This window comes from Cupriavidus sp. U2 (assembly GCF_009663685.2).
Taxonomy (GTDB): domain Bacteria; phylum Pseudomonadota; class Gammaproteobacteria; order Burkholderiales; family Burkholderiaceae; genus Cupriavidus; species Cupriavidus necator_C.
Window position 1 is genome coordinate 1 of record NZ_RCOG02000026.1, and the last position, 113,322, is coordinate 113,322.

The 113,322-nt window shown below is 66.1% G+C and carries 105 protein-coding genes, 1 pseudogene and 1 riboswitch (1 of these 107 only partly in view); of the genes and pseudogenes, 43 read left to right on the forward strand and 63 right to left on the reverse strand.

Translation table 11 applies throughout. The annotated features are described in order from the left end of the window. The 4 genes from D9X30_RS18540 to D9X30_RS18555 all read left to right on the forward strand — a co-directional run. A partial coding sequence (locus D9X30_RS18540; RefSeq protein WP_194946520.1) for a UDP binding domain-containing protein occupies positions 1–651 on the forward strand: 651 nt, incomplete at its 5' end. A 349-nt stretch (positions 652–1,000) separates the two neighbouring features. Continuing rightward, positions 1,001–1,318, forward strand: coding sequence for a hypothetical protein (locus D9X30_RS18545; RefSeq protein ID WP_153948058.1), 318 nt, complete (start codon positions 1,001–1,003; stop codon positions 1,316–1,318). 311 nt (positions 1,319–1,629) lie between these two features. Next, entirely contained in the window at positions 1,630–2,187 is a 558-nt protein-coding gene (locus D9X30_RS18550) for a flagellin N-terminal helical domain-containing protein (RefSeq protein WP_228770927.1), read from the forward strand. Continuing rightward, positions 2,114–3,055, forward strand: a complete 942-nt coding sequence (locus D9X30_RS18555; protein WP_228770926.1) for a hypothetical protein — start codon at positions 2,114–2,116, stop codon at positions 3,053–3,055. The genes D9X30_RS18550 and D9X30_RS18555 overlap by 74 nt, the downstream gene beginning before the upstream one ends. 222 nt (positions 3,056–3,277) lie before the next feature. On the opposite strand, the gene D9X30_RS18560 is transcribed toward D9X30_RS18555, so the two are convergent. Next, positions 3,278–3,898 (reverse strand): TnsB C-terminal domain-containing protein, encoded by a 621-nt coding sequence (locus D9X30_RS18560; RefSeq protein WP_153948057.1) that lies wholly within the window; start codon positions 3,896–3,898, stop codon positions 3,278–3,280. A 963-nt stretch (positions 3,899–4,861) separates the two neighbouring features. Continuing rightward, the gene (locus D9X30_RS18565; RefSeq protein ID WP_153948056.1) at positions 4,862–5,317 is read right to left on the reverse strand and encodes a PDDEXK family nuclease; all 456 of its coding nucleotides are present in this window, start codon (positions 5,315–5,317) and stop codon (positions 4,862–4,864) included. A 73-nt stretch (positions 5,318–5,390) separates the two neighbouring features. Here D9X30_RS18565 and D9X30_RS18570 point away from each other — a divergent pair, with 73 nt between their 5' ends. Next, entirely contained in the window at positions 5,391–5,570 is a 180-nt protein-coding gene (locus D9X30_RS18570) for a hypothetical protein (protein WP_153948055.1), read from the forward strand. On the opposite strand, the gene D9X30_RS18575 is transcribed toward D9X30_RS18570, so the two are convergent. From D9X30_RS18575 to D9X30_RS18590, 4 genes are read right to left on the reverse strand one after another with little or no spacing between them, the layout of a single operon-like run. Further along, on the reverse strand, positions 5,567–6,277 hold the full coding sequence (locus tag D9X30_RS18575; protein ID WP_228770925.1) for a DUF2459 domain-containing protein: 711 nt from the start codon (positions 6,275–6,277) through the stop codon (positions 5,567–5,569). The two genes, D9X30_RS18570 and D9X30_RS18575, sit on opposite strands and share 4 nt — an antisense overlap. Beyond that, positions 6,274–7,464 carry a chromate efflux transporter gene (gene chrA, locus D9X30_RS18580; RefSeq protein WP_153948054.1) on the reverse strand — a complete coding sequence of 397 codons (1,191 nt, stop codon included), beginning with the start codon at positions 7,462–7,464 and terminating at the stop codon, positions 6,274–6,276. The genes D9X30_RS18575 and chrA overlap by 4 nt, the downstream gene beginning before the upstream one ends. Beyond that, positions 7,461–8,846, reverse strand: a complete 1,386-nt coding sequence (locus D9X30_RS18585) for an ATP-binding protein (protein WP_153948053.1) — start codon at positions 8,844–8,846, stop codon at positions 7,461–7,463. Before D9X30_RS18585 ends, chrA begins: the two co-directional genes overlap by 4 nt. Continuing rightward, a complete protein-coding gene (locus tag D9X30_RS18590; RefSeq protein WP_153948052.1) occupies positions 8,843–9,562 on the reverse strand; it encodes a response regulator transcription factor in 720 nt (239 codons plus the stop codon). Before D9X30_RS18590 ends, D9X30_RS18585 begins: the two co-directional genes overlap by 4 nt. 220 nt (positions 9,563–9,782) lie before the next feature. On the opposite strand from D9X30_RS18590, the gene D9X30_RS18595 reads away from it, so the two are divergent. From D9X30_RS18595 to mdtD, 4 genes and pseudogenes are all read left to right on the forward strand, one after another. Then, entirely contained in the window at positions 9,783–11,546 is a 1,764-nt protein-coding gene (locus D9X30_RS18595; protein ID WP_153948051.1) for a glycosyltransferase family 39 protein, read from the forward strand. 70 nt (positions 11,547–11,616) lie between these two features. Then, a pseudogene (locus D9X30_RS18600) lies at positions 11,617–12,583 on the forward strand (bifunctional UDP-4-keto-pentose/UDP-xylose synthase). A 141-nt stretch (positions 12,584–12,724) separates the two neighbouring features. Then, positions 12,725–14,842 carry a TonB-dependent receptor family protein gene (locus D9X30_RS18605; protein ID WP_153948050.1) on the forward strand — a complete coding sequence of 706 codons (2,118 nt, stop codon included), beginning with the start codon at positions 12,725–12,727 and terminating at the stop codon, positions 14,840–14,842. A 132-nt stretch (positions 14,843–14,974) separates the two neighbouring features. After that, positions 14,975–16,381, forward strand: coding sequence for a multidrug transporter subunit MdtD (mdtD, locus tag D9X30_RS18610; protein ID WP_153948049.1), 1,407 nt, complete (start codon positions 14,975–14,977; stop codon positions 16,379–16,381). Positions 16,382–16,532: 151 nt separating this feature from the next. Here mdtD and D9X30_RS18615 read toward each other — a convergent pair whose 3' ends face one another. The 9 genes from D9X30_RS18615 to D9X30_RS18655 form a co-directional block, all read right to left on the reverse strand. Then, positions 16,533–17,501 carry a threo-3-hydroxy-L-aspartate ammonia-lyase gene (locus tag D9X30_RS18615; RefSeq protein WP_153948048.1) on the reverse strand — a complete coding sequence of 323 codons (969 nt, stop codon included), beginning with the start codon at positions 17,499–17,501 and terminating at the stop codon, positions 16,533–16,535. A 48-nt stretch (positions 17,502–17,549) separates the two neighbouring features. Then, complete coding sequence (locus D9X30_RS18620) at positions 17,550–18,527, reverse strand: ornithine cyclodeaminase family protein (RefSeq protein ID WP_153948047.1); 978 nt, start codon at positions 18,525–18,527, stop codon at positions 17,550–17,552. Then, entirely contained in the window at positions 18,517–19,143 is a 627-nt protein-coding gene (locus tag D9X30_RS18625; RefSeq protein ID WP_153948046.1) for a helix-turn-helix transcriptional regulator, read from the reverse strand. The genes D9X30_RS18620 and D9X30_RS18625 overlap by 11 nt, the downstream gene beginning before the upstream one ends. Before the next feature lie 153 nt (positions 19,144–19,296). After that, a complete protein-coding gene (locus tag D9X30_RS18630; protein ID WP_249641005.1) occupies positions 19,297–22,044 on the reverse strand; it encodes a nitrate reductase in 2,748 nt (915 codons plus the stop codon). Positions 22,045–22,090: 46 nt separating this feature from the next. After that, positions 22,091–23,347 (reverse strand): NAD(P)/FAD-dependent oxidoreductase, encoded by a 1,257-nt coding sequence (locus tag D9X30_RS18635; RefSeq protein ID WP_153948045.1) that lies wholly within the window; start codon positions 23,345–23,347, stop codon positions 22,091–22,093. Positions 23,348–23,456: 109 nt separating this feature from the next. Next, positions 23,457–23,855 carry a nitrite reductase small subunit NirD gene (nirD, locus tag D9X30_RS18640; protein WP_153948044.1) on the reverse strand — a complete coding sequence of 133 codons (399 nt, stop codon included), beginning with the start codon at positions 23,853–23,855 and terminating at the stop codon, positions 23,457–23,459. A gap of 15 nt (positions 23,856–23,870) precedes the next feature. Next, a complete protein-coding gene (gene nirB, locus D9X30_RS18645) occupies positions 23,871–26,432 on the reverse strand; it encodes a nitrite reductase large subunit NirB (RefSeq protein WP_153948043.1) in 2,562 nt (853 codons plus the stop codon). Between the two features lie 49 nt (positions 26,433–26,481). Further along, positions 26,482–27,795, reverse strand: a complete 1,314-nt coding sequence (locus tag D9X30_RS18650; RefSeq protein WP_153948042.1) for an MFS transporter — start codon at positions 27,793–27,795, stop codon at positions 26,482–26,484. Between the two features lie 344 nt (positions 27,796–28,139). Continuing rightward, complete coding sequence (locus D9X30_RS18655; RefSeq protein ID WP_228770923.1) at positions 28,140–28,616, reverse strand: winged helix-turn-helix transcriptional regulator; 477 nt, start codon at positions 28,614–28,616, stop codon at positions 28,140–28,142. Positions 28,617–28,704: 88 nt separating this feature from the next. Here D9X30_RS18655 and D9X30_RS18660 point away from each other — a divergent pair, with 88 nt between their 5' ends. Then, on the forward strand, positions 28,705–29,328 hold the full coding sequence (locus D9X30_RS18660) for a GNAT family N-acetyltransferase (RefSeq protein ID WP_153948040.1): 624 nt from the start codon (positions 28,705–28,707) through the stop codon (positions 29,326–29,328). 38 nt (positions 29,329–29,366) lie between these two features. Here D9X30_RS18660 and D9X30_RS18665 read toward each other — a convergent pair whose 3' ends face one another. Continuing rightward, a complete protein-coding gene (locus tag D9X30_RS18665) occupies positions 29,367–30,233 on the reverse strand; it encodes an EamA family transporter (RefSeq protein WP_249641006.1) in 867 nt (288 codons plus the stop codon). A gap of 205 nt (positions 30,234–30,438) precedes the next feature. Between D9X30_RS18665 and D9X30_RS18670 the strand changes: the two genes are divergently transcribed. Beyond that, positions 30,439–31,158: an SDR family NAD(P)-dependent oxidoreductase gene (locus D9X30_RS18670; RefSeq protein WP_153948039.1), complete on the forward strand. Its 720-nt coding sequence runs from the start codon at positions 30,439–30,441 to the stop codon at positions 31,156–31,158. A gap of 14 nt (positions 31,159–31,172) precedes the next feature. Here D9X30_RS18670 and D9X30_RS18675 read toward each other — a convergent pair whose 3' ends face one another. The 6 genes from D9X30_RS18675 to acpA form a co-directional block, all read right to left on the reverse strand. Further along, entirely contained in the window at positions 31,173–31,568 is a 396-nt protein-coding gene (locus D9X30_RS18675; protein ID WP_153948038.1) for a type II toxin-antitoxin system VapC family toxin, read from the reverse strand. Then, complete coding sequence (locus D9X30_RS18680) at positions 31,565–31,963, reverse strand: hypothetical protein (protein ID WP_153948037.1); 399 nt, start codon at positions 31,961–31,963, stop codon at positions 31,565–31,567. Before D9X30_RS18680 ends, D9X30_RS18675 begins: the two co-directional genes overlap by 4 nt. Before the next feature lie 126 nt (positions 31,964–32,089). Continuing rightward, positions 32,090–33,397, reverse strand: a complete 1,308-nt coding sequence (locus D9X30_RS18685; protein ID WP_153948036.1) for a type II toxin-antitoxin system HipA family toxin — start codon at positions 33,395–33,397, stop codon at positions 32,090–32,092. Then, entirely contained in the window at positions 33,394–33,687 is a 294-nt protein-coding gene (locus D9X30_RS18690) for a helix-turn-helix domain-containing protein (RefSeq protein ID WP_153948035.1), read from the reverse strand. The genes D9X30_RS18685 and D9X30_RS18690 overlap by 4 nt, the downstream gene beginning before the upstream one ends. A 312-nt stretch (positions 33,688–33,999) precedes the next feature. Beyond that, entirely contained in the window at positions 34,000–35,430 is a 1,431-nt protein-coding gene (locus tag D9X30_RS18695) for an MFS transporter (RefSeq protein ID WP_249641013.1), read from the reverse strand. A 158-nt stretch (positions 35,431–35,588) separates the two neighbouring features. Continuing rightward, the gene (gene acpA / locus D9X30_RS18700) at positions 35,589–37,712 is read right to left on the reverse strand and encodes an acid phosphatase (protein WP_153948033.1); all 2,124 of its coding nucleotides are present in this window, start codon (positions 37,710–37,712) and stop codon (positions 35,589–35,591) included. Between the two features lie 252 nt (positions 37,713–37,964). On the opposite strand from acpA, the gene D9X30_RS18705 reads away from it, so the two are divergent. Next, positions 37,965–39,392, forward strand: coding sequence for a cytochrome-c peroxidase (locus tag D9X30_RS18705; protein ID WP_153948032.1), 1,428 nt, complete (start codon positions 37,965–37,967; stop codon positions 39,390–39,392). Here D9X30_RS18705 and D9X30_RS18710 read toward each other — a convergent pair. From D9X30_RS18710 to D9X30_RS18730, 5 genes are all read right to left on the reverse strand, one after another. Continuing rightward, the gene (locus D9X30_RS18710) at positions 39,389–39,613 is read right to left on the reverse strand and encodes a hypothetical protein (RefSeq protein WP_249641007.1); all 225 of its coding nucleotides are present in this window, start codon (positions 39,611–39,613) and stop codon (positions 39,389–39,391) included. The genes D9X30_RS18705 and D9X30_RS18710 overlap by 4 nt on opposite strands. A gap of 291 nt (positions 39,614–39,904) precedes the next feature. Next, entirely contained in the window at positions 39,905–41,494 is a 1,590-nt protein-coding gene (gene ggt / locus D9X30_RS18715; protein ID WP_228770922.1) for a gamma-glutamyltransferase, read from the reverse strand. Next, the gene (locus D9X30_RS18720) at positions 41,491–44,103 is read right to left on the reverse strand and encodes a branched-chain amino acid ABC transporter ATP-binding protein/permease (RefSeq protein WP_228770921.1); all 2,613 of its coding nucleotides are present in this window, start codon (positions 44,101–44,103) and stop codon (positions 41,491–41,493) included. The genes ggt and D9X30_RS18720 overlap by 4 nt, the downstream gene beginning before the upstream one ends. Beyond that, positions 44,100–44,978 carry a branched-chain amino acid ABC transporter permease gene (locus D9X30_RS18725; protein WP_153948031.1) on the reverse strand — a complete coding sequence of 293 codons (879 nt, stop codon included), beginning with the start codon at positions 44,976–44,978 and terminating at the stop codon, positions 44,100–44,102. Before D9X30_RS18725 ends, D9X30_RS18720 begins: the two co-directional genes overlap by 4 nt. 75 nt (positions 44,979–45,053) lie before the next feature. Further along, positions 45,054–46,229, reverse strand: a complete 1,176-nt coding sequence (locus D9X30_RS18730; protein ID WP_153948030.1) for an ABC transporter substrate-binding protein — start codon at positions 46,227–46,229, stop codon at positions 45,054–45,056. Between the two features lie 236 nt (positions 46,230–46,465). Between D9X30_RS18730 and D9X30_RS18735 the strand changes: the two genes are divergently transcribed. The 3 genes from D9X30_RS18735 to D9X30_RS18745 are packed head-to-tail and all read left to right on the forward strand — an operon-like array spanning position 46,466 to position 48,909. Continuing rightward, positions 46,466–47,446 carry a polysaccharide deacetylase family protein gene (locus D9X30_RS18735; protein ID WP_194946518.1) on the forward strand — a complete coding sequence of 327 codons (981 nt, stop codon included), beginning with the start codon at positions 46,466–46,468 and terminating at the stop codon, positions 47,444–47,446. 31 nt (positions 47,447–47,477) lie between these two features. Continuing rightward, positions 47,478–48,284 (forward strand): GntR family transcriptional regulator, encoded by an 807-nt coding sequence (locus D9X30_RS18740; protein WP_153948029.1) that lies wholly within the window; start codon positions 47,478–47,480, stop codon positions 48,282–48,284. Then, positions 48,274–48,909 carry a flavin reductase family protein gene (locus tag D9X30_RS18745; protein ID WP_153948028.1) on the forward strand — a complete coding sequence of 212 codons (636 nt, stop codon included), beginning with the start codon at positions 48,274–48,276 and terminating at the stop codon, positions 48,907–48,909. The genes D9X30_RS18740 and D9X30_RS18745 overlap by 11 nt, the downstream gene beginning before the upstream one ends. Before the next feature lie 50 nt (positions 48,910–48,959). Here D9X30_RS18745 and D9X30_RS18750 read toward each other — a convergent pair whose 3' ends face one another. Next, entirely contained in the window at positions 48,960–49,562 is a 603-nt protein-coding gene (locus D9X30_RS18750) for a helix-turn-helix domain-containing protein (RefSeq protein WP_153948027.1), read from the reverse strand. Between the two features lie 98 nt (positions 49,563–49,660). Between D9X30_RS18750 and kbl the strand changes: the two genes are divergently transcribed. Together kbl and D9X30_RS18760 are read left to right on the forward strand one after the other, a co-directional pair. After that, positions 49,661–50,863 (forward strand): glycine C-acetyltransferase, encoded by a 1,203-nt coding sequence (gene kbl, locus D9X30_RS18755; RefSeq protein WP_153948026.1) that lies wholly within the window; start codon positions 49,661–49,663, stop codon positions 50,861–50,863. Beyond that, positions 50,860–51,864: an NAD-dependent epimerase/dehydratase family protein gene (locus tag D9X30_RS18760; protein ID WP_153948025.1), complete on the forward strand. Its 1,005-nt coding sequence runs from the start codon at positions 50,860–50,862 to the stop codon at positions 51,862–51,864. The genes kbl and D9X30_RS18760 overlap by 4 nt, the downstream gene beginning before the upstream one ends. Positions 51,865–51,876: 12 nt before the next feature. On the opposite strand, the gene D9X30_RS18765 is transcribed toward D9X30_RS18760, so the two are convergent. From D9X30_RS18765 to D9X30_RS18825, 13 genes are all read right to left on the reverse strand, one after another. Then, the gene (locus D9X30_RS18765) at positions 51,877–52,362 is read right to left on the reverse strand and encodes a type II secretion system protein (protein ID WP_153948024.1); all 486 of its coding nucleotides are present in this window, start codon (positions 52,360–52,362) and stop codon (positions 51,877–51,879) included. Then, a complete protein-coding gene (locus tag D9X30_RS18770; RefSeq protein ID WP_153948023.1) occupies positions 52,337–52,756 on the reverse strand; it encodes a type II secretion system protein in 420 nt (139 codons plus the stop codon). Before D9X30_RS18770 ends, D9X30_RS18765 begins: the two co-directional genes overlap by 26 nt. After that, positions 52,757–53,197, reverse strand: coding sequence for a hypothetical protein (locus tag D9X30_RS18775; protein WP_502799652.1), 441 nt, complete (start codon positions 53,195–53,197; stop codon positions 52,757–52,759). After that, positions 53,079–55,079: a secretin GspD/PilQ domain-containing protein gene (locus D9X30_RS18780; protein WP_153948021.1), complete on the reverse strand. Its 2,001-nt coding sequence runs from the start codon at positions 55,077–55,079 to the stop codon at positions 53,079–53,081. Before D9X30_RS18780 ends, D9X30_RS18775 begins: the two co-directional genes overlap by 119 nt. A gap of 27 nt (positions 55,080–55,106) precedes the next feature. Then, a complete protein-coding gene (locus D9X30_RS18785) occupies positions 55,107–55,634 on the reverse strand; it encodes a hypothetical protein (protein WP_153948020.1) in 528 nt (175 codons plus the stop codon). Beyond that, the gene (locus D9X30_RS18790; RefSeq protein WP_153948019.1) at positions 55,631–56,152 is read right to left on the reverse strand and encodes a hypothetical protein; all 522 of its coding nucleotides are present in this window, start codon (positions 56,150–56,152) and stop codon (positions 55,631–55,633) included. The genes D9X30_RS18785 and D9X30_RS18790 overlap by 4 nt, the downstream gene beginning before the upstream one ends. Continuing rightward, entirely contained in the window at positions 56,149–56,667 is a 519-nt protein-coding gene (locus D9X30_RS18795; RefSeq protein WP_153948018.1) for a hypothetical protein, read from the reverse strand. The genes D9X30_RS18790 and D9X30_RS18795 overlap by 4 nt, the downstream gene beginning before the upstream one ends. After that, positions 56,664–57,356 carry a hypothetical protein gene (locus tag D9X30_RS18800; protein ID WP_153948017.1) on the reverse strand — a complete coding sequence of 231 codons (693 nt, stop codon included), beginning with the start codon at positions 57,354–57,356 and terminating at the stop codon, positions 56,664–56,666. Before D9X30_RS18800 ends, D9X30_RS18795 begins: the two co-directional genes overlap by 4 nt. Before the next feature lie 58 nt (positions 57,357–57,414). Then, positions 57,415–59,112, reverse strand: a complete 1,698-nt coding sequence (locus D9X30_RS18805) for a GspE/PulE family protein (RefSeq protein ID WP_228770920.1) — start codon at positions 59,110–59,112, stop codon at positions 57,415–57,417. After that, entirely contained in the window at positions 59,109–60,287 is a 1,179-nt protein-coding gene (locus D9X30_RS18810; protein ID WP_153948015.1) for a type II secretion system F family protein, read from the reverse strand. Before D9X30_RS18810 ends, D9X30_RS18805 begins: the two co-directional genes overlap by 4 nt. A gap of 9 nt (positions 60,288–60,296) precedes the next feature. Further along, positions 60,297–60,737: a type II secretion system major pseudopilin GspG gene (gene gspG, locus D9X30_RS18815; RefSeq protein WP_153948014.1), complete on the reverse strand. Its 441-nt coding sequence runs from the start codon at positions 60,735–60,737 to the stop codon at positions 60,297–60,299. 106 nt (positions 60,738–60,843) lie between these two features. After that, entirely contained in the window at positions 60,844–61,836 is a 993-nt protein-coding gene (locus tag D9X30_RS18820) for a glycoside hydrolase family 18 protein (RefSeq protein WP_194946517.1), read from the reverse strand. After that, positions 61,767–63,575 carry a hypothetical protein gene (locus D9X30_RS18825; RefSeq protein WP_228770919.1) on the reverse strand — a complete coding sequence of 603 codons (1,809 nt, stop codon included), beginning with the start codon at positions 63,573–63,575 and terminating at the stop codon, positions 61,767–61,769. The genes D9X30_RS18820 and D9X30_RS18825 overlap by 70 nt, the downstream gene beginning before the upstream one ends. Before the next feature lie 268 nt (positions 63,576–63,843). Between D9X30_RS18825 and D9X30_RS18830 the strand changes: the two genes are divergently transcribed. The 7 genes from D9X30_RS18830 to msuE all read left to right on the forward strand — a co-directional run bounded on the left by D9X30_RS18830 (position 63,844) and on the right by msuE (position 70,560). Then, complete coding sequence (locus tag D9X30_RS18830; protein WP_153948012.1) at positions 63,844–64,308, forward strand: MarR family winged helix-turn-helix transcriptional regulator; 465 nt, start codon at positions 63,844–63,846, stop codon at positions 64,306–64,308. A 5-nt stretch (positions 64,309–64,313) separates the two neighbouring features. Continuing rightward, positions 64,314–66,290: an FUSC family protein gene (locus D9X30_RS18835; RefSeq protein ID WP_153948011.1), complete on the forward strand. Its 1,977-nt coding sequence runs from the start codon at positions 64,314–64,316 to the stop codon at positions 66,288–66,290. Next, the gene (locus tag D9X30_RS18840; RefSeq protein ID WP_066740578.1) at positions 66,290–66,499 is read left to right on the forward strand and encodes a DUF1656 domain-containing protein; all 210 of its coding nucleotides are present in this window, start codon (positions 66,290–66,292) and stop codon (positions 66,497–66,499) included. The genes D9X30_RS18835 and D9X30_RS18840 overlap by 1 nt, the downstream gene beginning before the upstream one ends. After that, entirely contained in the window at positions 66,496–67,470 is a 975-nt protein-coding gene (locus D9X30_RS18845) for an efflux RND transporter periplasmic adaptor subunit (RefSeq protein ID WP_153948010.1), read from the forward strand. Before D9X30_RS18840 ends, D9X30_RS18845 begins: the two co-directional genes overlap by 4 nt. After that, positions 67,467–68,960: an efflux transporter outer membrane subunit gene (locus tag D9X30_RS18850; protein WP_249641008.1), complete on the forward strand. Its 1,494-nt coding sequence runs from the start codon at positions 67,467–67,469 to the stop codon at positions 68,958–68,960. Before D9X30_RS18845 ends, D9X30_RS18850 begins: the two co-directional genes overlap by 4 nt. A gap of 122 nt (positions 68,961–69,082) precedes the next feature. Further along, complete coding sequence (locus D9X30_RS18855) at positions 69,083–69,841, forward strand: MetQ/NlpA family ABC transporter substrate-binding protein (RefSeq protein ID WP_228770933.1); 759 nt, start codon at positions 69,083–69,085, stop codon at positions 69,839–69,841. A gap of 155 nt (positions 69,842–69,996) precedes the next feature. Next, on the forward strand, positions 69,997–70,560 hold the full coding sequence (msuE, locus tag D9X30_RS18860; protein ID WP_249641009.1) for an FMN reductase: 564 nt from the start codon (positions 69,997–69,999) through the stop codon (positions 70,558–70,560). A gap of 12 nt (positions 70,561–70,572) precedes the next feature. Here msuE and D9X30_RS18865 read toward each other — a convergent pair whose 3' ends face one another. The 5 genes from D9X30_RS18865 to D9X30_RS18885 all read right to left on the reverse strand — a co-directional run bounded on the left by D9X30_RS18865 (position 70,573) and on the right by D9X30_RS18885 (position 76,541). After that, complete coding sequence (locus tag D9X30_RS18865) at positions 70,573–72,048, reverse strand: amidase (protein ID WP_153948008.1); 1,476 nt, start codon at positions 72,046–72,048, stop codon at positions 70,573–70,575. Positions 72,049–72,119: 71 nt separating this feature from the next. Continuing rightward, positions 72,120–72,968, reverse strand: a complete 849-nt coding sequence (gene fghA / locus D9X30_RS18870; RefSeq protein ID WP_153948007.1) for an S-formylglutathione hydrolase — start codon at positions 72,966–72,968, stop codon at positions 72,120–72,122. An 11-nt stretch (positions 72,969–72,979) separates the two neighbouring features. After that, positions 72,980–74,086, reverse strand: coding sequence for an S-(hydroxymethyl)glutathione dehydrogenase/class III alcohol dehydrogenase (locus D9X30_RS18875; RefSeq protein ID WP_153948006.1), 1,107 nt, complete (start codon positions 74,084–74,086; stop codon positions 72,980–72,982). 124 nt (positions 74,087–74,210) lie between these two features. Next, a complete protein-coding gene (locus D9X30_RS18880) occupies positions 74,211–75,590 on the reverse strand; it encodes an NTP/NDP exchange transporter (RefSeq protein ID WP_153948005.1) in 1,380 nt (459 codons plus the stop codon). 27 nt (positions 75,591–75,617) lie between these two features. After that, entirely contained in the window at positions 75,618–76,541 is a 924-nt protein-coding gene (locus D9X30_RS18885; RefSeq protein WP_153948004.1) for an aldo/keto reductase, read from the reverse strand. Between the two features lie 253 nt (positions 76,542–76,794). Here D9X30_RS18885 and D9X30_RS18890 point away from each other — a divergent pair, with 253 nt between their 5' ends. The 5 genes from D9X30_RS18890 to D9X30_RS18910 all read left to right on the forward strand — a co-directional run bounded on the left by D9X30_RS18890 (position 76,795) and on the right by D9X30_RS18910 (position 80,724). Beyond that, positions 76,795–77,661, forward strand: coding sequence for a branched-chain amino acid ABC transporter permease (locus tag D9X30_RS18890; protein WP_502799653.1), 867 nt, complete (start codon positions 76,795–76,797; stop codon positions 77,659–77,661). Next, the gene (locus D9X30_RS18895; protein WP_153948003.1) at positions 77,658–78,647 is read left to right on the forward strand and encodes a branched-chain amino acid ABC transporter permease; all 990 of its coding nucleotides are present in this window, start codon (positions 77,658–77,660) and stop codon (positions 78,645–78,647) included. The genes D9X30_RS18890 and D9X30_RS18895 overlap by 4 nt, the downstream gene beginning before the upstream one ends. Continuing rightward, complete coding sequence (locus tag D9X30_RS18900; protein ID WP_153948002.1) at positions 78,644–79,396, forward strand: ABC transporter ATP-binding protein; 753 nt, start codon at positions 78,644–78,646, stop codon at positions 79,394–79,396. Before D9X30_RS18895 ends, D9X30_RS18900 begins: the two co-directional genes overlap by 4 nt. Then, complete coding sequence (locus D9X30_RS18905) at positions 79,389–80,108, forward strand: ABC transporter ATP-binding protein (RefSeq protein ID WP_153948001.1); 720 nt, start codon at positions 79,389–79,391, stop codon at positions 80,106–80,108. Before D9X30_RS18900 ends, D9X30_RS18905 begins: the two co-directional genes overlap by 8 nt. Before the next feature lie 115 nt (positions 80,109–80,223). After that, positions 80,224–80,724, forward strand: a complete 501-nt coding sequence (locus D9X30_RS18910; RefSeq protein WP_153948000.1) for a GNAT family N-acetyltransferase — start codon at positions 80,224–80,226, stop codon at positions 80,722–80,724. Between the two features lie 42 nt (positions 80,725–80,766). Here D9X30_RS18910 and D9X30_RS18915 read toward each other — a convergent pair whose 3' ends face one another. The 3 genes from D9X30_RS18915 to D9X30_RS18925 form a co-directional block, all read right to left on the reverse strand. Next, on the reverse strand, positions 80,767–81,090 hold the full coding sequence (locus tag D9X30_RS18915) for a c-type cytochrome (RefSeq protein ID WP_153947999.1): 324 nt from the start codon (positions 81,088–81,090) through the stop codon (positions 80,767–80,769). Further along, positions 81,087–82,346 carry a PQQ-dependent sugar dehydrogenase gene (locus D9X30_RS18920; RefSeq protein ID WP_153947998.1) on the reverse strand — a complete coding sequence of 420 codons (1,260 nt, stop codon included), beginning with the start codon at positions 82,344–82,346 and terminating at the stop codon, positions 81,087–81,089. Before D9X30_RS18920 ends, D9X30_RS18915 begins: the two co-directional genes overlap by 4 nt. A gap of 154 nt (positions 82,347–82,500) precedes the next feature. After that, positions 82,501–83,682, reverse strand: a complete 1,182-nt coding sequence (locus D9X30_RS18925) for an ABC transporter substrate-binding protein (RefSeq protein ID WP_153947997.1) — start codon at positions 83,680–83,682, stop codon at positions 82,501–82,503. A gap of 321 nt (positions 83,683–84,003) precedes the next feature. On the opposite strand from D9X30_RS18925, the gene D9X30_RS18930 reads away from it, so the two are divergent. Both D9X30_RS18930 and D9X30_RS18935 read left to right on the forward strand, forming a co-directional pair. After that, on the forward strand, positions 84,004–85,980 hold the full coding sequence (locus tag D9X30_RS18930) for a phospholipase D-like domain-containing protein (protein ID WP_153947996.1): 1,977 nt from the start codon (positions 84,004–84,006) through the stop codon (positions 85,978–85,980). A gap of 2 nt (positions 85,981–85,982) precedes the next feature. Then, a complete protein-coding gene (locus D9X30_RS18935; RefSeq protein ID WP_349632238.1) occupies positions 85,983–87,251 on the forward strand; it encodes an SEL1-like repeat protein in 1,269 nt (422 codons plus the stop codon). 92 nt (positions 87,252–87,343) lie between these two features. Here D9X30_RS18935 and D9X30_RS18940 read toward each other — a convergent pair whose 3' ends face one another. From D9X30_RS18940 to D9X30_RS18955, 4 genes are all read right to left on the reverse strand, one after another. After that, complete coding sequence (locus tag D9X30_RS18940) at positions 87,344–88,699, reverse strand: GntP family permease (protein WP_153947995.1); 1,356 nt, start codon at positions 88,697–88,699, stop codon at positions 87,344–87,346. Between the two features lie 154 nt (positions 88,700–88,853). Beyond that, positions 88,854–89,246 (reverse strand): RidA family protein, encoded by a 393-nt coding sequence (locus D9X30_RS18945; protein WP_153947994.1) that lies wholly within the window; start codon positions 89,244–89,246, stop codon positions 88,854–88,856. Positions 89,247–89,295: 49 nt separating this feature from the next. Next, positions 89,296–90,759, reverse strand: a complete 1,464-nt coding sequence (locus D9X30_RS18950; RefSeq protein WP_153947993.1) for an N-acyl-D-amino-acid deacylase family protein — start codon at positions 90,757–90,759, stop codon at positions 89,296–89,298. Positions 90,760–90,761: 2 nt separating this feature from the next. Then, complete coding sequence (locus tag D9X30_RS18955; RefSeq protein WP_153947992.1) at positions 90,762–91,667, reverse strand: MurR/RpiR family transcriptional regulator; 906 nt, start codon at positions 91,665–91,667, stop codon at positions 90,762–90,764. A gap of 124 nt (positions 91,668–91,791) precedes the next feature. Between D9X30_RS18955 and D9X30_RS18960 the strand changes: the two genes are divergently transcribed. Genes D9X30_RS18960 through D9X30_RS18970 form a run of 3 tightly spaced genes read left to right on the forward strand, consistent with a single transcriptional unit; the run spans position 91,792 to position 94,714 of the window. After that, positions 91,792–93,060: an amino acid deaminase gene (locus D9X30_RS18960; protein WP_153947991.1), complete on the forward strand. Its 1,269-nt coding sequence runs from the start codon at positions 91,792–91,794 to the stop codon at positions 93,058–93,060. A 17-nt stretch (positions 93,061–93,077) separates the two neighbouring features. Next, positions 93,078–94,013: a sugar kinase gene (locus tag D9X30_RS18965; protein WP_153947990.1), complete on the forward strand. Its 936-nt coding sequence runs from the start codon at positions 93,078–93,080 to the stop codon at positions 94,011–94,013. 59 nt (positions 94,014–94,072) lie between these two features. Next, positions 94,073–94,714: a bifunctional 4-hydroxy-2-oxoglutarate aldolase/2-dehydro-3-deoxy-phosphogluconate aldolase gene (locus D9X30_RS18970; RefSeq protein WP_153947989.1), complete on the forward strand. Its 642-nt coding sequence runs from the start codon at positions 94,073–94,075 to the stop codon at positions 94,712–94,714. A gap of 137 nt (positions 94,715–94,851) precedes the next feature. Here D9X30_RS18970 and D9X30_RS18975 read toward each other — a convergent pair whose 3' ends face one another. From D9X30_RS18975 to D9X30_RS18995, 5 genes are all read right to left on the reverse strand, one after another. After that, positions 94,852–94,983, reverse strand: coding sequence for an entericidin A/B family lipoprotein (locus D9X30_RS18975; RefSeq protein WP_066740471.1), 132 nt, complete (start codon positions 94,981–94,983; stop codon positions 94,852–94,854). Positions 94,984–95,127: 144 nt separating this feature from the next. Then, on the reverse strand, positions 95,128–96,462 hold the full coding sequence (locus D9X30_RS18980) for a GGDEF domain-containing phosphodiesterase (RefSeq protein WP_153947988.1): 1,335 nt from the start codon (positions 96,460–96,462) through the stop codon (positions 95,128–95,130). A 464-nt stretch (positions 96,463–96,926) separates the two neighbouring features. Next, the gene (locus D9X30_RS18985) at positions 96,927–98,240 is read right to left on the reverse strand and encodes a hemolysin family protein (RefSeq protein ID WP_153947987.1); all 1,314 of its coding nucleotides are present in this window, start codon (positions 98,238–98,240) and stop codon (positions 96,927–96,929) included. Between the two features lie 110 nt (positions 98,241–98,350). Further along, entirely contained in the window at positions 98,351–98,698 is a 348-nt protein-coding gene (locus D9X30_RS18990; protein WP_153947986.1) for a HigA family addiction module antitoxin, read from the reverse strand. Next, complete coding sequence (locus D9X30_RS18995; RefSeq protein ID WP_153947985.1) at positions 98,695–98,994, reverse strand: type II toxin-antitoxin system RelE/ParE family toxin; 300 nt, start codon at positions 98,992–98,994, stop codon at positions 98,695–98,697. The genes D9X30_RS18990 and D9X30_RS18995 overlap by 4 nt, the downstream gene beginning before the upstream one ends. 189 nt (positions 98,995–99,183) lie before the next feature. Here D9X30_RS18995 and D9X30_RS19000 point away from each other — a divergent pair, with 189 nt between their 5' ends. The 3 genes from D9X30_RS19000 (at position 99,184) to D9X30_RS19010 (ending at position 101,896) form a co-directional block, all read left to right on the forward strand. Continuing rightward, positions 99,184–100,053 (forward strand): helix-turn-helix domain-containing protein, encoded by an 870-nt coding sequence (locus tag D9X30_RS19000; protein WP_153947984.1) that lies wholly within the window; start codon positions 99,184–99,186, stop codon positions 100,051–100,053. Between the two features lie 108 nt (positions 100,054–100,161). After that, positions 100,162–100,324, forward strand: a riboswitch (FMN riboswitch). A gap of 127 nt (positions 100,325–100,451) precedes the next feature. Further along, positions 100,452–101,138 (forward strand): 3,4-dihydroxy-2-butanone-4-phosphate synthase, encoded by a 687-nt coding sequence (ribB, locus tag D9X30_RS19005; RefSeq protein WP_153947983.1) that lies wholly within the window; start codon positions 100,452–100,454, stop codon positions 101,136–101,138. 188 nt (positions 101,139–101,326) lie between these two features. Next, a complete protein-coding gene (locus tag D9X30_RS19010; protein ID WP_153947982.1) occupies positions 101,327–101,896 on the forward strand; it encodes a surface-adhesin E family protein in 570 nt (189 codons plus the stop codon). Positions 101,897–101,953: 57 nt separating this feature from the next. Here the strand turns inward: D9X30_RS19010 and D9X30_RS19015 are convergent, their stop codons facing one another. Beyond that, on the reverse strand, positions 101,954–102,355 hold the full coding sequence (locus D9X30_RS19015) for an RT0821/Lpp0805 family surface protein (protein WP_153947981.1): 402 nt from the start codon (positions 102,353–102,355) through the stop codon (positions 101,954–101,956). Between the two features lie 568 nt (positions 102,356–102,923). Between D9X30_RS19015 and D9X30_RS19020 the strand changes: the two genes are divergently transcribed. Then, positions 102,924–104,441 carry a glucan biosynthesis protein G gene (locus tag D9X30_RS19020; protein WP_153948071.1) on the forward strand — a complete coding sequence of 506 codons (1,518 nt, stop codon included), beginning with the start codon at positions 102,924–102,926 and terminating at the stop codon, positions 104,439–104,441. Continuing rightward, positions 104,414–107,020 (forward strand): glucans biosynthesis glucosyltransferase MdoH, encoded by a 2,607-nt coding sequence (gene mdoH / locus D9X30_RS19025; RefSeq protein ID WP_153947980.1) that lies wholly within the window; start codon positions 104,414–104,416, stop codon positions 107,018–107,020. Before D9X30_RS19020 ends, mdoH begins: the two co-directional genes overlap by 28 nt. Before the next feature lie 88 nt (positions 107,021–107,108). Here mdoH and D9X30_RS19030 read toward each other — a convergent pair whose 3' ends face one another. Further along, positions 107,109–107,690, reverse strand: a complete 582-nt coding sequence (locus tag D9X30_RS19030) for a hypothetical protein (RefSeq protein WP_153947979.1) — start codon at positions 107,688–107,690, stop codon at positions 107,109–107,111. A gap of 260 nt (positions 107,691–107,950) precedes the next feature. Between D9X30_RS19030 and D9X30_RS19035 the strand changes: the two genes are divergently transcribed. After that, positions 107,951–109,165 (forward strand): Bcr/CflA family multidrug efflux MFS transporter, encoded by a 1,215-nt coding sequence (locus D9X30_RS19035; RefSeq protein ID WP_153947978.1) that lies wholly within the window; start codon positions 107,951–107,953, stop codon positions 109,163–109,165. Positions 109,166–109,206: 41 nt separating this feature from the next. On the opposite strand, the gene D9X30_RS19040 is transcribed toward D9X30_RS19035, so the two are convergent. From D9X30_RS19040 to D9X30_RS19050, 3 genes are all read right to left on the reverse strand, one after another. Further along, entirely contained in the window at positions 109,207–110,067 is an 861-nt protein-coding gene (locus D9X30_RS19040; RefSeq protein ID WP_153947977.1) for a mechanosensitive ion channel family protein, read from the reverse strand. A gap of 234 nt (positions 110,068–110,301) precedes the next feature. Continuing rightward, entirely contained in the window at positions 110,302–111,504 is a 1,203-nt protein-coding gene (locus tag D9X30_RS19045; RefSeq protein WP_153947976.1) for an ammonium transporter, read from the reverse strand. Positions 111,505–111,542: 38 nt separating this feature from the next. Beyond that, positions 111,543–111,956 carry a hypothetical protein gene (locus D9X30_RS19050; RefSeq protein ID WP_153947975.1) on the reverse strand — a complete coding sequence of 138 codons (414 nt, stop codon included), beginning with the start codon at positions 111,954–111,956 and terminating at the stop codon, positions 111,543–111,545. A 111-nt stretch (positions 111,957–112,067) separates the two neighbouring features. Between D9X30_RS19050 and D9X30_RS19055 the strand changes: the two genes are divergently transcribed. The 3 genes from D9X30_RS19055 to D9X30_RS19065 all read left to right on the forward strand — a co-directional run. After that, positions 112,068–112,349: an HU family DNA-binding protein gene (locus D9X30_RS19055; protein WP_008651272.1), complete on the forward strand. Its 282-nt coding sequence runs from the start codon at positions 112,068–112,070 to the stop codon at positions 112,347–112,349. A 197-nt stretch (positions 112,350–112,546) separates the two neighbouring features. Continuing rightward, positions 112,547–113,035, forward strand: a complete 489-nt coding sequence (locus D9X30_RS19060) for an acyl-CoA thioesterase (protein WP_124686467.1) — start codon at positions 112,547–112,549, stop codon at positions 113,033–113,035. After that, positions 113,032–113,322, forward strand: the 5' portion of a protein-coding gene (locus D9X30_RS19065; protein WP_153947974.1) for a CreA family protein. The gene runs 198 nt beyond the window's last position; 291 of the gene's 489 nt are visible here — the first part of the coding sequence; it begins with the start codon at positions 113,032–113,034; its stop codon lies off the right edge, out of view. Before D9X30_RS19060 ends, D9X30_RS19065 begins: the two co-directional genes overlap by 4 nt.

Consider the following 113,322-nt stretch of genomic DNA (forward strand, 5'->3'; position numbering starts at 1 on the left):
CGGATGGGCATCGGCTCGGACCCCCGCATCGGCTACAGCTTCCTGTACGCGGGCGCCGGCTACGGTGGCTCCTGCTTTCCCAAGGACGTGCAGGCGCTGATGCGCACAGCCAGCGCCTATGGCAAGCCGATGCGGGTGCTGGAGGCCGTGGAGGCCGTCAACGATGCGCAAAAGCAGGTGCTGGGCCGCAAGGTGGTCAATCGCTTTGGTGAGGATCTGACCGGCAAGACTTTCGGTGTCTGGGGCCTGGCATTCAAGCCCAATACCGACGACATGCGCGAGGCGCCGGCCCGCGTGCTGGCCCGTGAACTGGTATCGCGCGGCGCGTCGCTGCGCGTGCACGACCCCGTGGCGATGCACGAGGCCCGCCGCGTGCTGGAAGCCGACCTGGCTGATATCCCCGGCGGCGTCGACCGCGTGTTGTTCTGCGACGCACAGATGGACGTGCTGAAGGACGCCGACGCGCTGGTAATCGTGACAGAGTGGAAGGTCTTCCGAAGCCCCGATTTCTCGCAGATTCGTGCTTCGCTCAAGACGCCTGTCATCATCGACGGCCGCAATCTCTATGAACCGGATGCCATGGCACAGGCCGGCATCGAATATCACGCGATCGGGCGCTCATCCGGTTTGACACGATCATTAGCGTCATAATGTGAAAACGCCCCCGGTGATCGTATAAAAGTTTGCCCGATTTAGAGTCAAGGCATGTGAATTATGCTGGGGGCGCAGCGAGGCGCATCACCGATGCTGGCATGTAAGGTGAGCAGTTAGCGGCTTCCGCACAAGCCGGTTATCTCCTCGATAGTGATTCCTATTATCATGAGTTTTGGGATGTCAACGACCGCGGTTGCCCTATAGGACACTAAATGCGTCAATTCGTACACAAATGAGGTAATGATCACAGCAATCGCTTCGAGCATCAGAATTTCTCGCCAGTTGCGCAAGCAGTGGCGGCATCGAAGTATCTCAAGCTAGCCGGTATCCTTCCGATAGTCCTTTAATGGACCTCAGCGATATCACCCAACGTGCCGCCTCGAATAACGAAGTCACTGACTGGGAACACGCATCCTCACAGGTGATCGCCCGTGCTCTCAATTCTGCGCTCGGTGCTCAGGATATTGCGGGTTTCGCCAGCCTGCTCTTCGAAATTGCGGAGGACCGTGGCCTCGTGGGCGTGGATGGCACGCACCTGTCGACTAGCAATGCGCCATATGCGAGTCTGCTGCCGCGAGAAAAACATCTGCTCGCTGATGCCTTTGATCTTTTCTTGCACCTTGACCTAGTGTTCAAAGTAAGCGGCGGCGACATCGAGGGCTGAATGATACCGCTGACCTGACCCGAGCGCAAAGATTCCCAACGCTCGGCGTCATTCTTGTCGCAAGCCTGGCTTCTGTACGGGTCCGCATACTTCCCCAGTCACCACGCGGTGTCATGCACCGCGTATAGCGCGACGTTGGCCGCTACGTCAGCGTAGTGTTTCGGCCTCGCCGACGCAGGTAGACCAGCGTCCGAACAGCGTTCGAAGTCCCGAAGATCGGCGAGACCCTACTTCAGTATGGGGAATACGCCTTCAGGCCATTCGATAATGAGGTCGATAACCCACATACCAAAAACAATAAAACAGGAATTATGACGCTCATCATTGCCACCAATGTTCTGGCGCTCAATGCGGCCGCGAACGCGCGATGGGCCAATAGTGCCTTGGCTGACAGCATCAGACGGTTATCGTCCGGACTACGCGTGAACAGTGCGCGCGACGATGCGGCGGGACTGTCGATTGCCAATCGCATGTGGGGACAAATCACCGCGGCAAACCAGGCACGCCGCAACGCAGGCGATGGTATTTCGATGCTCGAAACGGCCAGTGGGGCGCTGGACTCGCTCAATGGTCGCCTGCAGCGCGTGCGAGAACTCAGTGTGCAGGGGCTCAACGGCACGCTGTCGCTTGCGGATACAGATGCCATTCAGGAAGAAATCAATTCGAACCTAAAGGAAATTGACCGGCTGACACGCCAGACGGCATTCAATGGGCGTCGGCTTCTGGACGGCAGCGCCGGCACAGTCAATCTGCAGGTCGGAGCCAATGACGCAGAAGAACTGTCGGTGAACCTAGGTGGTGCAGGTTTTGGCGGCCGGCATCTCGGATACGGTTCTGGGTATCACCACGCTGGTAGGGCGGAGCACTAACGTACAGGTAGACAGCGCGACCACCACCGTTCACTGGCCGGCGGGAAGCACCAGTCCGAACATTGTGCGCGATGCCAGCGGCCATATCTATGTGCAGGATGTAGATGGCTCCGGTCGGCCTACCTTTCAGGAAGTAGGCTATTTACCCCGCACCGACACGGTCACCGGTCTCAGCGACGTCGGGCTTTATCCGTCGGGACCGCTGGTCTTCGATGCGCTAGCAGCAGTGGCGCCACGCGGCTTTGGTACGCCAAACTTGCTGGACGATACCAATACTCCGATTTCCGGCGGCTCGTTGGTGCAGGCCGACGATGGGCGGTATTTCATCCTGAAGGCGGGCAATTATTACGCGGCCGCCATCCGCTTCGGCCAGTCCGGCGCGCTGTCAGCTACGGCCACGGACATGACCGCGCCGCTGACCGCTGCGGACTTTGCCACGCTGCCTGCGACCCTGACCCAGACGCCGGCCGTCGACCCGGCTACCGATTCCGTAGCGTTCGAGGACAGTAGCGGCACCACGATCAGCGCATCGGCGGCGCGCTTGCTTCAGCGCAGCGACGGGACCTATACGATCGAAGTGGATGCGGGGGGAGGCAACCTGCGCTACTACGATGCCAACGTGGCCATGGAAGCCGATGGCACCACGCGGACCATGACAGCCCGCGCCATGAGCACAGCGTACCAGGTGTTCACTGACCTGCCGTCGCTGGGCGGGACCTCATACATCACGCTGAATCCGGCCAATGTCACGGTCAACTACACCGATGGCAACGGCTTCACGCGTACCGACGTGATGACGCTCGGCGACGACGGCAGCGGCGTCGGTGGAACACCCGCTTGGGCGGCCAACTTCCTGAGACTGCGATGAGGAGTGTTGTTGTAGTCAGTGACGATTCTTACTAACTCTCTATATCCATCAACCAGCGAACTTACAGAAACTTCTTTGGCTTTTTTGAAGTGTTGACGACTGTTGGGATCCAGGGGGCGATCCATGTATGCGCCGGATAGTCCGCAGGAAGCCTGTCTTTGCTTTACACTTTTGATCAATCGCTCAATTATCGCTTTTGCGTCAGGATTTTTCGGGGGCATGTTATGTCGCCCGTATCCGAAGAGATTCCGTAACCGATTTGATGGTCGCGTTAGAAATCATTTCTGAGCCGTGATCCGCAGTTATGCATAAGCAAACAACGCCGCGCGGCCAGGACGTGTCGTCTACGTCGATTCCTAGGATAGGAAAGCGCGGCGTCCTTGCTGTGAATGCTACTAGTAGGGCATATTTCAGTTCTTCATAGGATGCTGGCTTAAGGGATATATATGCCGAAACAACGTAGCGACTCCATCGGTCAATAATCAAATAGATGATTGCCGTACGAAGCGGGATTGCGTTGGAATCGCTTGACCGTAAATGCATTCGGCCACCTGTGGCATCGACCTCGTAATTGATCCCTGGGCCTTGTGAATGATGGGCTCCCGCGAATCCCGGGTTGTTAGGTCGCGTCCTGATATTTTCAAGTTCTTCTTTGGTAAGAATTAAATTGCGTTGTAGATAATATCGAATTTGGCACGCTGAAACAGGTTCGGGAATCTTTTTATGGATGTAGGCGATATGTGTTTCTGGGTGTCTCTTTGGGAACTCATTAGCAAGATAATCTTCATGGATCTGGCTCACAAACGTAGGTTTTTGCGCGCAACGTTTCGCAGCCACATTCATGTCCCAAATATCCTCTTGGGTCACGACAAAAGAATTCGGTCCTCTAACGATCGAAATCGCCGGTTAACGTCCCCTACGCCCTTCCGTCGCGATGGCCGACGGTTGGGATACGTTGCCGCCTGGTTTTGTGCCGCGAGGAAGGGCCATTAAAGCCCTCCGATCACAGCCAAAGTAGTAATATCTGATAACTAACCTGAACAGGCTCGTGAATTTTCGTTCGGTTCTTTCCGCGTATCTACGTATGATAAATGTATAGCGATCGCGCTCGAGATTTCTCTTAATTTCAAACTCGGTTAGCAAAGGCTCTAATACCGTCCATGCTTGAATGTAAGCATGGTATTCGATCGTGTCCTTATCTGGCTCCAAGAGTAGTGCGGCAGGAAGATCAATCTTAACCCATATTGTATTAGTTTCTTGAATTATGTTCTCAAATTCAGAATATGTAAATTTAATTTTTGAGGCCGCCTTGCGTATCTTGCGTATTCGGCGTCCCGAACCAAAATTGCGTAAAGGCAATCATCGAATAAATGCGTAATACGCAGAAGTCTGCTTTCTTTCGTCCTTATTGCCAGCCCCCTTGCGTAGGCCGGCATCGATATTGGAGTGGTTATTAGCATGTTACTCGTGCAGAATAACAGGAGCGTATAATTTCAATGCGTGGAATAGCGAAACGCGAAGCAGATCTTTCCAGGCACAATATCGAAATGTGTCCAAGGACGTCTTTTTGCTTATGGATAGTTGCTTTGATAGGGTGCTTATTATCTCGTTCAAAGTCCCGGCCCGGTCATGGGTTCTGAGGAACGCATTGACATAGTTCTGGAGTCCACTAATAGGAGTGTACCGATTGACAAACCAGGCGCGCATAAAAGTTAGCGCATCCAAGACTAGGGGGTACTTGGAAGGATCGAATAGTGACGTGTCGACTACCTTCCACGAAAGATCATTATTTTTACACCATTCGTACTAGACCGCGAGTCGGCGTTTGACATTGGGATCATCTAGATCATCAATGGTCTTGATGCTGTGTGCGCTATATAGAAGGCCGGAATCAGATTTGCGTGTGATGAGAAAATCGACAGTAAACGGTTCTGGGTAGATCCCTTTGTTCGGGTGACGCAAGCCGTACTTAGAGGAGATAATTTCCGTGGCGCCGATGTCAAGGATCGGCCATTGTTCGCGAATGTCTACAACGTCTTGCTGCCGTTCGCGGATAAAGAAGTAAGCTAGTTCGATGGATGACAGGAAATGGTAATTCCTGGGCACCAAGATTCCGCGGACAACACTTGAGTCACCCTTTGACTTCACATCTTTGACCGTGAGCCAAGGGCGGTAGTCGATACCTGAGCCTACGCCGCGGTGCTTTGCAATGCGCGATCGAAGGTACGGAGGATAGCGAAGTGGGCCAACGGGCCATTCCATAGCTTCAGGTTAGACCTTCTGCCAAAATTCTCCGTAACAAATTCTCCGTAACCTTAGTCAGCCCAAGCCAGCCATGACACCTAGCCGAATCGCCGCGATCGCCGTGATCGCCCGCATTGCCGTCCTCCTGCTGCCGGTCAGCCTTGCCGGCTGCGTATCGATCAGCAGCAGCGATCCCAACCCGCCGCAATCGTCCACCGTGGTCACGCCTGCCGGCAGTGCAACCACCGTCTGCAGCCCCGGCCCCTGCTAGGGCGCCGGCCGTGCGCCCTGTCGCGCGGCGGCCAGATCCCGCACCTGTCGCATGACGCCCTCGGCGAACAGCACCGGGCCGTGCATCGGGATGCCCGCTTCGCGCAACGCGTCGGCCGTCCACGTATTGCAGGTATAGAAGCCGTTGTAGCGCGCCGTGGCGCCGAAGTAGAGACCGCCGGGATAGGGGCCGTTGCCCAGCCCCAGCGGCTCGCCGGCGTCGTTTTCCTCGATCGTCCGGTTCAGGAACGCGCGCAGGCGGCCGATGCCGGCTTCGTCCAGTTCCAGGTCCACCACATTGCCCGCGCCGAACGCGGCAGCCGGGGTGTCGCGCAGGATCGTCAGCAGGATGGCGCCATCGCCGGGCAGCAGGGCCGACAGCAGTGTCATCGGACCGCGCTCGCCGGTGATCAGGTAGTGGCGGTCGCCAAAGCCAAAACAGAGATAGGTGGAACCGTCATAGCCCCGGGTCACGCGCAGGAGCCGCGCATCGGCATCGACGCTGCGGATGCAGATGTCGGTGTGCCAGTCGCGCTCAACCACCGAGATGGCGGTGACGGCTGGCGCTGCCACGGCCGCCGGTGCTGTGGCGCAGCCGTATATGACCAGGGTGGTGGCCAAGGTGGTGGCCGCGCCGGTCAGGGCGATGCGCAGGCGGCCGGGCATGGTCAGGCGGCCGCCACCGTGCGCCATCGATTCCGGACTCATGCGATGCCTGCTGCCTGCAGTCCCCACCCGGCCAGCGCGCACGCCAGCACCACCGCCCATGGCGGCACGCGCCAGACGGCCAGCGCAACCAGCGCCAGCAGGGCCAGCGCGAAATCCGCCGGAGTCAGCACGGCGCTGGTCCAGACCGGGTGATACAAGGCCGCCAGCAGCAGCCCCACCACCGCCGCGTTGACACCGGCCAGCGCGGCACGCGTGGCGCCATGGCGGCGCAGCCGTTCCCAGAAGGGCAGCGCGCCGAAGACCAGCAGGAACGACGGCGCGAAGATGGCCACCAGGCAGAGCGCGCCGCCGGCCCAGCCGCTGGGCGCCAGCGTACCGGCGGCGCCCAGGAAGGCGGCGAACGTGAAGAGCGGCCCGGGCACCGCCTGCGCCGCGCCGTAGCCGGCCAGGAACGTATCGTTGTCCACCCAGCCTGGCGGCACCACGGCGGCCTGCAGCAGCGGCAGCACGACGTGACCGCCGCCGAAGACCAGCGCCCCGGCGCGGTAGAAGGCATCGAACAGGGCCACCGCGTGATCGCCGGACGCGCGCGCGGCAAACGGCAATCCCACCAGCAACACCGCGAAGGCCGCCAGGCACAGCAGCGCCACGCCATGGCCCACCGGCACGGACAGCGGTTCGTGCGGCACGGCCTCGCCGCTGCGGAAGCGGCGCGCGCCAATCAGGCCGGCCACCACCATCACGCCGAGCTGGCACGCCGGCGACGGCACCAGGCTGACCGCCACGGCGGCCAGCGCCATCAGCGTGATACGCGGGGCGTCAGGGCAGAGCGACCGGGCCATGCCCCATACCGCCTGCGCCACCACGGCCACCGCCGCCACCTTGAGACCGTGCAGCGCGCCGGCCGGCATGAGATTGCCATAGCGCGACAGGCCCAGCGCAAACAGGATCAGCGCCACGGCGGAAGGCAGCGTGAAGCCGATCCACGCCGCCAGCGCGCCCAGGTAGCCGGCGCGTGACAGGCCGACCACCATGCCTACCTGGCTGCTGGCCGGACCCGGCAGGAACTGGCACAGCGCCACGATATCGGCATAGGCGTGTTCACTGAGCCAGCGGCGCTGCGCCACGAACGCCTCGCGAAAATACCCCAGGTGCGCCACGGGGCCGCCGAACGACGTCAGGCCCAGGCGCAGGAACACCACAAACACTTCCCACGCGGCGCTCATGCCTGGTTTCCTTTGGTGTCGTTCATGCGGATGGTCGCCACCAGCCCGGTGCCTTCCGACGCCGGCCGGTTGGCCAGGTCGATCGACAGTCCATGCAGTTCGGCAATGCGCCGCGCGATGGAAATGCCGAGCCCGGTGCCCTGTTCATGCTGCGAGCCGCCCCGGAAAAAGCGGCTGCCCAGCCGCGCCAGCTGGTCCGGCTGCACGCCGGGGCCGCGGTCGGCCACCACGATGCAGTCGGGCCTGAAGGTCAGCGTGACGGTAGACCCCGCCGGGCTGTAGCGCAGCGCGTTGTCCATCAGGTTGCGCAACATGGTGCCAAGCAGCGTGGGGTCGCCGCAAACGTCGATGGGTTTGGCGTCGGGCGGCGGCCAGACGATCTCCATGTCGACGCGGCGGCGTTCGGCCAGCAGGAGGCAGTCGGAGAGCACTTGCTGCGACACATCGCGCCAGTTCACCGCGCTGCACGAAGGCGGGCCGTTTTCGTCCTCCAGCCGGCTCATCGTCAGCAGTTGCGATACAAGATGGCTCAGGCGGTCGATGCCGGCTTCGACGTTGATGGCGGCCTGGGCACGCTCGGCCGGGTCGGCGGAGCGCCGGGCCACGTCCCACTGCGCCTTCAGCGCGGCCAGCGGCGTGCGCATTTCGTGCGCGGCATCGGCGGTCAGCCGGCGTTCGTGTTCGAGCAGCGCCGATACGCGGTCCAGCTGGCGGTTCATCGCGTGCACCAGCGGCGCCAGTTCGGGCGGCGCATCGTGCAGCGAGATCGGCGTGGGATCGCCCGGGGCCCGCGTGGCGATGGTGTGCGACAGCGCCAGCATCGGATGCAGCATCCGGCGGATGCCCCACACCAGCAGCGTGGTCAGCAGCGGCAGCCCCACCACCCAGGGCAGGACCTGCGCCTGCAGGTACGACCACACCAGTTCCTCGCGCTCGGCCATGATCTGGCCCACGCAGACGCGCCAGCCAGCCGCGGGCCCATCCAGATAGTAAAGGCGCCATGGCACGCCATCGATCTGCCGGTCGGTAAAGCCACGCACGCCGGGCAGGCGCGGCAGGCGGTCGCCGTCGGGATCGATGCGGAAGGGCTGGCCGGTGCCGCGCCAGGTGGCGATCGCCATGTCGCCAAGCCCGGCGGCGCCGAGGTCGCCCAGGTCGGTATCGCCGGGCACCATGCCGTCTGGCTGCGGGTGCGGCGGTACCGCGCCGGTGCTGATCAACGGCAGCACCGCCTGCATCTGCTGCGCCATGCGCACCATGGCGGTGTCATAGAACTCGTTGATCTCCATGCGCGCGTTCAGGAAGATCATGACGCTGGTGAGGACCCAGGCAAATGCCACCGATGCCAGCACGACCAGTATCAGCCGCCGCTGCAGGGTCATGCATCGTCCCCGTTGCCGTTGCCGTTGCCGGTGTCTGTCGAGGGGGTTTCCAGCGCGTCGAGCGTGCCGAGCGTGTAGCCGGCGCCGCGCAGCGTGCGCACAATGCCGGGATGAATCTTGCGCCGCAGGTGGTGGATATGCACTTCGAGCGTGTTGCTCTCGGAGCCTTTTTCCCACTCGTAAAGCTTGTCGCGCAGGAATTCGCGCGTCAGCACGCGGTTGGGGTGCGCCAGCAGCAGTTCCAGGAGCATCGATTCGCGGCTGGTCAGGTCCACCGACTTGCCTTGCCAGACGGCCAGCCGCGCGGCCGGGTGGTATTCGAGCGGGCCGTGGCGCCACACCGGCTCGGGCATGCCCGCCGACCGGCGCGTGACGGCACGCAGGCGGGCAGCCAGTTCGTCCAAATCCACAGGTTTGATCAGGTAGTCGTCGGCGCCGGCATCGAGCCCGCTGATGCGGCTTTGCACCGCGTCGCGGGCGGTCAGCACCACTACCGGCGTCGGGCGGCCCTGGTTGCGCCAGCGCGAGAGCAGCGTCACCCCGTCCTGGTCGGGCAGGCCCAGATCCAGCAGCACCGCGTCGTAGTGCATGGCGGCAATGGCGCGGTCGGCATCGGCCCCGGTACGGAACCAGTCCACGGCGTGGCCCATCAACTTCAGGCCGCGCTGCATGCCATCGCCCAGCATGGGGTCGTCTTCAACGATAAGTATTCTCATGAGCGAACTGCTTGAAACGGCTGTTTATTGGTATCGAATGAGACGGGACGCATGATGCACTTGAAGCGGTCCAAGCGTAGCATCGTGACGGGCCAGGTGCACGCTTAATCTGAAGTTAAGGCAGATTCCCTAATCTGCGCGCTCGATGCTCCGAGATCAATGCGCGTGCGGGACGGATCAGGCACAAACGCGACTTCGGCGGCCCCTATCCGGACACGACATGCACCTTCCTCCTAGTAAGCAACGCATCACGCACGATGCGGCTGACCGCGCCCGTACGGTTTCGCTGCCGGCTGGCTTGCGCGTGTCTGCCGTGGCCGGCTGGACGGCGCTGTTCGTGGCCGTGGCGCTGCTGGTGTGGTTCGGGACGCTGGGCCTGCGGCACCTGGTGGGGCCCGACGAAGGGCGCTACGCGGAAATCTCGCGCGAGATGCTGGCCACGGGCGACTGGGTCACGATCCGCTACAACGCCCTCAAGTATTTCGAAAAGCCGCCATTCCATATGTGGGCGACCGCCGTGACCTATGCGCTGTTCGGCGTGGGCGAATGGCAGGCACGCCTGACCGTGGCGCTGGCCGGCCTGCTGGGAATCGGCATGTCGATGCTGGCCACCTGGCGCTGGTTCGGCCCGCGTGCCGCCGCGTTTGCCGGGCTGGCGCTGCTGGCCGCGCCGATGTGGAGCGTGGCCGCGCATTTCAACACGCTCGACATGACGCTGGCGGGCGTGATGTCGTGCATCCTGGCCTGCATGCTGGTAGCCCAGCACCCTGGCGCCTCGCCAGCAAGCCGGCTGCGGTGGATGGTCGCGTGCTGGGCGGCGATGGGCGTGGCCATCCTGACCAAGGGGCTGGTGGGCATCGCGTTGCCCGGCCTGGTGCTGGTGGTCTATACGCTGGTCACGCGCGATTGGGGATTGTGGCGCAGGCTGCACCTGACCGCTGGCGCGGTGACGATGCTGGTCGTCGCCGTGCCGTGGTTCTACCTGGTGTCCGAGCGCAATCCCGAGTTCCTGAACTTCTTCTTTATCCACGAGCACTGGCAGCGATACACGTCGGGCGTGCATTCGCGCGGCGGCCCGGTCGTGTACTTCGTGCCGCTGGTGCTGGCGGGCTTCCTGCCCTGGGCGGGGCTGTTCCCCCGGCTCTGGACAGCCATGCGCAGCGCGGCCCCGGCCGAGGATGCCACCACGCGCGCGCGCTTCCGTCCGGCGCTGATGGCCGGCATCTGGGCCATCGCCATCTTCGTGTTCTTCAGTCTGTCGCGCTCGAAGCTGCCCGGCTACATCGTGCCGGTATTCCCGGCGCTGGGCATCCTGGCCGGCGTGGCGCTCGACCGCATGGATGCGCGGGCCTGGGGCCGCCAGCTGCGGGCCATGGCCATCGTTGCGATCTGCGGCTTGCTGGCCAGCCCGATCGTGGCCACGCTCAATGCCAACCACACGCCCAATGCGTTCTACCGCGCCTATGCCGTCTGGGTCGCCGTGGCCTTCGTGGTGATGCTGCTGGCCATCCTTGCCGCACGCATGCTGCTGCAGCGTCGTGGCGTGCTGCCCAGCGTGGCAGTCTACGCCCTGGGCATGTACATGGGATTCACCGCCGCACTGCTCGGCCACGAGACGGTGGGCGGCCCGGCATCGGGCGCCGACCTGGTGCCGCAGATCCACCAGCGGCTGACGCCGGGCATGAAGCTGTACGGCGTCAACATGCTGGATCACACACTGCCGTTCTACCTGGGCCATCCGCTGACGATGGTGGGGGCGGCGGACGAGCTGACATTCGGCACCACGGTGGAACCGCAGCGATGGGTGCCCGACATGGCGGCCTTCGCAACGGTCTGGAAGCAGGGCGAGCCCGCGATGGCGGTCATGTCGTCCCAGACCTACAGGGAACTGTCGCCAGGCCTTCCACTCTACGTCGTGGCGCGCGACTGGCGCCGTGTGGTGGTGACCAACGTCCCGGCTGAGCCGCCGCCACAGGCGCGCTAGACCGACCTTCGAACTACCCGTTTTGGCCGACACCGCGCGGCCCTTTTTCGTTTTGAAAGATTCCCGATCCATGCACCAAAAGCGAGTCCTGATTCTTGGCGTCAACGGCTTCATCGGCCACCACCTGACGCGCCTCCGAGGGTGACATCACCATCAACAAGGAGTGGGTGGAGTACAACATCCGCAAGTGCGACGTGATCCTGCCGCTGGTGGCCATCGCCACGCCGGCCACGTACGTGCGCAACCCGCTGCGCGTGTTCGAGCTGGACTTCGAGGCCAACCTGCCGATCGTGCGCAGCGCCGTGAAGTACGGCAAGCACCTGGTGTTCCCGTCGACCTCGGAGGTCTACGGCATGTGCGCCGACGAGGAATTCGACCCCGAGGCCTCGCCGCTGATCTACGGGCCGATCAACAAGCCGCGCTGGATCTACGCCTGCTCCAAGCAGCTGATGGACCGCGTGATCCACGCCTACGGCATGGAGCAGGGCCTGAACTACACGCTGTTCCGCCCGTTCAACTGGATCGGCGCGGGGCTGGACTCGATCTTCGAATCGAAGGAAGGGTCGTCGCGCGTGGTGACGCAGTTCCTGGGCCATATCGTGCGCGGCGAGCCGATCAAGCTGGTCGATGGCGGCGCGCAGAAGCGGGCGTTTGCCGATATCTCGGACGGCATCTCGGCGCTGATGCAGATCATCGAGAACAAGGATGGCGTGGCCAGCGGCAAGATCTTCAACATCGGCAACCCGAAGAACATCCACTCGGTGCGCGAGCTGGCCGAGATGATGCTGAAGATGGCGGCCGATTACCCGGAGTACGCCGAGGAAGCGCGCAAGACGCAGATCGTGGAGACGTCGTCGGGCGAGTTCTACGGCAAGGGCTACCAGGACGTGCAGCATCGCGTGCCGAAGATCGACAACACGATCGACGAACTGGGCTGGAAGCCCGAGGTGACGATGGAACAGGCGCTGCGCCGCATCTTCGAGGCCTACCGCGACAAGGTGGTGGACGCCCGTACGCTGGTCGACAGCAGCAACTGACCGTCGCCGCCCCCAACTTCCGACGGCGCCGGGGCGGCGCTGTCGGAATCCGGCCGACGGCGGCGGCATGTCCACTGAGGGTAGACTAGGCGCCACGCGCGATTCGCGCGTGCGAGGTGTCTATCTTCGGGACGCGCCCCCATGCACGCTGCCGGCAGGACCCAGACTTCCGCCCGTTCCATTTTTTCGCGCCCCCGCGCAGCCGTCTGGCTCGTGGTGCCATGGGCCTTGGCGTCTGGTGCGCCGGCTGCCGCCGAAGAAGCTACCTTACCCGACGTGGTGGTCAGCGCCAGCCGCAACGAGCAACGGCGCTTCGACGCCCCCGCCGCCATCGACAGTATCCCGGTCGATCCCTTCACGGCCACCTCGCCGCTGGTCAACCTGTCCGAACTGACCCTGACCAGCCCCGGCATCGCCGTGCGCGACCGCCAGAACTATTCCCAGGATTTGCAGATTGCCGTGCGCGGCTTTGGCAGCCGCTCGACCTTCGGCGTGCGCGGCGTGCGGCTGTTTATCGACGGCATTCCGGCGACCATGCCCGACGGCCAGGGCCAGGCATCGACCTTCGACCTGGCCAATGCCAGCCGCATCGAGGTACTGCGCGGGCCGTTCGCCCAGATGTACGGCAACGCGTCGGGCGGGGTGGTGCAGGTGTTCACGCCCGACCCGCCGAAGTCCGGCTTCACCGGACGGGCCTCGACCGGCTTTGGCTCGGACGGGCAGTGGCAGGCAGGCGTTTCGCTGGCCGGCGGCAACGACCGGCTGGGCGGCACGCTCGATGCCTGGACCTACCAGACCGACGGCTACCGCGACCACAGCGCGGCCAAACGCTACCAGCTCAACGCCAAGGTCGTGGCGCAGCCCAGCACGGCCACCCGGATCACGGGCCAGTTCAACTATTTCAACCAGCCGCTGGCCGAGGACCCGCTCGGCCTGACGCGCGCCCAGGCCGACGCCAACCCCCGCCAGGCGATTGCGGCGGCCACCCAGTTCAACACCGGCAAGGACGTGGAACAGACCCAGGCTGGCGTGGTGGTCGAACATCAGCTGACCGATCACGACAGCCTGAACTTCCGCCTGTACGGCGGTGGCCGGCAACTGACCCAGCGACTGGGCTTCAGCGGGGCGGCGCCGGGTTCGGCGGGCGGCATCGTCGATCTGGATCGCACCTATGGCGGCGGCGCGCTGTCCTGGACGCGCAAGACCACGGCCAACGGCCTGCCGCTGCAGTGGACGGCCGGGCTCGAAGTCAACGGCATGCGCGACGCCCGGCACGGCTATGTCAACGACAACGGGCAGCAGGGCGCGCTGCGGCGCGACGAGACCGACGAGGCGGCCGACTACGGCGCCTACGCGCAGTTCAACTGGACCGTGCATCCGGCCTGGGAAATCGTGGGCGGCCTGCGCGCCAGCATGGTGCGGCTGCGTATCGACGACCACTACGTGACGGCGGCCAGCCCCGACGACAGCGGCACGTCCACCTATCGCAACCTGAGCCCGGTGCTGGGCGTGGTCTGGCATGCGATGGAGACCCTCAACGTCTACGCCAACCTGGGCCGCGGCTTCGAGACGCCCACGCTGACCGAGGTGGCCTATGGCCCGAACGGCGTCGGTGCCAACCTGGGGCTGCAGGCCTCGACCAGCCGGCAGGGCGAGATCGGCGTGAAATGGGAATCGGACGGCCAGCGGATCGATGCGGCACTGTTCGATGCGGACAGCCACAGCGAGATCGTGCCGCAGTCGAACAACAACGGCCGCACGGTCTATCAGAACGTGGACGGCGTACGCCGGCGCGGGCTGGAACTGGGCTGGCGCGGCGCATTCGGCCCGGCCCGCCGGCTGGCCGCCGGGCTCGCGTACACCTACCTCGATGCCTATTTCGGGGACGCCTTCGTCAACGCGCAGGGCGCCACCGTGGCGGCCGGCAACCGGCTGCCGGGCACGGCGCGCCACAGCTTCGGGGCAGAGCTGACCTACAAGCCGTGGGGCCAGTGGATGGTGGGCGTGGAGGCCAGGGCCGACAGCAAGGTCTACGCGGACGAGCTGAATACGCAGGCCGCGCCAGGATACTTCGTCTTCAACCTGAAGACCGGCTACACGTTCAAGACCGGCGCCACACAGTGGTACGTATTCGGGCGCATCGACAACGTGGCCGACCGGCACTACATCGGATCGGTCATCGTCAATGAAGCGAACGGCAGGTACTACGAGCCAGCGCCGGGGCGGCGGTTCTTCGTGGGCCTGCGGGCGTCGATGTGATGCCCCCGGATTGCGCGATCTCCGCCTGCCTGACTTGCCAACGCCGCGTCACACGCCTAAGGTGGCGGTTTTAGCCACGATCAGCGTGCCGCTGCCATGTCTCTAGCCACGCCTCCCGCCGAATCCGCCGCCATGCCCCAGGACCCCAAGCTTCGCATCATGCTTTGGGTGGTGGCGGTGGGGTTCTTCATGCAGACGCTCGACTCCACGATCGTCAACACCGCCTTGCCGTCGATGGCGCGCAGCCTGGGCGAGAGCCCGCTGCGCATGCAGTCGGTGGTCATCGCCTATTCGCTCACGATGGCCGTGATCATCCCGGCATCGGGCTGGCTGGCCGACCGCTTCGGCACGCGCACGATCTTCCAGACCGCCATCGGGCTGTTCGTGCTGGGGTCGCTGCTGTGCGCCTGGGCCCCCACGCTGCCGATGCTGTCCGCCGCCCGCGTAGTGCAGGGGGCGGGCGGCGCGATGCTGCTGCCGGTGGGCCGGCTGTCGGTGCTGCGGACGTTTCCGCGCGAGCAGTATCTGCAGGCGCTGAGTTTCGTGGCGATCCCCGGCATGATCGGGCCGCTGATCGGCCCGACGCTGGGCGGCTGGATCACGCAGACGTTTTCCTGGCACTGGATCTTCCTGATCAACGTGCCGGTGGGTGTGATGGGCGCGATTGCCACGGTGAAATACATGCCCAACGCGCGGCTGCCGGGCATGGGACGCTTCGATATCGCAGGCTATGCGTTCCTGGCCATCGCCATGGTGACGCTGTCCTTTTCGCTGGACGGGCTGGCCGGCATGGGGTTCCAGCACGCCACGGTGCTGATGCTGCTGATCGCCAGCATGGCGGCGCTGTCGGCCTACGTGCTGCATGCGCGGCGCAGCAAGATGCCGTTGTTTCCGCTCAAGCTGTTTGACATCCATAGCTTCAGCGTGGGCCTGCTGGGCAACCTGTTCGCGCGGATCGGCAACGGCGCCATGCCATTCCTGATTCCGCTGACGCTGCAGGTCAGCCTGGGGTATTCGCCGTTCAATGCGGGCCTGATGATGGTGCCGGTGACGGTGGCCGGCATGGCGTCCAAGCGGCTGGCGACGCGGCTGATCGAGCAGTTCGGCTACCGCAAGGTGCTGGTCACCAACACGTTCCTGGTGGGGCTGGTGATGGCGTCGTTCGCGCTGATCTCGCCGGACCGGCCGCTGCCGCTGGTGATCGTCCAGATGGCGATCTTCGGCGCGGTCAATTCCGTCCAGTTCACGGCCATGAACACCGTCACGCTCAAGGACCTGAGCGGGGTCAACGCCAGCAGCGGCAACAGCATGCTGTCGATGGTGCAGATGCTGTCGATGAGCCTGGCCGTGACATCGGCCGGCGCGCTGCTGGCCACGTTCCAGGCCGGCATCGGCTCCCATCACTTCGACGTGCTGCCGGCCTTCCACGCCACCTTCATCTGCGTGGGGCTGATCACCTCGGCCTCGGCCTGGATCTTCATGCAGCTCGATCCCGAAAAGGTCGTGGTGGCCAGGGCGCAGCCATCGGAAGAGGTATAGGGCGAGTGCAATGCCCGCGGTTTTCTCGCCTCTCCCACTTGTGGGAGAGGGGCGGGGGAGAGGGTCAGCCGTTCAAATTGCGACAAGTCGGCAAGCAGAGCCGCCTCGCTCTCTCCCGGCCCCTCTCCGCAGGGCGCACGCCAGCGGTACGTCAACGCCCCATCAGCTCGCAGAACCACGAGATATCGACGTTGCCGCCGCTGATGATGATGCCCACGCGCTTGCCCTTGAGCTGATCCTGGATCTGCTGGGCGGCCGCCAGGCCCAGGGCGCCGGTCGGCTCGACGATCATCTTCATGCGCTCGGCGAAGAAGCGCATGGCTTCCACCAGTTGCGCGTCCGACGCGGTCAGGATGTCGTTGACGTCGCGCCGGATGATCGGGAATGTGTACTGGCCCAGGTGCTGCGTCTGCGCGCCGTCGGCAATGGTCTTGGGCGTGTCGATATGCACGATCGCACCGCTGTGGAACGACTGCTGGCCGTCGTTGCCGGCCTCGGGCTCCACGCCGTACAGCCGGCACTGCGGCGCCAGCGCGCGCGTGGCCAGTGCCGTGCCGGACAGCAGCCCGCCACCGCCCAGCGGGGCCAACAGCACGTCGAGCGGACCCACTTCGTCGAACAGTTCGCGGGCGGCGGTGCCCTGGCCGGCCATCACATCGGGATGGTCGTACGGCGGAATCAGCGTCATGCCGTGCTTTTCGGCCAGGTCGCGGCCGATGGCCTCGCGGTCTTCCTTGTAGCGGTCGTACATCACCACGGTGGCGCCGTAGCCCTTTGTGGCGGCCACCTTCAGCGCCGGCGCGTCCTGCGGCATCACGATGGTGGCCGGCATGCCCAGCAGCTTTGCCGACAGCGCGATGCCCTGCGCGTGGTTGCCCGACGAGAAGGCGACCACGCCGCCCTTGCGCTGCTCCGGCGTGAACTTCGACAGCGCGTTGAACGCGCCACGGAACTTGAAGGCGCCCATGCGCTGGAAGTTCTCGCACTTGAAGAACACTTTGGCGCCAAGCCGCTCGTCGAGCGTGCGCGAGGTGTTGACCGGGGTGCGGTTGGCGTAGCCTTCCAGCCGCTTGGCAGCGGCCTCGACGTCGGCGTAGGTGGGCAGTTGCAGGGTCGTCATGGTGGTATCGGGTGCGGGATGCAGGGTCCGGAAACGAAGGGAAGGGGCTTACCAGGGCCAGGCCAGGCGCGTGCCGGTGCCATCGGCCAGGGCCCGTTCATGCAGGAAGCGGGCGACGGTCAGGTCTTGAAGCGCCAGGCCGGTCATGTCGAATACGGTGATGTCTTCGGCCTGCCGCTGGAACGCGGCGGCGCCGGTCAGCAGGTCGCCGATCTCGATGCAGTGCAGGTCGGGCGACCACTGGCACTCGCCGATGCTGCGCGCCTGTTCCAGGTCGTCGGCCACGATGCGGGCGCGTTCCAGCACGCCGTCGGGCAGTTCGCGCTTGCCGGTGGTGTCGGCGCCCACGCAGGTAAGATGGGTGCCCGGTTGCACGGCATCGGCGTCGAACAGGGCGCCCCCACCGGGCGTGGCCGTGATCACGACATCGCTTTGGGCCACGGCGGCATTGCGGTCGGTGGCCAGCGCGATGTGGCAGCGCCCGGCGAATTCTGCTTCGAAGCTGGCGCTGGGCGCGCCGCTGGCGCTGACATAGCGCACGTCGGTCAGCGATGGCAGCAGCGCCAGCGCATACGATAGCTGCACGCGCGCCTGTACGCCGGTGCCGAACACGCATACGCGGCGGCTGTCCGGGCGTGCCAGGGCCTTCAGCCCGATGCCGCCGGCGGCGCCGGTGCGCGCCGTGGTGATCGCGTTGCCGTCGAGCATGCACAAGGGCCGTCCGGTCGCCGGATCGATCAGCACGATGGTGGCCTGATGCGGCTCGCCGCCGCGGTCGCGGTTGCCCGGCCAGAATCCCGCAGCCTTGAAGCCGAGCAGGTTCTGCCGGCCGACATCGCCGGCCTTGATGCCGAACACGCCGCCGGTCGCCAGCTTTTCGCGGATCAGCGGAAAGACCCGCCCCTCGCGATGGCTGTGCAGGATAAAGGCTTCGCGCACGGCGGCCAGGACATCGTCGGGGACCAGCGCCGCTTCCACGGCGTGCTTGTCGAGCAGTAGCAACTGCGCGGCGGAGTTAGCGTGCATAGCTGTAGACGGTTGCGCGCGACACGCCCAGGTGTGCCGCGATGGTTTCCATGGCCCGGCGCACTTCCAGCAGGCCGGACGCCTTGAGTTCGGCCAGCAGCGCGCGCCGCTCGTCGGTCTTCAGCGCGCGGGGCGTGGTGGCCAGCCGTGCCGCGAAGGCGTCGATGCGCGAGCGCAGCACTTCGGTGCTGGCGGGGTCGAGCGTTTCCTCCGGTCCGTCGGCGGCGGTCTGCACGAACTGGCCCATGGCCATCTGCAGGCTGCGGAACAGCGTCAGGTCGACGTTCATGCACAGCGCGGCGATGTAGCGGCCGCTGCTGTCCTTGATGCCGATGGACGTGCTCTTGGCCAGGCGGCCATCGGCAAACTGGTTCGCGTAGTTGGCCAGCACCTGTGGATAGTCGGGGTCCGTGATGCGGGCTTCGCCCAGCTCCGTGGTGGGGTCGCCGACGGCGCGGCCCGACAGATTGTTGTGGATGGCCAGGATTGACTGGCCAGGCTCCAGCAGATCGTGCACCACGACCTCGCAGAACGGCGCCAGCGTCTGACCCAGGCCATCGGCAATCTGCTTGAGCTGGTCCAGCAGCAGACGCTGCTCGGGCGTACGTTGCATCATCTCGGTCGATGGAATTAGATGAGATTCGATGCTGGACAGTTTGTATAGTGCTGGACTAAATGTCAAGAACTGGGCGTGAAAAATGGCGCGGGAGCCGCATGGACTGCCGCGCCATCTGCCGGTATCGCTGGTATCGCCGATCCGTGAAGGCGGTCAGGCTGCTGCCGCGATCCGGATCTCCGCCAGCAGCTTGCGCAGTTCCGGCACGCAAGACCCGCAGTTGCCGCCGGCCTTCACGCAGGCGGTGATGTCGGCCGGCGTCTTGAGGTCGTGCTTGCGCACGGCGTCGCAGATCGTATTGCGGCCCACGCCGAAGCAGGCGCACACCGTGGGGCCGGCGTCGGCGGTCTTTTCCATCGGCTGGCCCAGCAGCAGGCCGATACGATCGGGATCTTCCAGCCGATCCTGCCCGAACAGTTGCGAAAGCCAGGCGCGCGACGGCAGATCGGCCCGCGTGGACACGTAGACGCACGCTTCCAGCCGGTCGTTGACCACGAACCCCGCGTGATAGACCCCGGCCGAGCGGTCTTCGTATTCAAGCCAGTCCGCGTCGGGATCGTGCACGCCCAGCAGGGCCCGCGCCCAGGCGGCGCGGTCAGCGACGGTTTCCCGGCCGGCGAATTCGTAACGCTGAAACTGCTTGCCCTGGATGCGCGTCCAGTAGGTCAGCGAATCGGCCGGCAGCGCGTTGCGGCTCAGCACGAAGCCGTGCCACGAGACTCGGAATTCCTCCACGCGCACCGGCGTGTGCTTGAACTCGGGCTCGCCCGAGACCGGATCGACTACCGGATTGACCACGGCGCCCACGCGCGCATCGGAGCTGAACTGATCGTTCCAGTGAATCGGCACGAACACGCTGCCCCGCGCAATGCCGCCGCCAAACCGCACCCGGGCCACCATGGCGCCCCAGCGGCTGGTCACGCGGGCGAGCTTGCCTTCGCCCACGCCGCATAGCAGCGCGTCCTGCGGATGCATGTCGACGAACGGCTCGGGCAGGTGGTCGGACAGCCGCGCTGCCTTGCCGGTGCGCGTCATGGTGTGCCACTGGTCGCGCACGCGGCCCGTGTTCAGGATCAGCGGAAATTCGTCGTCGGCCGCGTGGGCCGGCGCGCGGGCCGCGGTCGGCACGAAACGGGCGCGGCCATCGGCAAAGGCATAGCGGCCATCCTCGAACAGGCGCTGGGTACCACCCGGCGTGGCGGCGCGGTACGGCCATTGCACCGGCGCGAAGGCGTCGTATTGGTCCTGGCTCAGCCCGACCAGACCGCCGATATCAAACATGCGCGGCGCGTCGCGGTCGCTGGCATCGCCGTTTCGCCAGGCCGAGAGCCGCGCGTGTTCGTCGAAGATCTCGTGCGGGGTCTGGTAGTCGAAGCCGGCGAAACCCATGCGGCGGGCCACGTCGCACAGGATGTCCCAGTCGGCGCGGGCCTCGCCGGGGGCCGGCAGGAAGGCGCGCTGGCGCGAGATGCGGCGCTCGGAGTTGGTGACCGTGCCGTCCTTCTCGCCCCAGCCCAGCGCGGGCAGCAGCACGTGCGCGGCATCATTGGTATCGGTGTGCGTGACGATGTCTGACGACACCACCAGTTCGCACCTGGCCAGCGCACGGCGTGCCTGGTCGGCGTCGGGCAGGCTGACCACCGGGTTGGTGGCGATGACCCACACGGCCTTGACCTGGCCGGCCTCGATGGCGTTGAACAGGTCCACGGCCTTGAGGCCGGGCTTGTCGGCCATGCGCGGCGACTGCCAGAAGTCCTGCACGATGTCGCGATGCACCGGGTTGGCCAGTTCCATGTGCGCGGCCAGCATGTTGGCCAGCCCGCCCACTTCGCGGCCGCCCATGGCATTGGGCTGCCCGGTCAGCGAGAACGGACCCATGCCCGGACGGCCGATGCGGCCGGTCAGCAGATGGCAGTTGATGATGCTGTTGACCTTGTCGGTGCCGGCCGACGACTGGTTCACGCCCATCGAGAACGCCGTGATGACCTTTTGCGTACCGGCGAACAGTTCGAAGAACGCCCGCAGGTCCTGCGGATCGAGCTTGCAGGCACGGGCGAGGGCGGTCAGGTCCCCGGCATCGGAGCCGTCGGCATCGGCCACGGCCAGTGCGTCGTCCAGGCCGGCCGTGTGCGCATCGACAAAGGCCGCATCGGTGTGGCCGTGGCGCGCCAGGTAGCCGAGCAGGCCGTTGAACAGCCGTACGTCGGTGCCGGGGCGCAGCGGCAGGTGCAGGTCGGCCAGTTCGCAGGTGGCGGTGCGGCGCGGATCGATGGCCACGATCTTCATGTCGGGCCGTGCTTCCTTGGCGCGCGTCAGGCGCTGGAACAGGATCGGATGGCACCAGACCGTGTTCGAGCCCACCAGCACCACCAGATCGGCCTGTTCCAGGTCTTCGTAGCTGCACGGCACCAGGTCTTCGCCAAACGCGCGCTTGTGGCCGGCCACGGCCGACGACATGCACAGCCGCGAGTTGGTGTCGATGTTGGCCGAGCCGATAAAGCCCTTCATCAGCTTGTTGGCGACGTAGTAGTCCTCGGTCAGGATCTGGCCCGACACGTACAGGGCCACGGCGTCGGGGCCGTGCCTGGCGATGACGTCGGCAAAGCCGCTGGCCACCTTGTCGAGCGCCTGGTCCCAGCTCACGCGATGCAGCGATCCGTCGGCATCGCGCAGTTGGGGATGGAGCAGGCGGCCGTCCAGGCTGACCGTGTCGCCCAGCGCCGAGCCCTTGACGCACAGGCGGCCATGGTTCGACGCGTGGTCGGCATCGCCTTGCACTTCCACCTGGCCGTCGGCGCGCGCGGTGGCGCGCACGCCGCAGCCCACGCCGCAGTACGGGCAGGTGGTGGAGACCGTCTTGGTCGAGGTGGTGGCAACCACGGCAATATCGGACAGGTTCACGGCAGAATCTCTTCGGTCGGTGGCGGCGCGGGCCGGGGAGCTTGGGTCAGGCCGCCAGGGCCTCGCATTGCGCCTGGCCAAACAGCAGGCGCTGACGCAGCGCGGCCACGGGCTTGCCGGACTGGATCAGGTCGAAATACCACGGGCCATCCTTCACGTCGCCATACAGCACGGCGCCGACCAGCCGGCCGTCCTGCAGGACCAGGCGCTTGTAGATACCGCGGCGCGGATCGCGCAGGACGAGGTCCTCGCTGCCTTCGGCGCCGATGAAATCGCCGGCCGAGTACAGGTCCACACCCGTCACCTTGAGCTTGGTGGCCGTGGCCTGCTGCACGTAGCGCCGATGCCCGGCGCCAGCCAGATGCGCGGCGCAGACGCGGGCCTGGTCCCAGATCGGGGCCACCAGGCCAAACGTGGCGTTGCGGTGTTGCACGCATTCACCCACGGCGTAGATGCGTGGATCGAAGGTCTGCAGCGTGTCGTCCACCACGATGGCGCGCTCGCAACGCAGGCCGGCGCCGGCGGCCAGCTCGATATTGGGGCGCACGCCGGCGGTCATCACCACCAGGTCGGCCGGAATCCGCGTGCCGTCCTTGAACAGGACGCCGGCCACGCGGTCCTGGCCAAGAATGCCGGCCGTCTGGGCGCTCAGCAGAAAACGCAGGCCCTTGCGTTCGAGCGCCAGCTTCAGCAGGTCGGCGGCGGGTTTGTCCAGCTGGCGCTCCATCAGGCTGTCGGCCAGATGCACCACGGTGACATCCATGCCTTGCCGCATGAGGCCATTGGCGGCCTCCAGACCCAGCAGGCCGCCGCCGATCACGACCGCGTGGCGATGGTTGCGCGCGGCGTGCAGCATGGTTTCCACGTCCTGGATGTCGCGGAAGGCGATCACGCCGTCCAGCGTATGACCGGGTACCGGAATGATGAACGGCCTGGAGCCCGTGGCCAGCAGCAGGCGGTCGTAGTGGACTGCCTTGCCGGAAGCCGAGCGCACGGTGCGGCGCGGCCGGTCGATGGCCACCACGGGGTCACCGGCCAGCAGTTCGATGCCGTTCTGCGCGTACCAGTCGCGCGTGTTGAGCATGATGTCGTCGACGGTCTTTTCGCCGGCGAGCACCGGGCTCAGCAGGATGCGGTTGTAGTTGCCGTGCGGCTCGGCGCCGAACACCGTGATGTCGTACAGGTCCGGCGCGAGCTTCAGCAGTTCCTCGACCGTGCGCATGGCGGCCATGCCGTTGCCAACCACCACCAGCCGTGGCTTGGCCGGGGTGGCGGGAGACGAGGCGGGGGGCGTCGTGGGCATCATCTTCTGGGGGCCTGTTTGCGTAATGGCGTAATGGCGTAATGGCGTAATGGCGTAATGGCGTAATGGCGCGTTGGCTGCGGGCGTGCTCGAAGACAGGGGCTGCGGGTCAGGCGGCCATTTCTTCCTCGACCTTGCCTGCCTGGGCTTCGCGCTGGACGACCGAGGCCGCCACCCAGACCTTGCCGTCATAGACGCGCGCGGCGTGGGCGTGGACCGAGTGCTCGGGCGCCTCCAGGCACTCGCCGGTGCGCAGGTCGAAGTGGTGCTTGTAGATTGGCGACGCCACCACCACGCGCTCGCCGAGGCTGCCGACCAGCCCGCGCGACAGCACGTTGGCCTGCGAATTCGGGTCGAAATTGGCGATGGCGTAGACCTCTTCGCCGCGGCCGACGCGGAAGACCGCCACCTGCTGCCCGTCGACCAGTGCGCAGACACCAGTATTGGGCACGATATCGCGCAAGGTGCAAATCGCGGTCCAGGTTTCGGGATGGTGGGTTTGGCTCATCACGTTCTCCTTGTGTCAGGCTGCTTTTGCGGGCACGGCGACCACGGGAATGTGGCTCAGGCGGGAACGCTGCAAGTTCCGTTCCTCCGGCGTGGCAGGGCGGATCTGGCCGCGCGCTTCCATGAAGACCAGGTTGTCGTCGCGCAGGTCGCTGTTGACGAAGTGGCGGAATCGCTTGCGGGTTTCCGGGTCGGTGATGGCCTTTTTCCATTCGTCCTCGTAGGTGTCCACCACGTGCTGCATTTCGGCTTCCAGTTCGGCGCCGATGCCCAGCTTGTCGTCGATGACCACGGCCTTCAGGTAGTCCAGGCCGCCTTCGAGGTTGTCGCGCCAGGTGCTGGTGCGTTGCAGGCGGTCGGCGGTGCGCACGTAGAACATCAGGAAGCGGTCGACGTAGCGGATCAGCGTGTCGCGGTCCAGGTCGCCGGCCAGCAGTTCGGCGTGGCGCGGCTTCATGCCGCCGTTGCCGCAGACGTAGAGGTTCCAGCCCTTTTCGGTGGCGATGATGCCTACGTCCTTGCCCTGGGCTTCGGCGCACTCGCGGGTGCAGCCCGACACGCCAAACTTGATCTTGTGCGGCGCGCGCAGGCCCTTGTAGCGGTTTTCGATGTCGATGGCCAGGCCAACCGAGTCGTCAACGCCGTAGCGGCACCACGTGGAGCCCACGCACGACTTGACGGTGCGCAGCGACTTGCCGTAGGCGTGGCCGGATTCGAACCCGGCCGCCACCAGTTCTTCCCAGATCAGCGGCAGTTCTTCCAGGCGGGCGCCGAACATGTCCACCCGCGCGCCGCCGGTGATCTTGGTGTACAGGCCGTACTTCTTGGCCACCTGGCCCACGGCGATCAGGCCGTCGGGCGTGACTTCGCCGCCGGGCATGCGCGGCACCACGGAGTACGTGCCGTCCTTCTGGATATTGGCCAGGAAGTAGTCGTTCGAATCCTGCAGGCTGGCATGTTCTTCCTTGAGCACGAATTCGTTCCAGCACGATGCCAGGATGCTGCCCACCGTAGGCTTGCAGATGTCGCAGCCCAGCCCCTTGCCATGCGCGGCCAGCAGGTCATCGAAGGTCTTGATCTTGCCCACGCGCACCAGGTGGTACAGCTCCTGGCGCGAGTACGGGAAGTGCTCGCAGACATGGTTGTTCACGGCCATGCCCTGCTTTTTCATTTCGGCCTTCATGATCTGCGTGACCAGCGGCACGCAGCCGCCGCAGGCCGTGCCGGCCTTGGTGCACGACTTCAGCGCGCCGATGCTGGTGGCGCCATCGGTCACGGCCGCGCAGATCTGGCCCTTGCTGACGTTGTTGCACGAGCAGATCTGGGCCGTGTCGGGCAGCGCGTCGGCGCCCAGTGCCGGCCGGGCCTGTCCATCCGACGACGGGAGGATCAGGAACTCCGGCGATTCGGGCAGCTCGATGCGGTTCAGCATCATCTGCAGCAGCGTGCCGTATTCGGCGGCATCGCCCACCAGCACGCCACCGAGCAGGTACTTGCCGCAATCGGACACCACGAGCTTCTTGTAGACCTGCTTGCGCTCGTCGGTGAACTGGTACGAGCGGCTGCCCGGCGCATTGCCGTGCGGGTCGCCGATGCTGGCTACGTCCACGCCCATCAGCTTGAGCTTGGTGCTCATGTCGGCGCCGGTGAACCGGGCGGCCTCGCCCCGCAGATGGCGGGCGGCCACACGGGCCATATCGTAGCCCGGGGCCACCAGGCCGTAGATCTTGCCGTCCCACAGCGCGCATTCGCCGATGGCGTAGATGTCCGGGTGCGAGGTCAGGCAGTTGTCGTCGATCACGATGCCGCCGCGCGGGCCAATGGCCAGGCCGCTGTCGCGGGCCAGTTCGTCGCGCGGACGAATACCGGCCGAGAACACGATCATGTCGGTGTCCAGATGCGTACCATCGGTGAAGTTCATGCGGTGCGTGCCGTCCACGCCATCGACGATCTCCACGGTGTTCTTGCCCGTGTGCGCCTTCACGCCGAGGTCTTCGATCTTCTGGCGCAGCATGCGGCCGCCGCCGTCGTCGACCTGTACGGCCATCAGGCGCGGGGCGAACTCCACCACGTGGGTGTCCAGGTTCATGTCGCGCAGCGCCTTGGCGCACTCCAGGCCCAGCAGGCCGCCGCCGATGACCACGCCCGACCTGGCGCGGCGGCCGCATTCCAGCATGGCCTCCAGGTCTTCGATGGTGCGGTAGACGAAGGTGTCCTTGCGGTCCTTGCCCGGCAGCGGCGGCACGAACGGGTACGAGCCGGTGGCCAGCACCAGCTTGTCGTAGGGCAGCGTCTCCCCGGTAGACGTGGTGACCGTCTTCGCGGCCGTATCGATGGCCGTGGCCCTGGCATTCAGACGCAGCAGCATGTTGTTGTGCTGGTCGAAGAAGCCCGCCGGCACCAGCGACAAGTCATCGGCCGACTTGCCGGCGAAGAATTCCGACAGGTGGACGCGATCGTAGGCGGGGCGCGGCTCCTCGCAGAGCACCGTCACTTCCAGGTCTTGTGCGCCGGCCTCTGCCAGGCATTCCAGGAATTTGTGGCCGACCATGCCGTGCCCGACGATGATGATCTTCATGATGCTTTCCTTGTCCGGAGGAGTCGTAACTTTGGTTTGTTGGCGTCGATCAGTTGGCCAGCGCGCTGTCGTACAGGGCTTGCTCCTGCGCCTTGTGCTCGGCGCTGAAGCGCACGGCGATGGCGCACAGCGCGGCCAGCGTGGCGGTCACGCCCAGGTACGTCAGCGTCTGCTGCAGGTCGCCCAGGCCTTTCATCAGGAAGCCCGCGGCCACCGCGCCGACGTTGCCGCCAGCGCCGATGATCCCGGCCACGCCGCCCAGCGCCTTGCGGTCGATGAACGGCACCAGCGCGTAGGTGGCGCCGCAGGCCATGTGCGTGAACAGGCCGAACGTCAGCATGGCGGCGACGGCAGTGACCACGCCCGCGGCATGCGCAAACGCCAGCAGGCCCAGGCCTTCGCCCAGAATGAAGACGAACAGCACGATCGACCGCGCGTCGAGGCCACGGCGACGGGCCACGCGATCCGAAACGTAGCCGCCCAATGCCCGGGCGAACAGGGCCAGCAGGCCGAAGCTGGCTGCGGCCATGCCGGCGGCGGACAGCGACAGGCCGAAGTGGTCGACGTAGTAGGTGGCCGCCACGTTGTGGATGAAAATTTCCACGCCGAAGCATGCGCCGTACGTGATGAACAGCAGCCAGACGCGGTAGTTGGCGCTGGCCGCGCGGAAGCTGGCCCAGCCGCCACCGCCCTTGCCGCCGCTCACGGCGATGCCGCGGGCGCGCAGGTCCGAGAAGTTGCCTTCGGGGCAGTCCTGCGTGAAGCGCCAGTAGACAACGGCCATGATCAGCATCAGCACGCCCGGCACGATCAGCGCCACGCGCCAGCCCATGGCGTGGTCCACGCCCAGGAACAGCACGGCGGCCAGCAGCAGCGGCATCGCGCCCTGTGCGGCGCCGCCGCCCGCGTTGCCCCAGCCGGCCGACGCCGCATTGGCGGTGCCGACCACGTTCGGCGCGAACATCACCGACGTGTGGTACTGCGTGATGACAAAGCTCGCGCCCACCGCCCCGATCAGCAGGCGAAAAAACAGGAAGGTCTCGTAGTTCTGGGCAAACGCCACGCCGATCACCGGAATCGCACCGATGGCCAGCAGGCCGGTGTACGTCTTGCGCGGGCCGAAGCGGTCGCACATCGGGCCGATCACCAGGCGTACCAGGATGGTCACGGCCACGGCGGCGATATTGATATTGGCAATCTGGCCGGGGGTCAGGCCAAATTCGCCCTTGAGCACCGGCATCAGCGGCGCGCAGGCAAACCACGCGAAGAAACAGACGAAGAACGCCATCCAGGTCAGGTGGAAGGCGCGCATCTGCGGGGTCTTCAGACTTAGCAGATCGATCCGGGTGGCTTTGCCGTTCATTCTTGGGCTCCAAAAACAAAAGGCGTCCCGAGAGGCTGGCGCTGATGAGCCAGTTCTGGGGACGCCGTTGTCCTGACGGCTGCTACCTACGGATAGCAGTCGTGCTGTGTGGGGTGGGCAGATCGCCGTTGACCGGCCCACGCTTCCTATCGCAAGCGGTGTGCCAGCCCCAACAAGTGTTGGTTTGGAGACTTCGAGAAGGGAAAACGCGCTGATTAGTGCCGTATGGCGCACTAATCCGCATCATGGTGCGGCGCCAGAGTTGGGCGGGCGCACGGCTATGGTGCGGTGCAATGTGCGGCGCCGGTGCGTGCGCAGGTCCGGGGGCCCGGCGGTCAGTCGGCCTATTCGGCCTGCGGCAGCAGGGAAATCAGCTGCATGTCGGAGGGGGAGACCAGCTGATCGGCTTCGTCGATCAGTGCGGCGCGTACCTTGAGCCCGTTGACCCGCGAGCGGATCTCCGCCGGACCCTGGCCATCCGGCTTCATATGGGCATCGCCCCACTGCATCAGGCCCACGATCACTGGCAGCAACTCCACGGCGGCACGAGTAGGGCGGTAGGCAAAGCGCTCGCGCTCGCCTGGCGCCTTGTAGCTGACCTTGCGCAGCAGGCCGGCTTCCGTCAGCGTCTTCAGCCGCGCCGACAGCACGGCGGGCGAGCACTGAAGCCGCTCCAGAAAGTCATCGAAACGTTGGACCCCCGAAAACACGTCGCGCAAGATAAGAATTGTCCACTTCTCGCCAATCAGCGACAGCGTGGCCGCGATCGAGCATTGCGCGAAGGCCTCGGGCGACACAGGAGGCGGCAGTGACGTATTCATGATTTGAGGATAGCACTCTAACTTCATTTGAAAAAGTCAGGGTTTCGACTATAGTCCTGCCTACAGAAGATGAAGTCAGGGGTGGGCCATGAACGATGGCGACGACGCAGGCGACAGCAGCACGGGTTCGCGGATTACCGAAGAACGGTGGACAGCACGCGGTGGCCAACAGGTGACGGTGCGGGCGGTACGGGCAGCGGATCAGGCGGGGCTGCGCGCGTTTGTCGATGGCCTGTCGCGTGAGAGCCGTTACTACCGGTTTCTGACCGGAGGCCGGGTGGCGGACGAGATCATCCAAGGCTTTGTCGCCCATCATCCCCAGCGAGACGCCGCCATCGTGGTAACCGTGCGCGCTGAGGATGGTGGCGAGTCGATCGTCGCCAACGCCGAATATGTGGTGAACGCCGACAACGTGGCGGAACTGGCCGTGGTGGTGGCGGACGACTGGCAAGGGCAGGGGTTGGGCCGGCGGTTGATCCAACGGCTGCAACAGATGGCGAGGACCAGCCGGCTGCAGGGTATGCGTGGCGACGTGCTCAGCGAGAACCGGCGCATGCTTGCCATCATGCGCGATTGCGGATTTGCCGCACGTCGCAATACGGAGGACAGCTTTCTGCATGAGGTCAGCTTGTCGCTGGTTGACGCGCAGGACCGCGCGCCCCGGCCACAACGCGCGCATTGGCTGCCGCGCGACTGGTTCGCGGATAACTAGCTCGCGTTCGAGCGCACCATGGGCGGTTTGACAGGCCGTCAGTGCTTGCCGCGCGAAGTCGCCGTACAGCCAATCGACGCCGTGATGATGGCGGCAATGGCCACCCACTGAATGGCCGTGAGCTGTTCGTGCAGGAATGCCAGGCCCGCCAGGGCACCCATGGCCGGCTCCAGACTCAGCAGAATGCCAAACGTCCTGCGCGGCAGCCGCTTCAGTGCCACCATCTCCAGCGAATAGGGAATCGCGCTCGACATCAGGCCGACCGCCAGCCCGGAGAGCAACAGCCCGGGGCTGAAAATCTGCGTGCCGGCATGGCCAAGGCCGAAAGGCAGCGCCACCAGCGCCGCCATGGTCATGCCCAGCGACGTCGCCTGGCCGCCATGCGCGTTGCCTGCCATCTGGCCGAACACAATATAGAGCGCCCAGCCAACGCCGGCCGCCAACGCATAGCCGATACCCACCGGATCGAGATGGGTCGAGGCCTCGCCCACTGGCAGCAGCAGGACAAGGCCAGCCACAGCGCAGGCAATCCAGAGAAAATCGATGGCCTTGCGGGACGACAACACCGCAACGGCCAGTGGACCGGTGAATTCGATGGCGATCGCCAACCCCAGCGGGATGGTGCGCAGCGACATATAGAACAGCAGGTTCGTGGCCCCCAGTGCCGCCCCATATAGCGCAATGGCGCGGGCATGCTTGCCCGACAACGGGAAGCGCCACGGCCGCCAGACCGCGATCAGGATCAACGCCGCAAAGCCGACGCGCAGCGCAACCGTGCCCTGGGCGCCAATGGCGCCGAACAGGCTCTTGGCAAACGAGGTCCCGACGCATAGCGACGCCATGGAGCCGATCAGGGCCAGCACGGCCAGCAGGGTTTCGCTCTGCTTGATGCGGGTGAGGGGCACTTCCTTGTCCTGGTACGGTAGACCCGGCTACGGGCGGTGCGGCATCTTGCCCGAACATCGGCTGGGCGGCCATACACAGATGCCGGTGCCGCTTGCTGTACAGTTGGGCGCGCCGGGCCGGAATGCGAGCCAGTGCCCGGACCGGCGCTGGCGGAGTCCAGGTCAAGGCACTATGGTGGAAGGACCGTTTTTGCCGGAGTTCACCATGGAAGCCAAGGCACCCCGCCGTCATGTCGTCATTACCGGCGCCGCCGGCGCGCTGGGTCGCGCCGTGGCCAGCCGGTTCGCCGGAGAGGGCGCACGGCTGGCGCTGATCGACCACAACCTGCAGCACCTGCAGAGCGTGTTTGCGCACCCGGAGCCCGACCACGGCGGTACGCTGCTGCACGCGGCCGACGTGACCTCCGATACGGCGATGGCCCCTGTGGCTGCCGCCATCCTCGACGCGTTCGGCACGGTCGATGTGCTGGTGCACGTGGCCGGCGGCTTCGAGATGGGCGAGCCCACCCACGCCCTGAGCCGTGAATCCTGGCAGCGCATGATGGACCTGAACGCCTGGTCGTTCGTCGCCGTCACGGGCCACTTCATTCCGGCCATGATGTTTCAGCGTAGCGGCAAGGTCGTGGCCGTTTCCGCGCGCGGCGCCGCCCACGGCGCGGCCGCGATGGGCGCCTATACCGCTTCCAAGAGCGCGCTGCAGCGACTCGTGGAAAGCCTGTCGCACGAGGTCAGAAGTTCGGGCATCAATGTCAACAGCATTGCCCCCAGCATTCTTGATACGCCCGCCAACCGCCACGCCATGTCGTCGGCCGATCCGGCGCAGTGGGTATCCACCGGCGCCGCGGCGCGGGCGGTGGCATTCCTGGCATCGGACGGGTCGGAGGCCATGCACGGACAGCATCTGGTGCTGGACGGCCTGAGTTGAGCGTCCGCCCTGCCTCATAGCGCCAGCCTCATGCCGATGGCACGGGCGGCCTTGCGGTCGAAGGTGGCCGTGTGATGGCAGCCGGCGCTCTGGCAGGTCCGCTGGATCAGGCAGTCGGGGAAATCGCTGGGCGTGGACTTGAAGAGCCGCAGCGCCGACTTCACAATGGCCATCGATTCGATCACGAGATCATTGCTTTCGATCAAATGTTCAATGATCTCGACAAGTTCGGGCTGGCCGGCTCCATAGCGTTTGTCCATGGTCCAGACAAGTTCTGCCAGAACGACAATTGGCACGTATCCCCGCCAGTGGTCGGACAGCGACTCGAGGACGGCATCCGCCACCGGCGTCTGGATCGGGTCGTCGCGGGTGAAGTATCGAACGAGGATATTGGTGTCCAGGCCGATCATGCAAAGCTCCGGAGATAGCGTTCCCAGATAGCCTGAGCAATGACTTCATCCATTTCCTCTATGGACGGGACGGGCCCCTGCCCACGACCCGCCAGGCACCCCTTCAGATCCTTGATCGAACAGGGCTGACCCGGGGCACGCTTTGGCAAAAAGCGCCGGACTGGTGCGGTGCCGCCGTTTCGCTTCTCGCCGGCATCCTGGGCGTTGGCGATAGCTGTCGCGATCTCTTGTTCCGTTGGAGGAGACTTGCGGCCTGCAAGGCAGCCTTTCAGATCCCGGAGAGAGGACGTCTTTCCGGTTCCAGGTGTCGACGTACGCAAGCTGTCTTCCGCAGGGCCTGCCACCGCAGCCCCCACGTCCTTCAACGCAACATGCTGCTCTGCTTGATACTGCATGAGATTGACCCCTCTATTGTCTGGTTTAGCCGGCGCGATTCGCGCCTGACGAAACCATTCTGGGCCGCCGTCAAGTAGAAAAAAATGGGACGTGTCTCAAAATGCGTCCCGCATTGTGGTACCCCGTTATCGGCGGCGCAGCAATGCCAGCGGCAGGGTGCGCAGCCGTTCGAGAACCACGGATTTCATCGCCACTGGCGTCGGCAGCGAATCGAGCAGCGCGGGCCACCGTTCCTGGGCCATCGTCACGGCGTCTTTCACGGCGGCGACGGCGATGCGCTCGGCAATCCGGGCTTCGCGCGCGAAGTCCCGGTAGGTTTCCAGTGTCTGGCTGCGTTGCAGAAGATCGATGGCGACGTTCTGTCCGAAAGCCGCGAAGCCTGGCAGGGCGGCCACGCTGACGATGTCATAGGCCGGCGACAGCTCGGGCATCGTGCCATTGCGATAGAGGAACGAGAAATTCTTGAGGTGAGCGTCGCTGTTGCCCAGCAGCGTATGGACGGCTTGCCGCATGAAGAACTGCCGGACGTCTTCGATGCCGCGTACGCTCAGTCGGTCCAGCAGCCGGACGATGGCCACGTAGGCATCGTTGCCGGCGTACTTGCGTGCCGGCATGCGCGTCAGGATCTGGCAGCCGTCTTCGGCATGGACCCGGCCGCCGGGCTCGCGATCGAAGCGGTCCACTGCCAGGAAGTGCAGGTCCGCGCCCAACGCATCGGCCAGGCCCGGCACATCGATGGCCGCCAGCGGCTGCGGCCGGCACACGGCCACCGCCACGCCGGCTGCCTGGGCCAACTGCATCGACACATATTCGTTATAGATCTGGCTGTCGTCGTTGCGTGCCGGCAGCTTGGCGATCAGGTCGGACAGCCGCCCGTGGGTAGGCATGGTGTAGCGCCTGCCTGCGTGCGCGGTAGACAGCGCCAGCTTGTTCTGCACGCCGGACACCGAGGCGGCACCTTCGGTCGCGCCTTCCACGACGGCGATCTCGAGGTTGTCCGCGCCGCCCGTCACCCCGATGGTGCGGACATGATCGGGCAAGGTGTCCAGATTGGCCGGGCGCACGGTCAAGGCACCGGGCAGGTCTTCGCCGGCCGCGGCCAGCACGCCGAAGTCGTCGCGATCATCGGGATGGTGACGCGTGGCCTCCAGCCGCTTGCGCAGTTCGCCCTCGGGCAGCAGCCCGGCAAAGTAGGGGGGAAGTTCGCCGCCGACGTTGTAGACCGCAGGGTGGAACGGATTCGACAGGATGGTGCCAGTCAACGGTTCGTTGCCGGGGATGGTCAGCGAGAGGCTGAGCGTCGGCCGGCCGGGATCGCCGCGAAATTGCTCGCCAGGCACGAAGCGCGTGGTTCGCCCGGCTTCGCAGAGGTAGCCGCAGAGTACTCCGTGCAAGTGCACCGACAGATAGCGCGGCCGGAGTTCGTCGCTCATGTCTCATCCCCGAGCAGCAAATCGACGGAAGTCGGAGCGCCCCGGTCGGGTCCGGCAGCCTTGCCGGCCAGCGTCTGCCGAACCTCCGCCAGATGCTCTTTGGGCACGAGCACCCACTCGGCGTCCAGCGCAGAGGCAATCGCATCGAGTGTCGAAGCGCGCACATCCTGCTTGCCGCTCAGGGCGACGGAGAGGTTGGAACTGGCCATGCCGATCAATCGGCCCACCTCCATTAGAGAGAGTTTCCGGAGCTTCCGAAGCGCGCGCAGTTGGTGGTCGAAATCGGACATGAGGCGAGTCGCAGGCCTGTTCTATTTATTAACATAGCATACGAGATAGATTTATGTGTAAACATAAATATTTACAGTATCTTATGTATTAAGATAAGGACGCAGCAGGCGGAAGCCGGCACTGGCCGCTCCCTTTCCTCGGCCGGCTGGGTCGGCTCGGTGGACTCGGTACTGAGGGCCGCCTGGCCCGGATGCGTGGTCTGCATGGCGATCTCCTGTGTCTGGGCGCACGGGATTGCGCGGTCAAGGGACAGTCTGCAGGCCGGATACCGTCATGGAAATGGGACGGTTCTCAAAAATTCCGGGGCGTCGTCAATCGCGTTCCGCCCCCAACGGCGGCGCGATATCCTCCAGCGCACGCCTCTCGGCATCCACGCCGAAGCGGAGCGCCAGCAGGCCGGCCAAGATCACGAGCGTGGCGCCGATGCCGTAGCCAGCGGCCACCGCGCCCCGGCTGCCGGTTTCGATCAGCATGCCGAACAGCACGGGGGCGACAAAGCCGCCCGTGCCCGTGCCCACGGCGTAGAACACCGAAATCGCCAGGGCGCGCATCTCCAGCGGGAAGACTTCGCTGGCGGTCAGATAGGCGGAGCTGGCCGCGGCCGACGCCAGGAAGAATACGGCGGACCAGCACAGGGCCTGCGCGCGTGCATCGAGCCAGCCTTGCATGAACGCCCAGCCGGTGGCGGCCAGGCCGACGCCCGACAGCACATAGGTGACGGCGATCATCCTGCGCCGTCCGATCCGGTCGAACAGCGGGCCCAGCACCAGTGGGCCCAGCGCGTTGCCCAGCGCGAACGGGAAGATATAGAGCGCCACGCGTTCCTCGGGCACGCCCTGGAACCGGGTCAGCACCAGCGAGTAGGTGAAAAAGATTGCGTTGTAGAAGAACGCCTGCGCCACCATCAGCGCGAACGTGACGACACTGCGCGTGCGGTAGCGGCGCAGCAGCAGGCGCATGATCTCGCCCAGCGCGGGAATGGGTTTGCCGGCGTAGGCCACCGTGGCGGCTGCGCCCACTGGCGGCAACACGCCATGCCGCCGCGCCACTTCCGATTCGATGCTGGCAATCACGCGCGCGGCTTCGTCGTGACGGCCGTGCGTCGTCAGCCAGCGCGGGCTTTCCGGCACATGCCGCCGGATCAGGACGATCGCCACGGCCAGTACCGCGCCCAACGCAAAGCAGACGCGCCAGCCCCATACCGGGCCGAATACGCGCGGGTCCAGCAGCACCAGGCTCAGGCCGGCGCCCAGTGCCGCGCCAATCCAGAAGCTGCCGTTGATGGCCAGGTTCACGCGTCCGCGCACGCGGGCCGGTATCAGTTCGTCGATGGCCGAGTTGATGGCCGCGTACTCGCCGCCGATGCCCAGTCCGGTCAGGAACCGGCAGACGGCGAAGAACGCGAAATTGGGAGAGAAGGCCGTGGCCAGGGTGGCCGCCATATAGACCGCCAGCGTGGCCAGGAACAGTGTCTTGCGGCCCAGCCGGTCGGCCAGGCGGCCAAACAGCAACGCGCCGATGACCGCCCCTGATATATAGATGGAGCCGGACCAGCCTACCTGCGTGGCATCGAGCCCCAGGGTGTCGGGCCGCGACAGGACAGCGCCGACCGAGCCCACCAGGGTCACCTCCAGTCCGTCGAGCACCCAGGCGATGCCCAGCGCGATGGCGACGCGCCAGTGCCAGGCGGACCACGGCAGGCGGTCCAGGCGGGCGGGGATATCGGAATGCCAGGCGGCGATGACGGGCTCCTTGGCGCCGGGATGGCACTCACAAGACTATAGCCACTCCGCAATCGGCTGCCTGTCGGCGATCCGCCGACGCCGCCCCGCCAGCGTCCGCCACAAAAAAAAGGGCGGCCCTTGCGCGGGCCGCCCCTTGCCGTCGGCGGATGCCTGTCTTACTGCGCCGGGAACGACAGCGCGTTGGTCAGGTCGCCCATGGCCGGCTTGCCGTTGGCCACCAGCGCATCGTCCCGCAGCTTCAGGCCCGGCAGCGTCGGCAGGGCAAAGCGGCGCGTGATGAAGCGCAGGATCGACGCCGTGTCGTACTGCGTATGGTCCACGAAGCCTTTCCTGGCGAACGGCGACACGATGATCGCCGGGATACGCGTGCCCGGACCCCAGCGGTCGGCGGTCGGCACCGGTGCGTGGTCGTAGAAGCCGCCGTTTTCGTCGTAGGTCACCACGATCAGCATGTTCTTGTACTGCGGGCTCTTCTGCAGCTGCTGGATCACGTCGACGATGTGGGCGTCGCCGTCGGCCACGTTGGCGTAACCGGGGTGCTGGTTCAGGTTGCCCTGCGGCTTGTAGAACGTCACGGCCGGCAGCTTGCCTGCGGCGGCATCGGCCAGGAACTGGCTGTCGAAATCCTTCAGGTGGGCCGTGCGGTAGTCGGCATGGTCAATCGGGCTGAACGCGGCAAAGAAGTTGAACGGCTGGTGGTGGGCCTGGAAGTTCGGCGTCGTGTTGTTGTAGATCTTGGTGCGATCGGCCGACACGGTCTTCCATGCGCCCGCGTACCAGGCCCAGTCCACGCCGCGCTTGTCGAGGTAGGTGGCGATGGTGTCCTGGGTTTGCGGCGGCAGGGTGCTGGCGGCGTTCGGGTCGGCCAGCAGCTTGGTGGCATCGGTCGAGGCCGGCGCGTTGCCGCTTGGCTGGAAGGCCGGCTGCATCGTATTCACGGCGTAGAACAGGCCGGTGGCCGGGTCCTTCGGCGTAATGGCGCCGTCGTTCACGTACGAGGCTCGGGCGGACAGGATGCTCGTGGAGCTGGTACCGGTCAGCTGCAGGCTCTTGCCGTCAGCTGCCACGGCCGCGATCGATTTCGCTGCCACTGACGTATCGGCGTTCGGGTAGGTCGGCACGCAGGCGCAGACCAGGTACTGGTGGTTCAGGAACGAACCACCGAACGCGCCCATGAAGAAGTTGTCGGCCAGCACGAAATCCTTGGCCACCTTCCACATCGCCATGCTGCTGCCGTCGTAGTAGCCCATGGTGAGGCCGCCGGCGTCGGAGAAGGCCGCGAACTTGTCGTTCTTGCCGCCATTGATCTGCATCTGGTTCTGGTAGAACTTGTGGACCAGGTCGCGGGTGACCACGTTCTGGTTCACCACCACGCCCGTGCCATTGACGCCCAGCGGATCGTCGATGCGGAACGGCTTGTTGGCCCAGCCCACCGTATTGACTTCAGGCAGGGTCACGGACTGGCCCGCAGCAGTGAAACCACCCCAGGTCGGCGGCAGCGACGCCAGCGTCGAATTGTCGAAGTCCTTCTGCGGGGTCAGAGTGCCGACGGCGCTCGGGTTCACACCCGGAATGCCATTGGCGCCGGGAAACAGGCCGTAAAGGTTGTCGAAGCCGCGGTTTTCGGCGTAGATCACCACCACGGTCTTGATGTTGTTCATGGCCACGCGCTGGGCCACGCCGGTCTTGATGGCGGTGGCGATGTCGCCGCCGGCGGCCACCGCGTTGGCGATCAGGTCGATGGCCTGCTCGATCTCGCCCTGCAGCGCAGCCTTGATCTTGCCGTCCGTTTCCTTGTTGTGGTCTTCCAGCAGCTTGTCCGCGGCCACACCAAGGCGATCCGCCAGCTGGCTGCGCGCGGCGTCGAGGTTGCCGCCGTTGCCGTCCATCAGCGCGGCCAGTTCGGTGGAGATGGCGCTGACCACGCCATTGGCGCTGGCCGGCGCGCGGAACACCAGCTTGCGCGTCACGGCGGCATGGCCACCGGCATCGTCGTTACGGAACGCATCCGTGCCGATTTCGGCCACCACGGGGCCCTGGCCATTCACGGTAAAGGCGCCCTTGGCGTCGGTGAAGGCCGAGGCCTCGCTGCTGTCGCACGCGCCGTTGTTGTTGGCGTCGATACAGACCTTGGCGTGCTCGAAGTAGCTGCCGGTGACGACGCCCGACGTGGTGGCGGCGGGGGTGGCGGCGCTGCTGCCGGAATCGCTGCCGCCACAGGCGGACAGGCATGCGGCGGCCAATGCGGCCAGCGGCCACAGACGGGTTTTAGGGCTCATGGCTTTCCTCTTTCTTATATGTGGGAAGACTGCGGTGCTGCGATGAAGCTTGTGGGTACTGCCTGGGTGCGCCGCGAGTGTGGGCCCGCCATGTGTCAGATTGATGATGAGGCGCAGGGAAATCCGATACACCTGCACCGCGCGGCGTTGTCAGGAGGCGGCGTGTCGTTTTCGTGAAGTGTCACGTGGATGTCATCCATCCGGCATAGCCTCTTGCGCCATCCATCGTCATCCCGCCGCCATCATTCCGTCATGAGCTTGCCGCCGCTGTTGTGGAACGCCGCGTTCCCGTCGCTCTTCACCTGGTTGCGCGTGGCGGGCAGCCTGCTGATCGTGCTGCTGGGCAGCCTGATGACAGGGTGCGGGCAACAGGATGCCGCGCCGGCAACGGCCATCGGGAACACACCGCCCCCGCGGGCGGCAGCGGCCAGCGTGCCCGGAGCCGCCGGTCCGAAGCCGTTTTACGCGATGATGGCCGAGCGGCATCCCGACATCGCGCGGCTCAATGCGCTGGGCAAGGCGTTGTTCTTCGATCCGGCACTGTCGGCATCGGGCAAGCAGTCGTGTGCCACTTGCCACAGCCCCGCGCATGCCTATGGGCCGCCGAACAACCTGTCGGTGCAGCTGGGCGGTGCGGACATGACGCGCACCGGCGTGCGGGCGGCGCCGTCGCTGCGCTATGTGCAGAACGTCCCGGCCTACACCGACCACTATCACGAGAACGACGGCAACGACGCCGAGGACCAGGGCCCGACCGGCGGCCACAACTGGGACGGCCGCGCCGCATCGACGCACGATCAGGCCCGCATCCCGCTGCTGTCCGCGCACGAGATGGCCAACGGCGAGCCACGGGTGGTGGTCGAGCGCATCCGCCACGGACCGCATGCCGAAACCTTCCGCAAGGTGCTGGGCCAGGACGTGCTGGACGACGAGGACACCGCGTTCAGCGCGGTGCTGATGGCGCTGGAGGCATTCCAGCAGACGCCCTCGGAGTTCTATCCCTATACCAGCAAGTACGACGCGGTACTGCGCGGCCAGGCGAAGCTCAACGCGGCGGAACTGCGCGGCCTGCGCGTGTTCAACGATCCGAACAAGGGCAACTGCGCCGCTTGCCACCCGGGCGATGTCCGGGAAGGCGCATTCCCCGCGTTCTCGGATTTCGGCTTTATCGCCGTGGGCGTGCCGCGCAATCGCAAGCTTGCAGGCAATGCCGATCCGGCATTCTTCGACATGGGGCTGTGCGGCCCGGACCGGACCGACCTCAAGGACCGTGCGGACTACTGCGGCCTGTTCCGTACCCCGTCATTGCGCAACGTGGCAATGCGCCACGCCTTTTTCCACAACGGCATCTTCCACTCGCTGGACGAGGTGCTGCACTTCTACGCCGAGCGCGATGTAAAGCCGCAGAATTGGTATCCGCGCGGCGCGGACGGCAGGGTGCGGAAGTTCGACGACCTGCCGGCGCAGTATCACGCGAACATCAACATGGAAGCGCCGTTTGGCGGCAAGCCGGGCGACAAGCCGCTGATGACCGAGGGGGAAATGCGCGATGTGATCGCGTTCCTGAAGACGCTGACCGATGGCTATCAGGCCCCGGCCGCAACCCTGAAGATGGCGGCCTCACCCGAAACATCACACCGCATCGGCGGCGGGCAGCAATGGAAGGGACAGGGCCGCTAGTTCAGGCGGCCCACCGCGGCCAGCATCGAGCGGCCATGCGCGGTGATTTGCGGGCAGGGACGTTTGCCCTGTTCGGATTCCAGGATCACCAGTTGCCGGGTGATCAGTGCATCGAGATCGACGGGGTCGATTTCGCGTGCGGCGATGCTTGACGTATCGTCGCGGGTATGTGGGCCGTTGCCGATCAACATCAGCGTGGCAAGTTCATGTGGGCTCAGCACGGTGTTCTCCTTGGCGAGAGGGGAGCGGTTGCTGGGGACATGGGGAACGCGGGGCCGCTGGGAGCGGTGCGTTCCTCCGACGGGATTGTGGACCATCGCGCCGGCGCTTGCACGCTGCATCGCATCGTGACGGCCAGTCGACAGTTAAGGCATTGGACGGGCATGCGCGGCAGGGGTTCCAGCCCGATACAAAACCGCTACAGAACGCAGGGCCTTCATGTGCGCGTCACGCGAAGGGTTGCCGTTTTCTCCCGGATGCCCAGATGATGCCTGACGTTTCCGATCCCGTGTCTATGCCCCTTGCAGCCCCATGGCGATGCCGTCACTGCGCGGATCGTGCGCGCCCGCGCAACTTCCGTCGTCGTACAACGCGATGGCGCCTGGATGGCCCGCCAACGGGCTCTGCGCCTCGATCACGCTGACTTCGTGACCGCGCGTTGAGAGCGTGGCGATCACATCATCGCCCGCATCGGCCTCGATCTTGAGGCTGTCACGCGTGTCGGAGAACGTGCGTCCGAGCAGAAACCGGGGCCGGGACAGCGCCTGCATCGGATCCATCCCATAGTCGATCAGCCGTGTCAGCACGGCGGCCAGCGTCTGGGGCTGGCCGTCGGCACCTTGCGTGCCATACGTCAGCCGCGGCTTGCCGTCGCGCAGATACATGCCCGGATTCAGCGTATGGAAAGGGCGCTTGTCCGGTTGAATCGCGTTGTGATGGGTGGGATCGGTGCTGAATGCGGCGCCCCGGTTGTGCCACAGGATGCCGGTGTCGCCCGCCACCACGCCGCTGCCCCAATCGAAATACACGGTCTGCAGCACGCTCACGCAGCGGCCCTGACGGTCGACGGCCGAAAGAAAGACCGTATCGCCATGCTGGTAGACATGCGGCCACGGCATCGCGTGGCCCATATCGATATGCGCGGCCAACGCCGACAACCGCGCCGGCGACAGCATCGCATCGACGGGCACGGCGGCGAACTCGGGGTCCGCCACGTGCCGGTTGCGCTCGATAAACGCCTGTTTCACGGCTTCCACCAGCAGGTGGTAGTAGTCCGCGCTGCCCTCGGGGATGCTGGCCACGTCGAAGCGTTCCAGGATGCCCATGATCTGCAGCGTGGTCACGCCCTGCGTCGGTGGCGCCAGGCTCAGCAGTTCGCCGCCGCGATATGGCACGCGCAGTGGCGCTTCGTCGCGCGCCGCGGTGCAGGCCAGGTCCTGCAGCCCGAGCGGCGACCCGGCGGCACGCAGCCCCGCGACGATGCGCTCGGCCAGTTCGCCTTCGTAAAATTCGCGCGAACCGAAGTTCGCGATGCGATCAAGGCTGCGGGCCAGGGCGGGCTGCCGCAGCCGGTCGCCTTGCCGGGGCAGGCGTCCGTCGGGCATGAAGACGTCGGCAAAGCCGGGCCAGTCCGACAGTTCCTCGTGCCGGAAGGCCTGCCAGAATCGCTGCGACGGCGTGACGTCGAAGCCTTCCTGCGCCAGTGCGATGGCGCGCTGGAACAGTTGCTTCCACGGTTGCTGACCACCCCAATGGTCGCGGCTGATGGCGAACGCACGGTCCCAGGTGTCGACCGTGGCCGCCGACGTGATGGCCGACGCTGCGCCGCGCGTGGGGATCGCATCGCCGTAGTCCGGCAGCGTGGCTGCGGCCTGTCCGATGCCGGAGAGCGCGCGCACGTTGCCGGCCTGATCGCTGACGATCCAGAAGGCGTCGCCGCCCAGGCCCGTGAAGTGCGGATAGGTGACGGACAGCGTGGCGCCGATGGCGATGGCGGCCTCGATGGCATTGCCGCCGGCGCGCAGGATCTCCAGGCCGGCTTCGCTTGCCAATGCATGCGGGCTGGTGACCATGCCCGCGCTGGAAGTGGCCAGATGCTTCATGCGTGCTGCCCGCCCAGGTAGGCCTGTACCAGCGCCGGGTCCTGGGCCAGTGCCTCGGCATCGCCGCTGGCCACCACGCGGCCTTCTTCGAGCACGTAGGCGCGGTCGGCCAGCGACAGGGCCAGCGCCGCCATCTGGTCCACCAGCAGGATGGTGATCGATGCCTCGCGCAGCGCGTCCAGCGACGCGAACAGTTCCTCGATGACCTTCGGCGCCAAGCCCAGCGACGGCTCGTCGAGCAGCAGCACCGTCGGATTCGACATCAGCCCGCGCGCCACGGCCAGCATCTGCTGCTCGCCGCCGGACATCAGGCCCGCACGCTGGTGCTGGCGCTCGCGCAGGCGGGGCCAGCGCGCGAACATGGCCTCGATGCGGCGCATGGTTTCGGCACGCGAGATGCGGCCCGAAGGGAAGGCGCCCAGCCGCAGGTTGTCGAGCACCGACAGCTCGGGGAATACCTGCCGGCCTTCCGGCACCAGTACCACGCCCATTTCGGCAATCTTCGCCGCGTCGAGCCGGGCCAGATCGGTGCCGTCGAACGTGATGCCGCCCTGTACGGGACGATGCAGCCCCGACAGCGCACGCATCAACGTGGATTTGCCCGCGCCATTGGCACCCAGCAGCGCCACCATCTCGCCTTCGCGGACTTGCAGGTCCACATCGTGCAGTACCGGCGCCGCACCGTAGCCGGCACGCAGTGCGCTGACGCCCAGCACTTCCGGCGGCACGGCGTTGTCCACCGACCGGACGCGCCGCCGCACCGGGGCGCCCGACGCCTCGCCCAGATAGGCGCGGCGCACGGCCGGATCGGCACGCACTGCGTCGGGCGTACCGGCGGACAGGTGCTGACCCGCGTCGATCACCACGATGCTGTCGGACACATCCATCACCAGCGACATGTCATGCTCGACCAGGCCGACCGCGATGCCACTGTCGGCAATCCGCCGCAGCAGTCGGCCCAGCGTTGCCTTGTCCTCGCGGGACAGTCCGGCTGCGGGTTCGTCCAGCAGCAGCACGGCCGGCCGCGTGGCCAGCGCCCGGGCAATTTCCACCAGGCGGCGATCCACGTGGGCCAGGTCGGCGGCGCTGGCATCGGGGTCGCCGGTATAGCCGCAGGCGGCCAGCAAGGCGCGCGCCTCGTTGCGCACGGCGGGGGCAGTGAAGCCCGCGATGCCGAGCAGCGTGCCGAGCCTGCCGCGCGTGAGGGCGATGGCCACGTTGTCGGCCGCGCTCATGCCGGTGAACAGTTGCGTGGTCTGGTAGGTGCGCGAGATGCCATGGCGCGCGCTGTGGCAGGCGCCGCGCGCGGGCAGGGCGTCGGCGCCGAGGCGGCGGCCGCCCGAGCGCGGCCGATAGTAGCCGGACAGCATGTTGAGCACGGTCGATTTGCCGGCGCCGTTCGGCCCGATCAGGCTGGTCACCTGGCCCGGCGGCAAGTCGAACGACAGATCGTCAACCGCGCGCACGCCGCCGAATACCATCGACAGGCCCAGTGCCGACAGCCCCCGGCGCTGCGCGGCCTCGCGCTGCGGCAGCATGGCGCCAGCCACGGCGTCGTGGCCGGCCGGCCTGGCAGGATGCAGGCGGCGGAACGCCGACGTCACCACGCCCACCATGCCGCTGGGCGCTACCCAGAGCACCACCAGCAGCAGCACGCCAAAACAGAGCAGTCGCAGGTTTTCCAGGCTGGACAGGATTTCAGGCAGCAGGCCCACCACGACCGCGCCCGCGACGGGCCCGGCCACCGTGCCGGCACCGCCGATCATCACCACGAGCACGAACAGGATCGACTGCAGGAACGAGAACATGCCCGGCGTGACCATGCCCTGCAGCGGCGCGAACAGGCCGCCTGCCAGGCCGGCCAGCGCCGCCGAGAACGCAAAGCCGACCGTCTTCACGACCAGCGGGTTGACGCCGATCGACGCGGCAGCGGTCTCGCTGTCGCGCACCGCGCGCATGGCGGCACCCCAGCTGCCGCGCGCAATGCGCGCATACGCGGCCAGCGCAAGCCCTAGTACCGCGATGGCGATCAGCGCCAGCGCACGCTCGCCGCCGTCCACACCGGGCAGCGACGGTTGCGCGATGCCCATCAGGCCGTTCTGGCCGCCCGTCAGCCCACGCCATTCCACGGCGCCGTGCTCGACGATGAAGCCGAAGGCGATCGTTACCATCGCCAGCCCGGGGCCCTTGACGCGTAGCGCGGGCAGCGCCAGCAGGCCGCCCAGCGCGGCGGCCACCAGAGCGCCCACCGGCCATGCGGCCCAGAAGCTCCATCCCGCCTGGCCGGTCAGGATGGCCACCGCGTAGGCGCCAATCGCATAGAAGCCAACGTGGCCGAATGACACCTGGCCGGTCAGCCCGAGCAGCAGGTTCAGGCCCACGCCGCAAATGGCGAGCATTGCCACGCCGGCGATGACGAACACGAAATATCCGTTCAGCGTCAGGGTCAGGCCTGCGGCCGCGGCCAGCACCGCGCACATGGCGGCAATCTGCAGCGGCGTACCCAGGCCCAGCCACGGCGCGGCGGGGCGTGCCGGGTTGGCCGGCGGTGCGGTGGAGACCGTGGATGGCATGGTCTTGCTCATGCCCTGGCTTGTTCCTTCGCTCATACCTTGCGTACCTCCGCGCGTCCGAACAGCCCATCGGGCCGCAGCGCCAGCAGCGCGATGACCAGGGCAAAGGTGATGATCTGCGTGTAGCTGGAACCGAGCGATGCGGTCACCAGCGCCTCGGCCACGCCGAAGATCAGGCCGGCCACCATCACGCCCCAGGCGCTGGACAGTCCGCCAAGAATGGCCACGGCGAACGCCTTGAGACCGAAGACGGTGCCCATGTCGGCCTGCACATTGAACAGCGGGGCAATCAGCACGCCGGCGATACCGGCCAGCAGCGTCGACAGCGCGAACGCGCCGGCAATGGTGCGACGGATCGGAATGCCCATCAGGCGTGCCGCATCGCGGTTCTGTACCACGGCGAGCATGGCCACGCCCCAGCGCGACTTGCGCAGGACCACGTGCAGCACGGCCGCCAGCACCAGCCCGACCACCGGAATCACCAGCTGCAGCGGATATACGCCGACGCCCGAACTGCCCAGCTGTACCGACTGCGCGGCCAGCGGCGACGGCAGGCTGCGCGGCTCGGTGCCGAACCACAGCATCACCACGTTATCGAGCACGATGCCCAGCGCCACGGTGGCCATCAGCCAGGCGTTCGAGCCCCGGCTGGCAAACGGCCGCACGGCCAGGAATTCCACGGCCAGGCCGTACAGCGCGCACAGCGCCAGTGCCAGCACGATGGCCAGCGGCATCGGCCAGCCCAGCGTCTGCGCAAACGTGTACGTGAGCACGGCGCCCAGCATCATCGAGCTGCCCTGCGCGAAATTGACCGTGGCAGAGACTGCGTAGGTGATGTGAAACCCCAGCGCCATCAGCCCGTACATGCTGCCCAGGCCCAGCCCGCTGATGAGGGCGGATATCCATAACATGGTGATGTCCTTCTCTTTACGTTTTCGCCCCACTGCCGCATGGCGGAAGCGGGGCGCAACATCGGCAACGCGCGTTTACGGCTTCACGGGCACGATACGGTTGTCGATGAACTGGGCCCAGACGTAGTCGTTCTCGGTCAGCGCATCATGCTGCTGGGGCGAGAACGGCTTCACGTAGGTCTTGATCAGGCCCTCGTAGCGGTCGATCTTGTAGAAGCCCTCGCGCACTGCGTCGCCCTTGGTGCTGCCGGCCTTGGCGATGGCCAGCGCGGCCAGTTGCGTGGCGTCGTAGGCGTTGGCCACGCCCACGGCCGGCGTGATGTCGTCCGGGCCCTTCACGTCGCTGTACTTGGCCTTCAGGTCGTTGACCACGCGCGTGCTGACCGGCGTCGGCGTGCCGAAGAAGCTGTAGGTCTGCACGAAGTGGACGTTCTTCGCGTTCGGTCCCGCCAGTTCCGTGAAGCGGCCGCCGGCCGGGCCCCAATGCGACACCACCGGCACCTTCCAGCCCATCCGGTCGAGCGACTTGACCACCTGCGCCGACGGGCCGACGTTGCCCACCATCAGCAGCACGTCGGCGCCGGCGGCCTTCAGGCGGCCGAGCTGGGGCACCACATCCACGTCGTTGGCCTCGAATTTCTCGACGCCCACCGGCTTGCCGCCCTTGGCGGCCATCGCGGCCACGATGCCTTTCTCGTTCGATTCGCCCCACGGGTTATTCACCAGGATCAGGCCCGGCTTGCTGGCGTTGAACGCCTTCTGTGCGTACTGCAGCATCGCCTTGTCCACCACCTCGTCCACGGCCGAGACACGGAACGCGAAGTTCGGATTCGCGCCGTTGTGGGTGATCGGCGTGCCGGCGGCCCACGGGCCCATGAACGGCACCTTCTCCTGATTGGCGATCGGCACGATGGCCATCGAGACTGGCGTGTCGAGCCCGCCGAACAGCACGGCCACCTTCTCCTTGTAGATCAGTTCGCGCGCAGCCAGCACACCCTTGGCCGGATTGCCTTCGTCGTCGCGGCGCACCAGCTCGAGCTTGCGACCGCCCAGCAGGCCGCCCCTGGCATTGATTTCGTCGATGGCGATGGTCATGCCGCGCGTCAGCGATTCGCCGGCCCGGGCGGACTGGCCCGACAGCGCCGTGATCAGGCCGATCTTGATGGTGTCGGCGGCACGTGCGGGCAGGGCGGTCATGGCGCAGGCGGCCGCAGCGGCAGCGATCAGTGCACGGCGTTGGGGACGAAACATGGCGGATCTCCGGATGGGTTGGTGTCGGCGGGCTGTCTCGCAAGAGCCGTGCCATCGCGTTGACGAATCACCCGGAAAGTCCGGGACAACCGGTATTTCAATACGTAGACGATCTGGCCCGCAATTTGCGAACGATTAAGCGACATTCATGCATACGATCGGAATCGGGGCATCGCGCACGAAGGCGGTGCCGGTTCCGGGGGCGGATGCACCAACCAGAAGAAAGGCACTCGTTCATGACCTTCAATCCGAGTCCGCTGGCGGCGGCGCAGGCGGCGCCGTCGTTCGGTCCGTTGCGCCATCACGGCCGTTTTCCGTACCGCCCGATCACTGACGCCGATGGCTTCCGCTGGCCCAATGGCGCGCGCCTGGCCGTCTATCTCGGCTTCAATATCGAGCACTTCGCGTTTGGCGAGGGGCTGGGCGCGAACCTGGGCCCGGTATCGCCGCAGCCCGACGTGCTGAACTACAGCTGGCGCGAGTACGGCAACCGCGTGGGGGTATGGCGCTGCCTGGAACTGTTCGATCAGCTGGATATGCCCACCGGCGTGATCCTGAACACGGCCATCTACGATCATTGCCCGGCGGTGCTCGATGCGTGCCTGGCGCGTGGCGACGAACTGATCGGCCATGGCCATACGAATGCCCACCGCCAGAGCGAATTCGACGAGGCTGGCGAGCGTGCGCTGCTGGTGCACTGCCGCGACCGCATCCGCGAACACAGCGGTCGTGCGCCGGGTGGCTGGCTTTCGCCCTGGATTTCCGAAACGATGGTCACGCCCGACCTGCTGGCCGAAGCCGGCTACCGATACACCCTGAACTGGGCCCACGACGACCGGCCGGTGCGCATGCAGACGCGCAACGGCGGGGCGCTGTGGTCGATCCCGTACCCGCAGGAGCTCAACGACATCCCGATGATCATCGCCCGCCAGCTTGACGGCGTGGCATTCGCCGACATGATCATCGACCAGTTCGATGAAATGCTGCTACAGGCCAATCATCCGCAGCACCCGCAACCACTGGTGATGGGCATCGCGCTGCATCCGTATCTGGTGGGGCAGCCGTACCGGCTCAGGCACCTGCGTCGGGCGCTGGCACACATTGCCGCGCGGCGGTCGCACGGCGAGGTCTGGCTGACGACACCAGGCGCGATCTGCGACGCCATGGACGCCCAGGTGCCCATGGCGCTGGATAGCGCCAGTGCCGCCGCGCGCTAACATCATGGGCATTGTTTCCCTGACCGACGCCATGTCAACCAAAGCTGCAAGGAAAGCCGCCCCGAGGGCGGAGCAAGCGCGTCCGCCGGCGACTTCGGCCATCCCGGATGCGCCGGACGCACCGGACGAGCGGCAGGACGCCGACACCCGCATCTACCAGGCGATCTTCGACGGCGTGCTGAACCATCGGCTGACCCCGGGCACCAAGCTGCCCGAACCCGAGCTATGCACGCTGTTTGGCGTGGGCCGGGCCGTGGTGCGGCGTGTACTGGAAAAGCTCGCGCACGACGGCATCGTGGCGCTGCGGCCCAACAAGGGCGCGGTGATCGCCGAGCCGACGCCCGAGGAAACCAGCCAGATTTTCGAGGCGCGGCGGGCGATGGAGCGGGTGCTGGTCGAACTGGCCGTCGAGCGCGTGACGCCGGACGACCTGCGCGAACTGCGCCGGCAGCTGGCCGACGAGCACGACGCGATGCACCGCTTTGACCAGCCTTCATGGGCGCGGCTGGCCAGTGGCTTCCACCTGCGGATTGCCGCGCTGGCACGCAACCCGGTGCTGCAACGCTACCTGACCGAACTGGTCTCGCGCTGCTCACTGATCGTGGGGCTTTACGAGCCACCGGGTCACGCACCCTGCGAGCACGACGAGCACGCCGCCATCGTCGCCTGCATCGAGGCGCGTGACGCCGTGGGCGCGGTGACGCTGATGGAGGCCCACCTGCGCGAACTGGAACAGCGCATCGAAACGTCGCGCATGCAGGGCGAAAAGAGCCTGGCGCAAATGCTGGGCCTGCCGCGGCGTGAAACCGGAGTCCCCAAGGAACACGATGGAAATTGATTTCACCGCGATCACCGAATATCAGCGTTACAAGCTCATGGCCAGCCTGATCGTGCCGCGGCCGATCGCGCTGGTCACCACGCTGGGCCCCGACGGCACGGCCAATGCGGCGCCGTTCTCGATGTTCAACATGCTGGGCGAGGAGCCGCCGATCGTGATGATCAGCGTGAACCGCCTGGGCGACGGCTCGCTGAAGGATACGGCGGCCAATATCGTGCGGACGCAGGAATTCGTCGTGCACCTCAGCGACGAGGCGATGGCCGAGAAAATGCATCGCTGTGGCGAACGCCTGCCGCCGGACATGAGCGAACTGGCCCACGTGGGGCTGACGGCCGCTGCGTGCACCGACGTGGCCCCCCCGCGCATCGCCGAGGCGCCGGTGGCGTTCGAATGCCGGCTCTGGGAAACGCTGGAGACGGAAAGCCGCCAGATCTTCATCGGTCGCGTGCTGCGCCTGCATGCGCGCGACGGACTGATCGATACCGAACGCTGGCGCGTGCGGCTGCAGGAGTATTTCCCCGTGGGCCGCTTCGGCGCCAGCTTCTATGTCACCACGCGCGACCGCTTCTCGCTGGAGAAGGACGCCGGCGTGGTCACCGCGTCAACCGCGATCGACGAGATGTGAGCCCAGCGGCGCCGGCGGATCGAGGACTTCTACCCCCCCCCCCGCGCGGCTTAGCCCGGATGCACGACGACCAGCAGCGCCGTCGCCACGCTCTTGCCCGGATTGGAAATGGCATGGGTCACATCGGCGCCGTAGCGCGCGGTTTCGCCATGCTTCAGTTTCTTTTCATCGCCGGCTGACCGCACGGTCATGGCCCCGCCCAGCACCGACAAGTGCTCTTGCGTGCCCGTCTCGTGCGGTTCGGACGCCAGCACGCCCCCGGGCTGGATGGTCAGTTCATACCATTCAAAGCGGCCGGCCAGGTCGATTGGACCCAGGATGCGCAGTTCGCAGCGCCCGTCCGGGCTCTTCAGCGCCGGCACCGCGTGCGCCTGAACCACCGTCACGGCGGGCGCCGGGGCCGATTCCGACCCCTGGGCGAGAAAATCCGTCAGGCTCACACCGAGCGCATTGGCCAGCCGCCACAGCACCGCCACCGTGGGATTGGCCAGGTTCCGTTCGATCTGCGACAGCATAGACTTGGAGACACCGGCGCGGCGCGACAGGTCGTCCAGCGACAGTTGCTGGCTCTGCCGCAGCGCCTGCAGGGCGCTGCCTACCGCCGGCGGGCCATCGACGGCCGCGGGTGGCTTGGCGGGTGAGGGTTGCGTCATCGACATCTGTTCGTTATAGTACACGTCACGTTCGATATATAGAACACGTTCGATTTATCGATCGAACGATCCGAGACATTACCACCGGGAGTCTGGCCATGTCGAGTGCCGAGGCTTTTTATGCATCGATCCGCGCCGAAGTCGACGCCATCCGCGCCGCGGGGCTGTACAAGCGCGAGCGCATCATCGCCACGCCGCAGGGCGCCACCATCCGCACGGCGGACGGGCGCGAGGTCATCAACCTGTGCGCCAACAACTATCTTGGGTTGTCGTCGCACCCGAAGGTGATGGAGGCCGCCCACGCCGCGTTGCGCACGCATGGCTACGGGCTGTCGTCGGTGCGCTTCATCTGCGGCACGCAGGACCTGCACAAGGAACTGGAACGCCGCTTGGCCAGTTTTCTGGGCACCGAAGACACCATCCTCTACGGTTCGGCCTTCGATGCCAACGGCGGCCTGTTCGAAACGCTGCTGGGCCCCGAAGACGCCGTGATCAGCGACGAACTGAACCATGCGTCGATCATCGACGGCATCCGCCTGTCGAAAGCGCGCCGCTACCGCTACAAGCACAACGACCTGGACGACCTGCGCGCGCAACTGAAGCAGGCCGACGCTGAGGGCGCGCGCTTCAAGCTCGTGTTCAGCGACGGCGTCTTTTCGATGGACGGCACGGTGGCGCGCCTGGACGAGATCCGCAAGATCTGCGACGAGCACGGCGCGCTGCTGGGCATCGACGAATGCCACGCCACCGGCTTCATGGGCCAGCGCGGCCGCGGCACGCACGAGGCGCGCGGCGTGTTCGGCAAGATCGACATCATCACCGGCACGCTTGGCAAGGCGCTGGGCGGGGCATCGGGCGGCTTCACCTCCGGCCGCAAGGAAGTGATCGAGTTGCTGCGCCAGCGTTCCCGGCCGTACCTGTTCTCGAATACCGTGGCGCCAGCCATCGTGGGCGGCAGCATCGCCGTGCTGGACCTGCTCGAAGCCAGCACCGAACTGCGCGACAGGCTGGAGCAGAACACGAAGTTCTTCCGCGAAGGCATCGTCAAGCTTGGCTACGACATCAAGCCCGGCGACCATCCGATCGTGCCGATCATGGTGTACGACGCCGACAAGGCCCAGAAGCTGGCCGACCGCCTGCTGGAACTGGGCGTCTACGTGGTGGGCTTCTTCTACCCCGTGGTGCCGAAGGGGCAGGCGCGCATCCGTGTGCAGATGAGCGCCATCCATGATGAAAGCACCTTGCGTCCGGCACTGGACGCATTTGCCCAGGCCGGGCGCGAGCTGGGACTGATTCCATGACCGATGCAGCAGACAACGCGGTGCCGAAGATCCTGATCATCGGCGCCAACGGGCAACTAGGTTCGGAACTGGCGCTGGCCCTGGCCGAGCGTTACGGCCGCGAGCAGGTGGTGACGTCCGACGTGGTGCCCACCGGGCGCCACGTGCACATCGCCCATGAAATGCTCAATGTCACCGACCGGGGCGAGCTGACCACGGTAATCGAGCGGCACGGCATCACGCAGATCTACCTGCTGGCGGCGGCGCTGTCCGCCACGGGGGAAAAGGCGCCGCAATGGGCCTGGAACCTGAACATGACGGGCCTGCTGAACGTGCTGGAAGCCGCGCGCCATCATGGCATCCAGCGCGTGTTCTGGCCCAGTTCGATTGCCGCGTTCGGGCCCACCACGCCACGGGTGAATACCCCGCAGAAGACCGTGATGGAGCCCACCACGGTCTACGGGATCTCGAAGCAGGCCGGCGAGGGCTGGTGCCGCTGGTACTTCGAAAATCACGGCGTGGACGTGCGCAGCGTGCGCTATCCGGGCCTGATCTCGCACAAGACGCCGCCCGGCGGCGGCACCACCGACTATGCAGTGGACATCTTCCACTACGCCGTGCGCGGCGAGCCCTATACGTGCTTTCTCAATGCCGATGAGCGCCTGCCGATGATGTACATGCCCGACGCCATCCGCGCCACGCTGGAGCTCATGGAAGCCCCGCGCGAAGCGGTGCGCGAGCGCGGCAGCTACAACCTGGCCGGCATGAGCTTCACGCCGGCCGAGATTGCGGAAGCCATCCGCAAGCGCGAACCGGGCTTCGAGATCCGCTACGCAGCCGATTACCGGCAGGCCATCGCGCAAGGCTGGCCCGATTCGATCGATGACAACGCCGCCCGGCAGGATTGGGGCTGGCAGCCGCATTACGGCTTGCAGGAGATGGTCGACGACATGCTGCAGAACCTGCGGGCAACGGCCGGGGCGGGGGCCGTGGGGGCTGCTGCTGCGGCGGCTGCGGGATAAGGGCGGGCTGGTTCAGTCGCTGCCCGACTGTTCGGGCCACCAGGCGAAACGCCAGTCCGCATAGCTGCCGGCGTGGGCAAAGGCGGCTTCCTCGGCCGCATGGCTGTACTGCCTGAGCGGGCGAAGCGGCGACGTGCTGTGGACACCCAGGAAGCCGTCGCCGGGCGCGGGGAGATATTGCCAGTCGCCGCCGGTCATGGGATCGCGCCAGGCGCGACGCAGCCATCGGCGTGGCTCGCTGCCGCGCTGATCGTCCACGAGGTCGTCGAGCGTACGCGGGTAGCTGCCGTCGCCGTTCTCGACATATCGCCGGATGGCCACCTGGATCTCCCGCCCAACGTGGCGCAGCTCGAACTCCCGTTCGCGCTGGGCGCGGGTCTGCCAGACATCGCCGATTTTCATCAGGTAGATGCCGGTCACTGCCACGGCCGCCAGGCACAACACCAATGCAAAGCCGGCCGGGCGGCCGGTGCTAGAGATCCTCGAACGGCGTGCCATCGCGGGTCTGGCCGGGCGCGGTGCTGCGGACATCGAAAACGCCTTCGGATGCCGGGCGGCCGTAGGCCGTGCTGTCGGACATCGGCGGGGGGACCACCCGCCAGGCCGTGGTACTGCGCAGGATGGGGTCTACCGGAATCTGGCGCAGATACGACTGCGCCACCAGCGCCTCCAGCGACGGCGGGTAATCGCCGTGATCGGCGTGGAACCGGTCGATCGCCTCGCGCATCGCCAGCAGGTTGTGCCGCAGCACCACCTCTTCGGCGCGGTCGGTCTGGGTGGCATAGCGCGGCACGACCAGCGTCATCAACGCGGCCATAATGGCCAGCACTACGAGCAGTTCGATCAGCGTAAAGCCGGCCCGGCGTTGGTTGGCGAAAATGCGACGTCCCATCTACCAGTCCTTGTAACGCACGCCGTTGGTGCCGACATCGACCGATGTCGAATAGACGTCGAAGACGTCGTCCCCGGCTTCGGGGGCATCGGGTGGGCTGGCGTAGGCGCGCAGGCCCCAGGTATCCGCGTCGGGGGTGCCAGGACAGGCGCACATCGGATCGCGCGGAATGCGGCGCAGAAAGTAGAGCTTGGCGCCGGCCGGGTTGCGGATGTCGGTCACGCCTTCGACCAGCGCCGCCAGCGTGGGTGGATAACCGCTGGCCCCGACCATGCGCGTCAGGCGGCCGCCGTCCATGGCAGCCTTGTGGGCGTCGATTGCCTCACGAATCTGCCACAACGCCCGGCGCAGTTCGGCCTCGCGATTCTGCTGCGCGGCAATGCGGGCGAGCGGCCACGCGATCATGGCCAGCGTGGCCAGCAGGGTCAGCGTCACCAGCACTTCGATCAGCGTGAAGCCTGCGCCTCCGCGCGCCGATGCGCCGAGGCGTGTTGCGGCGCGTCTCATTGACTGAACTCGAAGGGCGGCACCGGCTTGGCAGGCACGCGCGCGGGCCGGACGGCGGCGGGCGCAGGCTGCAGCACCAGCGGGGCGGTGGTGATGGCGCCTGGGGCCCGCTATTGAAGGCGGTGACGTGCGCGGCCGGCACGGGAAGATTGCGCACGATGCGCGGGGTGATCAGCAGTACCAGTTCGGTGGTGGTCGTCTTGGTCTCGCGGGTGCCGAAGACACGATCGAGAATCGGAATATCGCCAAGTCCCGGTATGGCGTGGCCGCGCGACTGCGCATTGCGGTTGAGCAGTCCGGCCAGCACCTGGGTTTCGCCGTCCCGGGCGGTCATGTTGGTCTCCGCCTTGCGCGTGCCGATCTGGTAGGCCATCAGCCCGGTCTGGGTCTTGATCGTGCTGACGACATTGGACACTTCCAGCGCCACCTTGACACTGATCTCGCCATCCTGTGACAGCGTCGGCGTGACATCGAGCTGCAGGCCCACGTCCTGGTAGCTGACCGATTCGGTGACCACGCCATTGCCGTTGACAGTCGTCACCACCGGCAGCCGGTCGCCAATCATGATCTTGGCTTTTTCCCGATTCTTGACGCGAATGCGCGGATTGGCCAGCAGTTGTCCCTGGCCCGTCTCGCGCGCCAGGTTGGCCGTGACCACCGGATCGCCGAGATTGACCCCGACCTTGTCGCCGTTCAGATGCCGCAGTTCGTTCCAGGTCAGCGTGCCGGCCTTGCCGGCGGCGCCCGCCACCGAGGCGGAGACGCTGGACGGATAGCGAATGCCAAGGTTCAGGGCATCGGCGTTGTTGACTTCGAGAATCTGCACATCGAACATCACCTCGGATTGCGGCAGGTCATGGGCGATTACCAGCCGCTCGGCCACTTCCACGGCTTCGGGGGTATCCCGGACCACCAGCATGCCTAGCCGTTCGTCCACATAGACGTCTTTCGTCTTCACGATCTGCTTGATCATGCTCATCACCTGCTTGGGATCGGCGTTGCTCAGGTAGAACGTGCGCGTGGTCAGATCGCGGTATTGCTGCTGCTTATCGGCCACCTTCGGGTAGATCAGCAGCGTTGTGTCGTTGAGAATCTTCTTGTCTAGATGGTTGGTGGCCAGCACCAGATCCACGATGGCCTCCACCGAGGTGTCGTTGGCGGACACCGTGGCACGCAGGTCCTGCGGCACATCCTTGTCCAGCACGAAGCTGAGCTTCGACAGCGTGGAGATGGTGGTCAGCACCGTGGACAACGGCTGATCGCGGAACTGTACGGAAATGGGCTGGCGCAGCGACGCGGCCAGTGTGCGGGCCGGGCGGCCACGCTGGCGTTCCTGCGTCACCACCAGTTCGTCGCGCAAGGCGCGTGCCTGGGCGTGCCGGGCATCGGTGGCCAGCGCGTCGTCCAGCGTGTCGATGGCGCCGGCCGGGTTGGCGTCTGCCTGTGCCCGTGCCGCTGCGACCGCTGCAGCCATCGGCTGCGCGCTGGCGGCACGCCGGGCGCCCTCCAGCGCACGCGCATTGGCCGGATCGATGGACAGCGCTTCGGCAAACGATGCGGCCGCGGCATCCACGTTCCCGAGATCGAGCTGCGCGGCGCCTTGCTGCACGAGCGTCCAGATGCGCTGTTCGCGCTCCACGCGATAGCGAAGCTGGCTGGCGACATCGTCTGGCGCCGCGGCGGCGTCGGCGGCGGCCTTTGCGAGCGACGCGCCGGGGTTCGGTGCGGCACCTGGCGCCCGGCCGGGCAAGGCCGCGCAGCCGCTGAGCAAGAGCGCGCTGACGGCTATGGCGCTCAACTGCATGGGGACATTCAAGGTAAGACTCTCCTGGTGTCTGGGGCGTCAGGCGGGTACGCCCAGATGCAAGCGGTTTCCTGTCGACAAATCGGTCACGGTGGCACCCGACGCGTCGATGGCGTCGAGCCGGTATCCCTTCCATCGTTCGCCGGGACGTAGCCGGCCGGGTGTCGCGCACTGCTCGCACGCAATGCGGGTAGCCTCCCCGAGCGTGAGCACGACCATCACCCCTCGGGTGTCGCGCCAGATTGCGCTGGCTTCGAGGTCGGCACGCGCCGTGACGCGCGCAGATTCCGCTGCCCGCGCCGGGTCGGCTTCGGCATATGGCTCCAGCGAAGGGGTCATCGCGCCAAGTCGCCACCCTGGCGGCGCGAACAGGTCCACCGAGCGGCTCGGTTCTGGCGTTTCGGCTATGTGTCTGGACGGCGTTGCCGGGGCGCTTGCCGGTAGTGTCTGGCGTATTGCGGCATCCGTCGTACTGGCAGCGTCGTCGGACCGGCCGATCCAGGCGGCGTAGAGCGATGCGCAGACCGTGGCCACCAGCAGGCACTGAAGGGATCGGGAAATCTTCATGGTCCGGTCTCCACGAGATAGCTGATCTGCACCAGCGCATTGACCGTCCGGCTGGCGTCGGACTGGCGCATGAACGATATCGATTCGATCCGCACGCCAGCAATCTCCTCCAACGTTGCGAGGTAGTCGCGCAGTTCGGGGTAGCGGCCTTCGATGGTGTAGCGCATCGTATGGCGCAGCAGCCGCTGGCCGGCTTCGGCGCGGGAGGTGTAGTCGATCTCCGTCAGGACGATCGAGCGGGCCGTGGCCAACGCCGCGTGGGCACGCAGGAATTCGGTGTACGTGGAGGCGTCGGGCAGGCTGTGCTGGCGAGCCGGCATCGCCCTGGCCGCCAGTTCGCGCTTCAACGTGGCGACTTGCCCGGTCTCCTGCTGCAATGCAGCCGTTTGCGCCACGCGTTCCGGCCGGATATGCGCGACGACGGCCACGACACTCCCCATGGCAAGTGCGATGCCGGCCACGCCCAGCCATCCCAATGTGTGCCGCCAGCGGCGGAGCATCCAGACGAAGCGGTTCATCGCGCGGGTTCCTGCCTATCCTGCCAACGCAGCCGAAGCTCGGCTTCGACGGCGTGGTCGCCTTGCCGCTGGCGGGTCAGCGATACGGGTCCAACGGCAGGCGTGGCCGACAGGCGGTCGACCAGCGCGAGCAGTGCATCGGCATGCTCGGCTTCCAGTTCGATCCGCTGCGTGCGCGCCGCGCCGTCCACGTCAAGGCGCGCGATGGCCACGTCTTCGGCCCAGCTCTGCTCCAGCCACGCCAAAGTCGGCACCAGCTTTTCGGCCTGTCTGGCGGCGACGTCAGTCTGCTGGGTGGCCTTGGCAGGGGGCCGGGCAGCCAGCTTGCGGCGCATTGTGGCGCTTTCGGCTTCCATGGCAACCCGTTCGGCGCGCAGCGACGCGAGGGCGCGGTGTTCGTACATCGCCCAGGTGGCAACGCCGATGCCGATGGCGAGCAGGCCGGCGCCGAGCGACGCCCGGTGTAACCAGCCGCACCGCGTTGCAGCCAGAAGATTCGGCGGCCGCGCCATCATGCCGGGCCGCCTTCGCCGATGGCGCGCAGATGGTCGCCCAGCCAGTGGATACGCTCGTCCGGCGCCGCCGCGTCGCCAATGAGGGCGACCGTATCCGGCGCCGGCGCCGACGCCGCCAGCGCCAGGCAGCGCAGCACGGCATGGATCTGTGGCGATACGTCGGTCTGCGCGGCCACCGTGGTCATTGCCGTGATGGAAGGTCCGTCTCGCAACGCGCATGTCAGCATGCCGCGCTCAAGCATCGCCAGCGCGCAGCCGGTGACCGGCAGCTCGCGTCGATAACGGTGCAGCGCATAGGCGAAGGTTGACGTCGCGGCGGTCAGGTGCACGCGATGCGATTGGCACTGCGCGATCAGGGCTTTCAGTAGTGGCGTACTGCCAATGATGGCCAGGCGCGGGGCGCCATGGCGGGCTGCCGTCAAGGCGATATGCGGCGGTTTGTCGCGGTCGTCACCGGCAATCGTTCCACCCTCGCCGCCCGGTTCTTCGCTGGCCGCGCATGCCCATGCCATCCATTCCGCTTCGGAAACCAGGCGCGGATGCCAGGGTACGACGACATGCCGCGTCCACGGAAAGCCCAGCCGTACCGTGACACGGTGGCCCGACAGCGGCGCAAGCAGCGCGTCGGTGGCCTGCAGAGTATCTTCGATGCCTGCCGCTTCGCGGTAGAGGGCCGGTGCTTGATGCATGGCGTTGCCACCTTCAGCGCGCAGGAAGACGGCGTCACGCAGAATCCAGAGCCCGTGCTTATTCGACGAACGTGACACGGTTTGCCTCCTGTAGGGTGGTGACCCCCTGAGCGACCAGGGCCAGCGTGGACTGTCGCAGCGAGGCAAAGCCGCCCGCTCGCGCCAAGGCGCGTTGTTCGCCCGAGGGCGCCTGTCCGAGGATTGCGTCGCGCAGTGCATCGTCGATGCGCAAGACTTCGGCCACCGCACGGCGCCCGCGATATCCGGTGCCGTGGCAGGCGTCACAGCCCCGGCCGGCGCGCAGGCGCCAATTGGCCACCGATGCAGCCACCAGACCCGAGCGCGCCAGCAGTTCGGCGCCCGGGCGGACAGATTCTCCGCAATCGGGGCAGATCGTCCGGATCAGTTGCTGGGCCACGATGCCGATCAGCGATTCCACCAGGCTGTGTGGCGGGATGCCCATGTGCAGGAATCGGTCGACCACCGAGAACGCGCCATTGGCGTGGACGCTGGTCAGTACCAGATGGCCGGTCAGCGCGGCCTGGACGGCGATGCTGGCGGTTTCCCCATCGCGGATCTCGCCCACGAGGATCTTGTCGGGGTCGTGCCGCAGGATGGAGAGTAGCCCGCGCGCGAAGGTCAGGCCCTTGCGGTCGTTGACCGGAATCTGCAGCACGCCCGGCAGTTCATACTCGACGGGGTCCTCGATCGTGATGATCTTTTCCGCGCCCGTGTCCAGTTCGGACAACGTGGCGTAGAGCGTGGTGGACTTGCCCGAACCCGTGGGGCCCGTCACCAGCAGCAGGCCGTGCGGCATGGCGGCCAGCGCACGGATGGCAGCCACGGCCTGGGCGTCATGGCCAAGCCGGTCCAGGCTTAGGCGGCCGCCTGCCGCGTTGCCGCCGCGCTTGTCGAGCACACGCAGCACGGCATCCTCGCCGTGGATCGACGGCATGATCGACACCCGGAAATCGATCTCGCGGCCGTCCACGGTTGCCTTGAAGCGGCCATCCTGCGGAACGCGGCGCTCGGCAATGTCCAGCTCTGCCATGACCTTGATGCGCGATATGGCCTGTTCGGCAATATCGATGCCGGCCGCGGTGGCGGCATCGAGCAGCACACCGTCGATGCGGTATCTGACGGCCAGCGCGTCTTGCCGGGTTTCGAGGTGAATGTCCGACGCGGCCATGCGCAACGCATCGTAAAGCGTGGAGTTGACCAGCCGGACCACCGGGCTGGTGTCCTGAGCCAGGCTGGCCAGCGAGATGCCGGCGTCGGGTAACGCGTCCGCATGCGGCCCGGGCGCCGTGGCGACATGATCCAGCGCCCGCTGGCGTTCGCCATGGCTGTCGAGCATCGCGCGCACGAGATTTGTGGCGCCCAGGCATTCGGCGCAGGACAGGCCGCCGAGCGCCAGCCGCCGGGCGACATGCTGACGCACGGCCAGGCGCGTGGGATCGGTCAGGACCAATGTCAGGGCGGGTGACGCCGGTTCGAGTTGCGCCAGCACACAGCCGCCCGCGACGGCATCGGCATAGGGAAACAGGTCGAAGCGTGGCACGGCAGCGGCCAGGGCCACGGCATCGACCAGCGGCAAGCCGAGCAGGGCGGCGACGTGTGCGGCGCAGGCGTCCGGCGGCAGGCCGCTGGCCTGCGCCACCACGTCCTGCAGGTCGCGTCCGGGCTCGGCATCGCGCAGAGCCTGTAGCGCCTGCAGGGTCGGCATGGGTGGGGAGATTGGCGCGTGCGGTGTCATTGCATGCTCCCGGCAAGCTCGAAAATCGGCATGTAGAGCAGGAAGACGATGCCGCCGACCAGGGCGCCAACCACGAGCATCAGCAGCGGTTCCACCAGTTTCGTGGCGGTGTCGATGGCCCGGTCGATGGCTTCGTCGCAGAATTGCGCCGCGCGTTCGCACATCTCCGGCAGTTCGCCGCTGCGTTCGCCCACGCGTAGCAGCCGTTCGGCCACGGGTGTGGTCAAGTGGTGCCGGGCCAGTGTGTCGGCCATCGGCTTGCCGGCTTCGATCTCGGCAATGGCCTGCGACATGGCGCCTTGCAAGTGCTCCGGCAGAAGCGGTGTGGCCAGCCGCAGCGCGGGGATGGCGGCCATGCCGCCGGCCAGCAGCAGGCCGGTGGTCCGGTACAGCCGGGTCAGCGCCAACAGGTGCTGGAACGCGTGGAGGCGAGGGATGTGCCAGCTTAGTGCCGCAATCCGGCGCACCAGTTGTACTTGCCGGGCGCCGGCAACCAGCAGCAGGGCCGACACCACCATCCCCAGCGCCATCGTGCCGGCGTGCGCATCGACGGTCTGGCCCCACCACAGGAGCCAGCGCGCGGTCGCGGGCAGTTCACGCATCGATGCGTAGACCTGGCTGAAGCGCGGAATCACGAAGAACAGCAGGAACGCCATGATGCCCGCGCCGATGGCTATGACCACGGCGGGGTAGATCAAGGCGCTGGCGACCTTCCGGCGGACAGCGCCAAGGCGCATCTGGTAGTGGTGATAGCGCGCCAGCGCGTCGGCAAGATGGCCGGTGCGCTCGGCCGACGCAACCGTGGCCACGTAGAGCGTCGGGAAGTGGCCGGGCATGCCTGCCAGCACGCCGGAAAGCGGCAAGCCCTGATAGAGGCCGGCGACGATCTGATCGAGCACGGTGCGGGTGGCGGTCTCCGACGCGCCGGCGGTCTTGTCCCGCAAGGCCTCGACGGACTCGACCAGCGACAGCCCGGCGCGCAGCAGGGCGATCAGTTCCTGCGTGAACAGGGCGATGCCGAACGCCGCTTGGCGGCGCAGCATCACGATGCGGCGGCATGCAAGTACGCTGGCGCCATCCGTCTGCGCCTGCCGCCGGGCGTCGGCGGCGGAGGGCGCGAATATACGGATGTCCTGGATCTGGCCGCTACGGGCCACGGTAAGGCGGAACTGCATCGGACACCCTCACCAGCCAATGTCGCTGGCGTAGCCGGTGCCACCGGGCTTGCCATCGGCGCCATGGGAAAACAGGTCGTAGTCCTTGCCGTCGGTGCCGGGCTGCCGGTACTGGTAGGGCTGTCCCCAGGGATCGGCGGGGATGTCGCGGGTCAGATACGGCCCATGCCAGCGGTTGCCGGCATCCGCCGGCGGTTCGATGAGCGCCGTCAGGCCGGCTTCTGTCGTGGGGAAATGTCCGGTGTCGAGCCGGTAGCGATCCAGCGCGTCGCCCAGCGCCTTCAGCTGCCCGGACGCGGTCTTGACCTTGGCCTTGTCGAGTTCGCGGAACAGCCTGGGGCCGACGAAGCCGGCCAGCATGGCGATGATCAGCAGGACCACCAGCAGTTCCAGTAGCGTAAAGCCACCGTGTGGGCGGCGGCGGGATGCGATGTGCGAAAGCGAGGACATGGACGGCTCGGAAGAATCGGGGCGCCGCCGCGGCAATGTCTGGCACGGCCACGGCGGCGGGTGAGGCGAACCGCTTGTGGCGATTCGCCTCGGGCAATACGCTGGATCAGCGTTTGATGGGTTCCATGGCGTTGATCAGCTCGGCCTTGTCGTCCGCGCCAAGGTCGCTGGCATACATGCCGCCAGCCCTGGTCCTGCGCACGGCTTCGACCTTGGCCTTGACGATGGCCGGCGTGTCGTAGGACCAGAAGGTCCAGCCGTCATAGCGCCACGCGGCCTGGGACGCGGCATCCGAGAACAGCTTGCCGTTCTGCATGCGCTTGATGTCGCGATAGTCGCGCTGGCCCTGTCCGTTGCGGACCGGCGCACCGGCCATCCACAGGCCGTTGCGGCGTCCCGGCTTGACCGACGTCCAGCCGTGGCCATGGAATGGCACGCCGAAGACCTGTTTTTCCTGCGGGATGTCGAACTCGTATGCGTCCCAGATGGTGCCCATCAGGCTGCGCTGCTTCATGCCCTGGACCCGGGTCCATGGCGAGTCGCGACCGACCTGCAGCGCGGCGGCGTGGCCGGTGCTGGCATCCCATCCGCCGGTGAAGTCATAGGCCTGGATGTTGACCCAGTTCAACTCGGCAGCGATGGCGACGGCCGTCCTGGCGTCCGGCGCGCTTTCGGCCAGGTTCATGGTGGACGTCAGCAAATGCCGGCTGTCCTCGCGTTCGAGCGCGTCGCGGAACGCCCTGACCAACGCCAGGTAGTTGCCCCAGTCCATGGCACCGGCCTGGCCGTCACGCACCAGCGCCGCGCGCGGGGCCAGCCATTCCAGGTTGATGCCGTCGAAGACGCCCTTGGCCAGCCCCTTGCCGCCCGCGCTGGACCGGCTGGCGGCGAGGTTGCCCTTGATATAGACGTCCACGCAGCTCTCGGCCAGTGCGTTGCGGCCGGCCTCGGTCCGGGCAGCCTGGGCGAAGCGGTCGCCCAGGCCTGGGCCGCCAATCGAGATCAGCGTCTTGACCGGATAGGTCTGCTTCAGCTTGAGGATCTGGTTGAAGTTGCCGCGCAGCACGTGCTTGCCCGCCGGGTCGGCCTTGCCGTCCACCGATTCCGTGGCGCTGAATCGCTTGCCATAGTCGGCAAACGGGTCGCTCGGGCCGCGTGTGTCGCCGCTCTGGCAGCGGTAGAGGCCATCCTCGCCGCGATGCAGGTTGGCGCTGCCGTATTCAGGTACGTCAGCTTGCGGGCCGCGCCGGACCGCGCCACATCGCGGATCAGGTAGTTGCGCTGGTAGATGCTGGCTTGCGTGTAGGTGCCGCCAAGCTGGCCGGCCTTGGGCGCGGGCACTGCCGAGCGCGGCGTGACGTCGGGTCCGTCCGCGGGATCGGCTGGCTTGGCGGGGTCACCTGGCTCGCCGGGACCGGTGGGGTCTGCGGGATCGGTCGGATCAGGGTCGGCAGGGTCGGTGGGGCCTGTCGGGTCGGTCGGGTCGGTCGGGTCCTTCGGGTCCTTCGGGTCCACCGGGGTCTTCGGTTCGACCGGGTCCTTCGGGTCCTTCGGTTCCTTCGGGTCGACAGTGGGCGGGACGGCCTCCACCTTTTCGACGGTCATGTCGAGCTTGATGTCGAGCGTCTGGTAGGACTGGTCGGCGTCCTGTCCCGCGGCGTTGCGCACGGCAATCCGGTACGGGAACGCGTTGCGGATCCGGTTGCCCACCGACGTCGAGAACAGCGTCGGGTTGTCTTCGGGGCGAAGCTCGAACACCAGCGATTCGGTGCCCGTGGTGCTGGGCAGGCGGCAGGCCACCGTCGTGCCCGTGCCCGTGCCGTCCGCGCTGGCGGCCTTGTGGGCGCGCAACATTACCGGGAACGGCACGTTGTTCTCGTCAACCGCCGCCACGCGGAAGATATCGCTGGCGTTCTCGGGACAATGGCCCGTGCCGTGCTCGCGCCCGGTGGTCTGCTCATGCGTCGTGGCATACCAGGCGCTGCGGCCCTGGTCGGTCCGCAGAGGCAGGACAAAACGTGCCTGCTTGCCATCGAACTGCACGGTGGTTGCCTTCGGCGCGCGATGCACGATATCGATGCCCAGGCTGAAGGTCTTCAGCACCGGCCGATTCGGCAGGTCGTTGCCCACGGCCTGCACGCTCACGCGATGCATTGCCGGCGTGCGGTAGCGCGTGCCCGGTGTCAGGCGCGGATTGTCTGCGGGTTCGTACCAGACCACCAGCGTGCCGGGGCCGGCAGGGCCGCCGTTGCCGTCGATCTGCACGCGCTTTCCGTCATAGCCCGTGCCGGTCATATTGCGCTGGGCGCGCAGCCGGACAGGCGCCAGCCGGCCCGGCATCGAAACGTCTTCCGCCATGACGTCGATGACGGAAAACTCGCCTTCCAGGGCCGGCCGGTTGCTGTGGCGCGTATTGCCGTGCAGCGGCGTCACGAAATGCACGCTGGTCTTTTCCTTGTTCGGCACGACGTAGACCACGGGCTTGCCCGGCTCGGCGCCCTGGATCGACACGAGCAGGTCCGGCGTGGCGGACGGCGGCACGTGTTCACCGATATCGAACCACAGCTGTGCGGTGGGACTGCGGTGCGCGCCGAAGTAGATCGCATGATCCACGCCGGGGCGTTGGCCGGGGTGCGCGAAGCGGTCGTTCGCCCAGACGCGTTTTTCATACGTCACGCAGCTTTTGGGCGGATAGCGATCGAAGCCGGTCCATTCCGAAATCGTGCGACAGGCATCCGGGGTCGTTGGCCGGGCGGCGTCGGCGCCGCCTGCGGTGGTTAGCAGCAAGGCGAAGGCGGCAGACGGAATGGCTGCGCGCCGCAGGGATGTGCTTTTCATGTCCATGGTCCTTGAAAAGTTGTTTTCAGGTCGCCGGAACCGGTTCGGCGACCAGACTGTGGGCCATGGACGAGAGGCCGGAAATCGCCGTTTGCTGAAATTGAGTGCCAATTGCGCGCAATAGGCTGCAATGAGACGTTTCTGGGAACAATGCAGGAAAGGGTGGCCACCTCGACTTCGCGTTATGCGCCTGACGCAGCACGTGTGGCGAACTAATTCGCAAAGAAATCATTTGCATCCTAATTAATTCACGTCTATCATTCGGCCCATGCCACATATCGATGCGCTCCGATTCGCCTTCACCGGCCAGGTCATGCTGTCCGGTCGTCAATGGCGACAGATCAGCCAGGCCGCTGTGACCGCCCATGGCATTTCCGCCGCGGCCGCCGCGCCTTTGCTGTTTATCCGTCGACTGGGCGGCGGTGTACGCCAGGTCACGCTGGCCGACTACGTGGGCGTGGAAGGTGCCACGCTGGTGCGGCTGGTGGATCAGCTTTGCGCGGCCGATCTGGTACGCCGCGAGGTGGACCCCAGCGACCGCCGCGCCAATGTGCTGTCGCTGACCGATGCCGGCGAGCGCATGGCCGAGCGCATCGAGGCAGAACTCAAGCAACTGCGCGCCAAAGTGTTCGCAGACGTCAGCGAAGCCGACATGGCCGCCGCGCTGCGGGTGCTGGACGCGCTGTCGCGCGCCGCTGCGGCCGCTTCGGCATCTGGCAAGCAGGAGTCCTGAGCGCCATGATGAGTTGGCCGTCCGCCAGGGACTGGGTGTTCTCCTTCAAGGCGTTCATCGCCGCGATGCTGGCGCTTTACATTGCGATGTACCTGGGGCTGCCCCGGCCGTACTGGGCGATGGGCTCCGTCTACATCGTGGCGCACCCGCTCACGGGCGCCACACGCTCCAAGGCGCTGTACCGCGTGCTTGGCACGCTGCTTGGCGCCGCTGCCGCCATCGCCATGGTGCCGCCGCTCGTGAATTCGCCCCCGTTGCTGATGGGCGCCGTGGCCATCTGGGTGGCCTGCCTGCTCTACGTGGCGTTGATGCACCGCACGCCGCGCAGCTACGTGTTCATGCTGGCCGCCTATACGCTGCCGCTGGTGGCACTGCCGTCGGTCGACAATCCGACGGGGATCTTCGACCTGGCCGTGGCCCGTTCCGAGGAAATCTGCCTGGGCATCCTGTGCGCGGCCGTAGTGGGTGCCGTCATCATGCCGGCCAGCGTCGCCAACGTGCTGCGCGACAAATCCCGCCAGTGGATGGCCGACGCCACGCTGTGGGCCACGGACATGTTGTCGCCGGCGCCTGGTGCATCGGTGTCGCGTCATCACAGCCGCCATCGGCTGGCCGCCGACATCCTGGCGCTGGACCAGCTGATCAGCCAGTTGAGCTACGACGCCGAAAGCGCCGCCCGGGTGCGTGCCGCGCGCGAACTGCGTGGCCGCATGACCATGCTGCTGCCAGTCATGGCGTCGTTCGCGACCATCGTCGAATCGCTGCAGGCCGCTGGCGGCCTGCCCGCGCCGCTGGCCGCCCAGATGCAGGCCGTGAAGGGCTGGATCCAGGCCGGCGCCGCCGCCGACGCGCGGCCGGTGCTTTCGGCATCGCCCGTGCAGGCGGGCTGGGAAGCCGCGCTGGTGACGGCGGCGGAAGACCGGCTCCAGCAGATGCTGGCGCTGTGGCACGACTGTGTGACGCTGTGCCGGCGCCTGGGCGAAAAGCACGTCGAAGGGCAATGGGTGCCCGAATTCCTGCGCTGGGAAGTGGGCCGTGCGCGCCACTACGACCACGGCATACTGCTGTTTTCGGTCGTGACCGTCGCCATGGCGATCTACGCGATGGGCATGGTGTGGATCCACACCGGCTGGGCCGATGGGGCTGGCGCGGTGGCACTGGGTGCGATTTCCTGCTGCTTCTTCGCCGCGCTGGACGAACCTGCGCCGATGATCCGGTCGTTCTTCAACTGGAACGTGGTCTGCCTGCTGATCTCGCTGGTGATGCTGTTTGCCGTGCTGCCCGTCGCGCATGACTTCGAGATGCTGGTGCTGATGTTCGCCGTGCCGTACCTGATCATCGGCCTGCTGGTGGCGCAGCCGCGCCTGGCGATGATCGGCATGCCGCTGGCGGTGGTCACGGCCAACGACATTGGCATCCAGGGTGCGTACAGCGCCAATTTCCAGTCGTTCTTCAACAGCAACATGGCCGGCATCGCGGGGATCGCATTCGCGCTGGTGTGGACGCTGGTGATGCGTCCGTTCGGCACCCGGGCCGCCACGCGCCGTCTGGTGCGGGCCGGCTGGAGCGATATCGCCGAGAACGCGCTGGGCAAGCACCCCGATTCGCACACCGTGCTGCGCGCCCGCATGCTGGACCGCCTGGCACAGCTGGTGCCGCGGCTGGCCGCCAGCGACAGCGAAGTCTCGACCGATGGCTTCAGCGAAGTGCGCGTGGAGCTGACCGCGCTGGCCCTGCAGCGCGAGATGGCCGATATGCCGGCCGACGAACAGCATGCCGTGCGCCGCGTGCTGCGCAGCATTTCCACGTACTACAAGGCGCGGCTCGATGGCTCGGCCGATGCGCCGCCCGCCGCGCTGCGCACGCGCCTGGCCAACGCGCAGGACAAGGTGCGTTCGCGCGTGGCGCTGGCCGCGCTGGTCGACATGCAGGTGGCCCTGTTTCCGCCGGCGCTGCCGGCAACCGTTTCCGGAAAAGCATGATGCCCGGTGAAATCAGTATCTATGGCGTGTTCATCCCCAGCTTGCTGGTGTGGATGCTCGCGGCCTTTCTCATCACGAGTGCCGCACGCGCGGTGTTGTCGCGCGTGGGCTTCTACCGGCTCGTGTGGCACCGATCCCTCTTCAATCTGGCGCTGTACGCGATCATCCTCGGTGGGGTGGTTGCCATGGTGCCGTGGCTGCAATCATGAAACTCAGACTCTCTTCGCTCGGGCCGGTCGTGTTGACGCTGGCCGTCACTGCCGCTGGCGCGGTCGTTGTCAAACACCTGTGGGACTACTACACGGTGGCCCCGTGGACCCGCGACGGGCACATCCGTGCCGACGTGGTGCAGGTGGCGCCTGACGTTTCGGGGCTGGTCACGCGCATCGCCGTCAAGGACAACCAGCACGTGAAGGCGGGCGACGTCCTGTTCGAAATCGACCACGAACGCTATGCGCTGGCGCTGCGCCAGGCCGAAGCCACCGCCGCGGCGGTGCGCGCCAGCCTGTCCCAGGCGCGCCGCGAGGCGTCGCGCAGCCAGAAGCTGTCAGACGTGGTGTCGAAGGAGATCATCGAAGAGGGCCTGGCCAAGGTGCAGCAGGGCGAAGCCCAGCTGGCGCAGGCTGACGCGGCCATCGGCGTGGCCAGGCTGAACCTGGAGCGCACGAAGGTGCTGAGCCCGGTGGAGGGCTACGTCAACGACCGCCTGCCGCGTCTGGGCGATTACGTGGTGACCGGCAAGCCGGTGCTGTCGATGGTGGACTCGAACTCGTTCCACGTGGAAGGCTATTTCGAGGAAACCAAGCTGCAGGGCATCCATATCGGCAGCACGGTCGACATCCGCATCATGGGCGAGAAGCGCGTGCTGCAAGGTCATGTGCAAAGCATCGCGGCCGGTATCGAGGATCGCGACCGTACCAACGGATCGAACCTGCTGCCGAACGTGAACCCGACGTTCAACTGGGTGCGCCTGGCCCAGCGCGTGCCGGTGCGCATCCAGTTCGACCAGATGCCCGAGGACGTGCGCCTGGTGGCGGGCCGTACCGCCACGGTGTCCGTGAAGGCGGATGGCCAGTCGAACGACAAGCCTGCCACGCCGGCGGCGGCTGACAAGAGTGCCTCGCATGACAAGGTCGCGCTGGCCGGCAAGGGCGCGTCCACAACCGGAGTGCTGCAGTGAAACGCTTTGCCCGTGCCACGCTGGCGGCGATGTTGCCGCTGGCGCTGGCCGCCTGCATGACCGTCGGCCCCGACCACAAGGTGCCCGACGACGCGGCCGTGAAGTCTGCCGCGGCCAACGGCCCGTTCGCCCATAGCGACAGCGACGCCGTATCCATTGCCGACGTGCCGAACGACTGGTGGCGCCTGTACGACGATCCGCATATCGATGACCTCGTGCAGCAGGCGCTGGTTGCCAACACCGATCTGCGCGTGGCGGCGGCCAATCTCAAGCGGTCGATCGCGGTCTACCACGAGGTGGAAGCCGAGAACCTGCCCGAGGCCAAGTTCAAGGCCAGCGCCGAGCGCGGCCAGATTGCCGGCGAGCCGCTGCTGCACGAAGAAAAGATCCCGGCGATGAACTTCGGCGACATCGGTTTCCAGGTGTCGTACCTGATTGATTTCTGGGGCAAGCTCAAGCGCGCCGACGAGGCCGCGCTGGCAGCCGCCCAGGCCAGCCACGCCGCACTGGACCAGGCCCGCGTGGGCGTGGTGGCCGAGACCGTGCGTGCCTATGTGCAAGGCTGCACGGCCACGCACGAATTGCATGTGGCCCAGCATCAGCTTGAGCTGCAGGAACGCGGGGCGCAGCTGGCGCAGAAGCTGGTCGATGCCGGCCGTGGCCAGCCAACCGATGTGTTGCGTGCCCAGGCCCAGGCCGACACGCTGCGGGCCGTGCTGCCGAAGTATCGTGCCGAGCAGGAAGGCGCGGCATACCGCCTGGCCGTGATGCTGGGCAAGCCGCCGATGGCACTCGATGTGAACAGCGTGGCCTGCGAACATGTGCCTGCGCTGAAGCAGCCGCTGCCCGTGGGTGACGGCACCGCGCTGCTCAAGCGTCGCCCGGACGTGCGGCAGGCCGAGCGCGAACTGGCGTCCGCAACGGCCAAGATCGGCGTGGCCACGGCGGACCTGTTTCCGCAGATCCGCATTGGCGCATCGGCCGGCTTCACCGGTATTCTCGACCACCTGGGCCAGGCGCCGACCGCGCACTGGGGCTGGGGTCCGGCGCTGTCGTGGACGATTCCGACCAGCGGCACGCGGGCGCGTCTCCACAACACCGAGTACGGTGCCGAAGGCGCGCTGGCGCATTTCGATGGCGTGGTGCTGAAGGCGCTGCGCGAAACGCAGACGGCGTTGTCGGCCTATACGCATGAACTGGAGCGCAACCAGTCGCTGCGCGCGGCGCGCGACAAGGCCGACGAGGCCGCGCGCCAGAACCGCTTGCTGTGGCAGGCCGGCCGGTCGCCCTATCTGCAGAGCCTGGATGCCGACCGTACGCTGGCCAACACCGATGCCGCCCTGGCCGCGTCGGACGCCCAGGTGGCCATGGATCAGGTGAACCTGTTCCTGGCGCTCGGCGGCGGCTGGCAGAACGCGCCGGCCATCGCCAGCCATCCGGTGGGCAAGGAAGCGGGCGCTGCGGCCGGGCATCAACCGGAAGCGCATTGAGGTAAGCTTGCGCCTCGGCCGCGCCTACCCGGTGCGGCCGTTCCTCGATTCCCAGGATAACAATACCTATGAAGATGCTCTCGATCACGAAGACCCTGGCTGCCGCTACCGTGGCACTGGGCATGGCAGCTGCCGGCAGCGCGGCGGCGCAGGAACAGACGGTCCGCGTGGGCACCGTCAGCGGCCCGGACGCCGAAGTCTGGCAAGTCGTGCAGAAGGTGGCCAAGAAGAACGGCCTGAACGTGAAGGTCGTGGAATTCAACGACTACGTGCAGCCGAATGCCGCACTCGATGCCGGCGACCTGGACGCCAACAGCTTCCAGCACCAGCCGTATCTGGACAGCCAGATCAAGCAGCGCGGCTACAAGATGGTCAGCGTCGGCTACACGTACATTTCGCCGCTGGGCATCTATTCGAAGAATCTGAAGTCGCCCAAGGACCTGCCGCAAGGCGCCAAGGTGGCCGTGCCCAACGATCCGTCGAACGAGAACCGCGCGCTGCTGCTGCTGGCCGCCCAGGGTGCGATCAAGCTGAAGCCGGGCGTCGGCACGAATGGCGTGAACGCCACGCCGCTGGATATCGCCGAGAACCCGAAGAAGCTCAAGATCGTGGAACTGGACGCCGCCCAGCTGGCCCGCGCGCTGCCTGACGTGGCTGCCGCCGTGATCAACACCAACTACGCGCTGGCCGCCGGCCTGCAGCCGACCACGAACGCCATCGCGCTGGAAGACATCCACAGCCCGTACGCAAACATCATCGTGGTGCGTACGCAGGACAAGGACAAGCCGTGGGTGAAGAAGCTGGTAGCCGCCTATCAATCCGATGAAGTGCGCCAGTTCATGAAGGCCCAGTTCAAGGGTGCCATGGTGCCGTCGTTCTAAGCCGGTTGGTGCCATTTGCGCAACAGCGAACGGCAGCCGGGCTCCGCGCCCGGGCTGCCGTTTTCGCATCTATGCATATTTGAATTGGTTCGTTCGCATCGTCGGACGACGGCGCTAAGGTACGAGGAATGCCTTTTCGCCCCCGGAGATAGATTGTGTCCACGCCGCTGAAAGTTGTCGCCGTCAATGGCAGCGCCCATCAACCGTCACGCACGCTGGTGCTGATCCAGGCGCTGCTGGCCGAACTGGAGCAGCGGCTCGTGCTCGATACCCAGGTCGTTGACCTGAGCGAGATCGCCCGCCCGCTGGGTGCCGCGCTGACGCGCCAGGAGCTGCCCGCGGACATCGAGGCGCAGGTCGCGGCCATCGAGTCGGCCGATCTGGTGATTGCCGCGGCGCCCGTGTATCGCGGCTCGTTCCCGGGCCATTTCAAGCATCTGTTCGACCTGGTGGGCATGGATGCGCTGGTCGACAAGCCGGTACTGCTGGCGGCCACCGGCGGCAGTGACCGCCACGCGCTGGTGCTGGAGCACCAGCTGCGGCCGCTGTTCAGCTTCCTGCAGGCGCTGACGCTGCCGATCGGCGTGTATGCGTCGACAGGCGATTTCGACGGCTACCAGGTGGGCAGCGGCGCGCTGGCCGATCGTATCAAACTGGCCGCCGATCGTGCCGCGCCATTGTTTGGCGCGTCGGCACGGCAACTGCGGCGCGTGGCCTGAGGCGTTCCCGCCTTAACCGTCGATGGCCGGCGGCAGCCGGTCGTTGACCCAGTCGCGCGTGCGCTCGTAGGCCGCCGCCAGGCGCAGCACGCTCAGGTCGTCGCGCGGACGGCCGATCAGCTGCATGCCCATCGGCAGGCCTTCCGCACTGAATCCCACCGGCACGCTGATCACCGGACAGCCCGACAGCGTCCACGCCACCACCACTTCCATCCAGCGGTGATAGGTGTCCATCTGCCGCCCGGCGATGGCCTTCGGCCAATGCTGGTCGATATCGAACGGAAACACCTGCGCGGTCGGTACGGCGATGTAGTCGAACGTCTCGAACGTACGCAGCAGCGCCTGATACCAGGCACTGCGCTGCGTGCTGGCGGCGTAGAGGTCGCTGGCCTTGAGGTCGAGCGACCCCTCGATTTCCCAGATCGCCTCGGGCTTCAGCTGCGCGCGCGTTGACGGGTTGTTGTAGAGCGCCAGCCGCGCGTTGCCCGTCAGGAAGTGACGATGCACGAGCCAGGTCTGCCAGATCTTCTCGGGCGGGTAGGGCGGTTGGATCGCGTCTACCGTCGCGCCGAAATCGGGGAAGAAGCGCAGCGCCTGTTCGCACAGCGACAGGATGCCGTCTTCCATCGGCAGGTATCCGCCCCAATCGCCCAGCCACGCCACGCGTTTGCCCGACATGTCTGCATCGAGCGCGTTGACCACGTTTTGCGGCGTCAGCGTGGCCAGCGCGGGGTCTTGGGGCAACGCCTGCGGCGTGCGGGCGTCCGGGCCGGACTGAGTGGCCAGCAGCAGCGCCAGGTCTGCCACATTGCGGGCCATCGGGCCCTCGCAGCCCAGTTGCGGCAAGAACAGCTCCGGCGCCGGGCCATAGGGCACGCGGCCGGCCGATGGCCGGAATCCGAAGACGTTGCAGTACGCGGCCGGATTGCGCAGCGAGCCACCGAAGTCGCTGCCATCGGCAACGGGCAGCATGCGCAGCGCCAGCGCCGCCGCCGCGCCGCCACTGCTGCCGCCCGCCGACCGTGCGGGATCGTACGGGTTGCGCGTGGCACCGTAGACCGGATTGAACGTGTGCGACCCCAGCCCGAATTCCGGCGTGTTGGTCTTGCCGATCAGGATCGCCCCGGCCTGGCGCATGCGTTCGACGATCACCGAATCGCTGGCCGGCACGTTGTCCTTGAAGATCGGCGAACCGTACGTCGTGCGGATGCCGCGCGTCATCGCCAGATCCTTCGGCGCCTGCGGCATGCCGTGCATCCAGCCCTTTGATTCCCCACGTGCCAGCGCATCGTCGGCTGCCTGCGCGGCCTGCATCAGCGTGGCCTCGTCCTGCTGCGCCACGATGGCGTTGCATGCCGGATTCACGGTAGCGATATGCGCCAGATAGGCCGCCATGACTTCACGGCTCGAAACCTGCTTCGCGTGAATCGCCTCGGAAAGCTGCCGGGCGGTCAGCATGACGATGGGGTGGGGACGGTAGTTGGTCATGGCGCAGGGATTGTGTTTTCCCCTCTCCCACTTCCATGGGAGAGGGGAGCCGATAGGAGCCGTGTCCGTGCTCAAAGCCGTTCCGCGTGGTGCCGGATATGGTCGGCGATGAAGGTGGAGATGAAGTAGTAGCCGTGGTCGTAGCCCGCGTGCCGGCGTAGCGTCAGCGGCTGGCCGGCTTTTTCGCAGGCGTCCTCGAACGCTTCGGGGTGAAGCTGTTCCGCCAGGAATTTGTCGGCCAGGCCCTGGTCCACGAGGATGCCGGCCGGGAACGGCGCCGATGCCTGTGCGGCCATCAGTGCACTGGCGTCGTGCTGCGCCCAGCGGCTGCGGTCCTCGCCCAGGTAGCCGGTGAATGCCTTGACACCCCACGGACATTGCGATGGCGCGGCGATTGGCGCGAACGCCGACACCGAACGGAACCGCTGCGGGTAGCGTTGCGCCAGCACCAGCGCGCCATGCCCGCCCATCGAATGGCCGAAGATGCCGACGCGTGCAGCGTCGGCGGGCAGTTCGCTGGTGACCAGGTGGAACAGTTCGTCCGCCACGTAGCTTTCCATGCGCCAGTGCATGCGCCACGGCGCCTCGATGGCATCGACATAGAAGCCGGCGCCGACCCCGAAGTCCCAGGCATCGGCCTCGCCGGGCACGTGGGCCCCGCGCGGGCTGGTGTCGGGCGCCACCAGGATCAGGCCGTGCTGCGCCGCGTATTGCTGCGCGCCGGCCTTGATCATGAACGTTTCCTCGGTGCTGGTCAGGCCGGCGAGGTAGAACAGGGTCGGCAGCGGCTTCGCGTTGGCGGCAAGCGCCTGCGGCGGCAGGAAGACCGAGAACCGCATCGGCAGCCCGATGGCCGCCGACTGGTGCTGGTAAAAACGCTGGACGCCGCCGTGGCAGCCGTGTTCAGACAGCAGTTCCATGGGCCATTGCCTCAGTAAAGGACGACCGAGCGGATCGACTCGCCGCGCTTCATCAGGTCGAAGCCCTCGTTGATGCGGTCGAGCGGCAGCGTGTGCGTGATCAGGTCGTCGATGTTGAGCTTGCCTTCCATGTACCAGTCGACGATCTTCGGCACGTCAGTGCGGCCGCGCGCGCCGCCGAAGGCCGAACCCTTCCACTCGCGGCCCGTCACCAGCTGGAACGGGCGCGTCGAGATCTCCGCACCGGCCTCGGCCACGCCGATGATGATCGACTTGCCCCATCCCTTGTGGCAGCACTCCAGCGCCTGGCGCATGACCTGCGTATTGCCAATGCACTCGAACGAGTAGTCGGCGCCGCCATCGGTCAGTTGCACGATGTGGTCCACCACGTTTTCGACGTCCTTCGGATTGATGAAGTGGGTCATGCCGAACTTGCGGGCCATGGCTTCGCGGCCCGGGTTCAGGTCCACGCCGATGATCTTGTCGGCGCCCACCATCCTGGCCGCCTGGATCACGTTGAGGCCGATGCCGCCGAGCCCGAACACCACCACGTTGGCGCCGGCTTCGACCTTGGCCGTGAACAGCACCGCGCCCACACCCGTGGTCACGCCGCAGCCGATGTAGCAGACCTTGTCGAACGGTGCATCCGGACGGATCCTGGCCAGCGCGATTTCCGGCACCACGATGTGGTTGGCGAACGTCGACGTGCCCATGTAGTGGAAGATCGGCTTGCCGTCGATCGAGAAGCGCGAGGTGCCGTCCGGCATCAGGCCCTTGCCCTGGGTCGAACGGATGGCCTGGCACAGGTTGGTCTTGCGCGACAGGCAGAACTTGCACTGGCGGCATTCCGGCGTGTACAGGGGGATCACATGGTCGCCGGGCTTGAGCGACGTCACGCCCGGGCCCACGTCGGTGACGATGCCCGCGCCTTCGTGGCCCAGGATGGCCGGAAAGATGCCCTCGGGGTCGGCGCCGGACAGCGTGTAGTAGTCGGTATGGCAGATGCCCGTGGCCTTGATTTCGACAAGGACTTCACCGGCGCGCGGGCCGTCGAGATCCACCTCTTCGACGGTGAGCGGGGCGCCGGCTTTCCAGGCGATGGCGGCTTTGGTCTTCATGAGGCAACTCCTGTACGAATGGGGTAGGGCGGCATGTGCCGCCAACACGGCAAGCACTATACGGGCATCGGTGCAATGCGGCCAGACCGGCGCGCGATTATCGGCTGGCCTTGTGGGGTGGCGGTCATTGACCTTCCTTTGCCGGCCGGGCCAGTACCGTTGGCGCGGTGCCGGCTTGCGCCGCGGTCAGCTGGCCTTCATGCCGTCGCCCCAGCCACAGCCCGAGCCATGCCCAGCCGATGGCCAGTGCGGCGCCGGCCAGCGCCACGGTGGCCGGATGGCCGGACAAGGCATCGATGGCGGTGCGCACCCACGCGCTGACCGCGTCGCCGGCGCGATAGATTGCGGTGTCGATCACGTTCTTGGCCTTGTACTTGGTCTCGGGGTCGACCACCGTAAACAGCATTTCGCGGCCCGGCCGCAGCATCGCGTATTCGCCCACGCGCCGCACGATCATCGCCGCGGCCAGCACGCCGAATGTGGGCCACAACGCCAGCAGCAGAAAGCCGCCGGTCACGGCCAGCGGCACGGCCGTCAGCAGCGCCGTCACGCCGTACCGCCGCGCCAGACGGCCCGAGAAGAAGATCTGCACGAGGATGGTCAGCGCCTGCACCGTGGCATCGAGCGCGCTGAACACCTGCGTTTGCTGGGCCCGCGTGGGAAAGGCCGCCGCCACCAGGCGGGCCTGCTCGAAATACAGGAACGTGCTCGACGTGGCCAGCAGGATCACGAACAGGCTGATGCCGAGCAGATAGCGCGAGCCCAGGACCATCGACAACCCGGCCCATAGTCCCCCGCCGACCGGCTGTGCGGGGTCCTGGGCGGCCGGGCCGCCGTGCGCCATGCCGTCGGCCACACCCGCGCCAAGCCTGCGCCGCCACGCGAACAGATAGCCCACCATGGGCAGCGTCGCGGCCAGCAGCCCTGCCGACAGCAGCATCAGGCCGGTCAGGCCGATGCGGCCCACCAGCCAGCCGCCCATGACCGGCCCGGCCAGTCCGCCGGCACTGGCGCCTGCCGCGATCAGCGCGAACAGCCGCCGCGCCTGCTCGGGGCGGAACACGTCGGCCATCAGGCTCCAGGCCACCGACACCACGAACAGGTTGAACACCGACAGCCACACGTAGAACACGCGCGCGAGCCAGACGCTGTCCGGCAGTGCGCGCGTGACCGCGGCAAACGCCAGCAGGTTGGCGATGAAGAACGCGTAGACCCACGGCACAAAGCGCCGGCGTGGCAGCCACTTGCAGCAGGCGCCGTAGAACGGGATGGCCACCAGCATCACCACGAACGTGGCCGTGAACAGCCATTGCAGGTTTTGCACGCCGCCTGCGATGCCCATCGTCTCGCGCACGGGCCGCAGCATGAAGTAGCTGGCGAACAGGCAGAAGAAGAACACGAAGCCGGCCACCACGGCGGCGCGTTCGCCGGCGCGCAGCCCCAGCACGGTACCCTCTGGCGGTTCGCCGGGTCCGGTGTCGGGGGACGGGGCCGGTGTATGCATGCGCCGATCGGGGCCGGGGGTCCGCAGTCAGGCCAGCGCCGCGGCGATGCGCGCGCGTTCGCGGGTGTCGGGCATGCGCCCGAACGCCGCGCCCAGGTTGTCGGCCATGTTCTTCGGCTTGGACGTGGCAGGGATGGCGGCCGTCACCGCGGGATGGCTGACGATGAATTTCAGGAACAGCTGGGCCCACGACGCGCAGTCCACCTCGCCGGCCCAGTCGGGCACCGGCTTGCCGCGCACTGCCGAAAACAGGCGGCCGTCCTGGAACGGGCGATTGACCAGCACGGCCACCCCGCGTTCCTCGCACAGCGGCAGCAGCGTCTTTTCGGCGTTGCGCTCGCCCAGCGAATAGTTCACCTGCAGGAAGTCGAGCTTTTCGCTGCGCAGGATCTGCGCCAGTTCGGCGTGCGCATCGTCGCGGTAGTGGGTGATGCCGATATAGCGCGTCTTGCCCTGTTCCTTCCACTGCCGCAGCAGCTTCAGGTTGTCGCGCCAGTCGATCAGGTTGTGCACCTGCAGCAGATCGACGCTGTCCGAATGCAGTTCCGCGCGGGATCGCGTGAACTGCGCCATGGCGTTGGCGGCACTGGTGGATATCTTGGTGGCCACGAACACCTTGCCGCGCGCGCCGGCGTCCTGCAGCAGGTCGCCGGTCACGGCCTCGGCGCTGCCGTAGCTGGGCGCGGTGTCGATCACGGGCTTGGGAATGCGCTGCAGCAGCTCGGCCAGGACTTCGGTCAGCGCCGCGCGGTCGTCGCTGTCCCGGCCTACGTTGAACGTGTCGGCCGTGCCCATGCCGATCACCGGCAGCGCCTCGCCCGAGGCCGGTACCTTGCGGCGCATCGGTGCTTCCACGGTGGCGGCTCGCGCGGCGGCGGCCAGCGCGGGCCCGGCCGGCAGCGCGGCCAGCCCGGCGGACATCCCCAGAAAGGTGCGGCGGTCGATTGACATGACGGTTCGTCCCTTGGCGGCGGTCCGAATGACCTTAGCGCGTGCGGCAGTCGATGTAAACCCGACAACGCTCCGGGCACCGGGGGGGCAACCGTCGGCCCAACCCTGGTTGCGCCCGGTGTGCGGGCTGGCGCCGCCCGGGTCCGGCCCGATTGCAAAAAAGCGGCGCCCACTGAACAATCGGCGCGGTATTTCAACCAGCCACAGCAGCGGCCATCCACCCCCATCCACCCATACCAAGGACCGGATCGTGATTTCGAGCTTGCCCGGCGTGCTGTTCGACGGCGTGACATATGGCAGCCTGCTGTTCCTGATCAGCATTGGCCTGTCCGTGACGATGGGGCTGATGAACTTCGTCAACCTGGCGCACGGCGCGTTTGCCATGCTGGGCGGCTACGTGGCAGTCGTGCTGATGAACCGGCTCGGCGTGCCGTTCCTGGCGGCGCTGCCCGCAGCGTTCCTGGGCGCCGCGATGGCCGGCTGGGTGCTGGAGCGCACGCTCTATCGGCGGCTGTATCGGGCCAGTCATCTCGACCAGGTGCTGTTCTCGATCGGCCTGACCTTCATGGCGATGGCTGGCGCCACCTGGGGATTCGGCCCCGGCCAGCAGCCGGTGGTGCTGCCGGCCTTCCTGATCGGGCAGGTCAGGGTGGCCGGCCTGGACCTGGGGGCCTATCGCCTGTTCCTGCTGGCGGTGGTGATCGTGATCACACTGGCGCTGGGCTGGCTGGTAGCCCGCACCCGTTTTGGCGCGCAGGTCCGCGCGGCGGTGGACAACCAGCAGGCCGCCAGCGGCCTGGGCATCGACGTGGGGCGCGTGTTCAGCCTGACCTTTGCGTTGGGTTCCGGTCTGGCGGGCCTGGGCGGCGGCCTGGGCATCGACGTGCTGGGGCTCGACCCGTCGTTTCCGCTCAAGTACATGGTCTACTTCCTGCTGGTGGTGGCCGTGGGCGGCGCGGGCAGCATTCGCGGGTCGCTGGTGGCCGCCATGGTGCTGGGCGTGGCCGACGTGGCCGGCAAGTACTACGTGCCCGCGGTGGGCGCCTTCGTGATCTACGCGATGATGGTGCTGCTGCTGGTGGCGTTTCCGGCCGGCCTGTACGGGAGGCGCGCCGCATGACCCGTCATCGCCTGGCCGACGGCCGCTGGCACCGGGCCGAAATCGTCTTCTGGCTGATGCCGGTGGCCGTGTTCTTCCTGCTGCCCGACTACCTGATTCTGGGCAGTCAGATTCTGATTACCGGGCTTTTCGCGCTGTCGCTGGACCTGATCCTGGGCTATGCGGGCATCGTGTCGCTGGGCCATGCCGCGTTCTTCGGGCTGGGCGCCTACACGGCCGGGTTGCTGGGCGCACATGGCTGGGGCGAGCCGGTCTCGGGCCTGCTGGCTGCCGCGGCGGTGGCGGCGTTCGCCGGCTGGTTCTGCAGTTTCCTGGTGGTGCGCGGCGGTGATCTGACGCGGCTGATGGTCACCCTCGGCATCGGCCTGATGCTGTTCGAGGCGGCCAACAAGGCGGCCTTCCTGACCGGCGGTGTCGATGGGCTGTCTGGCGTGACCATGCGTCCGCTGCTCGGGATGTTCGCATTCGATCTGTACGGCAAGACGGCCTACGTCTATAGCCTGGTGGTGCTGTTCGCGGTATTCGTGCTGGTGCGGCGCATCGTGGCGTCGCCGTTCGGCTTGTCGCTGCGCGGCGTGCGCGAAGGCGCGCGGCGCATGCCCGCGCTGGGCACCAATGTGCCCCGGCGCCTGCGTGCGGCCTTCACCGTGTCGGCGGCCATTGCCGGCGTGGCCGGCGGCCTGCTGGCCCAGACCACGCAGTTCGTGGGCATGGACGTGCTGGGCTTTCCGCGCTCGGCGGAGTTGCTGGTCATGCTGGTGCTGGGCGGCACGGGACGTCTTTATGGCGCGCTGATCGGCGCGGCGCTGTTCATGATTGCGCAGGACGTGCTGGCCGGGATCAACCCCGTGTACTGGCAGTTCTGGATCGGCCTGCTGCTGGTGCTGATGGTGCTGTATGCGCGGGGCGGAGTGATGGGGGCTATAGGCGCCTGGACGGCGCGTCGCCGGACCACTGCCGCGCACGAACGGGGAGCCGACGCATGACCGCCGCGCTGCGCACGGACGGGCTCTGCAAGTCCTGGGGCGCATTTGCCGCCAATACCGATATCTCGCTGACATTCGCGCCCGGCGCGCGGCATGCCTTGATCGGGCCCAATGGCGCGGGCAAGACCACGTTCATCAACCTGCTGACGGGGGCCTTGCCGCCGTCGGCCGGACGCATCTGGCTGGGCGAGCGTGATATCACATCGCTGCCGCAGCACGCGCGCGTGAAGCTGGGCATGACGCGCACGTTCCAGATCAATACGCTGTTTCCGGGGCTGACGGTGCTGGAGTCGGTGGTGCTGGCGGTGGCGGAGCGCACCGGCGCATCCCGGATGTGGGCCCGCACGGTGGCGTCGCAGGCGGCGCTGGCGGACGAGGCCATGTCGGTGCTGGCGCTGCTGCGGCTGGATTGCGACGCCGATACCGAGACGCGCCAGCTGCCCTACGGCAAGCAGCGGCTGCTGGAAATGGCACTGGCGCTGGCCACGCGGCCGTCGATCCTGCTGCTGGACGAACCGGCGGCGGGCATCCCCGCAGGCGAGAGCGCCGAACTGTTTGCCGTGATCGCGGGCCTGCCGCGCGACATCACGATTGTCTTTATCGAGCACGACATGGACCTGGTGTTCCGCTTTGCCGAACGCATTTCGGTGCTGGTGGGCGGGCGGGTGCTGACGGAGGGCACGCCGGCCGAGATTGTCGCCGATGCGCGCGTGAAGGAGGTGTATCTGGGAGAGACAACCCATGCGTGAACTGCTGCGTGTGGCGGGACTGAGCGCCGGCTACGGCGATGCCATCGTGCTCGAACAGATCGACTTGACGCTTGCCGCCGGCGACAGTCTGGCGCTACTTGGCCGCAACGGCGTGGGCAAGACCACGCTGCTGGCCACGCTGATGGGCATGACGCGCGTGCGCGGCGGCCAGCTGAGCTGGCGGGGCGGCGATCTGGCGAAAATGCCATCGCATCGGCGCGCGCAGGCGGGCATCGGCTGGGTGCCGCAAGAACGCTGGATCTTTCCGTCGCTGACCGTGGAAGAGCACCTGACTGCGGTGGCGCGGCCCGGGCCCTGGGATATCGCCAGTATCTATCGGGAATTTCCGAGGCTGGAAGAACGGCGCCGCAACCTTGGCAACCAGCTGTCGGGCGGCGAGCAGCAGATGCTGGCGATCGCCCGCGCGCTGATGGTGAATCCGGCCCTGCTGTTGCTGGACGAGCCGATGGAGGGCCTGGCGCCCATCATCGTGCAGGAGTTGCAGCGCGTGATCGCGCGGCTGATTGCCGATAGCGGGATGGCCGTGATCGTGGTGGAGCAGCACGCCAGGATGGCGCTGGCGATGACCGGCCAGGCGATGGTGCTCGATCGCGGCAGGGTCGTGCATCGATCGGACAGTGCCAGCCTGCTGGCCGACGGGGCGCTGCTCGACCGTCTGGTGACAGTGCGCCAGGGCGATGGATCGCGCTAGTAATCGCCCAGTTTCTTTCAGATTCGTCTTATTTCGATGGAGGGCGGTGCCAGGCACAATGTCTGTCCTGGCGTGATATCCGACCTTCCACCCGAGCCATCAACAGATCACTGACATGGAAATACGCCCGATCGAGCCCGACGACCTGGAACTGATTTGCCGCCATCGCGAGGCCATGTTCCTGGAGGCCGGCTTTGCCCCTGACACCTTGCGCACGATGACGCGGCATTTTCGCGACTGGCTGCGTCCCCGGCTGGCCGACGACACGTATTTTGGCCTGCTGTCGCTGGACGGCGGCAGGCCGGTGGCCGGCGTCGGGCTGATGCTGATCGACTGGCCGCCTCATCCCACGCATCCGGATCAGGACAAGCGCGGCTATGTCTTGAATGTCTATGTGGAGCCGACCCACCGCAAGCGCGGACTGGCCCGGCAACTGATGTCGCTGGGCGAGGACGAACTGGCGCGGCGCGGTGCCACCTTCACGATCCTGCATGCCACGGAGGCGGGCCGGCCGCTGTACCAGCAGGAAGGCTGGCGCCAGACGTCCGAAATGTCGAAGGTCATCGCCGGCACCGTGCCGCCGCCAGCGCGCGGGCACGCGCCTTCGGGCACCTGATCGTGCCTGAAGACTGCCGGAATACGACAGGGCGAGGGCGCGCTACGGCTTGAGACCGCTGTAGAAGGCTGCCAGGTTGGCGATGTCGGCGTCGCTGAGCGGCTTGGCCATCATTGTCATCATCTCGTCCTTGCGGGCGCCGGTCTTGTAGTCCTTGAGCGCCTTCACCAGGTACTGCTCGACCTGGCCGGCCAGGTGCGGCGCCTCGGGCAGTTTCGACTTGCCGTCGAGCCCGTGGCAGGCCTGGCACTGCATGGCCTTGGTCCGGCCGGCCTGGGCGTCGGCGGCCAGCGCGGGGACGCTGGCCGACACCAGAACCCAGCCCGACAGCAGCACCGGCGCGCCAATACGGAGTCGCCCGGTCATTTCGCGCCCGAGTACGAGATCCGGTAAATCGCGCCGGCGAAGTCGTCCGAGACTAGCAGCGAGCCGTCCTGCAGCTGCTGCACGTCTACCGGACGGCCCATGTACTCGCCATTGGGCGTGAGCCAGCCTTCGGCGAAGATTTCGGTCTCGCCAACGGTGCCGTCCGACTTCACCGAGGTGTAGACGATCCGCGCCCCGATGGGCTTGGTGCGATTCCAGGAGCCATGCTCGGCCGCGAAGACGCCGCCATGGTACTTGGCCGGGAACATCTTGCCGGTGTAGAACGACATGCCCAGGTCGGCCGCATGGGGCGCGTATTCCACCACCGGGAAGACCACGTCCTTGGGTGGCTGCTGGTCCTTGTACTCCACGGTGCGCACCTTGCCGCCGCCATACCACGGAAAGCCAAAATTCTGGCCCGCCTTGGTCGCGCGGTTCAGCTCGCCGGGCGGCTGGTCGTCGCCCATGCCGTCCACCTGGTTGTCGGTGAACCAGAGCGTCTTGTCGGCCGGATTGAAGTCGAGCCCGACCGAGTTGCGCACGCCGTGGGCATAGACCTCGCGGTTCTTGCCGTCCTGGCCGATGCGGATGATGCCGGCCAGGCCGTTCTTGTCCATCGCGGCCAGCTTGTCCTTGGGCGGTACGTTCCACGGCTGACCCAGCGCAATATAGACCTTGCCGTCGGGGCCCACCCGGCACGCCCGGGCGCCGTGGTTGAAGCTCTCGAATTCGGTCGGGATCAGCTTGCCCTGGGGCACCACCACGGCAGCGGCCACGTCGGGGCCGCCTTCGCCAAAGAACTGGGCGGCCGGGAAGGCCAGTACGCGGTTCTGCTCGGCCACGTATAGCACGCCATCCGGCGAGAAGCACACGCCATTGGGCACCTTGAAGCTGATGGCGCTGGCGAACTGGACCACGTCATCGGCCACGCGGCGCTTGGTGCGGTCGGTCACCTGCCAGACGCGGTTCTTGCGCGTGCCGACGAACACCACGCCCGTGGACGGCTCGATGGCCATGTGGCGCGCCTCGGGCACGACGGCATACAACTCGATCTTGAAGCCCGGCGGCAGCTTGATGGCCTTCAGGTTCTCGCGCAGCGCGTCGGCATGCTTGCCGTCCTGGGCGATTTTCTCGGCGGGCGCCGCCCCGGTCTGCTTGAAATCCTGAAGCTTCTGCAGGTTGTCGGCGGGCGCTGCGAGCAAGGGTGAAGCGGCCACGACCAGCGACGCGGCCAAGGCAACGGCTGAGCTCTTCATCGGGATGTCTCCGGAATTCTTGTCATGTGAGGGGCGCGGACAGGCGCCGCCAGACAAGGTTAGGTCAGCTTTCCCCGCAAGGGAATTGCACAATCCTGACTTCGCGATGAAAGATTTCGACAGCGGGGGGCACCCCCCGCCCAGGGCCAGACGCCTACTTGCCCGAGTCCTTGACGCCCTCGAACTTGTCGAATTCGACGTTGTAGAGCTCGCCGCCGACTTTTTCCACCTTGCGGATATAGACGGTCTGGATCACATCGCGCGTGCCCGGGTCGATCGTGATCGCGCCGCGCGGGCTCTGGATCTTCATGCCCTTCAGGGCCGCCAGGAACTTGTCGCCGTCGGTGGCGCCGCCGGTCTTCCTGAGCGCGTCGTAGATGGCGGCCATGCCGTCGTACGCGGCCACGGCCATGAAGTTCGGGCGGCCGGCGCCTGGGTTGGCATCGGCGAAGGCCTTCAGGAAGGCCTTGTTTTCCTTGGAATCGTGCGCCGCCGAGTAATGGAACGACGTGATCACGCCCAGCGTGGCGTCGCCCATGGCCGGCAGCACGTGGTCGTCGGTCAGGTCGCCGGTGGCGATCACGCGGATGCCGGCATCGGCCAGCCCCCGCTCGCGGAAGCCCTTCATGAACGCCACGCCCTGCTCGCCGGCCGGCAGAAACAGAAACACCGCTTCTGGGCGGGCGTCTTTGATGCGCTGGATGAATGGCGCGAACTCGGGGTTGCGCAGCGGCACGCGGATCGATTCGACGATCTGGCCGCCACCGCCGAGGAAATTGGTCTTGAACGCGGTCTCGGCGTCGATGCCGGGCGCGTAGTCGGCCACCAGCGTCACCACCTTCCTGACGTTGTTGCGCACCGCCCAGGTGGCCATGGGGGCGGAAATCTGCGGCAGCGTCATCGACACGCGCGCGATGTAGTTCGACTTGGTGGTGATGACCGACGAGGCCGCGTTGAAGATCACCATGGGCTTCTTGGCCTGCTCGGCGATCGGCGCCACGGCCAGTGCCTCCGGCGTCAGGCCGAAGCCGGCCAGGATGTCCACCTTGTCGCGTACCACCAGTTCCTGAGCCAGCCGCTTGGCCACTTCGGGCACCGGGCCGGTGGTGTCCTTGACGATGATCTGGACCCTGCGGCCCGCCACGGTGTCGCCGTTCAGCTTCTGCCAGGCCTTGATGCCGCCTTCCATCTGCTTGCCGTAGTCGGCAAAGCTGCCCGAGAACGGCGCAATCAGCCCGATCTTTACCGGCTCGGCGGCGTGGGACAGCGGGGAATGCGTGAGGACGGCAACGGCGCCGCACGCCATCATGGCGCGGCGCAGCAGGCTGAACGTCATGGAGGTCTCCCGAAAGTGCAGCATCGGACGGCTGCATCGATCAGGGAGTGTAGGAGCGGCGCGGGGTTTGTGCTACCCGGGTTTTTTCTCCCCTCCCTCCGGTTCCGCGCATTCAACGTGATCCCCCCTTCCGATTTGTCCGAGAGCCGTGGCAAGCAGCCTTGTCCGGGGGTCGATCGCCTCAGTTTCATCAATCGTATTTCGACGAAAAGCGTCGGGCATTGCGTCGAATTAAATCCTGGCTTTGTCAGCAACTTCCGGAGGCGTAGTCGGTGTAGGGTGCCTCGCGTCCCAGCCTCTCACCGACAAGGAGCCGCCAGCATGAGTCGGAATCCCATCACGACGCCGATTGCGCTGTCGCACACGCGCACTGCCACGATCGCCTTGAAGTGGTTTGTGGAACGTTCGGAATATGACCCGGCGCAATGCACATTCAAGCCGCTTGTGAACGGCGAAGAGGCGTTTGGCGAGGTATACGACGCCATCCTGGCCGCACGGCGTTCGGTGGACATCATCTGCTGGGGTTTCCAGCCCTCGATGTACTTCAAGCGCGGCCATGCGGATGTCATGACCATCGGCGAGTTGCTGGCGCACAAGGGCGCCCAAGGCGTGAAGGTTCGTCTGCTTTGCTGGCAGGACGACCTCGCCATGGCGGCCTGGAGCGAAAACAACGCACCGGGCAACAACCTGGCAACGTATGTCAAGCCGCACTTGCCTGACTGGATGGTGTCGGGCATGGCGCAGCGCGACTACCAGAGCAAATTCCAGCGCGAGTTCGACCGTGCATGGTATGCGCGCGCCAATGGAAACAACGTGACGCGAGGGGGCAGTCTGGACGAGGAAGCGGCGCGCCGGGTGCTGCGCCGGATGGCCCGCGCAGCGGGCACGACGTTTCTCGGCATCGAATTCGCGACCCGCGGCTTCTCGCTTGGGGACCGTGCGGAGATTGCCTACCGGACCTTGCTGCAGGGCGATCACAAGGAGAGCGACGGGCGTACCAAAGCGAAAAACGCGGCCGTCATGACCGCCATCCCCACGCATCATCAGAAGATGGTGGTGATTGATTATGAGGAGCCCGAGCATGCCGTGGGCTTCGTCATGGGCCATAACATGCTCGATACCTACTGGGACCGGGACGACCACAGCTTCCATCGACAGCACCCGAGATTTGGCCGGAACGGTCTGCACCCCCGGCAGGACATTTCTGCCCGCGTCGCAGGCCCGGTGCTGAAATACCTCAACAAGAACTTTTGCGAAGCGTGGGATGGCGTGACGGGCCAGCGGCTGATGGAGGCAAGGCAGCCCCTTGCCAGGCGCCTCACGTTGCGGCGCGACGGCAACACGCCGGTGGTGGGGCAGCTGTTGCGGACCAATCCCCAGGGGAACCGGTTCGATATCGAGTCCCTGTACCTGCAGGCGGTGAACAACGTCACGCGATTCATCTATATCGAGAACCAGTATTTCCGGCTGCCGATGCTTGCCGAGAAGATCAAGCAGGCGGTGGCGGCCCAACTGCGCGGCGGCCGCGACCTGAAGAAGCATGGCCCCATCTACCTGTTCGTGGTGACCAATTCGAGCGACGAAGGGATGGGTCCGGGGGCACTGAAGACATACCGGATGCTGGAGGCGCTGGGCAAGGCCGACGCGATGCCGGCCGTGGCGAAGCTGGAACGCGAGGACGCGCGCCAGGCCGATCTGCGCCGCCAGCACAAGGAGGCAGGCGCGCAAGCCAGGGCCGCTAAACAGGATATGGACAAGGCGAATGACCTGGCGCATATCGACAAGGCATTCGCCATCAAGAGGCTGCACGAGGCGCGGGAACGCTTTGGCAAGGCGCGCCAGAAACAGGCCGATCTGGAAGCGGAAATGGCCAAGCCCGCCGAGGAAGTTGGACCGCCACCCGAAATCGAAGGACTCAAGGTGCATGTCTGCACGCTGGTGGCACCCGATTCTCCGCCCGGCAAATGGGATTACGTGTACGTGCATTCCAAACTGATGATCGTCGACGACGTATTCATGACGCTGGGCTCCGCCAATATCAATACCCGCAGCATGATCGGCGATAGCGAATTGAATATCTGCCACGAACATTCTGGGGTGACCACGCCATTACGCAGACGGTTATGGGAGGTTCATACGAAAGGGAAGGGGGCGCAGGAAGATGTGGGGGAGGCGTTTGAGGCGTGGACTTCTATTACTGACAAGAACTGGAAGTTCTGGAGTTCAGGGAAGGAAATTCCCTACGCGTCACTCGTGCGGTTTCACAGAGATTCACCGAAACGCACCAATATGGATTGATCGTGAGAATCATCATTATTTTTGCTCTCTCCCTCGCTTTTCTGCTGGGTTCGTGTTCAAAAAAGGTACCTGCCATGTCGTCATTGCCGGATGTCAGTAGTGTAAGAATCAATCTGTCCTTTGATTGTGCTCACGAAGATAAAGTCCTGCCCGATATCGAGCCGGACGCCGACAAGCTATTTCGCTACGCCCGATACTTGCAAAAGAAGCAGGGACCGAAAGACTATGAACAGATGGCGGTCTACTATCGTATCGCGGCAGCGCATGGCCACTACAAAGCAAACCGAAATCTGCAGAATTTGCTGGCTTACGGTCATGCATATTCCCCGTTTCGATCCAAGGAGGTGGTCGATCTTGCCAATCAGCTAATCGAACTCGGAGTTCCCGGCGGATACTACGATATCGGTCACTATCTGCAGATCGGTTATGGGCTGAAGCAGGACAGGGAGATGGCTCTGCGCTTCTTTCGAAAAGCCGCGGATTTAGGTAGCGCTGACGCCCAGTTCTATGTCGGAGAGTTGCTTGCACCCTGGGACAAGGCCCCAGAAGTTTCCGAGCAGATGTGGCAGTGCGCCTCGGACCAGGGATTCGCCAAAGCTTCGCGGATGCTTGGAGTGAGCCTGCAAACCGACAGGAAATACACCTCAGCAGTCACGGCCTTCCAGCAAGGGGTCATGGCTGGGGACTCGTCGTCTGCGTTCGCATTGGAGCACGGATTTGAAGGGCCACCACAGACTGACCGACTCTATTACCTTTCATTGAAAGCAGATCCGGAGCGTTCCCTTCGATACAAGAAAATCGGAAAATTCCTACGACACTTCGAACACCTCAACCCCAAAGTCCCCGACATCGACCAGATCGTCCCGTTGCCGCCGGCCAAGCTGCCGCCGTGGGACGGTACCTTCCAGTGGGTACGGGAGCATGACGCGGCATCGCCGCCCAAGAAGCCGTCCGAGGAACTGGTCAATCGTCTCAGCCAGGCAAAGAATCTCGATCCGGCCACTGGTTTGCCGCTGCCGCCGCCACCGAAACTGCCGTTGGGGACCCGCGCGAAAACCGGTCAGCCTTGTCCGGAAAGCGGTATCTGGTGCGTGCCGGAGGCTGCAACGGTATTTGCCGGGGCAACTCGGCATTTCCGCAAGGGTGACGTCCTGCCGGAATTCGAGATGCCCAAGCCTCGCCGGCTGTCATGGCTGGACGACCTGCTGGGGGAGCGGGTTGAGTACTGGAACGTGTCGTGGAAGCTGATTTCGTACGACGAGAAGGGTTGAAACTTTCACAGTCTGACTGTCTAGAGTGGTACGGTCAGCCGGCCACGACAGGCGTGGTGAAGGCCACACCTGTTCGATGGCCGGCAACCACCTTACACCACCGTTGCCAGCGCCAGCGTGAACAGCAGGGCCACCACCGAGATGATCGTTTCGGCCACGGACCAGGTCTTGAAGGTCTGGGCCACGGTCATGTTGAAGTATTCCTTGACCAGCCAGAAGCCGCCGTCGTTCACGTGCGACAGGATCAGCGAGCCGGCGCCCGTGGTCAGCACCAGCAGTTCGGGGCGGGTGCCCGGCACGCTGGCCGCGATCGGGGCCACGATGCCGGCTGCCGTGGTCATGGCCACCGTGGCGGAGCCCGTGGCGATACGGATCATCACGGCGACGAGCCAGCCCAGCACCAGCACCGACACATTGGCGTGCGTGGCCACGTCGACGATGGCCGTCGAGATGCCCGAATCGCGCAGCACACGGCCAAAGCCGCCGCCGGCGCCCACCACCAGCGTGATGATGGCCGTGGGGGCCACGCACTCGTTGGTGAACTTCAGGATCATTTCACGCGTGAAGCCGCGCGCCTTGCCGAACGTGTAGAAGCTGAACAGCGTGGCGATCAGCAGGGCCATCACCGAGTTGCCGATCAGCTTCAGGACGTCGTTGGCAAACGTCTTCGGCGTGGCGATCAGGTCGGCCCAGCTGCCGATCAGCATCAGGAACACCGGCAGCAGGATGGTCAGCACCGTGATGCCGAAGCCGGGCAGGTTGCCCTTGGCCGTGGCCGCCTCCTCGGTCAGCTGCTCGGCCAGCGGGTTCACTTCGGGCAGCTTCACGTGCTTGTCGATCAGCTTGGCGAACAGGGGGCCGGCGATGATGGCGGTGGGCACGCCGACGATCAGCGCGTACAGGATGGTGTGGCCCATGTCGGCGCCGTAGGCCTGCACGGCCAGCAGCGCGGCCGGGTGCGGCGGGATCAGGCCATGCACTACGGACAGGCCACAGACCATCGGAATGCCGACCAGGATCATCGACGTGTTCGTGCGCTTGGCCACGTTGAACGCGATCGGAATCAGCAGCACGAAGCCCACTTCGAAGAACACCGGCAGGCCGACGATGAACGCGATGACCACCATGGCCCAGTGCACGTTCTTCTCGCCGAAGAAGTTGATGAGCGTCAGGGCGATGCGCTCGGCGCCGCCCGATTCGGCCATCATCTTGCCCAGCATGGTGCCAAGCCCGATCACCAGCGCGATATGGCCCAGCGTGCCGCCCACACCCGCTTCGAACGACTTGACGATGTCACCCATCGGCATGCCCACGGCAAAGCCCAGGGCGATCGATACCACCACCAGCGTGATGAACGGGTTCAGTTTGAACTTGGCGATCAGAATCACCAGCGCGATCACGGCGATCAGCGCGTAAATCAAGAGCGTGGTTCCGGTAACGGCACCCATGTCTCGTCTCCTTGTGGCGGTTGCCGCCCGGCCGGACGGTCCGCTTCCGCTATGAAAATGCCGCGTGTGCCCGGGCTGTCCGGTATCTGGCGGCGGGTTGATGAAGCCGGCCGGCCATCGGTTGGCTCACCGATGTCGGCAGGCGGGGTGCGGCTCAGGCCGCGGGTTTCTTGTAGGCGATGCAGTCCACTTCGACCTTGCAGTCCACCACCATGCTCGACTGCACGCAGGCGCGCGCGGGTGGGTTGGCGCCGAAGTATTCCTTGAAGATCTTGTTGAACGACGGGAAGTCCCGCGCATCGTCCAGCCAGACGCCGCAGCGCACCACGTGCTCGGGGCCGTAGCCGGCCTCGGCCAGGATGGCCAGCACGTTCTTGATGGCCTGGTGGGTCTGCGTGACGATATTGCCTTCGACCACCTCGCCATCGACCATCGGCACCTGGCCGGATACGTACAGCCAGCCGTCGGCCTGCACCGCGCGCGCGAACGGCATGTGCGAGCCGCCCTGGCCCGTGCCGCCTTCGACGCCGAATCGTTTGATATCCATGGGAACTCCTGTTGTGCCTGGTATGGGGTTGATGCGGTTGTTCGGGGATTCAGGGCTGCGGCTGCGTGTGGCGCGGCAGGAAGCGGCCGGCGCGCACGCCGGTGGCCGCACGGTGCTGCCAGGTCAGCTCGCCGTTGACCCAGACCGCCGCAATGCCTTCGGCCGGCTGCATCGGGTCGGTGAAGCTGGCGGCGTCGCGGATGGTCGCCGCATCGAACAGCACCAGGTCGGCCCAGTAGCCTTCGCGCACGAAGCCGCGATCCTGCAGGCCGAAGCGTTCGGCGGACAGGCCGGTCATCTTGTTGACGGCCACGGCCAGCGGAAACAGTTCGCGGTCGCGCGCGTAATGGCCCAGCACGCGCGGGAACGCGCCCCACAGGCGCGGATGCGGCAGCGGATCGTTGGGCAGGCCATCGGAACCGACCACCGTGGCCGGATGGCTGAGGATGCGGTCCACATCGGCGTCTTCCATGCAGTGGTAGACGGCGCCGGCCGGCTGCAGACGGCGCGCGGCCTCCATCATGTCCACCTGCCATTCGGTGGCGATATCGGCCAGCAGGCGGCCACCCATGTCGGGGTGCGGCTCGGACCACGTCACCTGGATGTCGAAATCGCTGGTCACCTGCTTGAGGTCCAGCGTCGACGAACTGGCCGTGTACGGATAGCAGTCGCAGCCCACCGGCTGCCAACGCTGCGCGGCTTCCAGCGACTGCAGCACCTCGCCGCTGCGACCCCAGTTCGGCACCCCTGCGCATTTCAGGTGCGAGATCACCACCGGCACGCGCGCATGGCGGCCGATGCGGTACGCCTCGTCCATGGCATCGAGGATTTCGGCGAATTCGCTGCGCAGGTGCGTGGCGTATAGCGCGCCGGCATCGGCCAGCGGTTCGGCCAGCGACAGGACTTCGTCCGTCGGGGCACTGAATGCGTTGGCATAGGCCAGCCCGGTGGACAGACCCAGCGCGCCGTGTGCCAGGGCGTCTTCGAGTTGCGCGCGCATGGCCGCGATCTCGTCGGCCGTGGCGGCGCGGTCGAAGCGGTCCATATGGTTGCTGCGCAGCGCCGTGTGGCCCACCAGCGCGGCCACGTTGACCGATGGCCGCGCCGCGTTGACGGCATCGACGTAGGTCTTGAAATCGGGATAGCGGAACGCGTCGGCGCGGCCCAGCAGGTTCATCGGGTCGGGCGGGTCGCCGTCCAGCGTCACTGGCGCCGCGCTGATGCCGCAGTTGCCGACGATGACCGTGGTCACGCCCTGCGAGATCTTCGGCGTCATCGCCGGATCGCGCACGACATTGGTGTCGTCGTGCGTATGCACGTCGATGAAGCCCGGCGCCAGGGCCAGGCCGTGGCCTTCCACGACACGCGAGGCGGTGTCGGGATCGATGGTGCCGGCTTCATCGATGCGGGCGATGCGCCCGTCGCGGATGCCGATGTCGGCCATGCGCGCCGCGCTGCCCGAGCCGTCCAGCAGCATGACGCAGCGAATCAGGGTATCGAAAAGGTGTGGCATGGTCAGTCTCCCAGCGGCTGGCGGCTGTCCGGGCCGTCGCTGTCATGGCTGACGCCGCGATGGGCGTCGAGCACGTATTTCAGGCGGCGCAGCTTTTCCTTGCTCTGGTCCTGCTGGAGCATCGCGCACTGGGTGGCCAGCACGTCCACCACCATCAGCATCGCGTAGCGCGACGCCGACGGCTTGAAGATGAAGTCGGTCTCCAGCGTCCGCACGGGCAGCAGCACGTCGGCGCGCGCCGCCAGCGGCGACCCCAGCGCCGTCACGGCGATCAGCCGGGCACCGTACTCGCGCGCGATATCGCAACTGGCGAGGATCTCGGGCACGTTGCCGCTGGCGGAAAACGCCAGTACCACGTCGTCACGCGACAGCGTGGCGGCCACCATCTTCTGCAGCAGCGCGTCTTGATACGTCGCCACGGGCTGGCCCAGCCGCGCCAGCCGATAGCGCGCCTCGTCGGCCATGAACGTGGAGCCGCCACCCATGCCGAAAGCGTAGACCATGCGTGCACCGAGCAACAGCCGCGCGGCTTCGGCAATCCGTTCGGGGTCGATCAGCTTGCGGTTGACCTCCAGCGTCGTCAGCACGTCGGTGTGGATGCGCTCGGCCATGGTGGCCGGCGAGGCGTCGTCGGCCAGCGCCGGGGCGGGCTGCAGGAACCGTGTGCCAACCGCGGTGGCCTGGGCCAGGCGCAGCTTCAGGTCGCGCACGTCGCGGCAGCCGATGGCCTTGGCAAAGCGCGTCACGCTGGCTTCGCTGACGGCGGCCTTGCGCGCCAGTTCGTTGATGCTGGTGGCCGCCGCGCCGGCAAGGTCCTCCAGGATCACTTGCGCCACCTTTTGCTCGGCCAGCCGCAGTGACGGGCCACGCTCGGCAATGCGGGTCAGGATGTCGAACGGTGCGGTCATGGCGGATGGCGAGGGCTGGCAGGCCGCTGGGGCGACACAGCATGTTACTTTATAACAAGGATGAAATATCGTAGTTTCAAGGCTATGATTACGTCAATTGAATTTTTACAGGGTGATGTCAGCCATGCGTGAAACAAAGTACCAGACCGGCATGATCGATCCGCTGAACAAGGCACTGGGCCGTCTGGACGCACCGCTGACACCGGCCGAAGCCGGCCAGCCGGGCTGGCATCTGCTGCGCGAGGAACTGAGCCTGCCGGCCGCCGTGCTCTACGAAGACAAGCTCGTTCACAACCTTCAGTGGATGAGGAAGTTCATGGGTGCCTATGGTGTGCAGTTGGCGCCGCATGGCAAGACGACGATGGCGCCGAAGCTGTTTGCGCGCCAGCTTGCCGAGGGCGCGTGGGGCATCACGCTGGCCACGGCGCAACAGACCGCGGCCGCCGCCGCGCACGGCGTGAAGCGCGTGCTGATGGCCAACCAGCTGGTCGGTCGCCGCAATATGGAAATCGTGGCCGATCTGCTACGCGACCCTGGCTTCGAGTTTTTCACGCTGGTGGATTCGGCGGCCCTGGTCGACCAGCTTGGCGCGTACTTTCAAGCCCGGGGGCAGACGCTGCAGGTGCTGCTGGAACTGGGCGTGGAAGGCGGCCGCACCGGCGTACGCGACGCTGCGCAGCAGGCCGAGGTGCTGCAGGCACTGTCGCGCTGGCCTGACGCGCTGTCTCTGGCCGGCGTCGAGGTCTATGAGGGTGTGCTGCAGCAGGAGGCCGATATCCGGCGGTTCCTGCAGCGCACCGTGGCCGTCACGCGCGAACTGGCCGCCGCCGGCCGCTTCGGCCGCAGTCCCGTGGTGATGTCGGGCGCGGGCTCGGCATGGTACGACGTGGTGGCTGAAGAATTCGCCCGGACCGATATTGGCGCGCCGATCGACATCGTGCTGCGTCCCGGTTGCTACCTGACCCACGACGTGGGTGTCTACCGGGCGGCGCAGGAGCGTATCCTGGCCAGCAACCCGGTGGCGCAAAAGATGCGCGAGGGCCTGTTGCCGGCGCTGCAGCTGTGGGCCTATGTGCAGTCGATTCCCGAGCCCCGGCGCGCCATCATCGGCATGGGCAAGCGCGACGCCGCGTTCGACGCCGGCATGCCGATTCCGGCGCAGATCTATCGCCCCGGCGCCGCCGCGCCCGTGGCGGCGCCGGCCGAATGGAAGGTGACCGGCATGATGGACCAGCATGCCTACCTGGAAATCGCCGCTGGCGACGACATTCGTGTCGGCGATATGATTGCCTTTGATATCTCGCATCCCTGCCTGACGTTCGACAAGTGGCGCCACATCCCCGTGCTGGATGGCCAGTTGCGCGTTATCGACATCGTGCAGACGTTCTTCTGAAAGAGAGGCGCGCGTTCATGAGTATCGACATCCTTGCCTACGGCGAACCGCTGGTCGAGTTCAACCAGCAGCCCGATGATCCGACCCGCTACCTGCAGGGTTTTGGCGGCGACACCTCCAACTTTGCGATTGCCGCCGCGCGCCAGGGCGCGAGCACCGGCTACATCAGCGCCGTGGGCGCCGACAGCTTTGGCGAGCGGCTGCTGGCATTGTGGACGCACGAGCGGGTGGACACGCGGCACGTCAGCATCAATGCCGCGGCCCCCACCGGGGTCTATTTCGTTTCCCACGACAATCACGGCCATCGCTTCGACTACCTGCGCGAAGGGTCGGCGGCCAGCCGCTATCACCACGAACAGCTGCCGTTGGCGGCCATTGCGCAGGCGCGCTACCTGCACCTGTCCGGCATCAGTCTGGCCATCAGCACGTCGGCCTGCGACGCCGGCCTGGCGGCGATGGAGCATGCGCGCAAGGCAGGCGTGCAGGTGTCGCTGGACACCAACCTGCGGCTGCGCCTGTGGTCCCTGGCGCGGGCGCGCGGCATCATGCGCGAGGCGTTCTCGATGACCGATATCTGCCTGCCGAGCTGGGACGACATCACCGTGCTGACGGGCCTGGATGACCGCGACGCGATCGTCGACCACCTGCTCACCTGCGGCGTAAAGGTGGTGGCGCTGAAGCTGGGCGAGGAGGGCAGCTACGTGGCCACGCCCGAGTCGCGCACGCTGGTGGCGCCGTATCCGGTCCGGCCGCTCGATGCCACGGGCGCGGGCGACTGCTTCGGCGGCAGCTTCGTGGCGCGTCTGGCCGCGGGCGCCGATCCGTTCGAGGCCGCGCGCTATGCCAACGTGGCGGCGGCGTTGTCGACCACTGGCTACGGCGCGGTGGCGCCGATCCCCACCGCCGAAACGGTGCTGGCCCGCCTGGAGCGGGGCGTTTCGGTCATCGCCTGAACCGGCCCCGGGCATACCGGGTCTGACGGCTCAGGACAATGAACATTATGAATACTGTCATGCAAATCCAACCTTCTCCGCTGATCGAACGCCTGACCAACGTGCCGGTGATTCCGGTGCTCGAATACCACTCGGTGGACGACGCGCTGCGCATCAGCGAGGCCCTGGTCGAGGGCGGCCTGCCGATGCTGGAAATCACGCTGCGCACGCCGGTGGCGCTGCAGGCCATGGAGGCCGTGGCCAAGGCGTTGCCGCAGGCTGTGGTGGGCGCCGGCACGGTGCTCACTATCGATCAATTGCGCGCGGTGCGTGACGTCGGCGCGCAGTTCGCCGTGTCGCCGGGGCTTACGCAGAAGCTGGCCGATGGCGCCCAGGGCGCCGGCATCGCGCTGCTGCCGGGCGTGGCGACGGCCAGCGAGGCGATGTTTGCGCTGGAGTGCGGGTTTTCGTTCCTGAAGTTCTTCCCGGCGGAGGCTGCCGGCGGCGTGCCCATGCTGAAATCGCTGCACGGCCCGTTGTCGCAACTGAAGTTCTGCCCGACGGGTGGCATCGACCTGGCCAAGGCGTCGACCTATCTGGCGCTGCCCAACGTGGTGTGCGTGGGTGGCTCGTGGGTGGTGCCCAAGGACGCCGTGGCGGCCAAGGACTGGGCGCGCATTCGCAGGCTGGCCGAAGAAGCAGCGCAACTGCGCAAGCCCTGAGTCAAGGCGGTGAGACGGCGCTGGCAGTAAGAATTACAAAGCCGGCGCGATGGCGGGCGAGAACCCTGCAAAGCAACAAGGGCGCCACTGGCGCCCTTGCATGCATCGCGGGGTGGTGGCGATGACGAAATTGGAGATTACTTCGATTTCTCGGCCGAATTCTCAAGCTTCTGTCCACCCTTCTGGACATCCTGCCCCAGACCGGACATCGTGTTGCAGCCTGCGAGCAGCGTGGCAACCAGCACGCACCAGATCCATCCTTTTTTCATCAGAGGCTCCTTTCGGGGGATAGTGAGAAGTGGGCACAGTGTATCGTCGCCCCCATCTCCGCCGATGCAGGATGTGTGCCTATTTGGCACTACGAAGATGTCTGACAGACAAAGACCGACACCGGCGCCTTGGGGCTCCGCGGCTCAGGGCTTGAGCAGCAGGCGGGCACGTTCGGTGACGGCGGCGTGCGTCTGCATGAGCCACGGTGCCGGAAACGGTTGCGCCAGCAGGAAGCCCTGCATGGTGTCGCAACCCCAGCTGCGGATCACATCCAGCTGCGCCTGGGTTTCCACGCCCTTGGCACAGACCGCCACCCCGCGCGCCTTGGCCCATTCGCAGGCACGGCGCAGGCTTGCCGCCATGTCGGGCTTCTGGCTGGCATGGCCGAGATGCCGCGCGTCGAGCGTCACGATATCGGGCTGCACCAGTGAAAGCGCCCGCAGGCTGGCCGCCGAGTCGGTAAAGTCCGCCAGCGCGATACCCACGCCGCCATCGCGCAGGCGCCGGGCCTTGTCGGTTGCCTCGGCGGGGGGCACGATATCGACCGGCACCTCGACGCAGATCTGTCCAGGCCTGACGTGATGGGCGTCGATGGCCCGACGCAGCATGCAGATCGTGTCATCGGCCTGAAGCTGGGAACTGGTGGCCAGCAGCGTGAACTGCAGGGGCCCGAGCGTTGCCGTATCGCGCAACAGCTGCAGCAACTGCTGGAGCGTCCAGCCGCCAATCACATTCATCAGGCCCAGGGCTTCGGCGGCCGGCAGGAAGTCTTGCGGCGCCACGCGACCCAGAACCGGGTGCTGCCATCGCAGACGTACCGTATAGGCGGTAATCGCGGCGGTGGCTAGCGATGCACGCGGTTGCAGTTGCAGGCTCAGTTCGCCACGTTCGATGGCGCTGGGCAACGCTGCGAGCAGTGTCGCCATGCGCGGCGTGGCGGGGCGGCTGGCCGTGCCGATGCCGGCGCCACCCCGACGATTGACCTGCAGCATGGCGTCGAAAGCCTGCTGCAGCAGCCGTTCGGTGCCGGTGTCGGGCTCGTCCACGGCACTGCCGATGCTGCACGACAGATAGGCTTCGAAGCCGCCTACCTGGAAGGGCCGGCCGAGTTGGCCGGCCACTGCCTCGCTCAGCGAATGGGCGCTTTCGGCGCCGTCAGGCAACACGCAGGCCACGCCAAGATCGGCCGGCCCCAGCCACTGCATGGCCACCGGCATGCTGGTCACCGAGGTGACGCGGGACTTCACCTGGGTGCGGAGGTCGTGCGCGCGCTGCGGCCCGATGCTTTCACAGGCGAGGGCGAAACGGTCGAGCCGGATCACCATCACGGCCAGCAGGTGGGCCGGACCGAAGTGCGTGCGGTGTTCCTCCAGCGCGGCCAGAAAGGACGCCGGCTGGATGGCCTTGGGGGGTGGGTCTGCAGGTGACCCGCTACCACCGACGCCGGGCGTCGGCGTGTCTTTGGTGTCAGGATCCATCTATTACCCGTGCTGGCAGCGAGTTCATTTGTGCATTGGCCGCCCGCGATACATCGGACTGCATTCCCGTTCATGCGTGAAGGCGCGCGTTCCACATCCGACAAGCGCGCTCGTTTTCATTATTTTTATGATGACGCGGCCCGTCATCTCAGTGGTACTACTTAGTTGTTGGGCCGCATAGCTGAGATCATACGGCAGTGACGAACAATTTCGGAGAACGCCGATGTTGGCGTGGCGCGTGCGGCGCACACATTTGATTTCAAACAACGCTCTCAATTGTCGCTACCTTTGTTATCTTGACCATCGAGGGTGATTGGCGATAAAAGGCGGCCGCGGCAATGGAGCCGGAAGTCGGCCGTGATGGCCGTCCCGCGAAAGAAAAACGGCAAAAAAAAAGCAAGGAAAAACGGCAAAGAAAACGGGCGCATGGTGCGCCCGTTGTTGTTTCATTCTGTCGGCCGGTCTCAGCCGGTAGTCTCGGACTCCGGGCCGTCTTCCGGCGGCACCCTCGAGGCCAGCACCTTGTCGATGCGTTTGCCGTCCATGTCGATGATCTCGAACTTCCAGTCCTGCCACTGGACCGTATCGGCCGTTTGCGGCAAGCGCCCCAGCAACAGTAGCAGCATGCCCGACAGCGTGTGATAGCGTTCCTTGTCTTCCTCAGGCACTGCGCGCAGGCCCGTGCGGTCCTTGAGTTCCGGAATCGGGATCAGGCCGTCCAGCAGCCATGAGCCATCGTCGCGCTGGATGGCCCATTCCTCGCCAGCCGTTTCAGTCTTGAACTCGCCGGTGATGGCCTCGATCAGGTCCTGCAGCGTGACCAGGCCCAGGACCTCGCCGTACTCGTCGATCACGAACGCGATCTGGCCACCCGACGACCGGAAGTTCTCCAGCAGTTCCATGCCGGTCACACTTTCCGGCACGAACACGGCGGCCTGCAGCACGGCGGTCAGGTCGGCCTTTTCCCCGCGCAGGCGTCGGGCCAGCAGCTGGCGTGCGCTTACCACGCCAAGGATGTCGTGCATGCCGCCGCGCACCACGGGAAAGCGCGAATGATCCGATTCCTCGATGCGGCGCAGGTTTTCGTCCTCGGAGGACTCGACGTCGAGGTAGACCACGTCGCCCCGGGGCACCATCAGCGAGGCCAGCTGGCGGTCGTCCAGCCGGAACACGTTACGCACCATCGTGTGCTCGTGGCGTTCGATCACGCCGGCTTCGGAGCCCTCCACCAGCAGCGCGTGGATCTCTTCCTCGGTCACGGCCGGGCCGCGATCGGACTTCACGCCCAGCATGCGCAGCACCAGTTGCGTGGAGCCGGACAGCAGCTTGACGAACGGCGTGGACGCCACGGCCAGGATCGAAATCGGGCGCGCGGCCAGCCGGGCGATGGTTTCGGGTGCCATCTGGCCCAGCCGCTTCGGCACCAGTTCGCCCAGCACGATGGAGAAATAGGTCAGGCCCGCCACGACGATGGCGGTGGCCATGTAGCCCGCCGTGGTGGACGAGAGACCAAAGCCTTGCAGCCATACGGCGAGCGGGGCGGCCAGTGTGGATTCGCCGACCACGCCGTTGAGCACGCCGATCGACGTGATGCCGATCTGCACCGTGGACAGGAAGCGGGTCGGGTCCTCGCCCAGTTTGACCGCCTCGATGGCACCGCGGTCGCCCGCTTCGATCTGGCGCTGCAAACGGGCCTTGCGGGCGGTCACCAGCGCGATTTCGGACATGGCGAACAGGCCGTTCAGCAAGATCAGCGCCAGCAGTATGGCTATTTCCATCAGGATGCGCGCCCTGTGCGCGCGGGAATTGAAAAGTCAGAGCATACCATCCGCATGTGACGGCGCATCGCTGCAGTGGCGCGGACATCACCCGGATGGGTGTGCAGGAATCATGCCGTGATCGGCTGGACGTCCCGTTCGATCGCCGCTCCGGCATAGGCCTGGGCCATGCGTAGCGCATGGTTCGCTTCCAGGCGCACCCAGAACTCGGCCGACGTACCGAAAAAGCGGGCCAGCCGCAACGCGGTTTCAGGCGAAATGGCGCGTTCGCGCCAGAGAATGCCCTCGATCCTTGTCACCGGCACGCGCAGCGCCACGGCCAGCGCGCCAGCCGACAACGCGTTGGGCACCATGAACTCATGCAGCAGGATATCGCCGGGCGGGGTAGGCGCCACGGGGTCGCCGGTAACGTAGCTGCTGAAGTCGCTGCGCGACAGGTCGTCTCGCTTGAGGCTCATGCGTCCTCCTCGTCGGCCGGGCACTGCGCCACCTCCACATCCCAGGCTTCGCCGTTCAGGAATCGGAAACAGAGATGCCAGTCGCCCTCGATGCGGACGCGCCACATGCCGCGGCGGCGGCCGCGCATCGGCTCCAGTTCGTTGGCCGGCGCGGCGGCCAGGTCAGGCGGGCACACGGCGGCGTCCAGCATGGCCAGCTTGCGCATGGCGCCGGGCTGGATGGCGAGCGGCAGGGTGTGTACGGCATGGCCGCAGAACAGCGCGGCCGTGGTCTTGTTGGCAAGGGAACGGATCATGGTCGGCCCGCATCGGGGTAGCGGGAGGCAAAGGGAAAGTGGTCATGCTAGGCGGGACGGGGCGGAATCGAAATGCGACGAATCTGAAAGAGGCTCGATCGATGTCTGAATGGCGTGCGGGCGGATGAATGGCGGCGATTACCTGGCAGGTAGTCGTGCAACATCCGGCCATGTGCTGTAATGCGGCACATGGAAACGCTCACGCCTGGCTCCGAAGCCGCCATCGACTTTCCCGGACTCCTGCGCTACTGGCGCAGCAAGCGCGGCTACAGTCAGCTGGCGCTGTCGCTGGCGGCCGGGGTATCCCAGCGCCACATCAGTTTTCTCGAATCGGGCCGCGCCCGGCCCAGCCGCGAGATGGTGCTGGCGCTGGCCGACCGGCTTGGCGTGCCGCTGCGCCAGCGCAACCGGCTGCTATTGGCCAGCGGCTATGCGCCGGCCTACAGCGAAAACGCGCTGGGCGCGCCCGCGATGCAGATGGTGCGTCACGCCATCTCGCTGATCCTTGCCAAGCAGGAACCGTATCCGGCCGTGGTGCTGGACCGCTTCTGGCATCTGGTCGATGCCAACCAGGCGTACCGGCGCATGCTCGAACAGCTGCTGGGCAGTCGCCAGCCGGCCACGCTGGACGGTGACGGCGGACGCGTCAACCTGATGCTGGCCGTATTCGACCCGAACGGGCTGTGGCCGGTGCTGGAAAATGCGCGCCAGGTGGGCCGCTACCTGCTGCGACGCGTCTGGCAGGAGCTGCAGGTGCAGGCGCATGACCAGACCGCGCGGGAGATCTTTCGTCGCATTGCCGAATGGCATTCGGATCTGGTGGGGAAGGGCGGCGTGCTGCTGGTGGAGGACGACCCGGCAGACGGGCCGCTGCCGCCCGTGCTGCCGGTGGTGGTGCATGCGGGGCGGTTCCGCGCGTCGCTGTTCTCCACGCTGACCACGCTGGGCAATCCGCAGGACGTCACGCTGCAGGAGCTGAGAATCGAGTGCTTCTATCCGGCCGACGATGCGACCCGTGACCTGTTCGAGGCGTTGGCGGCGGCGCCAGGCCGTCCGTAGCCGGCAGGATCGCCGCCGAGAGATCCTTCCACATCGCAGTTCAGCCAGAAAAGCACAGTCGTGCTAACATCGGCCGGCCGTCGTGGCTTGCAGGCTGCGGCGGCATCGTTACGTCTTCAGGGCGGGGTGCAAGTCCCCACCGGCGGTATGTGGCCACTGTCGAAAGACAGCGGCGCCACGAGCCCGCGAGCGCCCGCATTCCCGTGCGGGGTCAGCAGACCTGGTGAGAAGCCAGGGCCGACGGTCATAGTCCGGATGAAAGAAGATGGGCGGAATCCGCATGGCATGCCCACGCGCGAACGGCGCTGTCCGTCCGGCGCGGGCGGAGCGTCGTGCGGACGTTCGCTGATCGTTCCCCTGAAACGCCCATGAACTTCATTGCACGGAGCGTTTCACCCATGCTGGCTCTCAATCAAGACCCTCTTTCCGACCTGCCCTCTGGCGATATTGCCATGGCGGAAGCCGACCCGCGTCCGCTTGCCGAGCGCATCGCACAGGCGCTGGACGCCATGCGCGAGGGGCGTCCCGTCGTGCTGCTCGACGATGACGACCGCGAGAACGAGGCCGATCTGATCCTGGCCGCCGAGCGCCTGACCAACGTCAACATGGCGATGATGATCCGCGAATGCAGCGGCATCGTCTGCCTGTGCCTGACCGCCGACAAGGTGCGCAAGCTGGGTCTGCGTCCGATGGTCGAGAACAACCGCAGCCAGTACGGCACCGCGTTTACGGTGTCGATCGAGGCGCGCGAAGGCGTGACCACCGGCGTCAGCGCGGCCGATCGCATCACGACGATCCGCGCCGCCATTGCCGACGATGCCGGCACCGATGCGGTGGTCAGCCCGGGACACGTGTTTCCGCTGGTGGCCGTGGACGGCGGCGTGCTCAAGCGCCGGGGCCATACCGAAGGCTCGGTGGAACTGGCGCGCATGGCCGGCCTGTCGCCCGCGGCGGTGCTGTGCGAGCTGATGAATCCCGATGGCACGATGGCGCGCCGCCCCGAGGCGCTGGCCTTCGCGCACAGGTACCAACTGCCGGTGCTGACCATCGCCGACCTGGTGGCGTGGCGCGAGCAGCAGGGCTGACGCGGCAACGCCGAAGGACGGCGGGACTGATCCAGCGCAAGCCAGGCGCGAATATCGCGCGAAACCGCCGTATGCCCATGGCGGTCTGGCGCGATTTCCGGCGCTTTCCTGCGCGGCGGGGTGTCTTCCGGGGCGCGTGCTGTGCGAAAATCGTGGGCTTCTTCCCGTCCTTACGAGGGTACCTCCCGATGTTTTTCCGCATGTTCGCACGCACGGCCCTGCTCGCCGGCGCGTGTTTCAGCGTGGCGGCGCAGGCCGAGTCCAATGGCGCGCCGTCCCTCGTCAATCCGCCTGCGCGCGCGGCCGCGGCCAGCGGCCTGTACCAGTGCCAGGGGCCCAATGGCGGCACCATCTTCCGTGGCGCGCCGCGTGAAGGATGCACGCAGGTGGTGTCTCCCGATCCGGGGGCGCCCGACCCGCAACGCTGGCTGCCGCTGATGGGCGCCAATGGCGTGATTTCCTATCTGGACCAGACGTCGATTCGCCGGCGCGGATCGGAGGTGGGCGTCGCGCTGGTGCACAACGCGCCGCCGGGCGTGATCAAGACCGCCAGCGGCGACACCATCCGCTCGTCGCTCAAGCGCATGGTGTTCAACTGCGCCACATCCATGTATGCCGTGATCGAGCAGACGCTATATGCCAAACGCTATGCCCGAGGCGACTCGCTGTATACGATCCGCGGGCCTCAGGCAGGCATGCCGCAGCAAGCGGTGTCCGGCACGCTGGCCGGCGACCTGATGACGCGCCTCTGCCACTGAGCAGGCCGCTCAGGCGGTGATGCCTGAGCGCGGCCGACACCGGCGTTTGTCGCGGCTTCAGTCTTCGACGTGCCGCGCTTTCCAGGTGCCGTTCGACTGCTGGCAGAACCAGCCCGACCAGGCCTCGGTGGCGCTGCCACGCTTGAGGTCGGACTTGAGCCGGCGGCACTTCTGGCCCTGGTCGGTCTTGGTGGCGATCGGGCTGATCGTGCCATCGACGGCCTGGCGGCGGTTCTCGGCCGGGTAGTGCCATTCCACCACCTGGTTGTCCTCGGTGCTATTGAGCGCCTTCCCGACGGACTGCTGCAGCGAGGCCGCTTCCTTCTTGGTCAGCGTGCCAATGATGCTGCCGGACAGATACGTCTGGAAATAGGCGAATGCGGGTTGCGCGGTGCCCAGGAGCAGGGCGCAGCCCAGGCTGGCGGCCAGGGCCGGACGGGTTAGGCGCCGAACGTGCATGACGATTCCTTTTGGCTGAAACAGCGGATGGATAACGTTGGCGATTGTAAGCGCAGTGCATCGGAATGCACAGCCGGGCGGTCGTGCGGCCCCCGCAGTCGCCCGCCCGGCATCGGGTGGGCTCCCATTTCGCCCTCACGGCACCATCGTGGCGCCGTCCGATGGATGACCTATGCTTGACATCAGCCTTGCAGCTTGCGCGCGAGGCGCCTTCGAGCCGACAGGTGAGACATTTTGTTGCAAACGTTGCCCGGACGAAACGTGACTTTTAAGTCTCGAATTGTTAAGGTTTCGCCTCGCATTGCAACAATCTCGACATGCGTACGTTGCGTTGGGCGCGACTGCACCGATGTTTGATATCGGCGCCGCGCCTGGTGCGCCGCACGCTGGTCCGTCTTTTGCTGTAGCCAAATCGTTGAAGTTTCCCGACGTATTCCTGGGCGGCCGCTTCGTCCGGCTGCCTGCTTCCCTGCCAACCCTGTTCACGGTCTTCATGTCCGCATATCCGACGTCGTTCCTGCCGATCCAACGCCCGACCGCCGCGCCATCGCGCCGTTTATCCGGCCGGATGTCAGGGATGGGGCGCTGGATTGGCGGCGGCATGCTGGCCTTGCTGGCGCTGACCGCCCACGCCTTCGATTTCGAAACCGTGGCCGCGCGTGCGCGCCAGCTCTCGGCATCGCCGTACAAGCCGCCCAAGGCGCAGGAGCTTCCGCGCGAGCTGAAGGAACTGACCTACGAACGCTATCGCGAGATCGAATACAAGCCCGAGCGATTTGCCTGGCGCGGGGCGCGCCTGCCGTTCGAGATATCGTTCTTCCACGAGGGTATGGTGTTCGACCAGCCCGTGCGGATCAACGAGGTGGTCAGCAACAGCGTACGCGAATTCCGCTTCGATCCCGCGGCGTTCAACTATGGCTCGCACAAGGTGGACCCCGCCAAGCTCAAGGGCCTGGGGTTCGCCGGCTTTCGCCTGATGTATCCGCTGAACCAGCAGGGCAAGCGCAAGGACGAACTGGCGTCGTTCCTGGGGGCCAGCTACTTCCGCGCGTTGGGCAAGGACCAGTGGTACGGTCTGTCGGCGCGCGGCCTGGCCGTGGATACGGCGCTGAACTCCGGCGAGGAGTTTCCGCGCTTCACCGAATTCTGGATCGAACGGCCGTCGGCCAACGACAAGCAGCTGACGATCTATGCGCTGATGGATTCGCGCCGCATGAGCGGTGCGTACCGCTTTGTCATCAAGCCCGGCAACGAGACGGTGATGGAGGTCAAGTCGCGTCTGTTCCTGCGCGAGCACGTGACCAAGCTTGGCCTGGCACCGCTGACGAGCATGTATCTGTTCGGCGAGAACCAGCCGTCGGCCACCACCGATTTCCGCCCCGAGGTGCATGACTCCGACGGACTGTCGGTGCAGCTCGGCACCGGCGAGTGGATCTGGCGTCCGCTGGTCAACCCGAAGCGCCTGCTCGTGACGTCGTTCGCTGCGAACAATCCGCAGGGCTACGGCCTGATGCAGCGCGACCGCAGCTTCGACAACTACCAGGAAATCGGTTCCTGGTACGAGCGCCGCCCGAGCGGCTGGGTGGAGCCCCGGGGCAACTGGGGGTCGGGTCGCGTGGAGCTGGTGCAGATCCCGACGCCGGACGAGACCAACGACAACATCGTGGCGTTCTGGGTGCCGGACAACCCGCCCAAGCCGAAACAGGCTTTCGACTACGAGTACCGGCTCAAGTGGCAGAAGGACGGCGAGAACCTGCCGCCGATGTCTTGGGTCACGCAGACGCGTCGCGGCCAGGGCCTGACGCGCAAGGCGGACGACACCAGTTTCTCGCTGGTGGTGGATTTTGAGGGACCGGCGTTCAAGAGGCTGCCCGAAGAGGCGCGCCTGGACCCCGTGGTATCGGCGGACGCCAATGGCGAACTGCTCAAGACAACAGTCCAGCGCAACGAAGCCACTGGTGGCTGGCGCATGACGATGTTCATGCGGCGCAAGGACGAGAACAAGCCGGTTGAGTTGCGCGGCTACCTTCGCAACGGCAATACAACCCAATCCGAAACATGGAGCTACATCTTACCCCCCGGCTAAAGCAGCGCCCGGCCCAGGCGGCGGCAGCATGCGAGCGCTATGTCGACCGCCTGCCGGCTTCGCCCGAACTGCGTAGCGAGCTGCTGGCCGATACCCCCAAATCGCTGATGTCCAGCGTGCCGGCCGAGGGTATCGAAGTGCCGTCGGCCATGATTGAACTGCAAACGCGCCTGGCCGGTCGCGACCCGAAGGACAAGGAAGCTCCCGATTTGAACCACGGCAACGCCCCTGGCGGGGCCACCTACGCATCGGTGGGCCGTCGCTTTGCGATGGCCTATGGCAACCCGCAGGTGGACGGCCAGCCGCTGCTGCGGCGCAACGACGATGGCACCGTGCGCGTGCATACGGGGCCGGAGCCCGAGCGCGCATCGATGGTGCCGCGCCAGTGGCCGCCGCATATCGTCTGGGGCGGCATCCGCAATGCCTGGCGCAAGATGCTGGGCCGCCCGCCCGTGCCCGAGACCTGGGATACGCTACACGACGGCCCCGACGCCGAAGGCAAGTGGCACCCGGCCGGTTCGCACCGTCGCTGGTTCCTGCTGGCGCTGGTGGTGGGCCAGACCGTCATGGCCACGTACTTCATGTCGCGTGTGCTGCCGTACCACGGTGCCGATCCGCTCGAAGTGGCCATCCTGACGCTGTTCGCGATCCTGTTCTCGTGGGTGTCGGCCGGTTTCTGGACGGCGATGATGGGCTTCCTGGTCCTGTTCAAGGGCGGTGACAAGCACCTGATCTCGCGCAGCGCCGCCAGCGATGCACCGATCGACCCGTCCGCGCGCACGGCGATCATCATGCCGATCTGCAATGAAGACGTGACGCGCGTCTTCGCGGGCTTGCGCGCAACCTACGAGTCGCTGGAACGCACGGGCGAGCTGCAGCATTTCGATTTCTTCGTGCTGTCCGACAGTGGCAATCCCGACCTGCGCACCGCCGAGCACGACGCCTGGATCGAACTGTGCCGTGCCGTGGGCGGCTTTGGCCGCATCTTCTATCGCTGGCGCCGTCACCGCGTAAAGCGCAAGACCGGCAATGTGGCCGACTTCTGCCGCCGCTGGGGCAGCAAGTACAGCTACATGATCGTGCTGGACGCCGACAGCGTGATGAGCGGCGACTGCCTGGCCACGCTGGCCCGGCTGATGGAAGCCAACCCGGGTGCCGGCATTATCCAGACCGCGCCGCTGGCCGTGGGCCGCGACACGCTCTATGCCCGCGTGCAGCAGTTCTCCACGCGCGTCTATGGTCCGCTGTTCACGGCCGGGCTGCACTACTGGCAGCTTGGCGAGTCGCACTACTGGGGCCACAACGCCATCATCCGGATCAAGCCCTTCATGGAGCACTGCGGCCTGGCGCCGCTGCCCGGCAAGGGGCCGCTGTCCGGCGAAATCCTGTCGCACGACTTTGTCGAGGCCGCCATGATGCGGCGCGCGGGGTGGGGCGTGTGGATTGCCTATGACCTGCCCGGTTCGTTCGAGGAACTGCCGCCGAACCTGCTGGACGAGGTCAAGCGCGACCGCCGCTGGTGCCAGGGCAACCTGATGAACTTCCGGCTGTGGATGAAGCAGGGCTTTCACGCCGTGCACCGGGCCGTGTTCCTGACCGGCATCATGGCCTATGTGTCGGCGCCGCTGTGGCTGCTGTTCCTGCTGCTGTCCACCGCCGCGCTGGCCAAGCATGCGCTGGTGCCGCCCGAGTATTTCACCAAGCCATACCAGCTGTTCCCGACCTGGCCCGAATGGCATCCGGAAAAGGCGCTGATGCTGTTTTCGGCCACGGCCACGCTGCTGTTCCTGCCGAAGCTGGCCAGCGTGATCCTGTTGCTCAAGGATGCGAAGCAGTACGGCGGCGTGGTGCGCCTGTTCCTGAGCATGCTGATCGAGATGACGCTCTCGGCGCTGCTGGCCCCGACGCGCATGCTGTTCCATACCAAGTTCGTGATCGCCGCGTACAGCGGCTGGGGCATTTCGTGGAAGTCGCCCCCGCGCGAGGATGCCGAAACCACCTGGGGCGAAGCGTTCCGCCGCCACGGCTGGCACACGGTGCTGGGCCTGGTGTGGGGCGCGGGCGTGTACTGGCTGAGCCCGGGCTTCATCTGGTGGCTGCTGCCGATCGTGGGCTCGCTGGCGATGTCGATTCCGCTGTCGGTCATGCTGTCGCGCGTATCGCTGGGCCGCGCCGCGCGACGCGCGGGTCTGTTCATGATCCCGGAGGAAACCTATGTGCCGCGCGAGATCGTCGAAACGCAGCAGCATGTGGAAAACGCCCAGGAAACGCCGCGCTTCGTCGATGCCGTGGTCGATCCGGTGACCAACGCGCTGATGTGCGCCACGGCCACGCCGCGTACGGTACAGCCGGAGCCGGCCAGGCTGCAGCATGCGTCGCTGGTGCAGCACGCGCTGACCCATGGCCCCGGTTCGCTGTCGGCGGCGCAGAAACATGTGCTGCTGGGCGACCCGTTCGCCCTGTCGAAGCTGCACGAACTGGTCTGGGGGTCGCCGCTGGCCGATGCCGCCTGGAAGGAAACGCGGGTGCTGCTGCGCCGCGCCCCCAACGTGCTGCCATTGCGGCCAAGGGTGGCGTGACCGTCGGTCCGCACCATAAGGAACGGCAGGCGCCAGGGCCTGCCGTTTTTTTTGCCCGTTTCAAACGGGAGCGTTTCAGCGGAGCGTTTCAGCGCAGCGCCGACACGCAGATCGGCGCATTGATATAGACGTCGCCCACGCGGCGTTCGCCGCGGTCGTTACGCGTCATGTAGCGGAACATCATGCTGACGCCGAGCTTGGTCAGGATTTCCACGTCGCGGTTGGCGCAGATGTTGCGCTGGAGCGGCGCGGCGTAATTCACCTCGAAGCTCGCCAGGTCAAGCATCGGGCCGCGGAAGTTGGTCAGTTCCAGCTGGAAGAGCACGTGCTTGCCCGGGATCGACTGGCAGCGGCGCAGGCGCGTCTCGCCGTCGATCTCGATGGGCAGGATGTCGTTGAGCTGGCGGCAGGCGCGTGCCAGCACGCTGTCCGGGCGATTGGTATTGCGCAGCAGTTCGGGAACGCCGGCCGCGCCGGTGTTCTGCCCGGTGGCCGCTCCCTTGAGCATGCGTGACAGGGCCTCGGCTTCGTCGATCGCCACGGGCGCGGGCGACGAAGCCGGTGCCATGGCGGGCGGCCTGCCAGGCGCGGCCCATGCGGGCAACGACGGCAAGGCTGCGAGTGCAACCAGGCTCAGCGAAGCAATAAACGGCGTATGTCGTATGGTCATGCAGGATAACGTTGCCGGGGACGGGTCCCGTGATCCGTCTCCCGCGATGCGTCTGACTGCGTGGTCTGGGGACATCCGTCCCGACAGGCACGCATTGTACCCTCCACGCCGCCACACGTGAAAGCAGCGCCACCCGTGATGCCGCACGGGCAGCCGGTTTGCGGCGGATTTTCCACGGTACGTCTGGTGACTTGACGCGCGCGCCGCCAGGGGCTTGCCCGCTATGCAACAATTGCGGCTTGTCTTACCGGATCCCTTTCATGACGTCCTCCGCAAGCGCGCGCACCGACGCGCGCTTTCCGCTCTGGCTGCTGATCTGCGCGTCGCTCACCGCCATCGCACCGCTTTCCATTGACATGTACCTGCCCAGCTTCCCCGCGCTGGCAGCCGACCTTCATACCGACATCGGCAAGGTGCAACTGACGCTGGGCACCTTCCTGGTGGGGCTGGCCATCGGCCAGGCGTTTTACGGCCCGGTCAGCGACCGTTTCGGGCGCAAGGCGCCGCTCTATGCGGGCCTGACAATCTATGGCGTGGCCGCCGCCGGCTGTGCGCTGGCGTCGAGCGTGGAGTCGCTGATGGTCTGGCGCTTCCTGCAGGCGCTGGGCGGCTGCACCGGGCTGGTGGTCTCGCGGGCGGTGATTCGCGACCGGCTCGAGGCACGCGAATCCGCGCGGGCCTTTTCGTCGCTGATGCTGGTGATGGGGCTGGCGCCGATCCTGGCGCCGCTGATCGGTGGGGCCGTCCTGGCGGCCACGGGGTGGCGCGCGATCTTCTGGATTCACTGCGGCGCGGCCGTGCTGCTGCTGTGGCTGATCCATACGCGCATGGAGGAATCGCTGGACCCGCAGCGCCGCCGCACGCTGCATCCCGGCACGGTGCTGCGCGGCTACTGGGAGCTGTTGCGCGACCGCGAATTCCTGGGGTACTCGCTGTCCGCCGGATGCGTGCAGGGGGGGATGTTCGCCTATATCGCGGGCTCGCCGTTCGTGCTGATCGAACTGCATGGCATCGATCCCTCCCACTACGGCTTTGTTTTCGGGGCCAACGCATTTGGCCTGATCGCGATGTCGCAGGTCAACGCCAGGCTGGTGCGCGCCCGCGCGCTGGACGATGTGCTGCGCGTCGCGCTGATCGCGCCATGCGTGGCGGGCCTGACGCTGGCCGCGGCCACGCTGCTGGGCGTGGCGTCGCTGCCGGTGCTGCTGTGCTGTTTCTTCGTGTTCCTGGCCGGGCTGGGATGCATCACGCCGAACGCTTCGGCGCTGGCCCTGGCGCATCAAAGCCATCGGGCCGGCACGGCGTCTGCGCTGATGGGCACGCTTCAGTTCGGTTTCGGCACGCTGGCCGGTGCCGCGGTCAGTGTCTGGCACGACGGCACGGCGCTGCCGCTCGCCGTGGTGATGGCGGTCTGCGGCAGCGGCGCCGTGCTGCTGCGTCTGTACGGGCGAGCCGGCATGCGCCAGCCCGGATGATCGGCCAGGCCGATTGGCCCGGGCCGCGCCGGGCTCGCGGCTCAGGCGGCCTGGTTGGCCGGCTGGGTCAACGGCACGGCCGGGGCGTTCTGCATGACCACCATCTGCGCCGGCATCGGGGCGGCAAAGCCGGCCGCGCCGAAGCTGTCGCGGATGGTCCGATTGGTGTCGAAGTACACCTGCCAGTAGTGGTCGTTGTGGCAGTACGGGCGTACCGCCAGCACCGGCCCCACAAGCGTGAATTCCAGGATCTCGACGTCGACCGCCGGTTCGGCCAGTACGTTCGGGATGGCGGCCAGTTTTTCCTTGAGCAGCGCGATGGCTGCCACGGCGTCGGTGGTGCCGGCCAGTTGGGCCTTCAGTTCCACGCGCCGGTACGGGTTGGCCGTGAAATTCTGGATCGTGTCGCTGAAGATCTTGTTGTTGCCGACCACGGTCAGGACGTTGTCCGGGGTATCGAGCGACGTGGCGAACAGGCCAATTTCGCGCACCGTGCCGGTCACGCCGCCCACGGTCACGAAGTCGCCCACCTTGAACGGACGCAGGACCACCAGGAACGCGCCAGCAGCGAAATTGGACATCAGTCCCGACCACGCCATGCCGATGGCCACGCCGGCCGCCGCGATCAGCGCCGCGAACGTGGTGGTCTGGATGCCGAAGTATCCCAGGATGCCGATCACCAGCACCACATTCAGCGTGACGGTGACGATCGATCCGACATAGCGCAGCAGGGTGGGATCGACGCTTTGCCTGGCAAGCGAATTCTGTACGAGCCGTACCACGAAATGAATCAGCCAGCGGCCCACCACCCAGAACGCCAGCGCGGCCAGGATTTTCACGCCGAATATGGTGGCGTAGCTGTAAATGACGTCGCGGATGCTTTGCAGCGAGGTGGTATCCATGAACATACTCCTGTGATTTACGGGCAGGAAAAACAGGGACAGCAAAAACGAAAGCATGCTGTCGATAATGTCAGGATCACAAGGCACGCCTGTGTCGGCGTTTGAGGAAACGGCAAGGGCATTATTGGGCGCTCGCGCGCGAAAGTTCAAGTCAATCTTTTTTGCGCGCCAAGTAAAAACGGCCGTGTTAATGCCCGGCCGCTTTTTTCCACAATGCCCTGCAAAACCGGTGGTTTACCAGTTGGTTTCACGCTCCGGCGTGGCCGAGATGCGGTGCAGCGTCAGGTCGGCGCCGTTGAACTCCTCTTCCGGGTCCAGCCGGATGCCCACCAGCTTCTTCAGCGTGCCATAGACCACCGTGCCGCCAACCAGCGCGACCACGATCCCCATCAGCGTGCCGGCCACTTGCGACACCAGCGACACGCCGCCCATCCCGCCCAGCAGGTGGCTGCCGAAAATGCCCGCTGCAATGCCGCCCCAGGCGCCGCAGAGGCCGTGCAGCGGCCAGACACCCAGCACATCGTCGATATGCCATTTGTTCTGGGCCAGCGTAAACAGATAGACGAACAGCACGCCAGCCACGGCGCCAGTCACCAGCGCGCCCAGCGGATGCATGATGTCGGAGCCTGCACAGACCGCCACCAGCCCGGCCAGGGGGCCGTTGTACGAGAAGCCCGGGTCGTTGCGGCCCGCCGCCCAGGCCGCCAGCGTGCCGCCGACCATCGCCATCAGCGAATTGATGGCCACCAGGCCGCTAATCTTGTCGATGGTCTGGGCGCTCATCACGTTGAAGCCGAACCAGCCCACCGCCAGCACCCAGGCGCCCAGCGCCAGAAAGGGGATGTTCGATGGCGGATGCGCGCTGATGCGACCATCCTTCTGATAACGGCCGCGCCGGGCGCCGAGCAGCAGCACGGCGGGCAGGGCGATCCAGCCGCCCACCGCGTGCACGACCACCGAACCGGCAAAGTCGTGGAACGGTGCGCCTGTTACCGAAGCCAGCCAGTCCTGCACGCCCAGGCGGTTGTTCCAGACGATGCCTTCGAAGAACGGATAGACAAAGCCCACCAGGACGAAGGTCGCCATCAGTTGCGGATTGAAGCGCGAGCGTTCCGCGATGCCGCCCGAGATAATCGCCGGAATGGCGGCGGCAAACGTCGCCAGAAAGAAGAACTTCACCAGTTCGTGGCCATTTTTCTCTGCCAGCGTCTCCGCGCCGGCAAAGAACTGGACCCCATAGGCGATGGTGTATCCGATGAAGAAGTAGGCCAGTGTCGACACGGCGAAATCGACCAGAATCTTTACCAGTGCATTGACCTGGTTCTTCTTGCGAACGGTGCCAAGTTCCAGGAATGCGAACCCCGCGTGCATTGCCAGCACCATGATCGCGCCCAGCAGGATGAACAAGGCATCCGTGCCTGTCTTCAGGTTCTCCATCGTTACCTCATGCTCAAAATGGGAGCACGGATAAGCAATTAGCGTTCCAGTTTTTGGCGCAAAACGGGGAATGCCGCGCCAAATCTGGGCGCGCCGCACCGGGCGCGCTGCCGGTGCATTCCCGTAGACGGCACGGAGCGGGCAAGGGTGGCGCGATCGTGGGGCATGCGTGCGCCAAAAAGACGCATGTCAGTGCGCGAATAGACCACGATTGGTGCATGACACGGCGATGCACCGAAAATGCGCGCAGTGGGCTGGCAGTCCGGCCCCGTCAAATCGGAAGGCGGAAATTGCGCAGCTCGGTGGATAATCGGCAATAATCTGCCGGTTTCATAAAGTGCGCCGTCCGATACGTCCTGATCCTCAAATGTGATGTGCCGATTCGAAAAACAGAGGGGTAAAAACCCCGCTAAGTCTTGTCGGAGAACGATTTCCGGCAGTTTTCGTTGCATCGGTGCCACTGGGGATTGCTCAAGCCGTAAAGGGCAGATTAGACTGCGCCGATCGGACTTTTGCCACTTGGCAAAAGTCCGGTGACGACGACCAAACAAGGGAAATCAGCCATGAATAAAGGTGAACTGGTATCGGCCATCGCCGCGGAAGCAGAACTCAGCAACGCCGCCGCCGAGCGCGCGCTGAACGCTGCGCTGGACAGTATCAAGAAGGCAGTTGCGAAGGGTGACTCGGTTACGCTGGTGGGTTTTGGCAGCTTCAGCTCGGGCAAGCGTGCTGCACGTACCGGTCGCAATCCGCGCACCGGCGAAACGATCAAGATCCCGGCCGCCAAGACGGTGAAGTTCTCGGCCGGCCAGGGTTTCAAGGACGCCGTGAACAAGAAGAAGTAAGCGCATCGCGTCCGGAGCGTTACAGAAGTACAGAAGTACAGAAAGCGGCCTGCGGGGCCGCTTTTTTTATTTGTCCCGCCGTGTATTCAGACTGTTTTGCTGCTTCGCAGCGGAAATCGCGCGCATCCGATATGCCATGACCCGGCCCAGCGGGTTACACTGCCCGCGCCTCATGCTCGATTTCTGGATTTTCTGCGATGAATGATCTGTCCCACCAGCTGTCCATGACCGTGCTGATGACGCCGGACATGGCCAATTTTTCCGGCAACGTCCACGGCGGCACCATCCTCAAGTACCTGGATATGGTGGCCTACGCGTGCGCGAGCCGCTACGCCGGACGGTATGTCGTGACGCTGTCGGTTGACCAGGTGGTCTTTCGCCAGCCGATTCACGTCGGCGAACTGGTGACGTTCCTGGCGGCGGTGAACTTCACGGGCCGCAGTTCGATGGAAATCGGCATCAAGGTGGTGACCGAGAACATCCGCAGCAAGGTGGTTCGCCACACCAACAGCTGCTATTTCACGATGGTGGCCGTGGACGACAACGGCACGCCGGCCGAAGTGCCGCCGCTGCAGCCGCGCGACGAGGTGGAGCGCCAGCGTTTCGAAGCCGCCCGGCAACGCCGTGCGCTGCGTCAGGAAATGGAGCGCCGCCACGACGAGATCAAGGGGGCGACCGCCGAATGACGCCGAGGCCGTTGCGAATTGTGCTGGCGGCTGGGCTGGCCTGTGGCCTAGCCACGGTGCTGGCTGCCGCCCATGCCGAGGAAATCGGTAGCGTTTCGACCAATTTCCGGGTGACGGGGTCGGACAAGGTCGTGATCGAGGCCTACGACGATCCGCAGGTGGAAGGCGTGACGTGCTACGTGTCGCGTGCCCGCACCGGTGGCATCAAAGGCACGTTCGGCATGGCCGAGGACCCGCCCGAGGCGTCGATTGCCTGCCGGCAGGTGGGGACGATCGCGTTCAAGGGC

Bases quoted from the DNA above. Each gene is read 5' to 3' on its own strand.
- D9X30_RS18545 (WP_153948058.1), top strand. From the start codon at position 1,001: ATGGACCTCAGCGATATCACCCAACGTGCCGCCTCGAATAACGAAGTC.
- D9X30_RS18550 (WP_228770927.1), top strand. From the start codon at position 1,630: ATGACGCTCATCATTGCCACCAATGTTCTGGCGCTCAATGCGGCCGCG.
- D9X30_RS18560 (WP_153948057.1), bottom strand. From the start codon at position 3,898: ATGAATGTGGCTGCGAAACGTTGCGCGCAAAAACCTACGTTTGTGAGC.
- D9X30_RS18565 (WP_153948056.1), bottom strand. From the start codon at position 5,317: ATGGAATGGCCCGTTGGCCCACTTCGCTATCCTCCGTACCTTCGATCG.
- D9X30_RS18570 (WP_153948055.1), top strand. From the start codon at position 5,391: ATGACACCTAGCCGAATCGCCGCGATCGCCGTGATCGCCCGCATTGCC.
- D9X30_RS18575 (WP_228770925.1), bottom strand. From the start codon at position 6,277: ATGAGTCCGGAATCGATGGCGCACGGTGGCGGCCGCCTGACCATGCCC.
- chrA (WP_153948054.1), bottom strand. From the start codon at position 7,464: ATGAGCGCCGCGTGGGAAGTGTTTGTGGTGTTCCTGCGCCTGGGCCTG.
- D9X30_RS18585 (WP_153948053.1), bottom strand. From the start codon at position 8,846: ATGACCCTGCAGCGGCGGCTGATACTGGTCGTGCTGGCATCGGTGGCA.
- D9X30_RS18590 (WP_153948052.1), bottom strand. From the start codon at position 9,562: ATGAGAATACTTATCGTTGAAGACGACCCCATGCTGGGCGATGGCATG.
- D9X30_RS18595 (WP_153948051.1), top strand. From the start codon at position 9,783: ATGCACCTTCCTCCTAGTAAGCAACGCATCACGCACGATGCGGCTGAC.
- D9X30_RS18605 (WP_153948050.1), top strand. From the start codon at position 12,725: ATGCACGCTGCCGGCAGGACCCAGACTTCCGCCCGTTCCATTTTTTCG.
- mdtD (WP_153948049.1), top strand. From the start codon at position 14,975: ATGCCCCAGGACCCCAAGCTTCGCATCATGCTTTGGGTGGTGGCGGTG.
- D9X30_RS18615 (WP_153948048.1), bottom strand. From the start codon at position 17,501: ATGACGACCCTGCAACTGCCCACCTACGCCGACGTCGAGGCCGCTGCC.
- D9X30_RS18620 (WP_153948047.1), bottom strand. From the start codon at position 18,527: ATGCACGCTAACTCCGCCGCGCAGTTGCTACTGCTCGACAAGCACGCC.
- D9X30_RS18625 (WP_153948046.1), bottom strand. From the start codon at position 19,143: ATGATGCAACGTACGCCCGAGCAGCGTCTGCTGCTGGACCAGCTCAAG.
- D9X30_RS18635 (WP_153948045.1), bottom strand. From the start codon at position 23,347: ATGCCCACGACGCCCCCCGCCTCGTCTCCCGCCACCCCGGCCAAGCCA.
- nirD (WP_153948044.1), bottom strand. From the start codon at position 23,855: ATGAGCCAAACCCACCATCCCGAAACCTGGACCGCGATTTGCACCTTG.
- nirB (WP_153948043.1), bottom strand. From the start codon at position 26,432: ATGAAGATCATCATCGTCGGGCACGGCATGGTCGGCCACAAATTCCTG.
- D9X30_RS18650 (WP_153948042.1), bottom strand. From the start codon at position 27,795: ATGAACGGCAAAGCCACCCGGATCGATCTGCTAAGTCTGAAGACCCCG.
- D9X30_RS18655 (WP_228770923.1), bottom strand. From the start codon at position 28,616: ATGAATACGTCACTGCCGCCTCCTGTGTCGCCCGAGGCCTTCGCGCAA.
- D9X30_RS18660 (WP_153948040.1), top strand. From the start codon at position 28,705: ATGAACGATGGCGACGACGCAGGCGACAGCAGCACGGGTTCGCGGATT.
- D9X30_RS18670 (WP_153948039.1), top strand. From the start codon at position 30,439: ATGGAAGCCAAGGCACCCCGCCGTCATGTCGTCATTACCGGCGCCGCC.
- D9X30_RS18675 (WP_153948038.1), bottom strand. From the start codon at position 31,568: ATGATCGGCCTGGACACCAATATCCTCGTTCGATACTTCACCCGCGAC.
- D9X30_RS18680 (WP_153948037.1), bottom strand. From the start codon at position 31,963: ATGCAGTATCAAGCAGAGCAGCATGTTGCGTTGAAGGACGTGGGGGCT.
- D9X30_RS18685 (WP_153948036.1), bottom strand. From the start codon at position 33,397: ATGAGCGACGAACTCCGGCCGCGCTATCTGTCGGTGCACTTGCACGGA.
- D9X30_RS18690 (WP_153948035.1), bottom strand. From the start codon at position 33,687: ATGTCCGATTTCGACCACCAACTGCGCGCGCTTCGGAAGCTCCGGAAA.
- acpA (WP_153948033.1), bottom strand. From the start codon at position 37,712: ATGAGCCCTAAAACCCGTCTGTGGCCGCTGGCCGCATTGGCCGCCGCA.
- D9X30_RS18705 (WP_153948032.1), top strand. From the start codon at position 37,965: ATGAGCTTGCCGCCGCTGTTGTGGAACGCCGCGTTCCCGTCGCTCTTC.
- ggt (WP_228770922.1), bottom strand. From the start codon at position 41,494: ATGAAGCATCTGGCCACTTCCAGCGCGGGCATGGTCACCAGCCCGCAT.
- D9X30_RS18720 (WP_228770921.1), bottom strand. From the start codon at position 44,103: ATGAGCGAAGGAACAAGCCAGGGCATGAGCAAGACCATGCCATCCACG.
- D9X30_RS18725 (WP_153948031.1), bottom strand. From the start codon at position 44,978: ATGTTATGGATATCCGCCCTCATCAGCGGGCTGGGCCTGGGCAGCATG.
- D9X30_RS18730 (WP_153948030.1), bottom strand. From the start codon at position 46,229: ATGTTTCGTCCCCAACGCCGTGCACTGATCGCTGCCGCTGCGGCCGCC.
- D9X30_RS18735 (WP_194946518.1), top strand. From the start codon at position 46,466: ATGACCTTCAATCCGAGTCCGCTGGCGGCGGCGCAGGCGGCGCCGTCG.
- D9X30_RS18740 (WP_153948029.1), top strand. From the start codon at position 47,478: ATGTCAACCAAAGCTGCAAGGAAAGCCGCCCCGAGGGCGGAGCAAGCG.
- D9X30_RS18745 (WP_153948028.1), top strand. From the start codon at position 48,274: ATGGAAATTGATTTCACCGCGATCACCGAATATCAGCGTTACAAGCTC.
- D9X30_RS18750 (WP_153948027.1), bottom strand. From the start codon at position 49,562: ATGACGCAACCCTCACCCGCCAAGCCACCCGCGGCCGTCGATGGCCCG.
- kbl (WP_153948026.1), top strand. From the start codon at position 49,661: ATGTCGAGTGCCGAGGCTTTTTATGCATCGATCCGCGCCGAAGTCGAC.
- D9X30_RS18760 (WP_153948025.1), top strand. From the start codon at position 50,860: ATGACCGATGCAGCAGACAACGCGGTGCCGAAGATCCTGATCATCGGC.
- D9X30_RS18765 (WP_153948024.1), bottom strand. From the start codon at position 52,362: ATGGCACGCCGTTCGAGGATCTCTAGCACCGGCCGCCCGGCCGGCTTT.
- D9X30_RS18770 (WP_153948023.1), bottom strand. From the start codon at position 52,756: ATGGGACGTCGCATTTTCGCCAACCAACGCCGGGCCGGCTTTACGCTG.
- D9X30_RS18785 (WP_153948020.1), bottom strand. From the start codon at position 55,634: ATGAAGATTTCCCGATCCCTTCAGTGCCTGCTGGTGGCCACGGTCTGC.
- D9X30_RS18790 (WP_153948019.1), bottom strand. From the start codon at position 56,152: ATGAACCGCTTCGTCTGGATGCTCCGCCGCTGGCGGCACACATTGGGA.
- D9X30_RS18795 (WP_153948018.1), bottom strand. From the start codon at position 56,667: ATGATGGCGCGGCCGCCGAATCTTCTGGCTGCAACGCGGTGCGGCTGG.
- D9X30_RS18800 (WP_153948017.1), bottom strand. From the start codon at position 57,356: ATGCATCAAGCACCGGCCCTCTACCGCGAAGCGGCAGGCATCGAAGAT.
- D9X30_RS18805 (WP_228770920.1), bottom strand. From the start codon at position 59,112: ATGACACCGCACGCGCCAATCTCCCCACCCATGCCGACCCTGCAGGCG.
- D9X30_RS18810 (WP_153948015.1), bottom strand. From the start codon at position 60,287: ATGCAGTTCCGCCTTACCGTGGCCCGTAGCGGCCAGATCCAGGACATC.
- gspG (WP_153948014.1), bottom strand. From the start codon at position 60,737: ATGTCCTCGCTTTCGCACATCGCATCCCGCCGCCGCCCACACGGTGGC.
- D9X30_RS18825 (WP_228770919.1), bottom strand. From the start codon at position 63,575: ATGAAAAGCACATCCCTGCGGCGCGCAGCCATTCCGTCTGCCGCCTTC.
- D9X30_RS18830 (WP_153948012.1), top strand. From the start codon at position 63,844: ATGCCACATATCGATGCGCTCCGATTCGCCTTCACCGGCCAGGTCATG.
- D9X30_RS18835 (WP_153948011.1), top strand. From the start codon at position 64,314: ATGATGAGTTGGCCGTCCGCCAGGGACTGGGTGTTCTCCTTCAAGGCG.
- D9X30_RS18840 (WP_066740578.1), top strand. From the start codon at position 66,290: ATGCCCGGTGAAATCAGTATCTATGGCGTGTTCATCCCCAGCTTGCTG.
- D9X30_RS18845 (WP_153948010.1), top strand. From the start codon at position 66,496: ATGAAACTCAGACTCTCTTCGCTCGGGCCGGTCGTGTTGACGCTGGCC.
- D9X30_RS18855 (WP_228770933.1), top strand. From the start codon at position 69,083: ATGGCAGCTGCCGGCAGCGCGGCGGCGCAGGAACAGACGGTCCGCGTG.
- D9X30_RS18865 (WP_153948008.1), bottom strand. From the start codon at position 72,048: ATGACCAACTACCGTCCCCACCCCATCGTCATGCTGACCGCCCGGCAG.
- fghA (WP_153948007.1), bottom strand. From the start codon at position 72,968: ATGGAACTGCTGTCTGAACACGGCTGCCACGGCGGCGTCCAGCGTTTT.
- D9X30_RS18875 (WP_153948006.1), bottom strand. From the start codon at position 74,086: ATGAAGACCAAAGCCGCCATCGCCTGGAAAGCCGGCGCCCCGCTCACC.
- D9X30_RS18880 (WP_153948005.1), bottom strand. From the start codon at position 75,590: ATGCATACACCGGCCCCGTCCCCCGACACCGGACCCGGCGAACCGCCA.
- D9X30_RS18885 (WP_153948004.1), bottom strand. From the start codon at position 76,541: ATGTCAATCGACCGCCGCACCTTTCTGGGGATGTCCGCCGGGCTGGCC.
- D9X30_RS18895 (WP_153948003.1), top strand. From the start codon at position 77,658: ATGACCCGTCATCGCCTGGCCGACGGCCGCTGGCACCGGGCCGAAATC.
- D9X30_RS18900 (WP_153948002.1), top strand. From the start codon at position 78,644: ATGACCGCCGCGCTGCGCACGGACGGGCTCTGCAAGTCCTGGGGCGCA.
- D9X30_RS18905 (WP_153948001.1), top strand. From the start codon at position 79,389: ATGCGTGAACTGCTGCGTGTGGCGGGACTGAGCGCCGGCTACGGCGAT.
- D9X30_RS18910 (WP_153948000.1), top strand. From the start codon at position 80,224: ATGGAAATACGCCCGATCGAGCCCGACGACCTGGAACTGATTTGCCGC.
- D9X30_RS18915 (WP_153947999.1), bottom strand. From the start codon at position 81,090: ATGACCGGGCGACTCCGTATTGGCGCGCCGGTGCTGCTGTCGGGCTGG.
- D9X30_RS18920 (WP_153947998.1), bottom strand. From the start codon at position 82,346: ATGAAGAGCTCAGCCGTTGCCTTGGCCGCGTCGCTGGTCGTGGCCGCT.
- D9X30_RS18925 (WP_153947997.1), bottom strand. From the start codon at position 83,682: ATGACGTTCAGCCTGCTGCGCCGCGCCATGATGGCGTGCGGCGCCGTT.
- D9X30_RS18930 (WP_153947996.1), top strand. From the start codon at position 84,004: ATGAGTCGGAATCCCATCACGACGCCGATTGCGCTGTCGCACACGCGC.
- D9X30_RS18940 (WP_153947995.1), bottom strand. From the start codon at position 88,699: ATGGGTGCCGTTACCGGAACCACGCTCTTGATTTACGCGCTGATCGCC.
- D9X30_RS18945 (WP_153947994.1), bottom strand. From the start codon at position 89,246: ATGGATATCAAACGATTCGGCGTCGAAGGCGGCACGGGCCAGGGCGGC.
- D9X30_RS18950 (WP_153947993.1), bottom strand. From the start codon at position 90,759: ATGCCACACCTTTTCGATACCCTGATTCGCTGCGTCATGCTGCTGGAC.
- D9X30_RS18955 (WP_153947992.1), bottom strand. From the start codon at position 91,667: ATGACCGCACCGTTCGACATCCTGACCCGCATTGCCGAGCGTGGCCCG.
- D9X30_RS18960 (WP_153947991.1), top strand. From the start codon at position 91,792: ATGCGTGAAACAAAGTACCAGACCGGCATGATCGATCCGCTGAACAAG.
- D9X30_RS18965 (WP_153947990.1), top strand. From the start codon at position 93,078: ATGAGTATCGACATCCTTGCCTACGGCGAACCGCTGGTCGAGTTCAAC.
- D9X30_RS18970 (WP_153947989.1), top strand. From the start codon at position 94,073: ATGCAAATCCAACCTTCTCCGCTGATCGAACGCCTGACCAACGTGCCG.
- D9X30_RS18975 (WP_066740471.1), bottom strand. From the start codon at position 94,983: ATGAAAAAAGGATGGATCTGGTGCGTGCTGGTTGCCACGCTGCTCGCA.
- D9X30_RS18980 (WP_153947988.1), bottom strand. From the start codon at position 96,462: ATGGATCCTGACACCAAAGACACGCCGACGCCCGGCGTCGGTGGTAGC.
- D9X30_RS18985 (WP_153947987.1), bottom strand. From the start codon at position 98,240: ATGGAAATAGCCATACTGCTGGCGCTGATCTTGCTGAACGGCCTGTTC.
- D9X30_RS18990 (WP_153947986.1), bottom strand. From the start codon at position 98,698: ATGAGCCTCAAGCGAGACGACCTGTCGCGCAGCGACTTCAGCAGCTAC.
- D9X30_RS18995 (WP_153947985.1), bottom strand. From the start codon at position 98,994: ATGATCCGTTCCCTTGCCAACAAGACCACGGCCGCGCTGTTCTGCGGC.
- D9X30_RS19000 (WP_153947984.1), top strand. From the start codon at position 99,184: ATGGAAACGCTCACGCCTGGCTCCGAAGCCGCCATCGACTTTCCCGGA.
- ribB (WP_153947983.1), top strand. From the start codon at position 100,452: ATGCTGGCTCTCAATCAAGACCCTCTTTCCGACCTGCCCTCTGGCGAT.
- D9X30_RS19010 (WP_153947982.1), top strand. From the start codon at position 101,327: ATGTTTTTCCGCATGTTCGCACGCACGGCCCTGCTCGCCGGCGCGTGT.
- D9X30_RS19015 (WP_153947981.1), bottom strand. From the start codon at position 102,355: ATGCACGTTCGGCGCCTAACCCGTCCGGCCCTGGCCGCCAGCCTGGGC.
- D9X30_RS19020 (WP_153948071.1), top strand. From the start codon at position 102,924: ATGTCAGGGATGGGGCGCTGGATTGGCGGCGGCATGCTGGCCTTGCTG.
- mdoH (WP_153947980.1), top strand. From the start codon at position 104,414: ATGGAGCTACATCTTACCCCCCGGCTAAAGCAGCGCCCGGCCCAGGCG.
- D9X30_RS19030 (WP_153947979.1), bottom strand. From the start codon at position 107,690: ATGACCATACGACATACGCCGTTTATTGCTTCGCTGAGCCTGGTTGCA.
- D9X30_RS19035 (WP_153947978.1), top strand. From the start codon at position 107,951: ATGACGTCCTCCGCAAGCGCGCGCACCGACGCGCGCTTTCCGCTCTGG.
- D9X30_RS19040 (WP_153947977.1), bottom strand. From the start codon at position 110,067: ATGGATACCACCTCGCTGCAAAGCATCCGCGACGTCATTTACAGCTAC.
- D9X30_RS19045 (WP_153947976.1), bottom strand. From the start codon at position 111,504: ATGGAGAACCTGAAGACAGGCACGGATGCCTTGTTCATCCTGCTGGGC.
- D9X30_RS19050 (WP_153947975.1), bottom strand. From the start codon at position 111,956: ATGCAACGAAAACTGCCGGAAATCGTTCTCCGACAAGACTTAGCGGGG.
- D9X30_RS19055 (WP_008651272.1), top strand. From the start codon at position 112,068: ATGAATAAAGGTGAACTGGTATCGGCCATCGCCGCGGAAGCAGAACTC.
- D9X30_RS19060 (WP_124686467.1), top strand. From the start codon at position 112,547: ATGAATGATCTGTCCCACCAGCTGTCCATGACCGTGCTGATGACGCCG.